Genomic DNA, 114,527 nt, shown 5'->3' with positions numbered 1-114,527 from the left:
ACGGCGACATGCCGGTGATGGACGCGAACTCGAACAACACGCTGTTTTTCGGCGGCGACGATACGGCGCGTGCGGACGCACTGAAATACGCACAAGGCATCGCGCAACTGAAGCATCCGAAGACGCTGGCGTCAGTCGTCTCCGAGGGGACCGCCGGTTACGTCGGCCTGTTTATCCCGGGCGGCCATGCGCCGATGGTCGACCTGCTCAAGGACCGGAATCTCGGCAAGATCCTGGTCAGCTTCCACGACAGCGGCCGTCCCACCGGGATCATCTGTCACGGGCCGATCGTGTTGCTGTCCACGCTGCGCGACCCGAATGCCTTCGTTGCATCGATGGTCGCCAACGACGGCAACGCGAATTCCCTCGCGGCCGGCTGGCCGTATGCCGGTTACCGGATGACTGTCTTCTCGACGGGCGAGGAGCAGCAGCTCGAAGGCCCGAGCGGGCTCGGCGGCAACGTGCAGTTCTATCCGGTGAACGCGTTGGCCGAAGCCGGCGCTCACGTCGACACGGTGGCGAACTGGCACAGCAACGTGGTCGTCGATCGCGAGCTGATCACGGGGCAGCAGCCGATGTCGGCGCCGGAATTCGGCGACGTCCTCGTGGCGAAACTGAATGCCCGGACGAACTGAATTCGTCTGCGATGGCAACGGCCGGGCGTGTCGCGCCCGGCCGCTCCGACTTGGTTGCCAATTACCGGAAAGCCGTGACGTTCGCGTCGAAAGCGATAAGCCGACTACGCATTAACCCTGATTAAAAATACTTATCACGGTGAAAAATTCCGCATCTTATTGAACCGATATCGGCTGGCTATAGTGGCTCGCTTTCCCGCACGCGCCACCGGCGTGCGCAGACAAACGCAGGAGCCCCTTGATGACCACCGATACCCGCTTCACCGAAGTCGAGGATCTGATGCCCGCCGCCGGCGGGCTGCGCGAGATCCGTCACCACATCCATCACCACCCCGAACTCGCATACGAAGAGCACGACACGGCCGCGCTCGTCGCGGACAAGCTCGAGCAATGGGGCTGGCAGGTGACGCGCGGGGTCGGCAAGACGGGCGTGGTCGGCACGCTGCGGGTGGGCGACGGCGCGCGCAGCATCGGCATTCGCGCGGACATGGACGCACTGCCGATCGTCGAGGCGACCGGCCTGCCGTATGCGAGCGGCACGCACGGCAAGATGCACGCATGCGGCCACGACGGCCACACGACGATGCTGCTCGGCGCCGCGCAGCATCTCGCGAAGACACGCAACTTCTCCGGCACCGTGCACCTGTATTTCCAGCCGGCGGAAGAGCACGGCGTCGACAGCGGCGCGAAGAAGATGATCGACGACGGTCTGTTCGAACGCTTCCCGTGCGACGCCGTGTTCGGCATGCACAACCATCCGGGCGCGGCGCCGGGCGTGTTCCTCACGCGGCGCGGCCCGTTCATGTCGGCCGGCGACAAGGCGATCGTCACGATCGAAGGCGTCGGCGGCCACGCGGCACGGCCGCACCTGACGGTCGACCCGGTCGTCGTCGCGGCCAGCATCGTGATGGCGCTGCAGACGATCGTCGCGCGCAACGTCGACCCCGCGCAGCCGGCGGTCGTCACGGTCGGCTCGATGCACGCGGGCACCGCGAACAACGTGATCCCGAACGGCGCGCGCCTCGAACTCAGCGTGCGTTCGTTCAGCCCCGACGTGCGCGCGCTGCTCAAGCGCCGCATCACCGAGCTGGCCGAATCGCAGGCCGCGAGCTACGGCGCGACGGCCAGTGTCGAGTACATCGAAGGTTATCCGGTCGTCGTCAATACGGATGCCGAAACGGATTTCGCCGCGCAGGTCGCACGCGAACTCGTCGGCGATGCGCACGTGGTCGAGCAGACCGACCTGCTGATGGGCAGCGAGGATTTCGCATTCATGCTGCAGCAGCGGCCGGGCTCGTTCGTGCGGCTCGGCAACGGCGAAGGCGAGGACGGCTGCATGGTGCACAACCCGAAATACGACTTCAACGATCGCAACCTGCCGATCGGCGCGGCGTTCTGGACGCGCCTCGTCGAGCGTTACCTCGGGCAGTGATCGCGGCGGCGGCGCGCGGCCGCCGCTTCCGGCCGCATTGACAGGAGAGGATAGCGATGCAGAAAGACCATCTCGCGCTGCACCCCGCGTCGACGGGGGGCGCCGAAGCCGACGCGCCGCGCGCACCGGCCGTCACGCGGCGCGGTGCGATCGCGGCGGCCGTGATCGGCAACTGGCTGGAATTCTTCGATTTCACCGTGTACGGCTTCTTCGCGGTGCTGATCGGCAAGCTGTTCTTCCCGTCGAGCGACCCGACCACGTCGCTGCTGCTGTCGGTTGCGACGTTCGCCGCCGGCTTCTTCACGCGGCCGCTCGGCAGCGTCGTGCTCGGCGTCTACGCGGATCGCAGGGGGCGCAAGGCCGCGCTGAACCTGACGATCATGCTGATGGCGCTCGGCACGGGCCTGATCGCGATCGCGCCGACCTATGCGCAGGTCGGCGTGGCCGCGCCGCTGCTCGTCGTGTTTGCGCGGCTGATGCAGGGCTTCTCGCAGGGCGGTGAATTCGGCGCGGCGACGACGACGCTGCTCGAACAGGGCGGCACGTCGCGTCGCGCGTTCCGCGCGAGCTGGCAGCTCGCGACGCAGGGCGGCGCCGCGCTGATGGGCTCGGGTTTCGCGGCGCTGCTGTCGAACACGATGACGAAGGACGCGCTCGAAAGCTGGGGCTGGCGGCTGCCGTTCCTCGTCGGCGTGCTGATCGCGCCGGTCGGCATGTACCTGCGCCGCCGGCTCGCGGACGATGCGCCCGGCGACAGCCATCACGGGATCGAGCGCGGCGTGCTGCACGAGCTGTTCTCGAAGCACACGCGCACGGTGCTGCTGCTGATGCTCACGGTGATGGGCGGCACGGTGTCGACCTACATCCTGACGTTCTACATGCCGACCTATGCGATCCACACGCTCGGGCTGCCGATGAAGCTGTCGATGTTCGTCGGCGTCGCGTCGGGCTGCGTGATGCTGGTCACGTGCCCGCTGTTCGGCTGGCTGTCGGACCGGCTCGGCAGCCGTCGCCTGCCGATCTTCGTCGGCCGCGGCGTGCTGGTCCTGTTGCTGTTCCCGGCGTTCTGGCTGATGAACCACCACCCGACGCTGTCGGTGATCCTGCCGCTGACCGCGCTGATGCTGCTGTTCTATTCGCTCGGCTCGGCGTCGGAAATGGCGCTGATGTGCGAGTCGCTGCCGCGCCACGTGCGCGCGACCGGCATCTCGATCGCGTATGCGCTCGCGGTGACGATCTTCGGCGGCACCGCGCAGCTGATCGCGACCTGGCTCGTGAAGACGACCGGCAGCAGGCTCGCGCCGGCCGGCTACGTGGCCGCGTGCGTGGTGCTGTCGCTGATCGCGGTCGCGATGCTGCGCGAGACGGCGCGGGAGTCGCTGGACTGACGCGCGGCACGGCAAGGCGGGCTGCAGTACGCGCTTACCGCCCGCGCACCATCCTCAGGTACGACGCGAGCATCGTCGCGAGTTCCTGCGCGGCCGGCGTCAGCGGCACGGCCGCGCGCTGCAGCAGGCAGATGTCCTGCGATTCGGCCTGCTCGCGCACGGGCACCTTCGCGAGCGCGCCGGCGAACGGCCCGTGCCGCGTGATGGCTTCGGTTTCGAGCGCGAGGGAATCGGTCTGCGTGACGATCTGCAGCGTCTCGAACATCCCTTCGACGGTCGCGAGAATCCTCGGCGGCGGCTGGCCGTGCGCGTCGAAGTACGCGAGCAGCCGGTTCACGACCGGGTCGGCGCTCAGGTTCGGCGAGCGCGTCGACACCCACGCGTAGCCGGCCAGTTCGGCGAGCGATTTTGCGTGCATCGCCGGATGCCCGTTGCGGCACACGACCACCGGCGCTGAAGCACGCAGCGGCGTGACAGCGAGATCGGTCGTGTCGGTCTGCTTCGCGACCAGCGCGATCGCGAAATCCACCGCGCTTTCGCGCAGCCAGCCGATCATCATCCGCGACGTGCCGGTGCGCAGGTGCACGTCGACCTTGTCGAAGCGCGCGCGGAACGCGCTCAGCACGGGCGCGAACGCGTCGATCAGCGGTTCGGCCACGAGGCCGAGCGTGACGGTGCCTTCGTACGCGCCGCTCAACTGCCGGATCTCCCGCTCGACCTGCTCGCATTCGCCGAGGATCGAACCGGAGCGCGCGAGCAGCCGCTGGCCGACGGCCGTCGGCACGATCCCGCGATTGGTGCGCGTGAACAGCGTCGCGCCGAGCGTCGCCTCGAGGCTCTGCAGCTGCTGCGTGACGCCGCTCTGCGCGAGATCGAGCGCGCGTGCGGCGGCGCGCAGGCTGCCGTGCTCGACGACGGCCTGGAAGATGCGGAGCTGGGAGAGCGTGAACGCCATGGGCACGCGCGGGGCCGGTGATCGGAAATACCGATCATGATAAGGCAGTCGATGGTTCCGGCGGCGGCCCGTGCCGCCTACGATCGCAGGCAGTCCGGCTGATGCCGTTTGCGTTCCTTCCTGTCCTCCGTCGACCATGAAACGTATCCTCGTCCCGCTCGTTTCTCTGTGCCTTGGCTGGGCTGCCACGTCCGCGTTTGCACTCGACGCGCACGTCGTGCGCCTCGGCATCGATCCGACCTATCCGCCGATGGATGCGAAAGCGCCCGACGGCAGCCTGAAGGGCTTCGACGTCGATCTCGGCAACGAGATCTGCCGCCGCGCGCAGTTGCGCTGCCAGTGGGTCGAGCTTGAATTCTCCGGGATGATTCCCGCGCTGCAGGCGCGCAAGATCGACGCGATCCTGTCGTCGATGGCGATCACCGAAAAGCGCGAGAAGCAGATCCTGTTCTCGTCGAAGCTGTTCCGCTTCAAGTCGCGGCTCGTCGCGCGGCCCGGGAGCGGCCTCGGCAGCACGACCGCGTCGCTGGCCGGCAAGCGTGTCGGCGTGCAGTCGGGCACGCAGTTCGAATCGTGGGCGCTCGCGCACTGGGCGACGGCCGGCGTGAGCGTGGTGCCGTACAAGAGCCAGGACGACGTGTTCGCCGATCTCGTCAACGGCCGCCTCGACGCGGCGCTGCTCGGCACCGTGGAAGCCGACTACGGCTTCCTGCGCCAGCCGCGCGGCAAGGGCTTCGCGTTCGTCGGCGCGCCGCTCGACATGGGCGATCGCGGCGTCGGCATCGGCATGCGGCAGTCGGATACGGCGCTCAAGGCGTCGATCGACGGCGCGATCGCGTCGATGCTGAAGGACGGCACGTACGACCGGATCGCGAAGAAGTATTTCGACTTCAACCCGTACGGCGACTGAACGCCAAGCCTCCGCGCCGTTGCACCCGCGGCCCCGTTTTCATCCGTTCGAGACTCTCGATGCAGATTCGCACCACGCCACTCCTGTCGCCGTCGATCGGCACGCAGCGCACGCTGACGAGCTTTAATTTCGGGCCGGCCGGCACCGGCCGCAAGATCTACCTGCAGGCCGCGCTGCACGCGGACGAGACGCCCGCGATGCTCGCGGCGTTCGTGCTGAAGCAGCGTCTCGCGCAACTCGAGGCCGAAGGCCGGCTCGCGGCCGAGATCGTGCTCGTGCCGGTCGCGAACCCGGTTGGCCTCAATCACCATCTGCTCGGGCAGTTCATCGGCCGTTTCGATCTTGCGAGCGGCCGCAACTTCAATCGCGGTTTCCTGCCGCTCGCGGACATCGCCGCGCGTGCGCGCGACCGGCTCGGCGACGACGGCGAACGCAATCGCGCGATCGTGCGCGAATGTGTCGGCGCGGCGCTCGACGATATCGCACCGCGTACGGAATTCGATGCGCTTCAACTGGCGTTGCTGAAGCTGTCGTTCGATGCCGAGGTCGTGATCGACCTGCATTGTTCGCTCGAAGCGGTGATGCACGTGTACACGAGCGATACCGCGTGGCCGCAAGTCGAGCCGCTTGCGCGCTATCTCGGCGCGCAGGTGTCGCTGCTCGCCGAGGATTCGGGCGGGCACGCGTTCGACGATGCGCATCATCTGCTGTGGTCGCAGTTGCGGCAGCACTTGCCGGCCGGCACGCCGATGGCGGCCGGCACCGTGGCCGTGACGGTCGAGTGCCGGGGGCAGCGCGACGTCACGTACGACCATGCGGAGCGCGATGCCGATGCGCTCGTCGCCTATCTCGTGTGGCGCGGCGCGGTACGCGGCGAACGCGTGCCGCTGCCGCCGCTCGCCGCGCCGGCCACACCGCTCGCGGGCAGCGAGCAGTTCTACGCGCCGGTGAGCGGGATCCTCGTGCACCGCGCGGCGATCGGCGCGACGATCCGCGCCGGCGATCCGCTGTTCGACATCGTCGATCCGCTGACCGACGCGATCACGACGATCTCGAGCGGGACCGACGGCGTGTTCTACATGCGCCGCGCGATTCGTTTCGTCACGGCCGGCGCGCCGCTCGGCCGCGTGACGGGTGCCGTGCCGGTGCGCAAGGGGATGTTGCTCGGCGCGTGACGAGCGGCGCGCGTCGCGCGCGACGAATCCGACCTGTATGAGATCGTCGAGAAACTTCGGTTTCCTCAGATAATCGCTCGTCGCTCGATCCCGGCCTGCACCGGGTCGGCCGCCTGTAGACGGCCGGCGGACGCAGGCCGCATCGTCAGCCGGGCCGTTCATGGCCCGCCGCGACGCACGGCAGCACGCTTGCCTGACTTGCCGCGCGCCGTTGTCCCGCCGTTGCGCCCGCCCGCGTCCGAAAACATCTTCATGTCCCGAAGGATGCCGCGCAGCAGCGTATCGGCTGCCACCCCGAGCGTGCGTCCGGCCTTGACCAGCAGCCGCGCGTTGGCTGCCTCGAGCAGCGGATGGGCGACGGGAACGGCGACGAGTTCTCCCGCCCCCAGTTCCTGATAGGCCGCGAACGCGGCGAGCAGCGTGACGCCGTCGTTGCGCCTGACGAAGTGGCGCAGCACGGCCAGCGAGTTGGTGGTCAGCGTCGGGTGGAGCTGGATGTTCTCCGCATAGGCGAGCATCTGTACGGCCTGCCCGAGACCGAACGCCGGCGGCATCAACGCGAGCGGATAACCGGCGAGTTCGTGTACCGCGACGGGCCGGCCCCGCGCGGCGAGCGGGTGCCCGGGATGCACGAGCGCCACCACCGGCTGCGGCGCGGTGGCGACGTACTCGATATCCGGATGCGCCGGGGGATTGTAGGCGAGGCCGATATGCGCGCGGCTCTCGGCGACTTCCTGCAGCAAGGTGCTGACCGGAAGGATATCGACGGTGACGTCGAGCTTCGGATAGCGCGCGCAAAAGTCGGTGAGCACCTCGTCCATCAGGCAGTCGATATAGCCTTCGCTGGTGGCGATGCGGATCTGGCCGTGTTGCAGGCCGTGCAGCGCCTGCAGGCGGTCTTCGAACAGTTCCTGCTGGGAGCGGCAGCCGCGCCAGTATTCGAGCAGGTGCGCCGCGGCTTCGGTCGGCCGGACACCGCGCGGCTGGCGCTCGAACAGCGGGGCCCCGATTTCTTCCTCGAGCAGCCGGATCTGCCGCGTGATGACGGACGGCGACGTGTTGATGCTGTCGGCCGCGCCGCGGATCGAGCCGTGCGTCAGGACTTCATGGAAATAGCGCAGGCGGCGCTGGTTCAGTTCGCGCATGGTGTCGGTCCGTTTGCCGTGGAAGTGTTGCTCGTTGAGCAACGATAACTCGCTTAGGTTGCTATTGCGCTGCTTTTTCGGCTCCTCGACGATTCGAACGGAGTCGATCATCGATGCGGGATTCGAAGCAATACGCCCTAAAGGAGAGCGCATGTCCGCCATTCCATCCCCTCAAGACCCGGTCGCGCCCGACAGCCCGGCGCATCAGGCCCTGTACCGCAAGCTGAACTGGCGCCTGCTGCCGTTTCTGCTGCTCTGCTACACGTTCGCCTATCTCGATCGCGTGAATATCGGGTTCGCCAAGCTCTCGATGCAGAGCGACCTGGGGATCTCCGATGCGGTGTACGGGCTGGGCGCGGGCATCTTCTTTCTCGGCTATGTGCTGTTCGAGATCCCGAGCAACCTGCTGCTGCCGCGGATCGGCGCACGCAAGACCATCAGCCGGATCATGGTGCTGTGGGGCCTGACCTCGGCGGGCATGATGTTCGTCCACGACGAGACCACCTTCTACGGGATGCGCTTCCTGCTCGGCGTGTTCGAGGCCGGTTTCGCGCCGGGGATGATCTTTTACCTGACCTACTGGTATGGCCAGCGCCGCATGGCCGGCGTGATGGCGGTCGTGATGCTCGCGGGCCCGATCGGCGGCGCCTTCGGCTCGCCGCTGTCGGCGTGGCTGATGACCGGGCTGTCCGGTGCCCACGGCCTGGCCGGCTGGCAGTGGATGTTCATCGTCGAAGGCCTGCCGTGCGTGCTGCTCGGCGCGCTCGCACTCAAGGTCCTGTCCGACCGGCCGGCCGACGCAGCCTGGCTGACCGACGACGAGAAGCGGTTGCTCGCCGCCGAGCTGCACGCACCCGGCGCCGGTCATCACTCGTTCGGACAGGTGTTGCGCGACCCGCGCGTGTACCTGCTGGCGTTCGCGTACTTCACGATCATCTGCGGAATCTACGCGGTGAGTTTCTGGCTGCCGTCGATCCTCAAGGCCGACGGCGTGACCGACACGATGCAGATCGGGCTGTACTCGATGATCCCGTACGTCTGCGCCGCGATCGCGATGATCGTCATCGGCCGCCGGTCGGACCGCCGCGGCGAACGCCGTTTCCACAGTGCCGTGCCGGCCCTGATCGGCGCGATCGCGCTGGCCGTGGCGACGACGGCCAACGGCAATCTCGTCGTCTCGCTGGTCGGCATGACGATCGCCACGTCGATGATCTGGGCCGCGTACACGGTGTTCTGGGCGATTCCGTCGCAATACCTGAAGGGCGACGCGGCCGCGGGCGGCATCGCGCTGATCAATACGATCGGCCTGATCGGCGGCTTCCTGAGCCCGACCATCATCGGCGCGATCCACTCGGCGACGGGCAGCATGGCAGCCGGCCTGCTGGTCATGGTCGCGCTGCTGGTCGCGGGCGCCGCGGTGCTCGTGGCGAACCGGCTGCCCGCGCCGCACGACGCGTTGGCGACGGCGTGATATCGCGGGCCCGCAAACGCTCGCGACCTCCGTCGCGGCGTGGCGCGGCCCGTGCCTTGACTACCCATTTCCGGAGACACGTTTTTGAACACGCGGATCTTGATTGCCGGCTTTCAGCATGAAACCAATACGTTTGCGCCGTCGAAAGCCGCTTACGCAAACTTCGAGCGCGGCGAGGGCTTCCCGGCCATGGTGCGGGGCGACGACGTGCTTGCGCTGCGCGACGTCAACATTCCCGCGGGCGGATTCATCGTCGCGGCGGAACGACGCGGCTGGACCCTGCTGCCGGTCATCTGGGCGGGCGCGAGCCCGTCGGCCCACGTGACCGAGGATGCGTTCGAGCGCATTGCCGGCGAAATCCTCGCGGCGGTTCGCAGCAGAGGCTACGACGCGGTGTACCTCGACCTGCACGGCGCGATGGTCGCCGAGCATACCGACGACGGCGAAGGCACGTTGCTGGAGCGCGTGCGCGCCGCGGTCGGCCCGGCCGTGCCGGTGGTCGCGTCGCTCGACCTGCATGCCAACGTCACCGCGAAGATGCTGCACGAGGCCGACGCGCTGGTCGCCTTCCGCACCTATCCGCATGTCGACATGGCCGAGACCGGCGAACGCGCGGCCGTGCTGCTCGAGCGCCTGCTCGTCTCGCGGGCGGCGGGTAGCCGCCCGCTGCATCGCGCAGTGCGGCGGCTGCCGTTCCTGATCCCGATCAACGGCATGTGCACGCTGCTCGAGCCTGCGCGCGGCATGTATGCGGAGCTCGCGGCGCTGGAAACCGGGGCCGTGGCGTCGCTGTCGTTCGCGCCGGGTTTTCCGGCGGCCGATTTTCCCGAATGCGGCCCGGTCATCTGGGGTTACGGCGACGACGCCGCATCGGCCGAGGCCGCCGTGCAGGCGCTCTACGACAGGATGCTGGCGGACGAGGCCGCGTGGCAGGTGCCGTTCCTGTCGCCCGACGCCGCCGTGCGCGAAGCGATGCGGCTTGCCGACGGGGCCGGCAAGCCGGTCGTCATCGCCGATACGCAGGACAATCCCGGCGCGGGCGGCGACTCGAACACGACGGGCATGCTGCGGGCATTGCTGCGCAATGGCGCGAGAGAGGCGGCGATCGGTCTGATCTGGGACCCCGCTGCCGCGGCGGCGGCTCATCGCGCCGGGGTCGGGGCGTTCGTCGAGCTGGCGCTCGGCGGCGTTTCCGGCGTGCCCGGCGACGAGCCGGTCCACGCGCGTTTCGAGGTCGTGAAGTTGTCCGACGGCGTATGCCGGTACGACGGCCCGATGATGAACGGCATGCGCGCGGATATCGGCCCCGTCGCCTGCCTGCGGATCGATGGTGTGCTGATCGTGGTGAGCAGCGGCAAGGCGCAGATGCTCGACCGCAATCTCTATCGCGTGGGCGGCGTCGAGCCGGAAGCGATGCGCATCCTCGTCAACAAGAGCTCGGTGCACTTTCGCGCCGATTTCCAGGGGATCGCCGAGGCGGTGCTCGTTGCCACGGCGCCGGGCCCGATGACGGCCGATCCGGCCGAGTTGCCCTGGACCCGGCTCGCTCCGGGCATCCGGATGAAGCCGATGGGCGACGCATTCGCCGGCAACGGCTGAAGCACGGCACGCCGCCGGCGCGCCGGTGCGCCGGCGAGCGGGCGGCTGTCCTGGACAACGCCGTCGCGCCGGCCGACACAGGGCACCGCGCGTCGTTTCACGCCGCGCGGCGTGCGCGTACCCGCGCGCGGGGCGGCGCTCACCCGCGCCGCGCCACCAACTCCGACACCGTCTGCGCGGCCTGCTGCAGCGGCTCGAGAAACTCCTTCACCATCTGTTTCGCGGTATGCCGCTGCGCGTTGCCGCTGATGTTCATCGCCGCGATGATCTGCCCGCGCCGGTTGCGAATCGGCGCGGACAGCGACATCAGGCCCACTTCGAGCTCCTGGTCGACCACGGCCCAGCCCTGCTGGCGCACCTGTGCGATCGCCGCCTTCAGTTCGCCGAGGTCGGTGATCGTGCGCGGCGTATGCGCGCGGATGCCGCTTTGCGCGAGCGTTTCGTCGAGCGCGGCGTCGTCGAGCGCGGACAGCAGCACGCGGCCCATCGACGTGCAGTACGCGGGCAGCCGGCTGCCGATCGACAGGTTGATCGTCATGATCTTGCGGGTCGGCACGCGCAGCACGTAGACGATCTCGGTGCGGTCGAGCACGGCCGCCGAGCAGCTTTCGTGGATCTGCTCGGACAGTTGCTCCATCACGGGATCGGCGAGATTCCAGAACGGCATCGACGTGAGGTACGCGAAGCCGAGCTCGAGGATCTTCGGCGTGAGCCGGAACAGCCGGCCGTCGGCCTCGACGTAGCCGAGCGTCTGCAGCGTGAGCAGGATCCGGCGTGCGCCCGCGCGCGTGAGCCCGGTGGCCGAGGCGACCTCGGTCAGCGTCTGCTCCGGACGGGCCGCGTCGAACGCGCGGATCACCGCGAGGCCGCGTGCGAACGACTGTACGTAGGAGTCGCCGGGTTTCGTCTGAGTGTCTTCGGTAGTCATGAGCGCCTGGAAAATCGTGCAGCCGAGAAGATAGCGCACGGGGCCCGACACGCCAACCGCACGGCGGGCCGGGCGCTTGACAGGTCGTCCCCGCACTCCCTATGATGCGTTGAACGTTCGATACACGATCTTATGTTCGTATATAGAACATTTAAGCGCATCCCGGCGGGCAATGCAAGGGGCGCGCCCTGTTCATTCCCCAGCCTGTCCTGGGAGCGGAGACACTGATGACCGAAGCTTTTCTGTGTGATGCGATCCGTACGCCGATCGGGCGTTACGGCGGTGCACTGTCCGGCGTGCGCGCCGACGATCTGGGCGCGGTGCCGCTCAAGGCGCTCGTGGAGCGCAACCGCGACGTCGACTGGACGGCGATCGACGACGTGATCTACGGCTGCGCGAACCAGGCCGGCGAGGACAACCGCAACGTCGCGCGCATGTCCGCGCTGCTCGCGGGGCTGCCGCAGGGCGTGCCGGGTTCGACGATCAACCGCCTGTGCGGCTCCGGGATGGATGCGGTCGGCGTGGCCGCCCGTGCGATCAAGTCCGGCGAGGCCGCGCTGATGGTCGCGGGCGGCGTCGAGAGCATGACGCGCGCGCCGTTCGTGATGGGCAAGGCCGCGAGCGCATTCGCGCGCCAGGCCGACATTTATGACACGACGATCGGCTGGCGTTTCGTCAATCCGTTGATGAAACAGCTGTACGGCGTCGATTCGATGCCGGAGACGGCCGAGAACGTCGCGGTCGACTACAACGTCAGCCGCGCCGACCAGGACCTGTTCGCGCTGCGCAGCCAGCAGAAGGCCGCGCGTGCGCAGCAGGACGGCACGCTCGCCGAGGAAATCGTGTCGGTCACGATTCCGCAGAAGAAGGGCGATCCGGTGGTCGTGTCGCGCGACGAGCATCCGCGTGAAACGTCGCTCGAAACGCTTGCGAAGCTGAAGGGCGTCGTGCGCCCGGACGGCTCGGTGACGGCCGGTAACGCGTCGGGCGTCAACGACGGTGCCGCCGCGCTGCTGCTCGCGAACGAGGAAACCGCAAAGCGCTTCGGCCTGACGCCGCGCGCCCGCGTGCTGGGCATCGCGACGGCCGGCGTCGCGCCGCGCGTGATGGGCATCGGCCCCGCGCCCGCCACGCAGAAGCTGCTCGCCCGGCTCGGGATGACGATCGACCAGTTCGACGTGATCGAGCTGAACGAGGCGTTTGCGTCGCAAGGTCTCGCGGTGCTGCGCATGCTCGGCGTCGCCGACGACGATCCCCGCGTGAACCCGAACGGCGGCGCGATCGCACTGGGCCATCCGCTCGGCGCATCGGGCGCGCGTCTCGTGACGACCGCGATGTACCAGCTGCATCGCACGAACGGCCGCTTCGCGCTGTGCACGATGTGCATCGGCGTCGGTCAGGGCATCGCGATCGCGATCGAACGCGTCTGACCCGCGTTTCATGTCTTGCGGCGAAGCGGCGGCCACGAGCCGCTTCGCCGCTCGACCGCTTTGCCGCTCGCCCGATTCGCCGCTTTGGAAACGATGCGCGGCACGAGGATGCTCGTGCCGCGCATCGTCGTTAACCGGCCTGCGACAGCTCCCTGAGACGCGCCTCGAGCGCGTCGATCTCGGTGTCCGCGAACACTTCGATCCCGTGCTCGCGCAGCAACGCCGCCGTGACACCGGCGCCCGCGTGCCGCCGGTTCCCGAAACTCCCGTCATGGATGAACGTGCTGCCGCACGACGGACTGCCGTCGGCCAGGATAGCGAAGCGGCAACCGTGCGCGCGCGCGAGGGCCAGCGCGGTTTGCGCGCCGGCGACGAACGGCGCTGTCACGTCCGAGCCGTTCACGTCGACGATGCGCGCGGCGCCCGACAGTACCTGCTGACCCGATGCGCCGCCGGCGATTTCGGCGGGCGGGCGCGGCACGCTGAAGCCGCCGGCCAGTTCGGGGCAGACGGGCACGAGACGCCCTTCGCGCTGCCACCGTTCGAGTGCCGCGTGCGCGGCGGTCTTGGCCGAGCCGTTGTAACGCACCGGATGGCCGACCACGCACATGCTGACGAGGATCTTCGGCATGGTTGGCGGCTGTGCTTCGTCCTGCAATTTTGCTCTCCGTGATTGCGCGATGGCCGATGGCGGACGAGGCAAGGCGGGACATCCTGCGCTTCACCCGCGTGCCGGCGCGTCAGGCCGCGGGCCCTTCCAGATGAATGTCTTCCGGCTCGAGCGCGTAAAGCGCCGGGTCGGGCGCTGCGCTGACCGTGAAGCCGAGCCGCAGGTAGAAGTCGATCGTGCGCTGCGACGGCGTTGCGGACACGTACAGGCGTGCGGCGCCCATCGCGCGCGCCTGCTCGCGGGCCGCGCGGTAGAGCTGCTCGCCGAGCCCGCAGCCGCGCCAGTCGCGGCTCACGTGCAGGAACTTCAATTGCAGCATGTCGCGATGCGGGCCGAGCGGCCGGCTGTCGACGACGACCGCCGCGACGAGCCGTTCGCCGTCGAACATGCCGAGGCACCAGCCGCCGCGATCGTGGCAGTCGATCAGGATCGGCGTGTAGTGGTCGGCTTCACCTTCCGGCCAGCCGCCGACGTCGTAGAACTCGGGAACGAGATGCAGCGCGCCGTCGCGCAGCACGTACAGGTGCTCGATGATCTCGCGCCGGTCGATGGCCCACACGAGCGGCACTTCGTCGCGCGTGAGCGGGCGTGCGGAAAGCGCGTCGCGTTCGGCGGCGGTGCGGCGCGTCATGCGGCCTCCCGATGCGCGGCGATCGCATACATCAGCGGCAGGCTCGGCATGTGACCGGGCGGCACCATCCGGCGGCCGTCCAGCTCGCGCATGCCGTCGAAGCCCTTCCAGCCGTTCGAATACGGATATTCGGTCAGGCGGTCGATGGTGAGCCCCGCCGACACGAGTGCGTTCACGACCTCGCCGATGCCCCACATGAACTCGTAGCTCGGATGCGGGTTCGCGAAATCGACGACGCCAGGATGGTCGTGCTGCGCGCCGAGCCCCGTGCCGGATACGGCGACGTAATCGCCGACGCCTGCCGGTTCCTCGGTCGCGTCGCTTTTGAAATAGTCATAGTGCGGCTTCCACTGTTCGTCGAAATACAGCGCGAACGGATGGAACTCGACCATCGCGAAACGGCCGCCCGGCGCGAGCAGCGCGGCGATCCCGCGCGCCCACGCGTTCAGGTCGGATAGCCAGCAGATCGCGCCATACGACGTGAACACGCGATCGAAGCGCTCGCCGCGCGCGGCGGCCTCGGGCATCCAGTCGAGCACGTCGGCGCGCTCGAAACGCGCGGGCAGGCCCGCGTCGGCCGACAGTTGCCGTGCGAAGGCGATCGCTTCGTCGGAGATGTCGACGCCCGTCGCATCCGCGCCCTCGCGCACGAGGCTCAGCGTGTCCTGCCCCGCGTTGCACTGCAGGTGCAGGAGCCGCAGCCCGCCGACGTCGCCGAGCAGTTCGCGTTCTTCCGGATAGAGCGTCGAGCCGCCCGCGCGGAAAAACGCGGCCTGATCGCCTTTGTGGCTGTTATGCGCGACTGTCGCGGTATTCCAGGACAGCCGATTCAGCTCATGTAATGCCTTTTTCATCGAATTCGAATACCGGTTGAATGGAGCAGGATAAACGGAATCGTTTCGCCGCGCGCAACGGCTGAAGGCGTTGGTCTGCCGCGCGACGTCGTTGCGCAGCGTGGCGTGACATCTGGATGAACGCTCGTGGCGATTATTGCCGGATTATTTGATCGAAATCATGGCGGCGGGCGAATTGGATATTTTATGCGAGGAAAGGGTAAGGTTTTTCCCCAATATGCCGACAGTAAGATGAAGACCGTCGTTAAGCGATAAACCGTTTTTCGGCTACTGAGCGTGATTTCAGCGCGACGCGGACGACAGATCCGCCTTTCGGAGCCTTGCATGCGTAATAACCAGCCCGTTACCCAACAGGAATTCGATTTTCCCGACGACGTCACGCTGATGTCGACGACCGATGCAGACAGCATCATCACCTACGCCAACACGACGTTCGCGCAGGTGAGCGGCTTCACGACCGAGGAACTCGTCGGCCAGCCGCACAACGTCGTGCGCCACCCGGACATGCCGCGCGAGGCGTTTGCCGACATGTGGGCGACGCTCCAGCGCGGCGAACCGTGGACCGCGCTCGTGAAGAACCGCCGCAAGAACGGCGATCATTACTGGGTGCGCGCGAACGCGATACCCGTGATGCGCAACGGCGAGCCGCAGGGCTACATGTCGGTGCGCACGAAGGCGCCGCACGACGAGAGCGCGGCCGCCGATGCACTGTATCGCGCGTTCCGCGACGGCAAGGCCGGCCAGCGCCGGTTCCACAAGGGGCTGGTGATCCGCACGGGGCTGCTGCGTATCGCGTCGCTGTCGCAGACGATGTCGGTGCGCGCGCGCGTGCATTCGGCGCTGTGCGTGCTTGCGCCGGCGGTCGTCGGCGCGGGCTGGGCGTGCGGGCTCGCCGGTGGCGGCCTCGCGGCATTTGCCGGCGTGACGGTCGGCGTGGCGGCGGCGGCCGGCCTGTGGCTCGATGCGCAGATCGTGCGTCCGCTGAAGCGACTGCACGACCAGGCGCTGAACGTCGCGACCGGCGAGAGCCGGCGCGGCGTGCGGATGAACCGCGTCGACGAGATCGGCATGACGCTGCGCACGATCAACCAGCTCGGGCTGATGTTCCGCTGGCTCGTCGACGACGTCAGCGAGCAGGTGCACAACGTGCAGCGCGCGAGCAACGAGATCGCGCAGGGCAACAACGACCTGAGCGCGCGCACCGAGCAGGCGGCGTCGAGCGTGCAGGAGACGGCTGCGTCGATGGCCGAGATGACGGCGACCGTCGACAGCAACGCGGAGACCGCCCTGCAGGCGAACCGGCTCGCGATGTCGGCGAGCGAAGCGGCCGGGCGCGGCGGGCAGGCGGTGGGCGAGGTCGTCGCGACGATGAGCGACATCACCGCCAGCTCGCGAAAGATCTCGGACATCATCGGCGTGATCGACGGCATCGCGTTCCAGACCAACATCCTTGCGCTGAACGCGGCCGTGGAAGCGGCCCGCGCCGGCGAACAGGGGCGCGGCTTCGCGGTGGTTGCCGGCGAGGTGCGGGCGCTCGCGCAGCGCAGCGCGAACGCGGCGAAGGAGATCAAGACGCTGATCGGCGCGAGCGTCGAGCGCGTCGAGTCGGGCGCGCGGCGCGTGGACGAGGCCGGCAAGACGATGGAGGACATCGTCGCGCAGGTGAAGCGCGTGTCGGATCTGATCGCGGAGATCAGCTCGTCGACGGCGGAGCAGAGCACGGGGGTTGCGCAGGTCGACCAGGCGGTGGTGCACCTGGACAACATCACGCAGCAGAACGCGGCGCTGGTCGAGCAGAGCACGGCGGCATCGGAGAGCCTGAAGCAACAGGCAACGCGTCTGGTGGATGCGGTGAACGTGTTCCGGTGATCGTCGGGGCGCGCACGTCATGTGCGCGCCCGATCGATGCATCGTGACATCGTGATTGACGCGCGCAATGCGCGTTCAGGTTTTTCGATTCAATCAAAATACGCGAAACGAGAAATATTCGTATTCAAGATTCTGCATTTATGCATTGAATCGATTTTTGGCGAATTACGCGAATTAATCAGACGAATATCCGGAAAACCGTTGCCTAGCATGGTGTTTAGTTTCATCAGTAAACGAATTGTTCGGTAAAGACAGGGTGATGCATTTTTAATGCATATTTACCCGGGCAAGGCATAATGTTTTCGTAGAAGTTGCCGAAAGTGCAGGAGCATGACCAATGTGCATGCGGATTGACCGCAATGTGCAGGGTCGCGAATCAATCGACAAGCGGACGCAAGATCCGTTACCCGGAGCTCCACACCATGCGCAACAACCAGCCCGTCACGCAACGCGAATTCGATTTTCCCGACGACGCGACGTTGATGTCGACCACCGACGCGAACAGCTACATTACCTACGCGAACGCGGCATTCATCCAGGTCAGCGGATTTTCTCCCGAAGAGATCGAGGGCCAGCCGCACAACGTGGTGCGGCATCCGGACATGCCGAAGGAGGCGTTCGCCGACATGTGGGCGACGCTCAAGGGCGGCGAGCCGTGGACCGCGCTCGTGAAGAACCGCCGCAAGAACGGCGACCACTACTGGGTGCGTGCGAACGCGATACCCGTGATGCGCAACGGCGAGCCGAAGGGCTACATGTCGGTGCGCACGAAGGCGACGCGCGACGAGATCGCGGCCGCGGAGGCGCTCTACAAGGACTTCCGCGAAGGGCGGGCCGGCAACCGGCATTTTCACAAGGGGTTGATCGTCCGCAAGGGCGTGGCCGGTTTCACGTCGCTGTTCCAGACGATGTCGGTGCGCGCGCGGCTCCATGCGGCGCTGTGCGGGTTTGCGCCGGTCGTGGTGGCCGGCGGCTGGGCGTGCGGGCTGGCCGGTGGCGGGCTCGCCGCGTTCGCGGCGGTGACGGCCGGCGCCGCGGTGGCCGCGGGGCTGTGGCTCGATGCGCAGATTGCGCGCCCGCTCGTGCAGTTGCGCGACGAGGCGTTGCGCGTCGCGACCGGCGAGAGCCGCAGCGGCGTGCGGATGAATCGTGTCGACGAGATCGGCATGACGCTGCGCACGATCAACCAGCTCGGGCTGATGTTCCGCTGGCTCGTCGACGATGTCAGCGAACAGGTGCTGAACGTGCAGCGCGCGAGCAACGAGATCGCGCAGGGCAACAACGACCTGAGCGCGCGCACCGAGCAGGCTTCGACGAGCGTGCAGCAGACGGCCGCATCGATGGCCGAGATGACGGCGACCGTGTCGAGCAATGCGGAGACGGCGCTGCAGGCGAACCAGTTGTCGGTGTCGGCGAGCGAAGCGGCCGGGCGCGGCGGGCAGGCGGTGAGCGAGGTGGTGGCGACGATGAACGACATCACCGCCAGCTCGCGAAAGATCTCGGACATCATCGGCGTGATCGACGGCATCGCGTTCCAGACCAACATCCTGGCGCTGAATGCGGCCGTTGAAGCGGCGCGCGCCGGCGATCAGGGGCGCGGTTTCGCGGTGGTGGCGGGCGAGGTGCGGGCGCTCGCGCAGCGCAGCGCGAATGCGGCGAAGGAGATCAAGACGCTGATCGGCGCGAGCGTCGAGCGCGTCGAATCGGGTGCGCGGATCGTCGACGGCGCGGGCAAGACGATGGAGGACATCGTCACGCAGGTGAAGCGCGTGTCGGATCTGATCGCGGAGATCAGCTCGTCGACGGCCGAGCAGAGCACGGGGGTTGCGCAGGTCGACCAGGCGGTGGTGCACCTGGACAACATCACGCAGCAGAACGCGGCGCTGGTCGAGCAGAGCACGGCGGCATCGGAGAGCCTGAAGCAGCAGGCGACGCGACTGGTGGAGGCGGTGAACGTGTTTCGGTGATGGTGGGGGCGCGTGAAGCAGGAGGAAGGCGGCCCGCGTTGTGCGGGCCGGCTTGGGCGTGTCCTGCTATGTCATTGCGCCCTGGGTATGGGATTCAGGTTCGGGCAACAGTGGTTGGGGCACCCCGGACTGACGTTCACTTCAACGCGTCGCCCGGATTGACCGAATTCGTCCGGCTTGAAAATCTTCCCCGCCAGGGCGCTTTTCTCGCCACGGATCGAATGCCGATCCAGAACAGCCATCACGTTCTCCGCTCGTTGCGTTGCGAGCTGTTGCGCGTTGTTCTCGGTTCGTTCGGCCAGTCCGATAAGCCAGACCGTATCAATGATCGGAAAGCGCTTGTGCATGTCGCTCGACCATGCCGACAACCTCGAGAGTTCGGTCGGAGAAATCGCACTCGAATCCGCATCGAAAACAATATCGATGTAATGGGCGGGCATGTTCGACGCGCCGTCACAGGCGAACGCTGCCTGTGCGCAGCTCAACGCGAGCGCGGCGGCGGTTAGGAGTTTAGACGCCATCGATATCGTACCCGCGGCGCTGTTGGCATTTTTGAATGAGGACACCCGCATCCGGGATGCGTTCCATGGTCAGCGATTGATGAGTTTGCTGTGTGGCGCTACTCGTGGGTCGTCGCACATCCATGCGCAGCTACCTTTATCTTTGATTCGTGATACTGCTAGCCGAACGAGTCACTGCAGAATTTCGAATAGCCGGCAATGCCTCGCTTGTGCGGGCTGGGTTCGCATACGACGGCGTGATTTTGGCCTCTGTCCGGCAGGCTTGCACAATTGGATTCCTGTTGTCGGGGAGTCTGAAGCAGCAGGCGACGCGGCTGGTGGAGGCGCTCAACCTGTTCCGCTAATCGCGGGAACCTGCGAGGCAGGAGGAAGACGGCCCGCATCGCGCGGGCCGGCGTGGGTGCGTCGTGTTACCTCATTGCGCCCTGGGTATGGGATTCAGGTTCGGGCAACAGTGGTTGGGGCACCCCGGGCCGAATGTGATCTCGACGCGCCGCCCGTTGTCGTCAAACTCGCTCGGGGGAAACGGCAGTTTGTAGATTCGCGCGATCATCGAATTTCGTTCGCCCCGAATCAAGAATTGATCTAGCGCGCTTTTGACGTTCGCTGCCCGTCGGTGCGCAAGCTCTTGCGCGCTTCGTTCCGTCGGCTCGGCCAATCCGACAACCGACACCACATCGACAATGGGGAAGCGATTGCGCATGTTGTTCGACCATACGGAGAGCTTCGCCAGTTCGGAGGTAGATAGGTCGCTTGAATTGTTGTCGAATCGAACATCAAAATCCCAACCGGGCATGTTCGACGGACCATCGCATGCGAACGCCGTATGTGCGCAGCTCAACACGAGCGCGGCGGCAGTGACGACCTTATTCAATGTCAACAACGTACCCCGCGATGCTGTCGGCATTGTTGATTGCCAAGTCTGGGTTTGACCGTCCCCAACCGGGGAGCAAGGGCGTAATCGTGTATTGGTCATCGGTCGACGACATGGTGTCTTGGAAATGGGTGGCTTCGTGAATGATAGTTGACACGTGCGAATCAGCGTTCGCTGTCCACGGGCGCATCGTGCAGAATCGCCCACTGATGGCGATCGTGTGGGTTGCCGTGTCCGGCGCGCATACGTGGGCGGCCTCGTTTGTCGTTCCTCGTGGGTGAGGCGTGCAACCCGTCGCAAGATCGCCAGCGCTGCCGCTTCGAACCACATTGTTCTCGTTGAATGCTCGAACCACGGCAAGCACTTTCGTCAGGCCGGTGAGTAGGTGCATACGCGTGCGCTCGTCGTTTCGACCGAACCATTTGAATACCCGGCCCTTATCGACCTTCGACCACTTTTGTAAATCAGCAATGCGGATCGTCAACCGGTCAATCGCTCGTCCTTGCGCTACGGAAAAGACCTTGCGGAATTCCGAGTTGGTCATGTTTTCGCAGATCGGTCGCAAGTCAACATCGGCAAATGTCTGCGATCCTGCGGTGGTGTTTGTTGTTGTCTCGGCGACGGTAGTTTGGTTTCCCATCGTTTCAGTCCTCGATTACAAGCTTCAATGCCTGCGCACGTTCGGTTCGTACGCGCACGGTACAGCCCTGCCGGTCACTCACGCCGGACGCCAGCACGTTATCGAATCGATCCTTGATCCAATAGCGTACGTTGCTTAACGGTTGCTTCGTCCTCACGTCGCGGATCACAAATTGATCGCTGTAAATGTCCGATGCCGGCGCGTACCGCGTGGGTGGGAATGCCGAATATCCGATGAAGGGGGTAGCCGAGCCATGGCCGCTGCTGTCTTCAATGAAAAACATGCAGTTGTTGCTCGCGACTAAAAAGTTTTGACCGCATGGACAAAGTACCGCGTCGCCCTCGACGGCTACGGCACGTCCGTTACCGACGACGGATACCGCACTTCCCGCTATCGGAAACTTTCCCTCGCAATTTCCACACGTCGCTTTGTCGCCGTCTAACGCAATGTGCTTGTCGTCCACGAATATGCTTGCTGTGCCAGCGATGACGATTCCGCCTGTCGTCGTAGCGTCACCGTTCCTGATTGCTCGTCGGCTCATGGTCATCTCCTCAATCCAGGTTCGCAAAAACCCAATCGACTGACTCCGGGCCATGAATCGCGTATTGATCGATCGTGACATCTTCAACTGCGATGATCGGCGGCGTGTGTAGCCGCCGCACCGTCGCGTAAAGACGGATCAACGAGCGAAGAAAGTAAGGGCAGGCGGCATGTTCTTCTTTCATGGACTCGGATGCCTTGTGTATGGATGAGCTACAGACAGTGGCCGGTAAGGTTTTCCTTGTCTATAGAACGAGTACGATTTTTATTTTGGAGTCCAATGGAAGTTGATGATGTGAAGCGATCGTCGAGGCTGAGGCGAAGGGGGCGAGCAGAGCGCGACCGGGAAACTACCCACTCGTACTTCACGCCGGCGACTGTGAACATGTGTCACGGCGTCACCAGCTGTAGCGGCGACTGCGTGTGCTGACTCTGCGCACACCGGGTTGTCAGGGGAAGTGTTCAGCGCGTGCACCCCGCATCGAGGCGGAACGCTCTACCCAGCGGCTTTCACTGAAATGGGAAATGAGACTGGAACGAGATTCGCGCGCGATATGACGTATCGGCGGATACAGCGATCGAAACAGGGTACGCAGAGCGTGGCGATCTCGTGCGTATCGAGGCGACGCGGGCACGACGGAGAGGGACGCCGGCCCGCGTCGGACCGCCCGGTTCCGGCCGGGCGGTCAGGGCCTGTCACCGAAGCGGTGCCAGGCCCTGAACCGTCAGACGGCGAGGCAGAGGTACTTGATCACGACGTAGTCGTCGATGCCGTAGTGCGAGCCTTCGCGGCCGAGGCCCGATTGCTTCACGCCACCGAACGGTGCGACTTCGTTCGAGATCAGGCCCGTGTTTACGCCGACCATCCCGTATTCGAGCGCTTCGGCGACCTTCCACACGCGGCCGATGTCGCGGCTGTAGAAGTAAGCGGCGAGGCCGAACTCGGTGTCGTTCGCGAGGCGGATCACTTCGTCGTCGCTGCCGAACTTGAACAGCGGCGCGAGCGGCCCGAACGTCTCTTCCTTCGCGACCTTCATCGCCGGCGTGACGCCCGTCAGCACGGTCGGCTCGAAGAAGCCGTGGCCCAGCGCGTGGCGCTTGCCGCCCGTCACGACGGTCGCGCCCTTCGCGAGCGCGTCCTCGATGTGCGCCTCGACCTTCAGCACCGCTGCTTCGTTGATCAGCGGGCCTTGCGTGACGCCCGGCTCGGTGCCGCGGCCCACCTTCAACTGGCCGACGGCAGCCGCGAGCTTCTGCGCGAACTGGTCGTACACGGCTTCATGCACGTAGAAGCGGTTCGTGCACACGCAGGTCTGGCCGCTGTTGCGGTACTTCGATGCGATCGCGCCCTGCACGGCCGCGTCGAGATCGGCGTCGTCGAACACGATGAACGGCGCGTTGCCGCCAAGCTCCAGCGACACCTTCTTGACCGTCGCCGCGCATTGCGACATCAGCAGGCGGCCGACCGGCGTCGAGCCGGTGAACGACAGCTTGCGCACGATCGGGTTCGACGTCAGCTCGCCGCCGATCGCCTTCGGGTCGCCCGTGACGACGCTGAACACGCCGGCCGGCACACCCGCACGCTCGGCCAGCACGGCCATCGCGAGCGCGGAGAACGGCGTCGCCTCGGCCGGCTTCACGACGATCGGACAGCCCGCGGCGAGCGCCGGGCCGACCTTGCGCGTGATCATCGCCGCCGGGAAGTTCCACGGCGTGATCGCCGCGCACACGCCGATCGCTTCCTTCGTCACGACGATGCGCTTGTCGCTCGCCGGCGTCGGGATCGTGTCGCCATACACGCGCTTGCCTTCCTCCGCGAACCATTCGAGGAACGATGCGGCATAGCCGATCTCGCCCTTCGCTTCGGCCAGCGACTTGCCCTGCTCGGTCGTCAGGATCAGCGCGAGGTCGTCGGCGTTTTCCATCATCAGGTCGTGCCACTTGCGCAGGACGACCGCGCGTTCCTTCGCGGTCTTCTTGCGCCACGCCGGCCATGCGGCGTTCGCGGCTTCGATCGCGTGACGCGTCTCGGCCGTGCCCATCGCCGGCACGGTGCCGAGCAGGCCGCCCGTCGCCGGGTTGCGGACTTCGAACGTCTCGCCGTTCGTCGCGCCTTGCCATTCGCCGTTGACGTACGCCTGCTGGCGGAACAGCGACGGATCTTTCAGTGCCAGGGTTTCCTGAACAGTGCTCATATGAATCGCCTGCTTTGAAGATGACGGATAAAAAGGCCGCCGCCGTCGTGACGACGGCGGCGGCGCATTCAGAAGGCAGGAACTCAGGCCGGTACGCCGACCGTTTCCTTCAGCACTTCCTCGAGGATCACGAGCGCTTCGTCGAACACGGCTTGCGGGATCGTCAGCGGGAACAGGAAGCGCACGACGTTCGAGTACACGCCGCACACGAGCAGCAGCAGGCCGCGCTCGAGCGCACGTGCCTGCACGCGCTTCGTGAATTCCGCATCCGGCTCGCCCGAACCCGGCTTCAGGAACTCGACCGCGATCATCGCGCCCGGGCCGCGCACGTCGGCGATCTGCGGCACGTCGGCCTGCAGCGCGTTCAGCTTCGCCTTCAGCACGTCGCCGAGTTGCGTGGCACGCTCGCACAGCTTCTCTTCGTCGATGATCTCGAGCACGGCATGCGCCGATGCGACGGCCAGCGGGTTGCCCGCATACGTGCCGCCGAGGCCGCCGGGCGCTGCCGCGTCCATCAGGTCGGCACGGCCGACGACGCCCGACAGCGGCATGCCGCCCGCGAGGCTCTTCGCCATCGTGATCAGGTCGGCCAGCACGTCGTAATGCTGCATCGCGAACAGCTTGCCGGTACGCGCGAAGCCCGTCTGCACTTCGTCGGCGATCAGCAGGATGCCGTGTTCGTTACAGATCTTGCGCAGCGCGCGCACGAATTCGGCCGGCGCCGGGTTGAAGCCGCCTTCGCCCTGGACCGGTTCGAAGATGATCGCGGCCACGCGCTTCGGATCGATGTCGGCCTTGAACAGCATCTCGATCGCCTTGATCGAGTCGGCCGTCGTCACGCCGTGCACGGCGTTCGGGTACGGCGCGTGGAACACGTCGCCCGGGAACGGGCCGAAGTTCAGCTTGTACGGGGCGACCTTGCCGGTCAGCGCCATGCCCATCATCGTGCGGCCGTGGAAACCGCCCGAGAAGGCGATGACGCCCGGACGGCCGGTGGCCGCGCGTGCGATCTTGATCGCGTTCTCGACGGCTTCCGCGCCGGTCGTGAAGAACGCGGTCTTCTTCGGGAAATCGCCCGGCGCGCGTGCGTTGATCTTCTCGGCCAGCTCGACGTACGACGCGTACGGGACGATCTGGTAAGCGGTGTGCGTGAAGTTGTTCAGCTGATCCGCGATCGCCTTGACGATCTTCGGGTGGCGGTGGCCGGTGTTCAGCACCGCGATGCCGGCGGCGAAATCGATGAAGCGGCGGCCTTCGACATCCCACAGTTCCGCGTTCTCGGCGCGGGCTGCGTAGAAATCGCACATCACGCCGACGCCGCGCGGGGTGGCGGCGTTCTTGCGGGCCTGCAGGTCGGCATTCTTCACGGTCATCTCCTTGATGTTCTTTCCGGTGAGGTGAAAATCGGGCGCTTCGACAGCCCATGGAGGCGACTATAATCACATTTGGCTCTGGCAATCAGAGCCATTTCAATAAATATTCAGGAGCCAATCATGCGCGCGAGCGTGTTGTCGGACTGGCTGGCGCAGCGCCTCGTGCGAGGCGGCGAACAGCCGATCTACCGGCAGCTTCACCGGCTGCTGCAACAGGCGATCCTGTCGCGTGAACTGCCGGCCGGCACGCGCGTGCCGTCGTCGCGGCTCCTCGCGGCCGAACTCGGGATCGCGCGCAACACGGTCACGCAGGTTTACGAACAGCTTGCGCTCGAAGGTTATGTGAACTCGGCGACCGGCCGCGGTACGTTCGTGGCCGACAGCGCGCCCGACGAGATCGTCGGCGCGCCGCCCGACGCGGCCGCTACCCACCCGGCGTTCGTGCAGCCGTCCGCGCGGCGGCTGTCGGCACGCGGCACGCGGCTCGTCGAAGGGGCCGGCGTGTCGAAACGGCAGGGCGGCGCGTTCATGCCGGGCGTGCCCGATGTGTCGCGCTTTCCCGCGCGCGTGTGGACGCGGCTGCACAACAAATACTGGCGGCGGCTGCGCCCCGACCTGCTGACCTACGCGCCGGGCGGCGGGCTCGCGCTGCTGCGCGAGGCGCTGGCCGATTACTTGCGCACGTCGCGCTCGGTACGCTGCACGCCCGAGCAGATCGTGATTACGACCGGCATCCACCAGTCGATCGATCTCGCGGTACGGCTGCTGACCGACCCGGGCGACGCGATCTGGACCGAGGACCCGTGCTACTGGGGCGTGCGCAGCGTGCTGAACGTGTCGGGGCTGACGACGCGGCCGATCCCGGTCGACGAGGAAGGCATCGCCCCGTCGGCGGCCGATCTCGCCGAACCGCCGAAGCTGATGCTCGTCACGCCGTCGCACCAGTATCCGCTCGGGATGGTGATGAGCCTCGCGCGGCGGCGCATGCTGCTCGAATACGCACGCCAGCACGGTTGCTGGATCATCGAGGACGACTACGACAGCGAATTCCGCTACGGCAGCCGCCCGCTTGCGTCGCTGCAGGGGCTCGACACGGCCGGGCAGGTGATCTACGTCGGCAGTTTCGGCAAGACGCTGTTCCCGGGGTTGCGGGTCGGCTACCTGGTCGCGCCCGAGCCGCTCGCGGAGAGTTTCGCGACCGCGAGCGCCGAGTTGTACCGCGAAGGGCAGTTGCTGCAGCAGGCGGTGCTTGCCGAATTCATCGCGGAAGGGCACTTCGTGTCGCATATCCGCAAGATGCGCACGCTGTACGGGCAGCGCCGCGAGGTGCTGCTCGACGCGGTCGCGCAACGCTATGGCGACACGCTGCACGCGCTCGGCAGCGATGCCGGGTTGCATCTGGTCACGCAGTTGCCGGAAGGCGTCGACGATCGTGCGGTCGCGCAGGCCGCACTCGAACGCAATATCGTCGTGCGACCGTTGTCGGGTTATTACGCGGACCGCGAACGCGCGGCGTCGGGGTTGCTGCTCGGTTATGCGTGCGTGCCGGAGGACGAGATCGCGACGGCGTTCGCGACGCTCGCCGAGGCGATCGACGAGCGGGCATTCGGCGGGGTGGCGGCGGCTTGAACGGCGCTGCCGGTTGCGGCATGCCGTTGCGACGCCTGCCGCCGCCATCGGGACCGCGCAGCGCCATGCCCTGCGCACCGCCGGGCGCACGCGTGTTCTGCCGGACCCGTCGCGAACCTCAATACCCGATCCACACCGCGAACGTCAGCACGACACACGACAGCGCGAGCAGCGTCAGGAACAGTGGCAGCACGAAGCGGATCCACGCGCCGAAATCGACGCGTGCCGTTGCCAGATACGCGAGCAGCATCCCTGAGGTCGGCGTGACGAGGTTCGTCAGCCCGCCGCCGAGCACGAACGCGAGCACCGACGTCTGCCCGCTCACGCCGGAGAGCTGCGCGATCGGCCCGATGATCGGCATGCTGACCGCTGCCTTGCCCGATACCGACGGAATGAACACGTCGAGCACCATCTGCACGCCCATCAGCCCGTTCGCGACCCACACCGGCGATTGCCCGTCCGCGAGCCGCGTGAAGAAATTGATCAGCGTGTCGAGCACGAGGCTGTTTTGCAGCAGCAGCTCGACGGACGCGGCGAGCCCCATCAGCAGCGCGGCGAGCATCATGTTCTTCATCCCGTCGACGAACGCATCGGCCGCACTGCGCGAATCGAGCCCGCCGATGATGGCCGTCGCGATGCTCACGGCCGTGTAGAACGCGGCCAGCTCGACGTTGCCCCACTTCAGTTCGCGCGTCCCGTAGATCAGCATCGCGACCGCCGCGGCGAACACGAGCAGCGTCGCCTTGTGGCGCAGCGACAGCTTCGCGGCGGCGTGCGCGGCATGCCCTGCGGCGGCCTGCCCGGGCCGATAGCCGGTGTTGCGCACGTAGCGCAGCAGGTACAGGATGCCGATCGTCAGGAATACGACGAATACGGCCGCGCGCAGCGCGACGCCGCTGAACAGCGGCACGCCGACGAGCGGCTGGGCAACGGCGAGCGCGAGCGGGTTCGTGACCGATGCGATATAGCCGATCTTCGCGGCGATCGCGACGAGCGCGACCGCGAACAGGTCGGACAGGCCGAGGCGACGGGCGATCACGACCACCATCGGAATGATCACGAGATACTCGGAGATGAAGCCGAGCAGCGTGCTGCCGAGCCCGATCAGGATCATCAGCAGCGGCGTCAGCAGGTACGCGTTGTTGCCGGTGAGCTGCAGCAGCCGGTCGATGCCCGCATCGACGACACCCGTGCGGCGCATCACGCCGAACATCCCGCCGACGAACATCACCATCACGATCAACGGCGCGTTCTTCAGCAGCCCTTGCGGGACCGCGACGAACGCGGAGACGAGGCTTGCCGGCAGCGCATGCGCGGACGTGCTGTGGCTGACAGCCGGCGCGACGAGTGTCGTGAGCGCAGTCGTCTTCGGCACCACGTGATAGGTGCCCGGCACGACGAGCCGGCCGTCGCGGGCGAACTGGCCGGAGTCGACGAGCCACGTGAGCGCGATCGCGGCGGCGAGCACCCACAGCATCATCACCACGGGGTGCAGCATCTTGCCGTGCGGATGCGGCGCGTGAGCGGCGGGCGCTCCCGGAGCGGCCGCCGCAGGATCGCCGGCCGCGAGGGCGGTAGTGTCGGTGCCGGGCGTGCCGGCCGGGTTCGGGGAAGAGGCGGACATCGGATCCTCGTCGAAGAAGAAGCGGGCCGTCAGGCCGGTTGCAGCGCGGCGCGCGCCGGGACGTAGCCGAGTTCGGCGGAAATGGCGAGGCTGCACGCCTGCAGCCGTTCGAGATAGTCGGGAATGTCGGCATGGCTCACGCGCACCTCGGGCCCCGTCACGCTCACCGAGGCGACCGTCGCGCCCGTCAGGTCGCGCACCGGCACCGCGATCCCGACCGCGCCGGGCGTCACCTCGCCGCTGCTCACTGCATAGCCCTTGCGTGCGACCGCGTCGAGTTCGCCGGCGAGTTTCGCCGGGTCGTCGGCGAGCCCGTTCCGGCGCAGTTGCGCGAGATATTCGTCGCGCACCGCGTCGGGCGCGAACGCGAGCAGCACCTTGCCCGATGCGCCGAAATTGATCGGCCGGCGGTTGCCGACCGCGCCGACGGTGCGCACCGCGTGAGTGGTTTCGCAACGCGCGACACACACCGATTCGAGCCCTTCGCGCACGCGCAGCACGATGGTCTCGTTGATCGCCTGGTTGAGCGCGAGCATGTGCCGGTGCGCGGCCCGCACGAGCGCGTTCTGCTGCGACGCGGCCACGCCGATCACGAACGCCTGCGGGCCGAGCGCATAGGTGGACGTGCGCGGGTCCTGCACGACGAAGCGATGCAGTTCGAGCGTGCACAGCATCCGGTACGTGCGCGACTTGTTGATGCCGAGTTGCGACGCCAGCTCGGTCACGCCGAGGTGCGGGTGCTCGGCCACGTAGGTCAGCAGCTTCAGTGCGCTGTCGACGGCGTCGACGATGTAGGTCGTCATGCGGTGTCTCCCTGCGGCGCGATGCGCGCGCGGACGTAATCGGCGAGCGCATCGAGATATGCGTCGACCGAGCGCTTCAGCGTGGCGAACCCGGCGTGTTTCGCGAACGCGGCCTCGTCCATGTACAGCGCGCGGTTGAATTCGACCTGGATGCTGTGGCGCTGCCGTGCGGGATCGGCGAGCGCGGTCAGCAGGTCGCCGCCCTGGTACGGGTCGTTGACCTGCACGCGATAACCGGCATCGGTGAACCACTGCGCGGTCCACGCGGTGAAGGCCGGATCCGCGGTCGTGCCGCGCCGGTCGCTGACGACGACGTCCGGCCGCAACGCACCCGCATCGACGTTCATCGCGTTGCCGCGCGATTTCATCGAATGGCAGTCGATGTGCCACAGCGCGCCGTGCGCGGCATACAGCGGCTCGGCGATGCCGGCGAGCGCGCGGCGGTACGGCAGGTAGTACGCGTCGATCCGGTGGCGGACTTCCGCGAGCGACAGCTTGCGGTCGTACAGCGGCACGCCGGGCAACGCATCGCGCCGGATCAGCCCCATCCCGCGCTGCGTATACGGCTGCGGCGCAAGCGGCTCGGGCCACGGCTCGGCGAGCAGCGTCGCGTCGATGTCGGTTTCCGCGCGGTTCGGATCGATGTACGCGCGCGGAAACGTTGCGCCGAGCAGCGTGCCGCCGCGAGCAGGGGCGCCGGCCCACAGTTCGTCGATGAAAGCGTCCCACGTCGTGCGGATCGCGTCGTCGGGCGCGACGGTGGCGAAGTCCGGCGGATACGCGATGCCGCTGTGCGGCGAGTCGACGACGATCGGCAGGGCCGGCTCCGTCGGCGTCGCGACGAAATGCGCGGACGATGCACCGGCAGCCGCGGTGTTGCAATTAAACGTCAGCATGAGGATCAGGTTCTTTACCTAGTTTTTTGAAGCGTCTCGTTCGTTCGTTTTAATAATTAAAACAGCGTATCAATATTTCACAACGACTCAAAATCGCGGTCAAGGGCTTTTTGCGGCACCGGGATTACGCGTCGAGAACGGCCTGTAATGCCCGCCGCTATTGGACATGTTTCATTCCTCGAAACACGTTGCGATACATGGCTATCCGACTCCCGGACGTCATTTTTGGCGTCGCTTGACGCTTCAAATCGACGAATTCAACAATGAATAAGACGATGTTTTATTCAATAAAACACGTCTTGAGCGAAATAAATCGCTCCCCATATTCAATCGACAAAAAGGGGTCGGAGATGAAGCGGAAAAGGTTGGCAGTCGCGCTGGCAGGTATCGCAATGGCGGCGGCCGCGACGCAAGTACGGGCGCAATCGAGCGTGACGCTGTACGGCGTGGTCGATTCGGGGATCACGTACACGAACAACCAGAACGGCCACGCTGCGTGGCAGGCGACCGGCGGCAACGAGCAGGGCACGCGCTTCGGGCTGCTCGGCAAGGAGGAACTCGGTGGCGGCACGCGCGCGGTGTTCCGGCTCGAGAACGGCTTCAACATCGAGAGCGGCGCCGCGAGCCAGGGTGGCCGGCTGTTCGGGCGCCGGGCCTACGTGGGGCTGGAAAACGACCGCTGGGGCACGCTGACGATGGGCCGCCAGTACAACGCCGCGCAGGAAGTGCTGGAGCCGCTGCAGATCGGTGCGACCACCGCCCTCACGCAGTACGCGCTGCATCCGTTCGACACCGACGACCTGAACAACACGTTCCGCACCAACAACTCGGTGCAGTACCAGACGCCCACGTGGTACGGACTGCGCGCGGTCGGCCTGTACGGCTTCTCGAATTCCACGTCGTTCGCGGAAAACCGCGTGTGGAGCCTCGGCGCGAGCTACGAGAACGGGCCGCTGCAACTCGGCGCGGCCTACGTGCGCGTCGACCACCCGGCGCTCGACACGACCGGCGCGGCGGCGTCCGACAACTACTACACGTTCATCAAGGGCGTGACGCGCCAGCAGATCTGGGGCGCGGGCGGCGCATACGCATGGGGCGCCGCGACCTTCGGGTTGCTGTACACGAGCTCGCTGTTCAACCTGCAGACGGGCGGCGCGATGCGCTTCAACAACTACGAGGGCAGCGTGCGCTACCTGATGACGCCCGCACTGCAGTTCGCGCTCGGCGAAACCTACACGCAGGTGCTCGCGTCGCAAGGGCCGAAGCCGAGTTCGCACTACCTGCAGACGAGCGTCGGCGCGCAGTATTTCCTGTCGAAGCGCACCGATATCTACGTGAACGCGTTCTACCAGCGCGCTTCATCGAACGTGGTGGCGGCGATCGAAGGGATCTCGAATCCGTCGAGCACGCGTACGCAGATCGTGGCGGTGACGGGCATCCGGCACAAGTTCTGACGCAGCGGCAGGCCGCGGGCGGGGCGCGCCGCCTACAGGCGGATCAGCGCCGCGCCCACGACCACCAGCGCGCATGCGGCAAGCCGCTGCGCGCCGGGCCGCTCGCGCATCACGAGCCAGCCGATCGCGACCGCGAAGATCGAACTCGTTTCCCGCAGCGCCGACACCGTCCCGACCGGCAGGTACCGGTATGCGAGGATCACGATCCCGTAAGCGGCGAGCGAGATCGTGCCGGCGATCGCGCCCTGCGTGAGCGCCGTGCGCGAGGCGAGTACCGCGCGCGGGGCGCCACGTACCGCGCAGACCAGCACGAACTGCGGCACGCTCCAAAGCACGTACACCCACGCGATGTAGCCGAGCGCACTGCCGGACACGCGCGAGCCGATGCCGTCGCAGATCGAATACGCGGCGATGAACACGCCCGTGAGCAGTGCAAACGGCACGCCTTCACCGGAGAACCGGAAGCCGCGCCGCAGCGCGAGCGACATGATGCCGAACGACACGAGCGCGATGCCCGCGAAGCCGAACGGGGTCGGCTGTTCGTGGAGAAAGGCGAGCGCGAGCACCGACACGAGCAGCGGCGAGATCCCGCGCGCGATCGGATAGATCTGCCCGAACTCGCCGCTGCGATAGGCGCGCGCCAGCGTGAAGCAGTACGCGACCTCGAGCGCGGCCGACGCGACGATATACGGCCACGCGGCGGGTGCCGGCGCGGGCAGCAGCACGACGCCGGCGATGCCGATCGCGAAATAGGGCAGCGACATCGTGCCGAGCTGTACGAGCCGGTCTTCGCTGACGTGGAGGAAGGCATTCCAGATGGCATGCAGCAACGCGGAGCACAGCACGAGGCCGATGAAGAGGTGATCCATGGACGAAGGTGCGGGCGGCAGCGGGAGCGGGGAGTGCGCCGCCATTATGTGGGTATCGGGCGCACTCGCACGGAATTGTCGATAATGTCGTGTTGTTATTCACCGGATGCCGACGATGACCGAAGCCACCCAAGCCCAGCCTGCCGTTCCGCGCCTCACGAGCCTGTCGCACGGCGGCGGCTGCGGCTGCAAGATTGCGCCGGGCGTGCTGTCCGAGCTGCTGAAGCGCGCGACGCCGCCCGCGCTGTTCCCGGATCTGCTGGTCGGTACCGAGACGTCCGACGACGCGGCCGTCTACCGTCTCAACGACGAGCAGGCGATCGTCGCGACCACCGACTTCTTCATGCCGATCGTCGACGATCCGTTCGACTTCGGCCGCATCGCCGCGACCAACGCGCTGTCCGACGTGTATGCGATGGGCGGCAAGCCGATCCTCGCGCTCGCGCTGGTCGGGATGCCGATCAACGTGCTGCCGCACGAGACGATCGCGGCCGTGCTGCGCGGCGGCGAATCGGTGTGCGCGGACGCCGGCATTCCGGTGGCGGGCGGCCATTCGATCGATTCGGTCGAGCCGATCTACGGGCTCGCGGCGATCGGCGTCGTGCATCCGTCGCGCGTGAAGCGCAACGCGGCCGCGCGTGCGGGCGACGTGCTCGTGCTCGGCAAGCCGCTCGGCGTCGGCGTGCTGTCGGCCGCGCTGAAAAAGAACCAGCTCGATGCCGCGGGTTACGCGCAGATGATCGCGACGACCACCAAGCTGAACCGTCCGGGCGCCGACCTCGCCGCGCTGCCGGGCGTGCATGCGCTGACCGACGTCACGGGCTTCGGGCTGCTCGGTCACACGCTCGAGCTCGCACGTGGCGCGCACCTCACCGCGCGCGTGCACTACGCGTCGCTGCCGTGGCTCGCGGGCGTCGAGGCGTTCGTGGCCGACGGCGTGTTCACCGGCGCGTCGGGCCGCAACTGGGCCGCGTACGGCGCGGACGTTCGACTGGCCGACACGCTGCCGCCCGTCGCACAGGCGCTGCTGACCGACCCGCAGACGTCGGGCGGCCTGCTGGTCGCATGCGCGCCCGAGGCCGTCGACGACGTGCTCGCATGCTTCCGTGCCGACGGCTTCGACCGCGCGGGCGTGATCGGCGAGATGGTGGACGGGCCTGCGCGCGTCGATGTCGCGTGACGCCGAATCGCCGCAGCGGAGATTTTTGCGTTCGCTAGAATCGGTGCCTTCCATCGAAGGCATCGACGACCGATGAACGACTTCCTGTTCGGGCTGATGATTGCGCTGTCGGTCGGGCCCGTTGCGCTGATGATCGCGAACTACGGGATGCGCGCCGGCACCGCCAGCGGCGTGCGCGCGGCGGTGGGTGTCGCGACGGCCGACGGCTGCTACGCGGTCGTCGCGTTCACGCTCGGCGCGATGCTGGCGAGCACGCTCGCGGCGCATCTGTCGCTGTTTCGTGTCGTTGGTGCGCTCGTGTTGCTCGCAATGGGCACGCGGATGCTGTGGCAGGCGCTGCGGGATCGGCGCCGCACGCTCGACGGCGATGCGCGGCCGCCGGGCACGCGCCCGTTCACATCGATGTTCTTCGTCACGCTCGCGAATCCGCTCACCATCCTGCTGTTCTATGGCTATGCGACGGCTGCCGCCGGTGCGCATCGCCACTGGCAGCTTGGCGCCGCGTGCGTGTTCGCCGGCAGCCTCGCGGGGCAGCTGGTGTTCGCGTTCGGCGGCAGCATGATCGGGCGCATCGTGAAATCGCCCGGGTGGCTCGCGGCGAGCCATCTGGTCGCCGCGCTGGTCGTGCTCGGTTACGGCATCGCGGGGCTCGTGCGCGTGTAGCGGTTCGGGAGCCGGCCGAAATCGATGTCGACGGGTGCGATACGCAGCGGCATGTCGGCAGGCGTTCGTTCCTGCCAACCCGATAGCATTCCTGATGGTTGTCATGCACGGCGACGGTGCGAAACCGACGACGCACGTCGCATTGCGCAACACGCGCACGGTCGCACGAAACACGGGGAGTCGTTTCGTAGTCGGGTTCCGCAACGTGCACGCCCGTTCTATACTCCGTCGCGCAGTCTACGAGAGCCGTTCTCACCCAACATCATCGAAACAAGGAACGCCGATGCTGACTCGCTCCATTCTTTCCGCCGCTGCATTCTCGCTCGCAGCCTGCGCAACCGCGCCGTCGATCGCGCAGGACAACCAGGGCAACAACGCGGGCAACAATGCATTCGCCGAGACCGGTGCACAGGGCCGCCCGGTCAAGGTCATGATCATCACGATGTTCGGGCCGGAGGGCCAGGCCTGGCTCGACCGGCTCGGCCCGTGGCGCGACATCGCCGTGCCCGGCCTGTCGCCGGACTACCCGAACGTCCACTGCAACAAGCAGGACGTGTGCGTGGTCACGACCGGCATGGGTTATGCGAACGCGTCGGCGACGATCATGGCGCTCACGTTCTCGCAGCGCTTCGATCTGCGCCGCACGTATTTCCTGATCTCCGGCATCGCGGGCGTCGACCCCGCGCAAGGCACGGTCGGCTCGGCCGCGTGGTCGAAGTACCTCGTCGATTTCAGTCTGCAGTGGGAGCTCGATGCACGCGAGATTCCGGCCGGCTGGAATACCGGATTTCTCGGCATCAACACGAAGAGCCCGAACGACAAGCCGCCGCTCGACTACCGTACCGAGGTGTTCCAGCTCAACCCGCAGCTCACCGACGCCGCGGTCGCGCTGTCGCGCAACGTCGTGCTCGCCGACAGCGCGCAGGCGCAGGCCGCGCGCGCGAAGTTCACGTATGCGCCGGCGAACCGGCCGCCGACGGTGATCCAGTGCGATACGTCATCGGGCAACACGTGGTTCTCGGGCACGCTGATCGGCGAGCGCGCGCGCCAGTGGACGAAGATCCTGACCGACGGCAAGGGCACCTACTGCATGACCGCACAGGAAGACAACGCGACGTATGAAGCGCTCAAGCGTGCGGCGAGCGTGAAGCGGGTCGACCTGTCGCGCGTCGCGGTGCTGCGTACCGGCTCCGATTTCGACCGGCCGTATGCGGGGCAGACGAGTGCGGACAACCTGCTGAACTACGCGGACCAGGGCGGCTTCGCCCCCGCGACCGAAAACCTGTATCGCGCGGGCAACCCGCTCGTGCAGGACATCGTGACGCACTGGGGCGAGTGGCGCGACGGGGTGCCGCGCCGTTGAGGGTCAGGCGACGGCTCGGTCGGTGGTCAATGCGAGTGCGGGGCCGAACGGAAAGGCGTCCACACCGGCGTGGTGTCGTCCCAATGATCGAGCGGCGAAGGAAGTTGGTCGTTCATCATGTGCTCCTGCAACTAACTGACTCAGCGAATCGTCGATAGGTGTGTCGCGACGCCGCGCACGGGGCACCCCGCTGCGCGGCGTTGCGCGTTTACCGGCCTCCGCCGGCGAGCTGGTTGCTTTCCGGCAACGAGCGATACGGGCCTTGCGCGAGTTCGAGCCCTTGCGGGTACGAATTCGCCTTGCGCAGGTACGCGAGCGTGCCGTCCTTGCGGGCCTGCTCGACTTCCGCGCTCACTTCGGCGCGCGTGCGCGGGCCGTAGTGCTGCGAGTACCACGACGTGTTGCCGTAGTCGCCGGCGTGCGGCGTGCCCGAATCGGCGAAGGCCGGAGCGGACACGGCGAGCGTGAGGGCCAGGGCGGAGAGAAGATGGCGGCGGTTCATGGCTAACTCCTGTCTTTCGGAGTTGGCGCCTGAGCGCTGACTCCGGTCCCATCAAGCGGGATCTGTTCGGTGCGCAACGAGGTGCGCGACAGGGTTTACTCTAGGTATCTGTTCCGTCGCGATAAATGCGGCAGATGCGAATTGAATTGTCGTGTCAGTGGAACAATCGACATCCGTACACCTGGCAGGGTTATGCAGAAATCGCTGGAACCCGCTTGCAGCGGGCCTCACAAGGGGGCGACGGCGGCGCGCAACGACGCAGGCGCACGATTGCGTCGCCTTGCACAAAGGTTTGCTGCGGATTCGGGAAGGATCTGGCGCGCCGTACGGGGACGTGGCGCGGAGGCGGGACGCCGCGCGGGCCTTGCAGCCCGCGCGTGCGGTTCAGCGGCGTAGTTCGGTCACGTGGTTCTGACGATCCGGTCAGCCGGGCAGTTCAGCCACTTACGCGACCCACTCGTTGATGACCGGCGTGTCGAGCACCGGCGCGCGTTCGGCTTCCTCGAATGTGCGCTTGCTGCACGTCGCGTCGAGGCTGCCCTTGCCGCTCAGCAGCGGGCAACGGTCGAACACCTCGGCGATCCAGTCGACGAAGACGCGCACTTTCGGCGACAGATGGCGGCTGTGCGGATACACGACGGAGATCGGCATCGGCAGCGGCTTGACGCCGGGCAGCACTTCCTTGAGCCGGCCTTCGCGCAGATGCGGCAGCACCATGAAGAGCGGCGGCTGGATCAGCCCGAAGCCTTCGATCCCGCAGGTCACGTACGCATCGGCATCGTTCACCGACACGATGCCCTCCATCTTCATCTCGACTTCCTGGCCGTCGGTCAGGAACGTCCAGTCGATCGTGCGGCCGGTGCGGCTCGAGAAGTAGTTGACGGCCTTGTGCTGGCTCAGGTCGTCGATCGTCTTCGGCTCGCCGTGACGCTCGAGATAGTCGGGCGACGCGACCGTCACGCATTCGAACAGGCCGACCCGGCGCGCGACGAGCGACGAGTCCTGCAATGCACCAACGCGGATCACGCAATCGACCCCTTCCTGCAGCAGGTCGACCGGCCGGTCGGACAGGCCGAGCTGCAGGTCGATGTCCGGGTAGCGCGTATGAAATTCGCACAGCGACGGAATCACGAGCAGCCGCCCGATCGAGCCCGGCATGTCGATACGCAACTTTCCGTGCGGCTTCCGGTTGTTCGCCTGGAAGCTCGCCTCGGTTTCCTCGACGTCCGCGAGGATCCGCACGCATCGTTCGTAGTACGCGGCGCCGTCCGGCGTGAGCGACAGCCGGCGCGTGGTTCGGTGCATCAGCCGCACACCGAGGAATGCTTCGAGATTCTGGATGATCGTCGTGACGGACGCCCGCGGCAGGCTGAGCGTTTCTGCTGCCTTGGTGAAGCTGCTTGTATCGACGACGCGAGTAAACACCTGCATGGCCTGAAGCCGGTCCATCACAACCTCCGCAATCTAATTTGCCGCCGGAACAAAGAGGCTGCGCTACCTCGTGGGTAAACGCAGCCTCGGATTGTTCGGGGGCGTTGAATTGTGTTGCCGGATTATAGGCATTTATCCCAATGTCTGCCGGACCCAGAATTCGTTCCATCTCGAAATGGATGCTGCATCGTCATGGACGCTTCTGAATTCAGCAAATTCCTGAAGGCCGCGTTGCCCGCCCAAGCCACGGCGGGCGCGGCGCTGACGGTCGCCGAAGTGGAAATTCCCGGCTACGCGCAGGACATCGTGCTGCGCCTGTACCGGCGCCCGGACAAGACCGGGTTGCCGGTAGTGCTTTATTTCCACGGCGGCGGTTTCGTGCGCGGTTCGCTCGAAGACGCCGATTTCGCCGCGCGCTTTTTAGCAGAACGCTTACCAGCTCTCGTAGTGTCGGTCGACTATTCGCTCGCGCCGGCCTTTCCCTTTCCGGCCGCGCCGGAGGATGCGTATCGCGCCGCCGTGTGGGCCGCGACGCGCGCCCGCGCGTTCGGCGGCAACCCGAAGAAGATCGGTGTCGCGGGTCACGACGCGGGCGGCCAGCTCGCGAACTGCCTCGCGTTCATCGCGCGCGATCGCGGCGAAGTGTCGATCGCCGCGCAGGCGCTGTTCGGGCCGATGCTCGACCCGAGCATGACGCGCATCGGCGACGCCGAGCGCCTCGCGTCCGACATCACCGCGCGCGAATGCGCGGCCTGTTATCGCGCGTATCTGCCGCAGGCCGCGCAACGCATGCACCCGTATGCGGCGCCGCTCGAATCGGTGCGCCTCGCGGGCCTGCCGCCGACGCTCGTCGTCACCGCACAGAACGACGTGCTGCACGTCGAGGCGGAGAAATATGCGGGCTGCCTGATCTCGTCGGGCGTGCTCACGCAGGTGATCCGCTATCCGGACATCACGCACGCCGCGCTCGCGACGCATGAAGCCGCCTTCGAGGAAGCCGTGCGCTTCTTCCAGTGCCGCTTCCAGGCGCGCCAGCCCAACCGTTCCGAATAACCAGAACCAATCCACGCTTACCTGGAGATCCACATGGCCATCCTACGCACCTCCCGTTCCCGAATCGCGACAGCGGCGATCGTGACGCTTGCCGTCGTCGGCCTCGGAACGTTCGGCGCGATGCGCGTGAACGCGAACGCGCCCGAGAAAGCGGCTGCACCGCTGCCCGAAGTCGACGTCGCGACCGTCGTACCGCAGACCGTCACCGACTGGCAGAGTTATTCGGGCCGTCTCGAGGCGGTCGAGAAAGTCGACGTGCGCCCGCAGGTGTCGGGCACGATCGTCGCGGTGAACTTCAAGGACGGCGCGCTCGTGAAGAAGGGCGACGTGCTGTTCGTGATCGACCCGCGCCCGTACCAGGCCGAAACCGATCGCGCGGCCGCGCAGCTCGCGGCCGCGCAAGCGCGCAACGGTTACGCGCAGACCGACTGGCAGCGCGCGCAGCGGCTGATCGGCGACAACGCGATCGCGAAGCGCGATTACGACGAGAAGCAGAACGCGGCGCGCGAAGCGGCCGCGAACCTGAAGGCCGCCGAAGCCGCGCTCGAAACGGCGCGCATCAACCTCGGCTATACGCGGATCACCGCGCCGGTGTCGGGCCGCGTGTCGCGTGCGGAAATCACGCTCGGCAACGTCGTGTCGGCCGGTGCGTCGGCCGCGCCGCTCACCACGCTGGTGTCGGTGTCGCCGATCTACGCATCGTTCGACGCAGACGAACAGACCTACCTGCAATACATCAACGGCGCGCGCAACGGCCGCAAGGTGCCGGTCGAGCTCGGCCTCGCGAACGAAACCGGCTACTCGCGCAGCGGCGAGATCGACTCGGTCGACAACCGTCTCGACACGTCGTCGGGCACGATCCGCGTGCGAGCGCGCTTCGACAATGCGGACGGTGCGCTCGTCCCGGGCCTGTACGCACGCGTGAAGGTGGGCGGCAGCGCGCCGCACGAGGCGCTGCTCGTCGACGACGCGGCGATCAACACCGACCAGGACAAGAAGTTCGTGTTCGTCGTCGACCAGCAGGGCCGCGTGTCGTACCGGGAAGTGCAGCAGGGGCTGCAGCACGGCAACCGGCGCGTGATCGTGAGCGGCCTCGCGGCAGGCGATCGCGTGGTCGTGAACGGCACGCAGCGCGTGCGCCCCGGCGAACAGGTGAAGCCGCACATGGTCCCGATGACGGGCGGTGACGCGCCGTCCGCGCCGCTGGCGGACAACGCGAAGCCGGCCGCCCCGGCGAAGGCGGATTCGTAAGCGGCCCGCCGCTTCGTATCCGCGTTCAACCAGACAGAGCCACACATGAACATTTCAAAATTCTTTATCGACCGGCCGATCTTCGCAGGAGTCCTATCGGTGATCATCCTGCTCGGCGGGGTGATCGCGATGTTCTTGCTGCCGATCTCGGAATATCCGGAAGTCGTGCCGCCTTCCGTGATCGTGAAGGCGCAGTATCCGGGCGCAAACCCGAAAGTGATCGCCGAGACGGTCGCGTCGCCGCTTGAAGAACAGATCAACGGCGTCGAGGACATGCTCTACATGCAGTCGCAGGCGAACAGCGACGGCAACATGACGATCACCGTCACGTTCAAGCTCGGTACCGATCCGGACAAGGCCACGCAGCTCGTGCAGAACCGCGTGAACCAGGCGCTGCCGCGCCTGCCGGAAGATGTGCAGCGGCTCGGCATCACGACGGTGAAGAGTTCGCCGACGCTGACGATGGTCGTCCACCTGATCTCGCCGGACAACCGCTACGACATGACCTACCTGCGCAACTACGCGCTGATCAACGTGAAGGATCGCCTGTCGCGGATCCAGGGCGTCGGCCAGGTGCAGCTGTGGGGTTCGGGCGACTACGCGATGCGCGTGTGGCTCGATCCGCAGAAAGTCGCGCAGCGCGGGCTGTCGGCCGAGGACGTCGTGCAGTCGATCCGCGAGCAGAACGTTCAGGTCGCGGCCGGCGTGATCGGCGCGTCGCCGTCGCTGCCCGGCACGCCGCTGCAGCTGTCGGTGAACGCGCGCGGCCGTCTGCAGACGGAAGACGAGTTCGGCGACATCGTCGTGAAGACCACGCCGGACGGTGGCGTCACGCACCTGCGCGACATCGCGCGGATCGAGCTCGACGCATCCGAATACGGGCTGCGCTCGCTGCTCGACAACAAGCCGGCCGTCGCGATGGCGATCAACCAGTCGCCGGGCGCGAACTCGCTGCAGATCTCGGACGAAGTGCGCAAGACGATGGCCGAGCTGAAGCAGGACATGCCGGCGGGCGTCGACTACAAGATCGTCTATGACCCGACGCAGTTCGTGCGTTCGTCGATCAAGGCCGTCGTGCATACGCTGCTCGAAGCGATCGCGCTGGTCGTGATCGTCGTGATCGTGTTCCTGCAGACCTGGCGCGCGTCGCTGATTCCGCTGATCGCGGTGCCGGTGTCGATCATCGGCACGTTCTCGCTGCTGCTCGCGTTCGGGTATTCGATCAATGCGCTGTCATTGTTCGGGATGGTGCTCGCGATCGGGATCGTGGTCGACGATGCGATCGTGGTGGTCGAGAACGTCGAGCGCAACATCGAAAGCGGGATGAACGCGCGGCAGGCGACCTACAAGGCGATGCAGGAAGTGAGCGGGCCGATCATCGCGATCGCGCTGACGCTCGTCGCCGTGTTCGTGCCGCTCGCGTTCATGTCGGGCCTGACCGGCCAGTTCTACAAGCAGTTCGCGATGACCATCGCGATCTCGACGGTGATCTCGGCGTTCAACTCGCTGACGCTGTCGCCGGCGCTGTCCGCGATCCTGCTGAAGGGGCATGGCGACAAGGAGGACTGGCTGACGCGCGTGATGAACCGTGTGCTCGGCGGCTTCTTCCGCGGCTTCAACAAGGTGTTCCATCGCGGCGCGGAGAACTACGGCCGCGGCGTGCGCGGCGTGCTGTCGCGCAAGACGCTGATGCTCGGCGTGTATCTCGTGCTGGTGGGCGCGACCGTGCTGGTGTCGAAGGTCGTGCCGGGCGGCTTCGTGCCCGCGCAGGACAAGGAATACCTGATCGCGTTCGCGCAGTTGCCGAACGGTGCGTCGCTCGACCGCACCGAGAAGGTGATCCGCGACATGGGCTCGATCGCGCTGAAGCAGCCGGGCGTCGAGAGCGCGGTGGCGTTCCCGGGGCTGTCGGTGAACGGCTTCACGAACAGCTCGAGCGCGGGCATCGTGTTCGTCACGCTGAAGCCGTTCTCGGAACGGCATGGCAAGGCGCTGTCGGCGGGCGCGATCGCGGGTGCGCTGAACCAGCAGTACAGCGCGATGAAGGACTCGTTCGTCGCGGTGTTCCCGCCGCCGCCGGTGCTCGGCCTCGGCACGCTCGGCGGGTTCAAGATGCAGATCGAGGATCGCGGCGCGGTCGGCTATGCGCGGCTCGCGGATGCGACCAACGACTTCATCAAGCGCGCGCAGCAGGCGCCGGAACTCGGCCCGTTGTTCACGAGCTACCAGATCAACGTGCCGCAGCTCAACGTCGATCTCGACCGCGTGAAGGCGAAGCAGCTCGGCGTGCCGGTGACCGACGTGTTCAACACGATGCAGGTGTATCTCGGCTCGCTGTACGTGAACGACTTCAACCGCTTCGGGCGCGTGTACCAGGTGCGCGTGCAGGCCGATGCGCCGTTCCGCCAGCGTGCGGACGACATCCTGCAGTTGAAGACGCGCAACGACAAGGGCGAGATGGTGCCGCTGTCGTCGCTCGTCACGGTGACGCCGACGTTCGGCCCAGAAATGGTCGTGCGCTACAACGGCTACACGGCGGCCGACATCAACGGCGGCCCGGCACCGGGCTTCTCGTCGGGTCAGGCGCAGGCCGCGATCGAGCGCATCGCGCATGAAACGCTGCCGCGCGGCGTGCGGTTCGAGTGGACCGACCTCACGTACCAGCAGATCCTTGCCGGCGATTCGGCGATGTACGTGTTCCCGATCAGCGTGCTGCTCGTGTTCCTCGTGCTCGCCGCGCTGTATGAAAGCCTGACGCTGCCGCTCGCGGTGATCCTGATCGTGCCGATGAGCATTCTGTCTGCGCTGACGGGCGTGTGGCTCACGCAGGGCGACAACAACATCTTCACGCAGATCGGCTTGATGGTGCTGGTGGGGCTGTCGGCGAAGAACGCGATCCTGATCGTCGAATTCGCACGCGAGCTCGAACACGACGGCAGGACACCGCTCGAGGCCGCGATCGAGGCGAGCCGGCTGCGGCTGCGCCCGATTCTGATGACGTCGATCGCGTTCATCATGGGTGTCGTGCCGCTCGTCACGTCGACCGGTGCCGGTTCGGAAATGCGCCATGCGATGGGTGTCGCGGTGTTCTTCGGGATGCTCGGCGTGACGCTGTTCGGGCTGATGCTGACGCCGGTGTTCTACGTCGTGTTGCGTACGCTGGCAGGCGGCAAGATCCACGTCGCCGGCAAGGACTCGGCCGGCTACGGCGTGCCGGCCCAGGGCGTACCGGCTTCGGATGCTTGAGGATAAAAAGATGGACAACATGCACAACACGAACGGCCTGATGCGCTTCGCGAAGGTGGCGGCCGCGAGCACCCTGCTCGCGACGCTGCTCGCCGCGTGCGCGGTGGGCCCCGACTACAAGCGCCCGGACGCGGCGGTGCCCGCCGCGTTCAAGGAAGCGCCGACGCTCGCCGCCGGCGAGCAGGCCGGCACATGGAAGACGGCCGAGCCGGCGGACGGCGAACATCGCGGCGAATGGTGGAAGGTGTTCGGCGACCCGGTGCTCGATTCGCTCGAGACGCAGGCGCTCGCCGCGAACCAGAACCTGAAGGCCGCGGCCGCGCGGGTCGAGGAAGCGCGCGCGGCGACGCGTTCCGCGCGCTCGCAATGGTTCCCGCAGGTTGGCGCCGGGTTCGGGCCGACGCGCGAAGGGCTGTCGTCGGCGTCGCAGTTCCAGCCGCAGGGCACGGGCCCGACCAACGCGACGCTGTGGCGCGCGCAGGGTACGGTGTCCTACGAAGCCGACCTGTTCGGCCGTGTCGGCCGCAACGTCGAGGCGTCGCGTGCCGACCAGGCGCAGAGCGAAGCGCTGTTCCGTTCGGTGCAACTCGCGCTGCAGGCGGACGTCGCGCAGAACTATTTCGAACTGCGCCAGCTCGACTCCGACCAGGACCTGTACCGTCGCACGGTGGAGTTGCGCGAGCAGGCACTGAAGCTCGTGCAGCGCCGCTTCAACGAAGGCGACATCAGCGAGCTCGACGTGTCGCGCGCGAAGAACGAGCTGGCCAGCGCGCAGGCCGATGCGGTCGGCGTCGCGCGCCGGCGCGCGGCATCCGAGCATGCGCTCGCGATCCTGCTTGGCAAGGCGCCCGCGGATTTCGCATTCAAGGAAACGCCGATCGTGCCGGTCGCGGTGAAGGTGCCGCCGGGCCTGCCGTCCGCGCTGCTCGAACGCCGTCCGGACGTGTCGGCGGCCGAGCGCGCGATGGCGGCCGCGAACGCGCGGATCGGCCTCGCGAAGTCGGCGTATTTCCCGAAGCTCGACATCACGGGGGCGTTCGGCTATGAGGCGTCGACGCTCGGCAACCTGTTCCTGTGGTCGAGCCGCACGTTCCTGCTCGGGCCGTTCGCGGGCACCGCGCTGACGCTGCCGCTGTTCGACGGCGGACGCCGTGCGGCCGGCGTGCAGCAGGCGCGCGCGCAGTACGACGAGCAGGTCGCGAACTACCGGCAGCAGGTGCTCGTCGCGTTCCGCGAGGTCGAGGACAATCTCGCCGACCTGCGCCTGCTCGACGACCAGATCCGCGCGCAGGATGCGGCCGTCAATGCGTCGCGGCGCGCGGCGACGTTGTCGCGCACGCAGTATCAGGAAGGGGAAGTCGCCTATCTCGACGTCATCGACAGCGAGCGCTCGGTGCTGCAGTCGCAACTGCAGGCGAACCAGCTCACCGGTGCGCAGGCCGTGTCGACCGTCAACCTGATCCGCGCGCTCGGCGGTGGGTGGGGCGCGGCGCCGACGGCGGTCGGCGATGCGGCGTCCGGCAAGGCGGAGGTCGCCGCGCGTTGATGCGGCGGCCCGCCAAGGGCCGTTCAGGCAGATGGCTGATATGGCCGATCGATGAAGAACCCCGATCCGTGGCAACGCGGATCGGGGTTTTTTATTGGCCGCTCGTCATGACTGCTCTTCGGGTGTCACGTCCGTGCGTTCGGCGATCACCACCGCGTAGCGGCCAACCGCATCGGCGATGCGTTGCGCCAGTTCGGGATCGCGCACCGCGCGCGCGAGCGTGACGCCGCCCGACAGCAGTGCAAGGAACGCGATCGCACGGTCGTCGTCGGGCGTGTCGCCCAGACCGGATGCGACTTCGTCGACGATCTGCCGCAACGCCTGTTCATACGCGTCGCGCGTGTCGTCGTCGGCGCGCATCACTTCGGGCGACAGGCTCGGCAGCGCACAGCTTTCGCCGAGTGCGCAGGTGCGCCGCGGCCCGAGGTAGAACGACACGAACGGGCGGCGCCAGCGCGCGCCATGCTCGGCCTTGAACGTCGCGACGCCTTGCCGGAGCTGCTCGAGGCCGTCGAGCACGACGTTGCGGAACGCCTCGCCTTTCGATTTGAAATGCCCGTAGAACGCGCCGTTGGTGACGCCCGCCGCCTTCGTCAGCGGACCGATGCCGGAGCCGCCATAGCCCTCCTGGCGGAACAGGCGGCTCGCGGCCTCGAGGATGCGCGTGCGGGTTTCGTGCTTGTGCTCGACGGAATAACGCATGACAGGCTCGCTTCAGAGCGATCGCTCTTTATCGCTTGCATAGAGAGCAATCAGTGTCTAATGTATAGAGAGTGACTGATATTTATATCACGTCACGATTCCGATGACCTGACCAGGAGAACGTGCGATGCCGATTACGCTGACAGTATCTGAAGGGGTTTTCACGCCGGACGACGAGGGGCCGGTGTTTGCCGAGTTGACCGATGCGCTGCTGGATGTCGAAGGATTGACCGGGAACGGGTTCCTGGCGCCGAACGTGGTCGGCACGCTCAACGTGCTGCCGCGGCACCGGACCTTCGTGCATGGCCGCGCGGAGCCTGCCGCGTTCGTCGAGCTGAAGCTGCCGGCGGTGGCGCTCGCCGCGCCCGACAAGCAGCGGCAATTCGTCGAACGGGCGACCGAGATCGTGCTGCATCGAGCGGGCGGACGGCTGACGCCCGCGCAAGTGTGGGTGAACGTCGTGCATGCCGTCGATGGCGGATGGGGCATTGCCGGGCGGCGGTACGACAACGCGTCGCTGGTCGATTCGATCCAGAGTGCGGCTGCTGCGGCTTCGCATTGACTGCAATTAACTGCAACTAACGGTCAAGCCCTCAAGCGTTGACCGACGGTGCGGCGGCGATCGCCGCCGCACCGGTTACTTGTCGTTGCCGGTAGCCCGCAGCGCGCGCACCAGTTCGCTCGCTGCCTTGCCGAGCCTCGTGTGTTTCGGCCGGCGCAGATACACGGGCAGCGGCAGCCCGTTGCGGATGTTCGCGAACACGAGCGGCGCGAGTTCGCCGTCGGCGGTGTATCGGCCGACGACGGATTCCGGCAGGTTCGCCCAGCCATGCCCGGCCTTCACCAGCGCGATCGCGGTGGCCATGTCGGTCACCTTCCACGTGCGGTTGCCGATCAGCGGCCGCACGTCGGTGAGCGGCCGTTCGGGATCGGCGATCACGATCTGGCGGAAGCCCGACAGCCGCTCGATCGCCCCGGGTTGCGCGCATTCGGCGATCGCCGGATGGCTCGGCGCGGCGACCGCGACGAGCGTCTCGGTCCACAGCGCGTGGATCTGTTCCTGCGGATGAAGATCGAGCCCGCCGTACGCGACACAGAGATCGATGGCGCCGCGATGCAGCGCGTCGACGGTCACGTCCTGCGGCGCCGTGACGATGCTGATCGCGAGCGCCGGATATTTCGCGGCCACGGCCGTCAGTGCACGGGCGACCGGCGCGCCGTCGATTTCGGCCGCGAGCCCGAGCCGCAACGTATCTTCGACGCCTTCCGACAAATGCTGCGCATGCGCGCGCAGCGCGTGCAGCCGCTCGGCGATCGAGCGCGCATCGGGCAGCAGCGCGGCCATCGCGGCGGTCGGCGTCGGTTCGCGCGTGCCGCGGTCGAACAGCACGAGGTCGAGTTCGGCCTCGAGGTTCGCGATCGCCATGCTGATCGCCGACGGCGTGCGGCCGAGCGCGCGCGCGGCTGCCGAGAACGAGCCCTGGTCGACGACGGTCAGCAGCATGTCGATGTGGTCGCTGGTCAGCATGCACCGCCTCCTGTCAGAAAAATTGAAAGGACCTGACTTTGGCGAGCGGGGGCCCGCTGATAGTCTCGCCACCTTGTTCGAGATGAAGGTGGATGGTCATGCAAGGGTGGAAGAGACGCATAGTCTACGTCGTGATGTTCGAGGTGCTCGGCATCCTGGTCGCATCGTCGGTGCTCGGCATGCTGAGCGGCGCGAGCGTGGCGGCGAGCGGGCTGCTGGGAGTGATGATCTCGACGACGGGCGTCACCGTCAATTTCCTGTACAACCTCGCGTTCGAGGCATGGGAGTGCCGCAGCGCGGCGACGACGCGCACGGTCGGCCGCCGCGTGCTGCATGCGATCGGCTTCCAGGTCGCGCTCGTGACGTTCCTGATTCCGCTGATCGCGTGGTGGCTCGACGTGTCGCTGCTGCAGGCGTTCCTGTACGACGCGGTGCTGATCGTGTTCTTCCCGATCTTCACGTTCGCGTACAACTGGGCGTTCGACAGCGTGTTCGGACTGCCGGATGCGGTCACGCGCAAGGCTGAGCCGGTCGTCTGGTGAACGGTGGCGCGGCGGCGCGTGCGCATGCAGCGGCCATCGGCATGGGCGAGCATCGGGTGACGTACTGGCGCTTCGATGGCAGTACGTATCAGCCGGGCGACTCGTGGATTGAAACGGGCGCCGGCAGCGATGCCGACGGCAACGGTCCGGCTATCGCACAGGGCGGGACGTCGGTCGGGTGACCTGCCGATAGCCGCCCGACAGAACTTACGCGGCGACGAACTCGTGCACGTAACGATTGAACACGGCGGGGCTCGCCGCGTTCATCCCGTGCGATGCGCCGGCGACGGTCTGCCGTTGCGCATTGCCGATCCACTGCGTCAGCGTATCGACGTTGTGGCGGAACATCTTCGGGCTGCGCTGGCCGTCGATCAGCAGCGTGCGGCACGCGATGTCGCCGGCCGTGTGCTGCGAGTACGCGGGCAGCGGGTCGCGCAACTGCTTCGGCAGCGTGCTTGCGTTGTCGATCGCCATCGTGCGGAAACGCGACGTGCTTTTCTTCCACGCGCCGGGCAGGCTCACGGAATCGACGAACATCTCGAGGCCCGCTTCGACGTCGCCTTGCCCGATCAGGCTCACGGCCTTCGTGCGCAGTGCGATCGCGGCGGCCGGCAGCGCGGCTTCGCGCACGCCCGGCTGTTGCAGCGGGCCGCCCGGATCGGCGAGCGTCAGCGATTCGACGAGTTGCGGATGCTGGCGCGCGACGTTGAACGCGACGCTGCCGCCGCGCGAGTGGCCGACCAGATGCACGGGGCCGAGATCGAGCGCGTCGATGAACTCGGCGAGCTCGTCGACGTGGTTCTGCCAGCTGAACTCGTCCTGGATGCCCGCTTCGACGGCCGGCCAGTAATGGCTGAGGCTCGGCGCGATGCAGCGGTAGTGGGCCGACAGCGCAGCGAGCTGCGGATCCCAGTAGCGGTAGTCGCACAGCGAGCCGTGCACGAACACCATCGGCGCACCGCTGCCCCGCTCGACATACGGCAGGCTGATGCCTGACGAAAGCGTCGCAAATTGCAGGTCGGGGTTCGCGAGCACGGACGGCTCGATTCGCATGTTCATGACTGAAAGACTCAAAGGTGCGTCAACACGACGCAACTATGCATCACGGCGACCTGCAAGGAAAACGCATAATTTTCATCGTCGCGATCAATTTTTTTGATGGATCGGCTGGAAACCCTTGTCGGAAGGGGATGGGTGTCGATGCTTTCAATCGTCTAACGATGGGCGGTGACGCCGCACAGGCCCGGAAAGGCGTGTGCGACGGCCTGCGCACCTGTGCATCGCAACCGGGGAAACGGGAAAACGGGAAGGACGCGCGCCGCGAACGCGGCCCGCGTTTCAGCGCACCGCCAGCGCGGGCACCGTCTGAAGCTCGACGGGGAGGTCGTTGTCGGTCGCGAACTGCATCGCGAAATCGAAGGCGTCCGTGCAGACGGTGCGCAGGGCGGTGGCAGTCAGTAGTGCAACGGTGGTGAAGTGAGGGGCTTCATGGCGCGGCGCCTGATCTGGGGACAGGCGTAGAGTCGACCGTACATCATCCATTCGAGCCTTCGAGCAACCGGTATGGCGATTGGCCACATTATTGATCGAGACGACAGGCGCGCATGGCGTGGCCTACATGGCAGGCACGAAGCCCGAGATTCTAGCGATAGCTCGCCAACGTATTCAGATGCTCGCCTAGTTCGCCTTCCTGAGTTGCGGCATTGACGTGATGGAAGTAGCGATACCAGCCGCTATCGTGGATGCCCTGGAGTAAAGTGTCCCGAGCGGTCGCGTCAGGGAAGCGCCAGATGCCGACGAAACGGTGATGCGTAGAGCGTGGGACGTCGGAGGCGACTTCGCTCAACGTCAACATCTCGATACCTAGCGTACCGAGTTCGGCCACACCTTTGGCAATACCGTCAAGGAATACACGACGGTGATCGTCTGACAAAATCTCCCAGGCCGGCGACGGCGAATAAAGTTCCACCAGGTAATGCGACATGTTGAGCTCCTCATCAATCGCGTTGCCGACGCCCCGTTGGCTCGGTATCGGTTTGCGCGCCCGTGTTGCCCGAGACTTTCGCCAGCAACGTGGCAAGTTGCTCGCGCTCCTTTGATGTCAGGTTGGCAAACAAGCTGCCGATCCACCGGCTGTGCTGATCAAATATCTTCGTGGCGAGCTGCTTGCCTTTGCGCGTTAAACGAATCAGAAGCGCGCGGCGATCTTTTAGGTCAGCCGTGCGTTCGATCAATGCATCTTTCTCCAACCCGTCAAGTAAGCCGGTCACGGTCGCACGCGTGACCCCAGCCTGTTCGGCCAGCACGTTGGGCGCCAGCCCGTCACCTGCCGCATCGAGCAAGAAGAGGATTACGAAACGACCTTCTGAAAGGCCATGCGGCGCGAGCAGTGATGCGCAGTCGCGATCAATGGCCGTGGACAGAGAAAGCAACTGGAAGCACAAGCGAATTCCGTCAAGGTTCGGGACATTGCGGCGTGTCGCTTCATGCAACAGTGCCAGATATTTCTGTTCCATAAATATGATGGTAGTGCACCTTATTACAAGGTGCCTAACTTTATAGAGCGTGATGCAGGTGGTCAAGTTGTGAGGGGCTTGTGCGCGGTGGTCCGAGGCCGTAGACACAGTCTCTGACGTTTGACGAATGTCTACGCTCATTTGGTATTCCATGACGATACAAACCTCGTCTTGTGGAGTCCGCGCAGATCGTCAATAAACACGACGCTTGACAAGGTCGAGCACCGTTGAGAATATAGTTAGACGCCATACAATATGTCGACAAATCATATGGCCCGCAGAAGGCATGGAGACGCGATCCACCTTCGTCGCCTGTTTGCGTGTGTTGATGATCTGCGCCTATCGATGGGTGGATTGCTGGTGGAGTAGCTATTGGCCAGGAGGGCCAGGTGTTGCAATTGAATAATGAGCGGGGCGCGGCTCAGCCGGACGTCAACGCATACATACTGAGAGACCGTGTCACGTCGCGACATACCTTGGTGCGGCGTTTGATTCCAGCGGGTATGTACCGCAGGGAGATGGTGCGACGATGGGTGATTGGCGAAGCGGAGCTTGACGGCATCACGATTGGTCTTGCCGCGAATTTCCTGCAACGGGAGCAAGCGTTTCGCTTGGTGCACGACGCTTATGTGGCGCGAGGCATCACGGTTCCCACGCGATCCGGGATGAAGTTCTCGCCCCACCATGTTTTACCGGGTACGACAACCTTCATTGCCGAGCGGGCAGGGCGCGTGCTGGGGACCATTTCGCTCGTGGAAGACTCGCCCATTGGATTGCCTATGGAAACGGTCCATGCCGCCGAAGTGGCCGCATTGCGCCATGCAGGTCGGCGGTTCGCCGAGGTCAGCACACTGTCGGTCGCGCAAGATGTGCGCGGGCGAGGCGTCTCCCTGTTGCTCTACAACGCGTTGTTCCGTTGGGCCCGTCGGCATCGCTTGATCGAGGATCTGGTGATAGCGGTGCATCCGAAAATGCGGGAGTTCTACTGCCACGGACTGCTTTTCGAGTGCTTGGGTCCGACGCGGGAATACGGGACGTTGAATCGGGCACTGTCGATCCCTTTGCGCATCGATCTGACGACGGCGCCCATCCGTTATCGCGATACCTATGACCGTGGAGACATGGAGATCGAGATCGCCGAACGTCGTACCAATCTCTACCGCTTCTTTGTCGAGGATGTCCTGGATTGCGTGCACCTTCCGCGATTCGAGCAAATTCCGTTTGCGCTGTCTTCGCCACCGCTATGGTCGGAGGGCGACGTTAAATCGTATCTGGCCGAATGCGGCGTCGATATGACTTCGCTGACTCGGCAAGCTCGGCGCTACCTCGCTGCCGTGTATCCGGGCATTGAGTCGTTTGCTTCGAGAGCGAGTGGTGCAGGTGATCTTCGCCTCTTGGCGAGTTAATAGCGGTAGAGGGGAGCATGATGTTCGTACCAGAACTATTCAAAACCATTGTGCGCGAAACCACGGCGCGCAAATCTTTGCCTCGAACACCCGAGCCGTGTCTGGTCATGGAGGGCGATGAGTCGGTCGATGCGTATGCAAACGGTGGGCGCCAGAGTGGTGCGCTGTCCGGGGTCTACCTCTATCACCTTGCGCAAATGTGCCGGATGATTCGACCCGATGAGGTCGTCCTGGATGTAGGTTGCGGGCCCTGCAATCTGCTTGGTCAGCTTGCCGAACTGAATCCGCGCTCGGAGTTCGTCGGTTTGGACATGTCGCAAACCATGTTGTCGAGAGCTGAGAGTAGTTTCGCGGCAAAAAGGGTGAGCAATGTCGAACTGCTCTGCGGCGATATGACGACGTTGAGTGGCGTCGACGATAAGAGCGTTGACGTTGTGGTGTCGTCCATGGCGTTTCATCATCTTCCCGATGTGGAAGCACTGGACAAGACATTTGCTCAAATTGATCGTGTGCTCAAGCCGGATGGTGCTGTCTATTTCAACGATTTCGGCCGGCTTCGTCATCCGGATTCCATTCGCTATTTCGTGAGCCGGGCGGCGGAGGGAGAGAGTCAGGAGTTGGTCGACGACTACTACCATTCGCTTCACGCTGCCTTTACGAGGCAGGAATACGAAACGCTCACGCGGCGTCATCTACGTCATCGAGGACGCGTCTACTCGACGATTATCAGCCCACTGCAAATTGTAATCAAAAGCCCGGACAGGCATATGACCGCGTCGGCAGGGGAACTGAAGCGTCGGTTCAGGGCGTTACCGCGTGCACGCAAAGCCGATGTGCGGCAGTTATCGATTTTTCTTCGTCTGGGCGGCCTTTCGGGGGCATTGTGAGTCGAGAGGACGATCCCCGATGATGAATGCGGCCATAGAGGCGTGGCGCACGGCGCTCGGTGTCGAATGGGTGCGCGACGACGTCCAAACGATTGAGCGATACGCGCAGGATACGAGCGACTACGCTCGGCAAGCCGTTGCCATCGTCGTGCCATCCAATACCCTGCAAGTGCAGGAAGTTGTTCGCATTGCGTCGACGTATCGTGTGCCGATCCATCCCATTAGTACGGGACGCAATTGGGGCTACGGTACCGCTAATCCACCGCGAGGCGGCTGCGCGATCGTCGATCTATCCCGCATGTGCGAGATCAGGGCGTTCGACGCTGATCTTGGTTTGGTGACGCTCGAACCAGGCGTCACCCAAGGAGCCTTGCGCGCGTGGATGGATGAGCGTCATTTGCCGTTTATGGTGCCGACCACGGGGGCGGGGCCGGGATGCAGCGTCGTAGGCAATGCGCTCGAACGCGGCTACGGGATTACTCCTGTGGCCGATCATTTTGCCGCCGTGACTGCACTCGAAGCAGTCTTGCCAGACGGCAGTATGTATCGCTCGCCGATGGCGGACAAGGAAGGAATGGGTGCATTCAAGTGGGGTGTCGGGCCTTATCTCGATGGAATCTTTACTCAAGGCCATGTAGGGATCGTTACCAGTATGACGGTCGCGTTGGCACGACGGCCTGCGTGCGTCGAGGCGTTCTATTTCTGGATTGATGCCGAGTCCAAGCTGGAATCGGCGGTGGAGGCCACGCGGCGCTTGCTTCAGGAGGCGGGCGCAAATATCGGCGGAATCAATCTTATGAGTGCGGCTCGCGTGCTGGCGATGTCGGGGCGGCATCGTCATGCCGATGATGTGGCGAACGGAAGTGACGCCGATGCCGTCGCGCTAGCAAGGCGTATGGGCGTGGCGCCGTGGATGGGTATTGGTGCTATCTACGGCACACGCTTTCACGCTAGAGCCACTCGACACGTGGTTCGCCGCACGCTCGATGACGTGGCGAGGCGAATCGTATTTATGACGCCCGCGAAGGCCGCGCGGCTCGACCGCTTGGCGAGGTGCTTGCCAGGCGCGCGAGCTCGGCGATTCGCCGAGATGGTCGACGTGATGAAGCAAGGATTGTCGCTGCTGGAGGGTGTCCCGGGAGAAGTCGCATTGCCGCTGGCGTATCGACATGCGGGGGCGCCGCCAGTGCACGATCGCCACCCATCGCGTGACGGATGTGGCTTGCTTTGGTATGCGCCTATCGTACCGCTGCGAGGCAAGGACGCACGGCGATTTGTGGACCTCGCTCGCGGCGTGTGCTCTCGTCATGGATTCGACTCGCCCATCACGCTGACCAGCGTTTCAGAACGTTCCTTCGACTGCACGCTGCCGCTGTTGTTTGACAGGACGGACGCAGGAGCGTGCAAGGCGGCTCGCGAATGTTGGGATGAATTGCTGTCGGTTGGGAGGCAATCAGGATTTTTGCCGTACCGGGTCCACGTACGCAATACGTCTTCGATCGTGGACGAAACGCAAGGGTTTTGGGCGGTGGCCGGCAAGATCAAGGCGGCATTGGATCCACTGAACATTCTTTCCCCAGGGCGCTGGGAGTCGGTGGCCAAGAGGTGTCGCCACACCACTCACACGATAGAAATGGAGTAACGCCGTGCCTGGTTTAGTACCTGAGAGAAAAACCGCTCTGAATAGCGGACTGGCTGCAACGACAAATTTGGCCGAATGCCTGGCGATCGACCAGGTCGCGTTGGCGAAAGCGGTGCTGCCTTTGATGGGGCTCGATGTAGCGCTTGAGAGCGTTCTCGCCGCGCAGGAGAAGGTGGCCTCCAAGGGCATCAGCCATCAGATGGCGGCTATCGGGTTGGCAATCGGTGAGGCAGTTCTCGATCTGCCGGTAAGGAAGGCGACGGTCGCACGGGACGGTCTTCGCCATCACATCTCGGACACAGTTCGGTCGTGGGCGGCATTCGCGGTTACGCGTGCGGACGCAGGCTTGGGGCTCTGCGCGCGATTGGACGCCGCTCGGCCGTACGCGGCGGACACTCACTTTGGTGTGCGCGAATGGGCTTGGATAGCCGTTCGTCCGTATGTCGCCGCAGATGTGCAAGGTGCCATCTCGATACTGCTCGCTTGGACGGCGTCGTCGGATCCGAACGTTCGGCGGTTCGCGTCGGAGAGCATTCGACCGCGCGGGGTTTGGTGCGAGCACATCACGCTGCTCAAGACCCATCCGGAAATTGCGGAGCCGCTACTCGAAGCGCTCAAGGCGGACGATGCGCGATATGTCCAGGACTCGGTCGCCAATTGGTTGAACGATGCCAGCAAAACATCCCCTGAATGGGTGTGTGAACTTTGCGAACGGTGGGGGCGTGAAGGCGTCCCTGCTACTGATCGCATAGTCGGTAGAGCCCTAAGGACTCTGCGGAAGACGGGTCGCGTTGTCAGCGACGTCAAACATCAGCGTTAGCCAGTTATCAAGGAGATTGTCATCATGTCACTGTCGACTCAAATCGATGCGCTCAAGGCAGGAATGGCCGATAAGGTGCCAGCCGAGGCACTCCAGGCGATGGGTAAGGCGGCTGCGGATCTCGCAGCCTCGGGGATTGCGGAAACGGCATTAAAGGCAGGCGCTCGCGCCCCGGCCTTTGAACTCCCCGATGCTGAGGGGAGCATTGTGCGATTGAGCGAATTGCTCAAGGACGGACCGGTGGTCCTGACCTTCTACCGGGGACAGTGGTGCCCGTTCTGCAACTTGACCTTGGCGGCGCTTCAGCATGCGCTTCCGGAAATCCGAGAGGCAGGTGCAACCTTGGTCGCCGTTTCGCCGCAGACCCCGCAATCGACGGCGGCTACGGTGAAGGCAAGCGCGATCGACTTTCCGGTGCTGAGCGATGCGGGGAACCACATCGCACGATCCTTTGGCCTGGTGTTTTCGCTCGCCACCGACATGCGGCCCATCTATCGGGATCTTGGCGTCGATCTGCCAGCCTTCAATGGCGATGCGAGCTACGAGCTTCCACTCGCCGCAACTTATGTTATCGGCCAGAACGGAAGCGTCGCGTATGCCTTTGTCGATAGCGACTACACCCGTCGACTGGAACCTGCAGAGATCGTGCGCATCGTCAAGGCACTCTGATCAAGCGCGGGGAAATGCCTTCACTATCACTATCCAGAAAATAAGGACTCTTATCTATGTCAAGGATCGCCATTATCGGTTCTGGCGTGTCCGGCAACCTGGCCGCCATGTACTTCCGGAAACGATTACCCGGTGTGGAGGTGATAGTGATAGGCCGGCACGACCGGGAGCGTCCCTTGGTCGGCGAGTCGACCGTCGAGTTGACGACTCATTTTCTCAAGGGGCTGGGACTGTCCCAGCTCCTTGAAGAGCGCCATTACCACAAGTATGGTTTGACTTACTACTTCAAACTGTCGACGGATCCTGCGTGTCGGCGATACGTGGTGCATGAAGCGCCTGGTGTGATTCGCATGCCAGCCTTCAATCTGAATCGCTGGACGTTCGACCGGGATATCCGTCAGATCAACGATGACATCGGCGTCGCGCGCATTGACGGAGATGTGATCGGTGTTGACCTGGGTGTCGGTGCATCGAGCACTCATCAACTGACGATAAAGCGTCGAGACGGTGATGAGATGTCGTTTCATGCCGACTGGATCGTCGATGCGAGCGGGCGTAATCGCTTCTTGGCTCGGAAGCTTGATTTGAAGAAGGAGCCTTCCTATCAACGGAGTTCCTTCTGGTTTCGGTTGAAGCGCTTCGATCGGACGGCGCTGTCGAGGATAAGTGCCGAGCGTATCGAACACCATTGCTATGACGCCTACTATGTCACGCACCACTTCTACGGTCGAGGCTATTGGATCTGGGTTATCCCGATGCGCTCCGAAACGGGCGAGGACCTGGTCAGCATTGGCATCACCTATCGACCTGAAATGAGCGAATCGGATGTGTCGAGCGTGGACGATTTTCTCACTCGCATGCGGAACGATCACCCCGTATTGTGCGACCTTGTTCGATCGGGGGAAGTGCATGATGTGAACAGCTACCGGAACTACATGTACGAGTCGAAGCAATACTATTCGACTGATGGCTGGTTTCTGATCGGCGATGCGGCTTTCACGTTCGACCCGGCAAATAGCGCGGGTCTAGCCTATCTGGCACAACAGATTCCGCACGTGGCCGCCATGATCCAGAAGGACATGGGCGGTGTATTGCGTCAATCCTACGTAGACTGTCTTGAGGAACATATTCAAGCGCAGCTGGCGCTGCAGGATACCTGGAGCAAGTGGTACGAGATCATGCACGATCCGATGCGGATGGCATGGACGCTGCTATTTGCCAATATGGCCTACTTCCAGATTCTTCTGCCGAACTACGTGAACGGTGGATTTCTTGACGGCCAACAGGCTCGTCAACTTGCAGAGCTGTTGCCACGGTACTCGCGTGAAAAGCAGCCAAGTCCGTACCCGTTTCCCTGCCTGATCGACGAGATTATTGATTCGCGCTCGGCGATTGGACCAGAGTTGTTACCCAATCTGTACGACCGATCGGTCAACTTCGATTTGTATCGGGCCGATGAGAGGGCGCGTCCGCGCTACGCCGCGCGATATTACTGGTTGTTGGTCGTTTTGCGTTTGCGACTGATGCGCTATGTGGCATGGCAGCCATCGTTCAAACACATATCGCTGGCGGCACACCATCTCGTCGGGGCCTGCAAGGATGCGGCGAGATCTTTGGTGCTGCGGATAAGGCCATCGTTGTTCTACAAGTATGGAACTGCGCCTTCGGTTTTGTCGTCACCATTCGAACCCAACGGCGGTTTTCTCCGCCTACCTGAGGTTGATCGCTCGCAGCATCCGCCATTGAATACGATGAACGCGTCGGGACTGACGGAGGGTAGCGGGACTTTTCAACAACCTAGCCGCGCCGATGCTGTCTCGGCACATTGAGATTGCGATGGATGTGATGAATGCTGATGACGGTAGCGGCGATCAGGGGACATGCTCGTGTCATGACCTGATGGGCTTGAGTGCCGCACAAATTGCCGCGGACGTGAGGCGACGGGAGTTGTCTCCGGTGGAAGTGGTCAGTGCGCATATCGAGCACGCGAAGCGGGTGGATGCATCTATCAATGCGATCGCGCACGAGCGATTCCATGCGGCTCTCGAAGAAGCGCGCCATGCAGAGCGAATGGTCCTGCGAGGCGAGACGCTAGGCCCTCTGCACGGGGTGCCCTGTACGGTGAAGGAAGGCCTGGGTTTCGGAGGGTTGCCGCATACGGCGGGATCGACACTTCGACTCGCGCATCGAGCCAAGGCGGATGCAACGGTCATTGCACGCATCAGGGCTGCCGGCGCGATAGTCATTGGCTTGACCAACCAATCGGAGATGGCCTTGTGGCCTGCGGCGAGCAACCTTGTGTACGGTCGCACCGAGAATCCCTGGTGTGTAGGGAGGTCGGCAGGGGGGAGCAGCGGCGGGGAGGCCGCCATCGTGGCAACCGGCGGATCGGTGTTTGGTATCGGTACGGATGGCGGTGGCTCGATCCGGATTCCGGCCGCATATTGTGGCGTGTTTGGTCATAAGCCGTCGAGTCGAACGGCGCCGTTAACGGGGCATGTGCCTCTCGATGAAATGTTTGGCTCGCTGCCCGGCGCGCAGGACATGGCGCGGTACTTCGCGCCGGGACCCATGGCACGGCGCGCTGAAGATCTGATGCTAGTTCTGCGCGTCATGGCAGGAGAGGACGGTTTCGACAGAAACGTGAAGTTATGCATGCTGTCGGAACCGGCCATGGCGCGCTTGAAAGGTCGTCGGGTTCTGATGTGTGACGCCCCACCGATCGGACGACGACGGTCGGTTCACGCCGAGGCCAGTGCTGCGGTGCGCCGAGCTGCAGTCGCCCTGGAGTCCGCCGGCGCGATTGTTGTTCCGTGGTCCGATCCACTGCTGGCCAATGCGTTCGAACTTTGGGCGACTGCCGTATCGGCATGCGGCGGGCCTAGCTTGCAGGCGCTTATCGGACAAGGGCGGCCCCCGAACCTGGGCCGGGAACTGGGACGTCGACTGATCGGAAAGCCTCGGCACACTGCGGCGGCTTGGCTGACGTGCGCGTCCGAGCGGTGGTTGTCGCCCGGACGGGCGGCGCAACTGCGACGATTTCAGGAGTTAGGCGCACTGAATCGGCGCCTTCTGAGGTCCCTCGGCGACGACGGCCTTCTGCTGCTTCCACCGGTCCGCGGCGTCGCACCCAGGCATGGCGACGCGATGCTGCATCCTGCCGATATCGGCTTGTCGGCGCTATTCAACGTCATGGAGTTGCCCGCGACCGTCGTGCCGGTCGGGTTAGGCGCGCACGGCCTGCCGTTGTCGGTACAGGTCGTGGGGCCGTATGGCGGCGATCATTTGACGCTTTCCGCTGCGTTGGCGCTGGAGCAACTTCTCGGAGGCTGGCACAGACCAGCAATCTAAGCGACGAAGTGTCGTTATCTACTCCGTTCGTATTCAAGTTACTAGGGCTATTCATGAGTCAAACCTTGGCCGCGTCCAGTGTCGCGGCGCCATCTGCTACGCTCGTAAACCAGGCGCAATCTGCAGTGGGCTCTTCCGCTGAGCATCTGGTATTGCAGCTACTTTATCAATTGATCGTCATCCTGTTGGTCACGCGTAGCGTCGTTTGGCTGAGCAGGCGATTTCTCGGGCAGACCGCCGTCGCAGGCGAGATATTGGCTGGCTTGGTGCTTGGCCCGAGTCTGCTCGGCAAGCTTTTCCCGGAGGTGATGCATGCCGTTTTCGTACCGGAGACGTCAGCGATCTTTGTCGGCATCGCACAGGTGGGGCTGATCCTGCTGATGTTCCAAATCGGGATGGAGTTCGATTTCAAGGTGCAGTTGCGGCAGGGGCGGTCGGCCATTGCGGTGATCAGTATCGTGGGTGTGGCCGTGCCATTTTCGTTGGGTTTTGTCACTGCTCCGTGGCTATGGGAGACGCTCGCCGAGCCACGCCCCGATCTGCGTGCGTTCAGGTTGTTCTTTGCTACGGCCATATCGATCACCGCTATTCCGATTCTCGGTCGGATCTTCATGGAGCTTGGTCTATCGCACACACGGACGGCGGCGCTGACGATCGGCTCAGCGGCGATTGATGACATCTTTGGGTGGCTGTTGCTCGGCGCGGTTTCCACGATGGTCATATCGCGTTTTGATCCCGCGCAGTTTGCACTCAACGCATTGCTGGTGCTTGGTTACGTCGGTGCTGTGCTGTTGGTCGTGCGCCCCGCAATGCGGTATTGGCTTTCGCGCGTCCTGGTCGCGGAACGGCAATTGAGTACGAGCGCGATTGCATGGATACTCCTGACGCTACTCGTATCGGCGTCGATCACGAGTAGCCTGGGTATTTTCGCCATCATCGGCGGTTTCGTGATCGGTGTTGCACTGCATGAAAACCGACAATTTGTGGCGCAGTGGAACGAGCGGGTAAGCGGCTTCGTACACGTGTTTTTTATCCCCGTTTTCTTTGCTTATACGGGGTTGCGAACCGACGTGGGATCCCTGGCGACACTGCATGACTGGGTGGTTTGTGGCTTGGTATGCCTGCTCGCCTTCGTTGCGAAGTTCGGTGGTACCTATATCGCCAGTCGCATCATGGGTGAAAGCCGAAGGAGCGCGGCTGCCATCGGAGTTTCGATGAATACGCGCGCATTGATGGAACTGATCGCGTTGAACATTGGTTACGATCTCGGCGTGCTTCCCAAGCAGACCTTCACGATGCTCGTCATCATGGCCATTGCGAGTACCTTTATCGCGACGCCGCTGATACGTCGGCTGATGCAGGATCAGCGACGAGTGGTTGAAGCTCGATCATCGACCGTGCCCATGGTGGAAACGATCACACGTTAGATCGAGAAGAATAGCTGCGCAGGCTCGCGGCGGATAACTTGGTGTGCGAGCGCTTGGAAGCGCTGAAGCAATGAATGTTGAAGCCGTTGCTGGCAGATGTCGCAAGCGTCGATTTTCACGAATGCCTCGTTTTGTTGGAGGTTCTAAACCGCCGAGCGCTATGTGTGTTTCAGCGCACCGCCAGCGCGGGCACCGTCTGAAGCTCGACGGGGAGGTCGTTGTCGGTCGCGAACTGCATCGCGAAATCGAAGGCGTCCGTGCAGACGGTGCGCAATTCATCCGACACGAACAGGCATTTGACGCCGCCGTCGACCACCGGCATCGCGAGCCGCGACAGCGCGCACGGATAACCGGGCCGCCGCTCGCCGACGAACAGCGTGATGACGCCCGCGAGGCGCTCCGGCCAGTCGCTCGGGCGGAAGGTTTTCTGCGCGCGCGTGACGCCGCGGATCAGGTGGCCGGCGATGCGGCCCTGTTCGGTGACTTCGATGCGATCCATGCTCTGCGTGTCCTCGTTCGCGTCATTCGCCGCCATCGGCCGCCGCGTCGCCGCGCGCGGGAATCCGCAGGTTGCGCAGCTTGTGATAGAGCGTCTTCTTCGGCATGCCGAGCGCTTCGCTGGCCTCTGCGACGTTGCCGTTGTGACGCTGCAGCATGTCCTCGATCAGCATCCGCTCGAAGTACGCGAGCTGCTCCGCGAGCGTGCCGCCCGCGGTCGGCGTGCCGCCGGACGACAGCAGGCTGTCGCCGGTCAGCCCGAGCACGAAGCGGTCGGCCACGTTCTGCAGCTCGCGCACGTTGCCGGGCCAGGCGTGCGTCATCAGTTCGGATACCTGCGCAGCCGTGACGACCGGTGCCGGCTGCCCGAAGCGCCGTGTGGCCGCGAGCACGAAATGCTCGAACAGCAGCGGCACGTCTTCGCGCCGCTCGCGCAGCGGCGGCAGTTCGATCTGCGCGACGTTGAGGCGATACAAAAGGTCGGCGCGGAAGCGGCCGTCGGCCGCCAGTTCGGCAAGATCCGCCTTCGACGCGGCGACCACGCGGCAGTCCACCGGAATCAGCTCGTTCGCGCCGAGCCGCTCGACCACGCGCTCCTGCAGCACGCGCAGCATCTTGACCTGCAGCGGAACCGGCATCGTCTCGATCTCGTCGAGGAACAGCGTGCCGCCGTCCGCCCATTCGATCTTGCCGATGCGCTTCTTGATCGCACCCGTGAACGCGCCGGCCTCGTGGCCGAACAGTTCGCTTTCGAACACCTGCTCGGGCAGGCCGCCGCAGTTCAGCGCGACGAAATGCGCGTCGCGCCGGCCGCCGAAGTCGTGCAGGCTGCGCGCGATCAGTTCCTTGCCGGTGCCCGTTTCGCCGGTGATCAGCACCGACACCGACGTATCGGCGAGACGCAGGATCTTCTTGCGCACGTCGGCCATCGCGGGCGACTTGCCGAGCACGAACGCCTCGATGCCCTGCCAGTTGTTCAGCGCCGCGCGCAGGCCCTGCACCTCGAGCGTCAGGCGGCGCTTCTCGACCGCGCGTGCGACGCGCCCCGCGATCACGTCCGACGAAAACGGTTTCTCGATGAAGTCGTACGCGCCGACCTGCATCGCGCCAACGGCCGTCGAGATATCGGCGTGGCCGCTGATCAGCACGACCGGGATCTGCGCGTCGATGGCCATCACGCGATCGAGCAACTGCAGCCCGTCGATGCCCGGCATCCGCACGTCTGACACGATCACGACCGGCGCGCCGGGCGCGACGTGATGAAGCGCGTCGGCGGCCGACGCGAAGGCCTCGACCGCGAAGCCCGCAAGCGCCACCGCCTGCTCGACGCCGATCCGGACGTTTTCATCGTCCTCGACGACCAGCACCCGAATCTCATCTTCCATGCTCTGTCCTTTGCAGCGTTGCCGCCGCGAATTCGATACTGAACTGCGCGCCGCCTTCGTCGCGGTTCGTCGCGGCGATCTTCGCGCCGAACGCCTCGACGATGCGCGACGTGATCGCGAGGCCGAGCCCGAGGCCCTGGCCGCGCGGCTTGGTCGTGACGAACGGCTCGAACAGGTGCGGCAGCACCTCGGGCGCGATGCCCGCGCCGCTGTCGGCGACGGTGAAGCGCACACGGCCGGCTTCGTCCGGCCCGGCGGCCTCGATGACGATGCGGCGCACGGGCGCGTCGCGCACCGCGTCGAGCGCGTTGCCGAGCAGGTTCACGATCACCTGCTGCAACTGGCTCGATTCGGCCGACACGGCGGTGCCGGGCGCGATGTGCACGTCGAGTTGCACGCCTTCGTCGCGGATCCGCGCATCGTAGATGAGCCGCGCATGTGCGACGGCCTCGTTCAGCGAGACCGCGACGCGCTCGACGTCGGGCTTGCGCGCGAAGGTCTTCAGCTCGCCGGTGAGCACGGCCATGCTGTCGACGAGCTTGCCGATCCGTTCGAGATTGGCGAGCGCCGGCGCCGGCTGGCCGCGCTCGAAGAACGTGCGCGCGTTGTCGCACAGCGTGCGGATCGCGACGAGCGGCTGGTTCAGCTCGTGCGTGAGGCCGGCGGCCATCTGCCCGAGCACCGCGAGCTTGCCCGCGTGCACGACTTCCTGCTGCGACGCGCGCAGCCGCTGCTCGGTGCGCTCGCGCTCGACGATCTCGCGCTGCATCCGTTCGTTCGCGGCCGTCAGCGCGGCGGTGCGCTGCGCGACGGTCAGCTCGAGCCGGTCGTTCGCGCGCCGCAGCGCGTCCTGCGCGTTCAGCCGCGCGACGATCGCGCGGCGGCGCTGGATCGCGTAACCGGCCAGCAGCGCGGCGATCAGGAACGCGCCGGTGACGAACACGAAGGCCGTCTGCTGCTGGCGCCGCGCGCCCGCGATGTCGAGCAGCACCATCAGCGAATCGCCGGCCTGCGGCGCGGGGCGCGACATCACGAGATAGCGTGTGGTGCGGCCGGCGTGGCGCGGATCGGGGAAGGTGCCGAACCACGCGGCCGCGCTGCGGTCGCCGATGCGGCGGTACGGCAGCGCGTCGACGGTGCGGCCCGCGTACTGTCGCGACGCCTGGATGTCGCGCTGCTGCTGCGCGGTGATCGGGCGCAGCGCGGTGAATTTCCACGCGGGTTCGGTCGAGATCACGACCACGCCGTTGCCGTCGACGACCATCGCGGCGACGCCCGGCGCGCGCCACGCCGATTCGAGCGGATCGACGCTGATCTTCACAGCGGCGACGCCGATCGGCACGCCGTCGTCGCGCACCGCGCTCGCGAAGTAGACGCCCGGCACGCCGGTGTTGGTGCCGATGCCGAAGAAGCGGCCGCTGCCGCGCGCGAGCGCGTCCTTGAAATACGGCCGGTACGACACGTTGGTGCCGACGAAGCTGAGCGTCTCGTTCCAGTTGCTGGCGGCGATCACGTCGCCCTGCAGGTCGATCACGTCGACCGCGCCGCTGCCCGCGTCGCGGTTCACGGCTTCGAGGTAGGTGTTCACCGTGTGCACGAGCTCGGGCGCTTCGTGCGGCGCGGCTTTCAGCATCGCGCGCACGCGGTCCTGCCGCGCGACCAGGCCGGGCAGGATCTCGAAGCGGCCGAGTTCGCTCTTCAGGCTCGACGCATAGAGGTCGAGCCGGTGCGCACCGGTTTCCTCGAGCGCGTCGATCGCGCGTTCCCACGCGAAATCGACGGCCGCGGCCGCCACGCACACGTACAGCACGCCGGCCGATGCCCAGCCCCACCACGGGATTCCCTTGAAGCTTTTCTGCACGTTCGCCCTCATCGAAGCCCGCAACCGGCCGCCCGGAGCGACGCCCCGAACGACGCGCGCCGCGCGCCGGCAAGGCCGGCGGCGGCGCGTGCGAAGCGGCCTGCGCGACGGAACGCGCGGCGGCGCGTCATCCGAAGTGTGCGATCAGGATCAGCGTGACCGTGACGACGATCGCGCCGCCGATGCGGGTGGCGATCTGCGCGAACGGCATCAGCTGCATCCGGTTCGCGGCAGTGAGGATCGCGACGTCGCCGGTGCCGCCTTGCCCGCTGTGGCAGGCGTTCACGATTGCGGTGTCGATAGGGTACATCTTCATCAGGCGGCCGACCACGAAACCGGTGCCCATCAGCGTCGCGACGGTCGACACGATCGTGACCACGTTGACGATCGTGAACGCGGCGGTCAGCTTGTCCCACGGTGTCATCGCGACGCCGATCGCGAACAGCAGCGGGTACGTGACGGCGGTCGAGAAGAACTTGTAGACGACGAACGCGCCTTCCTGCAGCGGCGGCGACACCGCGCGCGCGAGCTTCACGAGCACCGCGAGGAACAGCATCGCGACCGGCGCGGGCAGGCCGAACAGCTTGTGCGCCATCAGGCCGACCAGGTACAGCGTGATCGCCGTGATGCCGGCGCCCGCGATGTGCGAGACGTCGACGTGGCCGCGGATTTCCTCGTTCTCGGGCGTCATGTCGCCCGATTCGCCGACCTGCAGGCGGCCGTTGCCGGTCAGGTGCGGGAAGCGCTTGCCGAGCATGTCGAGCGCACCCGACAGGATGATCGCGGTCAGGCTGCCGAGCATCACCGGCGGCAGCACCATCGCGAACATCTCGCCTTGCGGCAGGTGCATCAGTTCCGAATAGCCGATCGACAGCGGAATCGCGCCTTCGCCGACGCCGCCCGCCATGATCGGCACGACGATGTACAGCAGCGTGTGACGCGCGCCGAGGCCGAGCGCGGTACCCACCGCCGTGCCGACGATCGCGGCCGCGACCGAGCCGGCCGCGAGCGGGATGAAGATCTTCACGAAGCCCTGGATCAGCACGCGCCGGTCCATGCTCAGGATGCTGCCGACGATGATCGACGCGATGAACAGGTACAGGAAGTTGGTCGACTTCGTGAACTCGACCGTCAGGTTCAGCACCGGCTTCGGCAGCACGTGGTAGTAGGTGAGCGCCGACGGCACGAAGGTCGCGAAGATCGCGGCGGCGCCGATGTTGCGCAGGAGCGGCAGGCGCTTGCCCAGTTCCGCGCAGGTGAAGCCGAAGAACGCGAGCACCGCGATCGCCATCGAGATCTCGCCGGGCACCTTGCCGGTGACCGAGAAGCCGACGATCAGCGCAAGCAGGATGAAATAGACGGGCAGCGGGATGATGCCGATGCGGATTTCCATCAGCTTCCACCAGCCTTCCGGCCAGAAGCGCTCGCGCGGGGCGGCGACGGCGTTGGAAACCGGCTCCGGATGGGACGGGGTATGGATAGAGGTCTGCAAGACGTGTCTCCTGATGTTGGAATGCCTGCATCGCTTCGCGGCATCGTGTGCCGTCTATTACGCAACCCCCATGCCAGAAATGCGGCCTGCTGGAATATTTTTAATGCATTGATTTGTAAGGAATTTGTTTCGTCTGCGGAAAGGGCGGGCCGACCGGCTGGCCGAGATTTCGGAATTCGCCCGGCGTCCAGGCCGAGATTTCGGCCAGCTGGCCGTCCGGCCGCCTCCCGCTCCCGCTCCCGCGTGGCCACCCGCCATATCGCGGCGCGCGATTTTCTTCGCACAATCGCTTCGTAGACCGTCCCCGCTCCGCTCTCTATCATCGGCTGATCCTTTTCCGACGTGCTTGACCCTTGTCCGGAGAACGCCCGTGCGTTCGCCGCGGCGTCGCTCATCCGTCGATACCGTCTTTGGACAGGAGAGTGGTTCCCATGCTGCATGCCGTTTTTTCCGCCCGTCTTTCCGCCGGCCGCGTCGCGCGCCTGCTGGCCGCCGCCCTGCTCGGCGTCGCACTGCTCAATGGTGCGCGGGCCGACACCGCGCCGCTGAAGGTCGGCATTTCGACGAGCCCGCAGATCGAGGCGCTGAAGGTGGCCGCCAAGGAGGCGAAGGCGCAGGGGCTCGACGTGAGGATCGTCGAATTCACCGACTGGAATACGCCGAACGCGGCGCTCGCGAACAAGGACATCGACGTCAACTACTTCCAGCACATCCCGTTCCTCGAGAACGCGAACAAGCAGGGCGGCTACAACTTCGTGTCGATCGCGCCCGGCACGATCATGAAGATCGGCCTCTATTCGAAGAAGGTGAAAAGCTTCAGCGAGCTGAAGGACGGCGCGAAGGTCGCGATCGCGAACGATCCGGTGAACGGCGGGCGCGGGTTGCTGCTGCTGCAGCGCGCGGGGCTCATCAAGCTGAAGCCGGGTGCCGACTACCGCGCGACGACGCACGACATCGTGTCGAACCCGAAGCACCTGAAGATCATCCCGCTCGAGGCATCGCAACTCGCGCGTTCGCTCGACGACGTCGATCTCGCGCAGGGCTACCCGAGCTTCATCAAGCTCGCCGGCACGACCGACCCGAACAGCGCGCTGCTGTTCGACGGCACCGAGAACAAGATCTTCGCGATCCAGTGGGTCGTGCGGCCGGACAGCGTGAACGACCCGCGCATCCGCAAGTTCATCGCGATCTACCAGCAGTCGCCGGCCGTGCGCCGTGCGCTCGACAACGCGTTCGGCTCGCTGTACGCGATCGCGTGGTGACGGAGGCAGGCATGACGACGGCGAACCGCAAGAAGATCCTGCTCAACGCGTTCAACATGAACTGCGTCGGGCACATCAACCATGGGCTGTGGACGCATCCGCGCGACCGCTCCGCGCACTACACCGATCTCGACTACTGGGCCGACCTCGCGAAAACGCTCGAACGCGGCAAGTTCGACGGGATCTTCCTCGCGGACATCGTCGGCGTGTACGACGTGTTCGGCGGCGGCCCCGACGTTGCGCTGCGCGAATCGGTGCAGGTGCCCGTCAACGATCCGCTGCTGCTGGTGCCCGCGATGGCGCAGGTCACGCGGCATCTCGGCTTCGGCGTGACCGCGAACCTGACCTACGAGCCGCCTTATCTGTTCGCGCGCCGCATGTCGACGCTCGATCACCTGACGAAAGGGCGCGTGGGCTGGAACATCGTCACCGGTTATCTCGACAGCGCCGCACGCGGGATGGGCCTCCCGCAGCAGATCGGCCACGACGACCGCTACGAGCGCGCGGACGACTACATGGACGTCGTCTACAAGCTGTGGGAGCAGAGCTGGGACGACGACGCGGTGATCCGCGACGCGCAGGCGCGCGTGTTCGCGCAGCCGGGCAAGGTGCGGCGCGTGAAGCACGACGGGCCCTTCTATTCGATCGATGCGATCCACCTGAGCGAGCCGTCGCTGCAGCGCACGCCGGTGCTGTACCAGGCCGGTTCGTCCGCGCGCGGCGTCGAGTTCGCGGGCCGTCACGCCGAATGCGTGTTCGTGAACGGGCAGAGCAAGGCCGCCGCGCGTGCGGCGGCGCTCGACATCCGTGCGGCTGCCGCGCGGCAGGGGCGCGATCCGGCGTCGATCAGGATCTTTGCCGGCGTGAGCGTCGTGACGGCCGAGACCGAATTGCTCGCGCGTGAAAAATTCGACGAATACCGGCGCTATGCGAGCCCCGAAGCGGGCCTCGCGCATTTCGCGAGCTCGACCGGCATCGACTTCGCGAAGTACGGCCTCGACGAACCGATCTCGTATGTGAAGACCGACTCGATCCAGTCGGCCGTCGACGCGATCTCGCGCAAGAGCACGACCGGCACGTGGACCGTGCGGCGGATGCTCGAACAGATGTCGCTCGGCGGCCGGTATGCGCCGATCGTCGGCTCGCCGTCGCAGGTCGCGGACGAACTGCAGTCGTGGATCGACGAGACGGGCATCGACGGTTTCAACCTGACGCGCACCGTGATGCCCGAGTCGTTCGAGGATTTCGTCGACTGGGTCGTGCCCGAGCTGCAGAACCGCGGCGTCTACAAGGAAGACTACGATCCCGCGCCGACGCTGCGCGAGAAGCTGTTCGGCGCGGGCCCGCGCCTGCCCGCGTGGCACACGGGCGCGCAGCACCGGCCGGCTGCCGTGCCGGCATCCGAACCCGCGCATCCCGCGCATGCCTGAACGTGACGGAGCGAAGCGATGACGCAATTGTTCGATACGCTGGGTTTCGTCGACGCATCGGCCGCGCGTGCCGGCGCCGCTGCCGGCCCGCATGACGCGGCGGCCGCGGCCGCCGCCGGTGGCGCCGCCGTGTCGCTGGAGCAGGTCGGCAAGGTGTTTGCGACGCCGCGCGGCCAGGCCGCCGCGCTGCGCGACGTGACGCTCGACGTGCGGCGCGGCGAGGTGTTCGGCATCATCGGCCGCAGCGGCGCGGGGAAGTCGACGCTGCTGCGGCTCGTGAACGGGCTCGAGCGGCCGAGCTCGGGCCGCGTGCGCGTGCAGGGCGTCGACGTCGGCGCGCTCGACGAGGACGGGCTCGTGGCGCTGCGGCGTCGCACCGGCATGGTGTTCCAGCATTTCAACCTGCTGTCCGCGAAGACGGTGTTCGAGAACGTCGCGCTGCCGCTGAAGATCGCCGGCGTGCCGAAGGCCGAGCGCGTGCGCAAGGTCGAGGCGCTGCTCGAACTCGTCGGGCTCGCCGCGAAACGCGACGCGTATCCGGCCAGCCTGTCGGGCGGACAGAAGCAGCGCGTCGGCATTGCCCGCGCGCTCGTGCACGATCCCGAGGTACTGCTGTGCGACGAGGCGACCTCGGCGCTCGATCCCGAGACGACGCAGTCGATCCTCGCACTGCTCGCCGACATCAACCGTCGCCTCGGGCTGACGATCGTGCTGATCACGCACGAGATGGAAGTGATCCGCGCGGTGTGTGACACGGTCGCGGTGATCGAACAAGGCGAAGTCGTCGAAACGGGCCCCGTGTGGCGCGTGTTCGGCGATCCGCGCCACGGCGCGACGCGCGCGCTGCTCAGCACGCTCGTGCACGACCTGCCGGCCGAGCTGGCCGCGCGCGTGCAGCCGCTGCCCGAGCAGGCCGCGCTGCCCGACGGCGCGCACGTCGTGCTCGACGTCCGTTACACGGGCGAGAGCGGCGGCGAGCCGGATGTCGGCGCGCTCGCGGCGGCGCTCGGCGGCTCGGTGCGTTTCCTGCATGGCGGGATCGAGCGCATCCAGGGGCATGCGCAGGGGCGGCTCGTGATCGCGGCGGCGCCGCGCGCGGACGACGCCGGCCAGCCGGCGGCCCGCGGCGGTGCGGTGGCGGCGCTGCTCGAACGCGCGCGCCGCCACGCGAATCACGCGGAGGTGCTCGGCTATGTTTGACCTCTGGTGGCCCGAACTGCTCGACGCGATCCGCGACACGCTGTCGATGGTCGCCGCGTCGGCCGCGGTCGCGGCGCTGATCGGCGTCCCGCTCGCGGTGATCCTCGTGACGACCGCGCCCGGCGGCATCTACGAGCGGCGCGGCGTGAACGCGGTGCTCGGCGCGCTCGTCAACGTGTTCCGCTCGACGCCGTTCATCATCCTGCTGGTCGCGCTGCTGCCGTTCACGCGCGTGCTGATCGGCACGACGATCGGCGTATGGGCGGCCGTCGTGCCGCTGTCGATCGCCGCGATCCCGTTCTTCGCGCGGATCGCCGAGGTGAGCCTGCGCGAAGTCGATCGCGGGCTGATCGAGGCCGCGCTCGCGATGGGCGCGAAGCGCCGCCACATCGTCTGGCACGTGCTGCTGCCCGAGGCGCTGCCCGGCATGCTCGGCGGCTTCACGATCACCGTCGTCGCGCTGATCGGCTCGACCGCGATGGCGGGTGCCGTCGGCGCGGGCGGGCTCGGCGATCTCGCGATCCGCTACGGCTATCAGCGTTTCGACACGACCGTCATGGCGACCGTGATCGTGATCCTGATCGCACTCGTTTCGGCCGTGCAAATCACGGGCGACCGCCTGGTCCGACGCGTGACCCGGCGTACCTGAGCGGCGCCACAAGCGCCGGCTCTTTTCATTGAAGACCCTGAGAGAACGATACCCATGACCTTACCCATCGGCGCGCCGCGCGAATGGAACGGACAATTCGAGGAAGCGCTGTTCCTGGACGTCGCGCGACGCCATCGTCCCGGCTTCCCGGACAAGCTGGCGACACCGCCGCGCGAGCCGCGCGGCGAAGACGAACTGGCCGCCGTCGCCGACTACTACACGAAGATGGCGTCGCACGACCTGTTCATCGTGCAGGTCGTCGCGAAGGCGATCGACACGCTGTTCCGCGACGACCCGCATTTCCAGCTGATCCTGTCGCGCCAGCTCGGCGACGACGGCGCGCACGCGGTGATCGGCCGTGAGCGCGTGACCGAACTGACGGGGCGCGATCCGCTGCCGGAAATCGACCGGCTCGTCGCCGCGCACTGGGCGCGCATCGGCGACATCGCGGTGCGCGACGTCGCGGGCTTTCTCGCGTTCGAGTGGCATTACGAGCTGCACATCCTCGCGAAGCTGTGGATCCAGCGCAAGACCGGCCGTATCGGCGACAGCGCGATGCGCGAGCATGGCGAGAACCGGATCCGGCCGGACGAGGAGTGGCATCGCGTTCAGATCGTCCAGTGGTGGTTCGACACGTTGAAGGCGCTGCCGGCGGCCGAACGCGACGCGCTGATCGATCGCGTGATCGCGGCCGACGAGGAAACGCAGGCGCGGCTCGACGGTTACCTGCACGACGAGTACGCGCACACCGCGCACGTGTTCGGCGCGGATATCGCCGAATACCGCGCGATCTACGACGACTGGCGGCGCGAGATCCTCGCGCGGTTGACCGGCAGGCGCGAACTGGGGAAACTCGTGCCGTTGTCGGAAGCTGTCTCGACCCAGGAACAGGAAGCCGTCGCATGAACGATCCCCGCGGCCCGGCGACGCTCGCCGCTGCAACGGATGTGTCAGCCGTCGATCCGGACGCACTGGCGCGCGTCATCGAAACGCTGCGCGAAACCGCCGCCGCGCGCGATCGCGCGGGCGGCCACGCCGCGCAGGAAAAGCAGTGGCTCGCCGACGCGGGCCTGCTGACGCTCGCGGTGCCGCGCGAATTCGGCGGGCAGGAAGCCGGGTGGCCGGCGATCTACGACACGATCCGGCGGATCGCGCGCGTCGACAGCGCGCTCGCGCATCTGGTCGGGTTCCAGATCCTGCAGGTGGTGAGCGTCGACGTGTGGGGCAGCGCGGCACAGCGCGAACGTTATCTGCGCGGCACGGTCGAGCATCGCTGGTGGTGGGGCAATGCGGTCAACCCGCTCGACACGCGGCTGGTCGCGACCGCGACGACCGACGGCGGCTACCGGCTCGACGGCGTGAAGGGCTTCTGTTCGGGCACGCGCGGCTCGCAGCGCATGACGGTGTCCGCGCACGATCCGCAAGCGGGCCGCACCGTGTTCGGCGTGGTGCCGACCGATCGCGCGGGGATCACGGTCAACGAAGACTGGGACCCGATCGGCCAGCGCCAGACCGACAGCGGCAGCGTGAGCTTCGACGGCGTGACGCTCGCGCCGGACGAGGTGCTGCACCGCTCCGAGGCGCCGCCGACACCGCGCGCGACGCTGCGCACGCTCGTGTCGCAACTCGTGCTGACGAACCTGTTCGTCGGGCTCGCGGAAGGTGCGCTGGCGGAAGCGCGCGACTACGTGCTGAAGCATGGCCGCCCATGGATACAGTCGGAGGTCGCGCAGGCGAGCGACGATCCGTACACGCTGCAGCGCTTCGGCGACATGCGCGTGCGGGCGATCGCCGCGGCGGCGCTGGCCGATCGCGCGGCGGCCGCGTTGCAGCGCGCGTGGGCGCGGCAGGATGCGCTGACGGCGGACGAGCGCGCCGAGGCGGCGCTCGCGGTATCGGAGGCGAAGATCGTCGCGCAGCGCGCGGCGCTCGACAACGGCGAGGCGCTGTTCGACGCATGCGGCGCGCGCGCGACGGCCGCGTCGCTCGGCCTCGACCGCTTCTGGCGCAACGCGCGTACGCATACGCTGCACGATCCGCTCGACTATCGGCTGCGTGACGTCGGCCGGTTCGCGTTGACCGGGGAATTGCCGCCGGCGTCGCTCTATACGTGACGGATTGACACCGGAGCGGGCGCGGCCTGCTCCGGACAACACCCTGCCGGCATGCTGGATGTCCGAAATGATATGTTATATCGTTGCGATACAATATATCATTCGTTCCTCAACGTCCTCTTCCGGAATCGCCTGATGAGCACCGCACTCCCTCCGTCCACGCGGCTTCCCGTGACCGTCCTGTCCGGCTTTCTCGGCGCCGGCAAGACGACGCTGCTCAACCACATCCTGAACAATCGCGAGGGCCGTCGCGTCGCGGTGATCGTCAACGACATGTCCGAGGTCAACATCGACGCCGCGCTCGTCCGCGACGGCGGCGCAGGGCTGTCGCGCACCGACGAGAAGCTGGTCGAGATGAGCAACGGCTGCATCTGCTGCACGCTGCGCGAGGATCTGCTGATCGAGGTCGACCGGCTCGCGCGCGAAGGGCGCTTCGACCAGCTCGTGATCGAATCGACCGGTATCTCGGAGCCGCTGCCGGTGGCCGAGACGTTCACGTTCGAAGGCGAGGACGGCCGCAGCCTCGGCGAAGTCGCGCGGCTCGACACGATGGTGACCGTGGTCGACGCGTTCAATTTCCTGCGCGACTACGCGTCGCGCGACAGCCTGCAGTCGCGCGGCGAATCGATGGGCGACGAGGATGCGCGCACGGTGGTCGATCTGCTGATCGACCAGATCGAGTTCTGCGACGTGATCGTGATCAACAAGATCGACCTGATCGACGACAGCGCACGCGAGCGGCTGGTCGCGCTGCTGCGCGGGCTGAATCCGCGGGCGAGGATCGAGATCGCCGAATTCGGCAAGGTGCCGCTCGAGCGCGTGCTCGACACGGGCCTGTTCGATTTCGACGCAGCATCGCGCGCGCCGGGCTGGCTGCAGGAGCTGCGCGGCACACACACGCCGGAAACCGACGCATACGGCATCCGCAGTTTCGTCTACCGCGCGCGGCGGCCGTTTCACCCGCAGCGCTTCTTCGCGCTCGTCGAAAGCGAATGGCCGGGCGTCGTCCGCTCGAAGGGGTTCTATTGGCTGGCCACCCATCCGACCGTCGCCGGTTCGTGGTCGCAGGCCGGCGCGGTCGCGCGGCACGGGCCGGCCGGCCACTGGTGGGCGGCCGTGCCGCCCGAGCGCTGGCCGCAGGACGCGGAAGCCGTCGCGCAGATCCGCGCCCGCTGGGACGAGCGCGTCGGCGACGCGCGGCAGGAACTCGTGCTGATCGGCATGGACATGGACGAGCCCGCGCTGCGCGCGCGCTTCGACGCGTGTCTGCTGACCGACGCCGAGATGGCCACCGGCCCCGAACACTGGACCACGTGGGACAACCCGTTTCGCGACTGGCCCTGACCTGAACGCGCTTCCTGCATCGATCCGGATGGAGAAGGCGCTCCACCGGATCCCGAGCATGAATGCCCCCCTTCCCGATATCTCCCTGACCGATGCCGCGCCGGGCCGTCGCCCGCTCGAATGGGTCGGCATGCAGGGCATCGACCTGCCCGTTGCGGTGGCCGAGCCCGGCTGCCGGCGCGACGTGCATGCGCGCGCCGACGTGCAGGTCGACCTTCCCGTACCGCACGTGAAGGGCATCCACATGTCGCGGCTGTACAGGCTGCTCGACGGGCTCGGCGATGGCGACGCGCTGTCGCCGGCCGGCCTTCGGCCGGTGCTGCAGGCGATGGTCGACAGCCATCGCGACTGCGACACGCGCCGTGCGCGGCTACGGTTGCGCTTCGACCTGCTGGCGCGCCGCGCAGCTCTGGTGACCGACGGGCTTGCCGGGTGGAAGGCCTATCCGGTCCGGATCGACGCGACGCTGACCGACGTCGGGTTCGAGGTGCGCGCGCAGGTGACGGTCGCCTATTCGTCGACGTGCCCGTGCTCGGCCGCGCTGTCGCGGCACTGGGTCGAACAGGCGTTCCTGGCGGCGTTCGGCCGCGACGATCGCGTGGAACCGGCAGCGGTCGCCGCGTGGCTGAAACGGCATGCGACGGCGGCCACGCCGCACAGCCAGCGTAGCGAAGCCGTCGTCAGCGCGGGGCTGCCGGCCGATGGCGCGACGCTCGGGCTGATCGACCTGATCGATCGCGTCGAGCACGCGCTCGGCACGCCGGTGCAGACGGCCGTCAAGCGCGCGGACGAGCAGGCGTTCGCGGTGCTGAACGGCGGCAACCTGATGTTCGTCGAGGATGCCGCGCGCCGGGTCCAGGACGCGCTGGACGGCCGCCATGCGCACCCGCGCGTGCACGTGCGCCATCTGGAAAGCCTGCACCCGCACGACGCGGTGGCCTGGGCCGCGCCGGTTCGCGAAGGCGCCGACGCATGCTGATCCGCAAGCTGTTCCGGTTCGAGAACGCGCACGTGGTGCGCGGCTGCAGCACGCGGCGCTGCTCGCATTCGATCCACGGCCATTCGTATCGCGTCGAGCTGCTGCTCGAGGCACACGCGCTGGACCACGGGCAGATGATCTACGACTTCGGGCTGCTCAAGGGCGACGTGCGCGACCTGATCGACGCGTTCGACCACGCGGTGACGCTGTGGTCGGATGACGATCCCTGCTACGTCGAGAGCATGCGCCGGCATTCCGAGCGCTGGGTGCTGCTGCCGGTGTCGCCGAGCGCCGAGCAGTTCTCGCGCGTGTTCTTTCGCCTCGTCGATGCGGCGCTGTCCTGCACGCGCATGTCGAACGGCGAAACCGGTGTGCGGCTGCATTCGATCATCGTTCACGAAACCGAGACCGGCTACGCGCAGTGTTTTCGCGACGATGCGTTCAACCCGCGCATGGGCCGCATCGACCTGGACGACATCGTGTTCGCGCCGGCCATCGCCGGACAGTGGCGCGATCCGGGCCTGTTCGAGCGGATCAAGCGCGGCCGTTCGATGTCAAGACAGGAATCCTGATGATCAGAAAGAACCCGCGCGGCGACCTGCCGCGGATTCATCCGAGTGCATTCGTCGATCCGACCGCCATTCTGTGCGGGCTCGTGATCGTCGAGGAGAACGTGTTCATCGGCCCGTACGCGGTGATCCGCGCCGACGAAACGGATGGCGACGGCCGGATCGCGCCGATCGTGATCGGTGCGCATTCGAACATCCAGGACGGCGTGGTGATCCATTCGAAGTCGGGCGCGAGCGTCACCATCGGCCAGCACACGTCGATCGCGCATCGCGCGATCGTCCACGGGCCGTGCAAGGTCGGCAACGGCGTATTCGTCGGCTTCAACAGCGTGCTGTTCAACTGCACCATCGACGACGGCTGCGTGGTGCGCTACAACGCGGTCGTCGACGGCTGCCACCTGCCGCCGGGCTTCTACGTGCGCTCGACCGAGCGCATCGGGCCGGAAACCGATCTCGCCGCGTTGCCGCAGGTGACGGCCGACGCGAGCGACTTCTCCGAGGACGTCGCGCGCACGAACAATGCGCTGGTGCTGGGCTACAAGCACATCCAGAACGAGTTCTGAGCCATGGACGAACCCGTTCGACGTGAAGGGCGCGCGACCGACGCGCTGAAGCGACGCCATGTCGACCTGCTCGTGCACGGCGGCACGGCGATGACACCCAACGGTGCCGAGCAGGTCGACGTCGCGTGCGTGGATGGCCGTGTCGTCGCGCTGGGTGCGTTGCATGGCACGTGGAGCGCCGACGTTCTCCTGGATGCCGGCGGCCTGCATGTGCTGCCGGGTGTCGTCGACAGCCAGGTGCATTTCCGCGAACCGGGCCTGACGCACAAGGAGACCATCGAGGCCGGCACGCGCGGCGCGGTGCTCGGCGGCGTCACGACGATCTTCGAGATGCCCAACACGCATCCGCTGACGCTGACCGCTCAGGATCTGCAGGCCAAGCTGGAACGCGCGCGCGGCCGCGCGTGGTGCGACTACGCGTTCTACATCGGCGGCTCGGCCGCGAACGCCGAACGGTTGCCGGCGCTTGAAGCGCTGCCGGGCTGCGCGGGCGTGAAGGTCTTCATGGGCAGTTCGTTCGGCGACCTGCTGGCCGACGACGAAGCCGTGTTGCGCCGGATCGTGCGCAACGGGCGGCGGCGCATGGCCGTGCACGCGGAGGACGAAGCGCGGCTGCGCGCACGCCGGGCGCTCGTCGAAGCGAGCGGCGACGTGCGCGACCATCCGCGCTGGCGCGACGTGCAAAGCGCGCTGGAGGCGACACGGCGCATCGTCGCGCTGGCCGCCGAGACGGGCCGCCGGCTGCATGTGCTGCACGTGTCCACCGCCGAGGAAATGGCGTTGCTCGCGCGGCACCGGCGGCGCGTGACCGTCGAAGTCACGCCGCATCACCTGAGCCTGCATGCGCCCGATTGCTACGAACGGCTCGGCACGCTCGCGCAGATGAATCCGCCGGTGCGTGAACGGCATCATCGGGATGCGCTGTGGCAGGCCGTTCGCGACGGCGTGGTCGACGTGATCGGCAGCGATCACGCGCCGCATACGCGCGACGAAAAGCGCCGGCCCTATCCGCAGTCGCCGAGCGGGATGACCGGCGTGCAGACGCTGCTGCCGCTGATGCTCGATCACGTGCACGCGGGCCGCGTGAGCCTCGAACGACTGGTCGACCTGACCAGCGCCGGGCCGGCGCGCATCTTCGGCATCGCGGGCAAAGGGCGGATTGCGGTGGGCTACGACGCCGATTTCAGCATCGTCGACCTGCGCGCGCGGCGGATCATCCGCGACGAATGGATCGCCAGCGTCAGCGGCTGGACGCCTTACGACGGGTGCGCGGTCACGGGCTGGCCCGTGCATACGGTCGTGCGCGGCCAGGTCGTGGTGCGAGACGGCGCGCTGAACGGGACGCCGCAGGGGCAGGCCGTCACGTTCCTGGACACCTAGATCGGCAGGCGAACCGTCTGCTTGATGCGCTTCAGCGGAATCTCGGTTTCGACGTTGCGCACGCCTTCGATCTGCGTGAGCGTTTCCATCTGGAAGCGCTGGTAGTCGTCGAGATCGCGGGCGATCACGCGCAGCAGATAGTCGTAGCTGCCGGCCATCAGGTGGCATTCGAGCACTTCGGGCGCCTGCTCCATCTCGCGCGCGAAGCGTTCGACCGTCGTCTTGTCCTGACGCTCCAGCGTGACGCGCACGAACGCCGTGAATCGCAGGTCGACGGCGGCCGGGTTCAGCAGCGCGACATACGCGTCGATCACGCCCTGCTCCTCGAGCAGGTGAACGCGGCGCAGGCAGGGCGTGGCGGACAGCCCGGCCTGTTGCGCGAGTTCGGCATTCGTCTGGTTCGAATTCCGTTGCAATGCACGCAGAATGCGCCGGTCGATTGCATCCAGTTTGATTGGCATTTTTGACTACCCGAGCGGTGAATGCTAGAGAGTAGCGCCAAAACCGATAATCAAAGTAGCCGAATACGCATCCAATCTCCATGGGAAGGCGCCGATAATCCGACGACAGGCCGGGCGATTCCCGTCCGCCGGCAATCCCGTTCAGGAGCTACCCCATGTCGCATCCATCCTGGCTGCCGTTCATCGCAACGTCGCTGCTGATCATCGTCACGCCGGGCCAGGACATGGTGCTCGTGATGTCACGTACGCTGTCCGACGGCACGCGCGCGGGCCTCGTGACCGCGGCGGGCGTCAGCGTCGGGCTGCTCGTGCACACGATGCTCGCGACGCTCGGGCTGGGCGCGCTGCTGCAGGCATCCGAATGGCTGTTCACGGCGCTGAAGGTGGTCGGCGCGTTGTACCTGCTGTATCTCGGCATCACGCTGTTGCGCTCGTCGGGCGAACTGACGCTCGCGAGCGGCGACGGTGCACAGGCATCGCGGCTGCGTACGTTCGCGCAAGGCGCACTGTCGAACGTGTCGAATCCGAAGGTCGCGCTGTTCTATCTGGCGTTCCTGCCGCAGTTCGTGCCGGCGGGCGCCGCGCATCCGATGCTGTCGCTGTTCGTGCTGGGCGCGACCTTCGCGGGCCTGACGTTTCTCGTCAAGGGGCCGGTTGCGGTGTTCGCCGGCCTGCTGTCCGCATCGATCCGCCGCAACCCGCGGATCCTGACGCGCATGCACCGCGTCAGCGGGGTGGTGCTGCTGGGGCTCGGGGTGAAGCTGGCGCTCGAGCGTCGCTGATGGCGGGGCGCTCGTGCGCGTGTCGTCGCGCGCGGTCGCGCATGGCCGGTCGCGTCGGATAAACGGCGTGCCGCATGTGGCCGCCGTGCCATCGGCGCGGTCGCACCGATGGCACGCCTTCCGGCATCGAGCAAGCGCTTCTCGATGCGTCGCGCGTCGGGCCGATTACCAGCGATAACCGACGCCCGCGCCTGCGCCGATCGAGCCGTGGCCCGACACGGCCGTCGTTACCGAGCCCTTGACCAGCCATTTCGTGGTCGCGACGGAAAGACCGACCGCCATCGCGCTTTGACCGCCGTACGTGCCGCCGCCGAGTGCGACGACCTTTTCGCCGGGCAGCACGGCTTGCGGCATGTTGGCCATCGCGATCGCGCTCGCGGTGCCCGCATCCGAGTCCTTGCGGTACTTCGACATTTCCTCGCGGACGGAGTTGATTGCACCGTTCAACTGGCGCACGTTCACGCCATCCGTCGGCGCCGTGCCGTCGGCCATGTTGGTCAACTGGCGCTCGGCGCCCGGCGCACCGATCGATACCGTGTTGTCGCGCGACGCGACCGAGTTGGCGCCCAAGGCGACCGCATTGTTTGCCGGTGCCTGGCTGTTCGCGCCGATCGCTGTCGAATTGTTGCCGGAGACATTCGAACCGGTTCCGATCGCCGTGCCGTTCGCTGCCGTGACTTTCGAATTCGCACCGGTTGCGGTGCCGTTCGCTGCCGTGACGGTCGAGTTCGTGCCGGTTGCGGTGCCGTTCGCTGCGGTGACGGTCGAGTTCGTGCCGGTTGCCGTGCCGTTCGCTGCGGTGACGGTCGAGTTCGTGCCGGTTGCCGTGCCGTTCGCTGCGGTGACGGTCGCGTTCACGCCGATACCCGTCCCGTTGTCTCCCGACACGTTCGCGCCGTTGCCGAGCGCCGTGCCGTTCGTCGCGCTGACCGATGTGTTCTTGCCGATCGCGGTGCCCGTGCTGTCCGCCACCGTGCCGCTCGGGACGCTCGACGAAATCTTGCCGACGGTGTTCGTGAGCGCGGTCAGATCCGTCGTCAGCGTGGAGACCTGATTGGCGATCGAGAAGAGCTGCGAACCGTTGACCGCGTCCGTGCTGGTCGCACTGATCGCGCCGGCCGCGACGTTGACGATCTGGCGCTCGGCACCCGCGCTGCCCACGCTGACCACGCCGACCGGCGTACCCGCGAAGCCGCTGTAGCCGACGCCGTTCAGCGTTACGCTGCTGACGGTGGTTGCCGCACGCGTGGCCGCATTCGAACCCAGCGCCACCGAATTCGCATCGGCCGCGTTCGCGCCTTCGCCGATGGCGACCGCATTCACCGCGGAGGCCGTCGCGCGGGCGATCGCGACGCTGCCGGTCGCGGATGCCGAACTGTCGACGCCGAGCGCGACCGCATCGCCGGCACCGGCGTTGGCCTGGAAGCCGAGCGCCGTGCCGCCGGCCGCGCTGCTGCCTTTGCCGACCGCCGTCGAGAAGGTTGCGGTGGCGCTGGCGCCCTGGCCGACTGCCGTCGATTGATCCACGGCGAACGCGCCCGAACCGAATGCCGACGCCGTGGCGCCGTTCGCGACCGCGCCCTGGCCCACCGCCGTCGCGTTGAGGCCGGTCGCACCGGCGAACGCGCCAATCGCCGTCGCATGGTCGCCGGTCGCCACGGCATTGCCGCCCAGCGTCGTGGCTTGCGTACCGGTTGCGACGGACTGCCGCCCGATCGCCACGGTTTCGCTGTACGCGCCGGTCGACGAGCCCGAATCGGCGACTGCCGACGGGCCGACTGCGATGTTGTCGCAGCCCCGTGCCGTGGCCGGATACGTACTGGTGCCCGAAATCGCGATGTTGTCCGAGCAGCCTGCGACGGTATCGATCGCATTGCCGTTCTGCACATAGGAAGCCTGCGCCGGTGCGGAAGCCACGAATGCGACGACCGCTGCGCTGACGGCGATGGCCAGCGCCGCTTTCGACTTCACCGGCGCGTGCTGCACCGGATTCCCCGACCCTCGATGATTCTTGTTCATGTTGTTCCTGGGCTTGATATGAAAGTTGTGTTTTGGCTAGCGTGTCCGTCTCACGATTTCCCTGTCGCCTTGGTTCGAGTACGATCCGATTGAAAAGATGTACTAAGCAAATTCGACATTTGGCGGAATGAATCCGAGCGGGAAACGGCGCAGGGGCGGCTGCGTCGTTTGACGTGTTCCGGCACGCTGGCGCGTGCCGGATCGGCAGCCTGAGATGCGACGACGCATTCTGATCGGACGCGCGGGCGCCCGGGTTTGCCGTAGCGGTCGATCTTTATGCTTCAGGGGAAATCCGGCTGCGGAAATGCGCGCCGGCGGCCGGCATGGCCGTGATGGCGCGGAAGCCGGCGTTCGTGCGCCGGCTTCCGTCACGCTCCGTTGCGCACGTTATTGCGCCGGCAACGCGTCCGCCAGCGCCCGCATTGCTTCCACCGTCTCCGGATTCGCGGGGAAAAACGCCTCGATCGCGAGTTCCGACAGCGTCACGTCGACCGGCGTGCCGAACACCGTCGTCGTGCTGAAGAACGTCAGTTCGCCGGCTGCCGTGCGCAGCCGCAACGGCACGGCGATATCCGCGAAGTCGGTGCGCGCATGCGTGTCTTCGGGCTGGCCGGCCGGTGCCGAATACGCGGCGAGTTCGTCGCGCAGCGTGTGCAGCGCGCGGTCGCCGCTTGCATCGATCTGCCGCTGCAGCCGATGCAGGATGTGCGCGCGCCACTCGTGCCAGTTGACGATCTGCGACGCGAGGCCGTCCGGGTGCAGGCTCAGCCTCAGCACGTTGACGGGCGGTTGCAGCAGCGACGGATCGGCCTGCGCGACCAGCGCGCCGAGCATCCGGTTCGCGGCGAGCAGCGTCCAGTGACGATCCACGGCGAGCGCCGGGTAGGGCTCGTGGCCGCGCAGCACGGCTTCCACCGCATGCCGCGCGGCATCGAGCTGCGGATCCGAAAACGGCCGTTCGCGAAACAGCGGCGCGAAGCCGGCCGCGACGAGCAGCGCATTGCGTTCGCGCAGCGGCACGTCGAGACGCTCCGCGAGATGCAGCACCATCTCGCGGCTCGGCTGCGCGCGGCCCGATTCGACGAAGCTCAGGTGGCGCGCGGAAACGTCCGCGTCGAGCGCGAGCGCCATCTGGCTCAGGCGTCGGCGTTGCCGCCACGTGCGCAGCAGCGGGCCGATGCCGGACGCGCGGCCGGCGGACGGGGAGGGCGAGTGGAGGGCGGCGGTCGGGTTCATGCAGCAGATGATAGGCAATCCCGCGTGCCTTGGGCATTACCTGCGACGTAAGCATCGCGCCTCCCCGGGCGTGTCGCGGCGCTGCGTTACCATAGCCCCCGTGCCAACTGAGAGACGACGCCGGACCCGCGATTGAAAACGCAAGGGCCGACGCCGTGCATATTTACGACAAGGCATTCCAGGGGAATCCAACAATGAAAAAACTTGCCGTCCGGCTCGCCTGCGTGGCGACGCTTGCATTCACCGCGATCAGCGCCCACGCGCAAACCGAAGCCGCGCAGGTGGAAATGAGGGCCGCGGCTGCCGCCGCCAACGACGCGGTCGTGAAGGGCCCGACCGAGATCGACGTGAAACACGAAGCCATGCTGAAGCTGAAAGCCGGCGAATCGTTCGTGCCGGCCGCCGAAGCCGGCCGCTACCTGCGCTCGATGGGCAACTCGATCGACGAAACCCGGCTGGTCGGCCTCGTGCTGCCTGACGACCCCGATGCCGACTGGATCTCGGTCGTGTCGTTCGAGCCGAGCGGTTATATCCGCGACGACGACGCGAAGGACTGGAAACCCGACGAACTGCTGAAGAGCCTGCAGGCCGGCACCGAGGAAGACAACCCCGGGCGCAAGGAACGCGGCCTGCCCGAAACCGAGGTGGTCGGCTGGGCGAAGGCGCCCGCGTACGACGCGGCCACGCACCGGCTCGTCTGGTCCGCGATCATCCGCGACAAGGGCGCCGCGCCGAACGCCGAAAACGACGGCGTGAACTACCGGACGCTCGTGCTCGGCCGCGACGGCTACCTGTCGCTGACGATGGCGTCGACGCTCGCCGACCTGCCGAAATACAAGGCGTCGGCCGACGAGCTGCTGTCGAACATCAGCTTCAACGACGGCAAGCGCTACGCCGACTTCAACAAGTCGACCGACCACGTCGCTGAGTATGGCCTCGCGGCGCTGATCGTCGGCGTCGGCGCGAAGAAGCTCGGCCTGCTTGCGCTGATCGGCGCGTTCGCGGTGAAGTTCTTCAAGGTCGGCGCGGTTGCGCTGCTGGCCGGCGGCGCCGCGCTGAAACGCTTCTTCGGGCGCAAGCCGAAGCCGGCCGCGGTGCCGGCCGTCGCCGACGCATCCGGCGTGTCCGATGCATCCGCCACGGAGCGCAAGGAATGACGAAGCTGTTGCTGCTGATCTTCGGCGGCCTCAAGCTCGGCAAGGTGCTCGTGTCCGCGGGCACCATGCTCGCGTCGATCGCGGTCTATGCGCTGTTCTACGGCTGGCGGTTCGCGGCCGGTTTCGTGGCACTGCTGCTGGTGCACGAGGCCGGCCACTACGTGGCCGCGCAGCGGCGCGGGCTCGACGTCGGGCTGCCGACCTTCATCCCGTTCGTCGGCGCGTGGATCCAGCTGAAGGAGATGCCGCACGACGCGGAAACCGAGGCGTACGTCGGGCTCGCCGGGCCGTTCGTCGGCACGCTCGGTGCGCTGGCCTGCTACGCGGCCGCGCGCCACTACGACAGCAACCTGCTGCTCGCGCTGTCGTACACGGGCTTCTTCTTGAACCTGTTCAACATGATTCCGCTGTCGCCGTTCGACGGCGGGCGGATCACCGCGGTGCTGTCGCCGCGCATCTGGTTCGCGGGCGTGCCGGTGCTGATCGCGCTGTTCGTGTACCGCCCGAGCCCGCTGCTGATCGTGATGGCGATCCTCGCGCTGCCGCAGCTCAAGCGCGCATGGCGTTACGATCCCGACGCGCCGGAGAATCGCGTGTACTACGCGACGTCGATCGAGACGAAGACGACGTACGCGCTCTGCTACGTCGGCCTGCTCGCGTTCCTCGCGCTGATGACGTCCGGCGTGCACGACATGCTGCGCGTCGCGCATTCCGCGGCCTGACGCAAAAAACGGCGGCCGCTGTTACGCGGCCGCCGTCGTTTTTCTTCCTTTTTCGCCGAATCTCACGCGTCGCGATGCCGTAGCTCGACGCGCCGGATGTCCTTCACGATCACGAGATAGCTGAACACCGTGACGAGCGCGTTCAGCCCGACGAACACGAGTGCGCCGTTGAACGAGCCGCTCGCGCCGACGAGATAGCCGATCGCGATCGGCGCGACGATGCCGGCCGTGTTGCCGAACATGTTGAACAGGCTGCCCGACAGGCCGATCGCTTCCTTCGGCGCGGTGTCCGCGACGACGGCCCAGCCGAGCGAGCCGATGCCCTTGCCGAAGAACGACACGGCCATCAGCACGATCACGAGCGCTTCGCTGTCGACGTAGTTGCAGCCGATGATGACCATCGACAGCGCCATCCCGCCGACGATCGGGATCTTGCGCGCGAGCGTGAGCGACACGCCGCGGCGGATCAGCCCGTCGGACAGCATCCCGCCGAGCACCCCGCCGAGGAACCCGCAGATCGCGGGCAGCGACGTCATGAAGCCGGCCTTCAGCAGCGACATCCCGCGTGCCTGCACGAGGTAGATCGGGAACCATGTGAGGAAGAAATAGGTGAGCACGTTCACGCAGTACTGGCCGAGATACACGCCGATCAGCATCCGGTTCGACAGCAGCTGGCGCACGTAGTACCAGCCCGCCACGCGGCGGCCTTCCGAACGCAGGCCGTCGGTGCCGCGCACGGTCGTGCGCACGAGGCCGCCGCCCTGCTCGATGTGCTCGAGTTCCGCGCGGTTCACGGCCGGATGGTCGGCCGGATCCTTCACGACCCGCAGCCACAGGAACGCGAGCGCGATGCCCGCGAGGCCGAGCCACAGATACACCTGGTGCCAGCCGTACGCATGCGTGAGCCACGCCATCAGCGGCGAGAACACCACGGCCGCGAAGTATTGCGCGGCGTTGAAGATTGCGGACGCCGTGCCGCGCTCGGCGGTCGGGAACCAGCTCGCGACGACTTTCGCGTTCGCGGGAAAGGCGGGTGCCTCGGCGATGCCGACCGCGAAGCGCATCGCGAACAGCGCGGCCACCGCGAACGCGGCGCTGCCGCCGAGCCCGATCGTGCCCTGCAGCAGCGTGAACGCCGACCACAGGAAGATGCTGGCCGCATACACGCGGCGCGCGCCGAAGCGGTCGAGCAGCCAGCCGCTCGGCAGTTGCGCGAGCACGTAGGCCCAGCTGAACGCCGAGAAGATGTAGCCCATCGTCACCGGGTCGATGCCGAACGCCTTGCGGATCGGCGTGCCGGTGATCGACAGCGTCGCGCGATCCGCATAGTTGAGCGTCGTGACGACGAACAGCATCGCCAGGATCCAGTAGCGCACGGCGGTCCGGCGTGCAGTGCGCGCGAGGTCGAGAGGAAGCTCGCGAGGGGTGGTCTGATTAGGCACTTTAATGTACGTCGTCGTATGACATGGTGCGTAGCTTATGTGGGTGGGCCGACCCCGGAAACCTCGGGTTTTCCCGTTGGGTACAACGCGAAACGCCCACAATTTGGGCATGAACCGAATCAATAAGGGATTCGCGCATTGTGTGGCAAGATCGACGACCCGCGTGAATCGCAAAATCATGTCGGCAGACATCATATCTGTTGGGCTACAATGAGCCCATCATTCCCGAACCACGGAGCACACCCATGCAACTGACAGGAGAGATGCTGATCGGCGCCGAAGCGGTTGCCGGCTCGGCCGGTACCTTGCACGCGTTCGACCCGTCGAAGGGCGCGCCGATCGACGCGCCGGCGTTCGGCGTCGCGGCGCCGGCCGACATCGAGCGTGCATGCGAACTCGCGCGCGACGCGTTCGACGCGTACCGCGCACAGCCGCTCGCGGCCCGCGCGGCATTTCTCGACGCGATCGCGGATGAAATCGTCGCGCTCGGCGACGCGCTGATCGAGCGCGCGCACGCTGAAACGGGCCTGCCCGTCGCACGGCTGCAGGGCGAGCGCGGCCGCACCGTCGGCCAGCTCCGGCTGTTCGCGCGTGTCGTGCGCGACGGCCGTTTCCTCGCCGCGTCGATCGATCCCGCGCAGCCAGCCCGCACGCCGCTGCCGCGCTCGGACCTGCGGCTGCAGAAAGTCGGGCTCGGGCCCGTCGTCGTGTTTGGTGCGAGCAATTTCCCGCTCGCGTTCTCGGTGGCCGGCGGCGATACGGCGTCGGCGCTCGCGGCCGGCTGCCCGGTGATCGTGAAGGCGCATGAGGCGCACCTCGGCACGTCCGAACTGGTCGGCCGCGCGATTCGCGCCGCCGTCGCGAAAACCGGGATGCCGGCCGGTGTGTTCTCGCTGCTGATCGGCCCCGGCCGCGTGATCGGCGCGGCGCTCGTCGGCCATCCGGCGGTCCAGGCCGTCGGCTTCACGGGGTCGCGACAGGGCGGCATGGCGCTCGTGCAGATCGCGAATGCCCGCCCGCAGCCGATTCCCGTCTACGCGGAAATGAGCAGCATCAACCCCGTCGTGCTGTTCCCGGCGGCGCTCGCCGCGCGCGGCGACGCGATCGCAACGGGTTTCGTCGATTCGCTGGCGCTCGGCGTCGGCCAGTTCTGTACCAATCCGGGCCTCGTGCTCGCGATCGACGGCCCCGATCTCGACCGCTTCGAATCCGTTGCCGCGCAGGCGCTTGCGAAGAAGCCGGCCGGCGTGATGCTCACGCCCGGGATCGCCGATGCGTATCGCCATGGCCGTGGCAAGCTGGCCGAACTGCCGGGCGTGCGCGAGATCGGCGCGGGCGAGGCCGCGCAGACCGACTGCCAGGCCGGCGGCGCGTTGTACGAAGTCGGCGCGCAGGCGTTCCTGGCCGAGCCGGCGTTCAGCCACGAAGTGTTCGGGCCGGCGTCGCTGATCGTGCGCTGTCGCGATCTCGACGAAGTCGCGCGCGTGCTCGACGCGCTCGAGGGCCAGCTCACGGCCACGCTGCAGATGGACGCCGACGACAAGCCGCTGGCCCGCCGGCTGCTGCCGATCCTCGAACGCAAGGCCGGGCGCCTGCTCGTGAACGGTTACCCGACCGGCGTCGAGGTGTGTGACGCGATGGTGCACGGCGGCCCGTTCCCCGCGACGTCGAACCCGTCCGTCACGTCGGTCGGCGCGACGGCGATCGAGCGTTTCCTGCGCCCGGTGTGCTACCAGGATTTCCCGGACGATCTGCTGCCCGAGGGGTTGCAGGAGAAGAATCCGCTCGCGATTCCGCGGCTGCGGGACGGGAAGGCGGAGTGACGGGCGGCGACGATTGAGCGTGTGATTTCCGGCGGCCGGTGCGTCGGGGTCGGTGCCGGCACGCGGAAACCAAAAGGCGGATGTGGCCGGTGGGCCGCTTCCGCCTTTTTTGCATGACGGGTGTCGGTGCAGACGGGTTTGTTCGCAGTGTCGACAAGAATCATGTCGGGGCAGCATGGGGGGCGGCGGTCGGAGCAGCGGCCTCGGGGTACGTGACTGCCGTGGATCTTGCCGTCTTCCCCGTCCCCCGGTTTTCTCCTACAGTAGCGAAGCCTCGGGCCAGCCGGCCCGCAGGCAAGCCTGAGAGACCGACAAAAGACAACGAGGGAACCCCCGATGAACATCAACAAGCGTGGCGATCACCTGTTCGCGGCCGGATTGTGGAAAGCGATCGGCGACGTCGCGAAATCCGTGCGCACCCAGGTCGGCCAGTACAGCGAAGGGCGCGTGCTCGCGAATGCGCTGCTCGAATTCCAGCGCGACCTGGGCGGCAGCGAATTCGACGTGACGATCAACCAGGGGCGCGTCGTCACGGGCGCCGACGCGCATTCGCTCGTGTTCGGGCAAGCCGTGCGCCGCTTCCGGCAGGACATGGAGGCGCTGGTGTTCGCGCTCCAGTACCGGCGCGGCATCGACGAACGCGACCCGGGCCTGCGTACTGAAGCACTGCTGCAGGCGAACAGCCAGCTCGCGACCGCGAAGCAGTCGGCGACGATCACGGTCGGCCGGTTCTTCGATGCGGTCGTCGACCGCGACGTGCTCGGGCAGATCCTCGACGGCGAATCGAATGCGCGCGCGCGGGCGGGCACGCAGGGGCAGATCGAGGCGACGCGGGTCAGGCTCGCGAACGTGCGCCACCGGATCGTCGGAATCATCGCGCAGATGTGACGCGGCCGGCCGGCCTGCAAGGTGGGGTGGCGTCACGCGAAGCGCTGCGCCGGAGGCGGCACCCGTCGCGGCGGATGCGTGCGGGGTTACTGCTGCGAACGGTCGCGATACCGTCGAACCGGCGCGCGACGCGACAACCGGCCTGCGCGGCGCCGATCAACGCACCGCGCAGGCCGTACCCGCTTACTGCGGGCCCATCTTCTTGATCAGCACGTCGAGTTCGGCCGCTTCGGCCTCGGTGAGGTCGACGAGCGGCGCCCGCACGGGGCCCGCGTCGTGGCCGACGAGCTTCGCGCCCGCCTTCACGATGCTGACCGCATAACCCGCGCGGCGGTTGCGGATCTTCAGGTACGGCAGGAAAAACGTGTCGATCAGGCGGCCGACCGTTGCGTGGTCGTCCTTCGCGATCGCTTCGTAGAATTCCATCGCCGTCTTCGGGATGAAGTTGAACACGGCCGACGAATACACCGGCACGCCGAGCGCCTTGTACGCGGCGGCATAGACTTCGGCCGTCGGCAGGCCGCCGAGATACGCGAAGCGGTCGCCGAGGCGGCGGCGGATCGTCACCATGCTTTCGATTTCGCCGACGCCGTCCTTGAAGCCGATCAGGTTCGGGCAACGATCGGCGAGGCGCTCGAGCATGTCGGCGTTCAGCTTCGAATTCGCGCGGTTGTACACCACGACGCCGATCTTCAGGGCGCGGCACACCTGCTCGACGTGCTCGGCGATCCCTTCCTGGCTGGCTTCGGTCAGGTAATGCGGCATCAGCAGCACGCCGCTCGCGCCGAGGCGCTCGGCCTCCTGCGCATATTCGATCGCGACGCGCGTCGCGCCGCCCGCGCCGGCGAGGATCGGCACCTTGCCCTTGCAGGTTTCCGTCGCGACGCGGATCACGTCCGAATACTCGCGCTGCGTGAGCGAGAAGAATTCACCGGTGCCGCCGGCCGCGAACAGCGCGCTCGCACCGTACGGCGCGAGCCATTCCAGGCGCTCGGCATAGGTGGGCGGGCGGAAGCTGCCGTCGGCGTCGAAGTCCGTCAGCGGAAAGGACAGCAGGCCGTGGGAGATGATCTGTTTGAGTTCTTGCGGTGAAGTCATGGTCGGGTCGTCCGTCTAGCGCGAGTGCTGGTTCGTCGGGAACGGCATACGAGCCAAATTGGCGATGTCGTTGTATGTCATCGTACAACGAGGGAAAGGGCCACGCAAGCGGTTTGCTGGCCGTTAAATGATAGGGTCTTTCCGGATAAGGGTTTACGCAGCATCGCCGGCCGGAGTTGAATGTCGTATGATGACTAACAATATGGCCGACAGCCTCCAGGATTTCCGATGACTGCTTCCCCCCTCTACATCCGTGTGCATCCGGACGACAACGTCGCGATCGTCGTCAACGACGGCGGCCTGCCCGAGGGCGCGACGTTCGCCGACGGGCTGACGCTGCGCGAAGGCGTGCCGCAGGGGCACAAGGTCGCGCTGGTCGATCTCGCGGCCGGCGACCCGATCGTCCGCTACAACGTGGTGATCGGTTATGCGCTGGCCGAGCTGCGACGCGGCAGCTGGGTCAACGAGCGCACGATGCGCATGCCCGAGCCGCCGGGGCTCGACAACCTGCCGCTCGCGACGCGTGCCGCGCCGCCGCTGCCGCCGCTCGAAGGCTATACGTTCGAGGGCTTCCGCAATGCCGACGGCTCGGTCGGCACGCGCAACATCCTCGCGATCACGACGACCGTGCAGTGCGTGTCGGGCGTCGTCGAGCATGCGGTGCAGCGGATCAAGGCCGAGCTGCTGCCGCGCTACCCGAACGTCGACGACGTGGTCGGGCTCGAGCACACCTACGGCTGCGGCGTCGCGATCGACGCGCCCGACGCCGACATCCCGATCCGCACGCTGCGCAACATCAGCCTGAATCCGAACTTCGGCGGCGAGCTGATGACCGTGAGCCTCGGCTGCGAGAAGCTTCAGCCCGAGCGCCTGCTGCCGCCCGGCGCGATTCCGGTGGCGGCCGACGGTGCCGGCGACAACGGCGGTGTCGTGTGCCTGCAGGACGCCGCGCACGTCGGCTTCAACTCGATGATCGACTCGATCATGACGATGGCCGAATCGCATCTCGAGCGGCTGAACCGCCGCCGCCGCGAGACGTGCCCCGCGTCGGATCTCGTCGTCGGTGTGCAGTGCGGCGGCAGCGATGCGTTCTCGGGCCTCACCGCGAATCCGGCCGTCGGCTTCGCGGCCGACCTGCTGGTGCGCGCGGGCGCGACGATCATGTTCTCCGAGGTGACGGAAGTGCGTGACGGTGTCGCGCAGCTCACGTCGCGTGCGGCGAACGAGGACGTTGCGCGCGAGATCATTCGCGAGATGGACTGGTACGACCGTTACCTGCAGCGCGGCCGCGTCGACCGCAGTGCGAACACGACGCCCGGCAACAAGAAGGGCGGCCTGTCGAACATCGTCGAGAAGGCGATGGGCTCGATCGTGAAGTCGGGCAGCGCGCCGATCGCCGGTGTCGTGCGTCCCGGCGATCGCGCGAAGCAGAAGGGGCTGCTTTATGCGGCGACGCCCGCGAGCGACTTCATCTGCGGCACGCTGCAGCTCGCGGCCGGGATGAACCTGCACATTTTCACGACCGGCCGCGGCACGCCGTACGGCCTCGCACAGGTGCCGGTGATCAAGGTCGCGACGCGCAGCGATCTCGCGCGCCGCTGGCACGACCTGATGGATCTCGATGCGGGGCGGATCGCGACCGGCGCGGCGACGATCGAGGACACCGGCTGGGAACTGTTCCGGCTGATGCTCGACGTCGCGAGCGGCAAGCGTCGCACGTGGGCCGAGCAGTGGAAGCTCGCGAATGCGCTGACGCTGTTCAATCCGGCGCCGGTGACCTGACGCGCGCGGCCGATGCTGCCGGACGATGCGGGCGCCCGACGGCGCCCGTTTTCATTGCGGCGATCGTTATGCGATGTCGATCGGCAGCGACAGCCCGACCTTGACGCGCGACATCACGACCATCGTTTCGAAGTGGCGAATGTTGTGGTGCTGCCGGAATACGCGCGTGGAAAACTCCTCGTAGTGGTCGATGTCGCGCATCGCGATCATCAGCACGAAATCGGCGCGCCCCGTCACCACATAACACTGCATGACTTCCGGCAGCGACTTCAGGAACCGCTTGAATTCGTCGAGCAGGTCGACCCGTTCGCGCTCGACCTGCACGAGGACGAGCATCGTCAACGGGAGGCCGACCTTGGTCGGATCGACGACGGAAACGTCCTGCTGGATATAGCGCTCGTCGCGCAGCCGCTTCACGCGGCGCAGGCATGCGGGCGGGCTCAGGCCGATCTCGGCGGCGAGCGCCTGGTTGGTGATCTGGTTGTCGTGCTGGAGGCGGGCGAGGATTCGCAGGTCGAAGTCGTCGAGCGGTGTGGCGGCGGAATTCATCGGATTTCCTTCGGAGAGAAAAAACGAAACAAACTCGCGAATGATGCCGCCCGATGTTTATCGGATTTCGCGACGGCTGCCGATAATCGTAGCACCCGTCAACGATGAAGCCGCGAGGAAAACATCATGCGTTTCCGACATCTGCTGCTGGCACCGCTCGTGCTGCTGGCGCCACTTGTGTCGCTTGTACCGGCCGTTCCCGCGTTCGGCGCGGATACGGTCGTCGTGGGTTTTGCCGGCGCGCTCACGGGTGCGCAGGCGCATTTCGGCGAGGACAGCGCGCGCGGCATTCGGCTCGCGATCGACGAAATCAACGCGGCGCACCCAAACGTCGCCGGGCATCCGGTCACGTTCGCGCTCGACGCGCAAGACGACCAGGCCGACCCGAAGGTCGCGACGACGGTCGCGCAGCGCTTCGTCGATACGCACGTCAGCGCCGTGATCGGCCACCAGAATTCGGGGACGTCGATCGCCGTCGCGCGGCTCTACGCGACGGCGAACATCGCGGAGCTGACGCCGTCGGCCACCAACCCGGCGTTCACGCGTCTCGGCTATCGCACCACGTTCCGGATGCTCGCGAACGACGACTTCCTCGGGCAGGCGGTCGCCCGCTATGCGGTCGAGCAGTTGCACGCGCGCCGCATCGGTGTCGTCGACGATCGCACGGCCTACGGGCAGGGCATCGCGGACGTGTTCGCCGGCGGGCTCGGGAACACGGGCGCCGCCGTGGTCGCACGCGAATACACGACCGACAAGGCGTTCGACTTCGGCGCGCCGCTGACGCTGATCAAGGGCCGTGCGCCCGACGCGATCTTCTTCGGCGGCATGGACACGCAGGGCGGGCCGATGCTCAAGCAGATGAAGAAGCTGCGGATCGCCGTGCCGCTGCTGGGTGGCGACGGTCTGTGCACGCACGAGATCCTGAAACTGGCCGGCGATGCGCTCGACGGCAACCTCGTGTGCGCAGACGGCGGCCGAAGCCTCGCGAAGATGCCGGGCGGCCCCGCGTTCGCGGCGCGCTTCACGCAGAAGTACGGCGCTCCCGTGCAGCTCTACGCACCGTATGCCTACGACGCGATGATGGCCGTCTACCACGCGGTGATGCTCGCGCAGTCCACCGATCCGGCGAAGATCGTCGACGCGCTGCATCGCGTCGACTTCCAGGGCGTGACCGGCCGGATCGCGTTCGACGCGAACGGCGAGCTGCGTAATCCGGCGGCAACGATTTCGACGTTCAAGGGAGGCAACAAGGTGACTTTGTTGGAGGTAGTGAAATGAATACGCGGATTCTTCCGGTGGGCACAGCATCGCTGCGCGACGTCGCGCGGCCGGTCGGCGACGTTACCGATCCCGCCGTGCGCGAAGCCGCCTGCGCACTGCGCGCCGCGCTGCGCGCGTTTCGCGACGAACACGGTTTCGGCCGCGCGGTCGCCGCGCCGCAGATCGGCGTCGGGCAACGGATGATCGCGCTCGCGATGGACGGCTGGCCCGACGTGATCGTGAACCCCGAAATCGTGTGGCACAGCGACGCGCGGATGACGCTGTGGGACGACTGCATGTGCTTTCCGGACCTGTTCGTGCGTGTCGAGCGCCACGCGTCGGTGAGCGTGCAGTACACGACGCTCGACGGCGAGCTGCATCGGCGCGACGCGCTGTCGCCCGATGTGTCGGAGCTGATGCAGCACGAGATCGACCATCTCGACGGCAAGCTGTCGTTCGATCGCGCGGCGGGGCCGAATGCGGTCGTGCATCGCAGCGTGTTCGACGCCGATCGCGCGTCGTTTGTCGCGCAGGTCGACTACGCGCCGCACGCGCCCGACGTGAAACGTTCGGCGCCGGAGCGCATTCAGTCCGCCGAAGCATCCGCGTATCCGCCGGGCGCCGCGTACATGAACGGCCGCTTCGTTCCGATCGCCGACGCGCGCGTGTCGGTGCTCGATTGGGGTTTCCTGCATTCCGACGTCACGTACGACACCGTGCACGTGTGGAACGGCCGCTTCTTCCGCCTCGACCGGCACATCGCGCGGTTCAGGCGCTCGCTGGCGCGGCTGCGGCTGGACGTACCGTTGGGCGACGACGCGTTGCGCGACATCCTCGTCGAATGCGTGCGCCGCTCGGGCCTGCGCAACGCGTACGTCGAAATGCTGTGCACGCGCGGCGTATCGCCCACCTTCAGCCGCGACCCGCGCGACGCGGTGAACCAGTTCATCGCGTTCGCGGTGCCGTACGGCTCGGTCGCGAACGAGCGGCAGTTGCGCGAGGGCCTGCACCTGCATCTGATCGACGACGTTCGACGGATTCCGCCCGAATCGGTCGATCCGCAGATCAAGAACTACCACTGGCTCGACCTCGTCGCCGGGCTGCTGAAGGGGTATGACGCGGGTGCGGAGTCGGTCGTGCTGAAGTGCACGGACGGCAGCATCGCCGAAGGGCCCGGGTTCAACGTCTTCATCGTGCGCGACGGCCGGCTTCGGACGCCCGAGCGCGGCGTGCTGCACGGCATCACGCGGCAGACCGTGTTCGAGCTGGCGGCGTCGATGGGCATCGACGCGCAGGCTGGCCGTGTCGACGATGCGCAACTGCGCGAAGCGGACGAGGTGTTCATCACGTCGACGGCCGGCGGGATCATGCCCGTCACACGGCTGAACGGCGCACCGATCGGCGACGGCCGGCCGGGCCCGATGACGCGCCGGCTGTTCGACGCGTACTGGGCGAAGCACGAGGATCCGGCGTGGAGCCTGGCGGTCGACTACGCGGCCAACTGCGCGGCCAACTGCGCGGCCAACTCCGCGGCCGGCTGATCGCGGCGGCGCGGGCGCGATTTCCTTACCTCGCACGTAATCGACCGCCCGCGCGAGGCCGGCGACGATGACGGCACGCGAATACGAAACACGCAGCGTTCGCGACCTCGTCCCCTCATCGACACAAGGAGCCTCGCCATGAGCACCGCCCAATCCGCCTCGTCCGCCTCGTCCATTCACGCCGACCTGATCGACCGCTACTTCGACGCATGGAACGAACCCGACGTCGCACGCCGCCGCGCGCTGATCGATGCGACCTATGCGAGCGACGCGGCCTATCGCGATCCGCTGATGGCCGGCGACGGCCACGCAGGCATCGACGCGATGATCGCGGCCGTGCAGGCACGCTTCCCCGCGTTCCGCTTTCGCCGCACGACCGACGTCGACGCGTTCGGCCAGCACCTGCGGTTCTCGTGGGCGCTCGTGTCGCCCGACGGCGCGGCGATCGTGAAGGGTTCGGACTTCGGCACGGTCGACGCGTCGGGCCGCCTCGCGACGATCACCGGTTTCATCGACGAGATGCCGGCCGCGGCGTCGTGACGTGAGCGATGCATGCGCAACGGCCGCCGGGATCGGGTAACGTTATGCGATTCGTTCCTGATCCTGGAGACTAGCCGACATGCTGAAGAATCTCGACCCGCTGCTGCACGCCGACATCCTGCATACGCTGCGTGCGATGGGGCACGGTGATGAAATCGCGATCTGCGATGCGAATTTCCCGGCGGAATCCGTCGCGGAGCACACGGTGGTCGGCCGCGCGTTGCGCATCGACGGCGCCGATTCGGCGCGCGTCGTGCGCGCGGTGCTGTCCGTGCTGCCGCTCGACACGTTCGTCGACACACCCGCATGGCGGATGGAAGTCGTCGGCGACGCAGCCGCGGTGCCGCCCGTGCAGCGCGAAGTGCAGGCCGAGATCGACCGCGCGGAAGGGCGCGCGGTGCCGCTCGCGGGTATCGACCGTTTCGCGTTCTACGAGCGCGCGCAGCAGGCCTACGCGGTGATCGTCACCGGCGAGTTGCGCGGCTATGGCTGCTTCATCTTCAAGAAAGGCGTGTTGTTGAGCGACGCGGGCTAAACGCGTTTTTCAGTGCGTCGAGCCGCCGGCGCGGCCGCCGCAGTGTAAAGATTTGCTACAACCTTTTTCTTGGACACGGCGAAAAGACCCTCTATGCTGGCCCATTTGCCGCGCCCCCTTCCGGGGCGCGCGGCGTCGAACCGCCCGGGCGCGCCCGGGGCAAGCGGCCGAATTGCATACGAGGAGAGAGGCATGACGCGTACCGTCGATTCCGGCGTCATTTTTTTCGCACGCCTGGCGCTGGCGGCGTTGTTCTTGTGGGGCGGCATCATGAAGCTGCTCGGCTACAGCGATTTCATCGCGTATCTGCACGGGATGAACGTGCCCTATCAACAGGTCGTCGCGCCGATCGTCGTCGCGATCGAGGGGCTGGGCGGCCTGCTGCTGATCGTCGGCTACAAGGTACGGCCGCTCGCGTTGCTGATGGCGGTCTACACGATCGCGACCGCGATGGTCGGGCACAATTTCTGGGACGCGACGAGCGCCGCCGTCCAGCACGACATGGTGATTCACTTCTGGAAGAACGTCGCGATCGCCGGCGGGTTCCTGCTGCTGTTCGTCACCGGCGCCGGCGGCGCGAGCATCGACGCGCTGCGCCGGCCGAGTTCGTCGTACGGCGTGCTGCGTTGAACCGGGCTGACTCGCGCCGCCAGGCCGAGTCATAACAAAAGGGCCGAATCCCGCACGCCGCGGGATTCGGCCCTTCGTTCATCTGGCCGGCGCGTGCGCGCCGACGTTCAGCGTGCGTCCTTCACGTCCTTCGCATCCTTCGAGAACTGCACGGCGATCGCGCCGAGCACGCAGATCGCCGCGACGTACACGACCGGCGCGAGCGGATTCGATTTCATCATCAGCGACACGATCACCGGCGTGAGGCCGCCGAAGATCGCATACGCGACGTTGTACGAGAACGAGATGCCCGAGAAGCGCACGACGGCCGGGAAGCTCTTGACCATCACGAACGGCACCGCGCCGATCGTGCCGACCATGAAGCCCGCGATCCCGTAGTAGAGCGGCAGCGTCGACGCATCGGCCGCGACCTGCACGAACAGCAGGTAGTAGCACGCGGCCAGCCCGATGCCGCCGATGCCGAGCACGCGCTTCGCGCCGATCCAGCCCGCGAGCGAACCGGCGGTGATGCAGCCGGCGGTCAGGCACAGCGTCGCGACGCTGTTCGCGAACAGTGTCGTCGCGGGCGTCAGGTGGAACTGCTTCTGCAGCAGCGCGGGCGTCATCAGGATCACGACGACGATCGCGGCCGACAGCATCCACGTGAGCAGCATTGACACGATCACCGCGCGGCCGTGGTCGCGCAGCACGGCCTTCAGCGGAATCTCGGCCGCGAGCGCCTTCTTCGCCTTCATCTCGGCGAACACCGGCGTTTCATGCAGCCAGCGGCGCAGGTACACGGAGAACAGGCCGAACACGCCGCCGAGCAGGAACGGGATGCGCCATGCGAACGCACCGACTTCGGTGGTCGAGTAACGGCTGTTGATGCCGGCGGCGACGAGCGAGCCGAGCAGGATGCCGGCCGTCAGGCCCGCGGTCAGCGTGCCGCATGCATAGCCGATATGACGCGACGGCACGTGCTCGGACACGAACACCCACGCGCCCGGCACCTCGCCGCCGACCGCCGCGCCCTGCAGCACGCGGAACAGCAGCAGCAACACCGGCGCGAGGATGCCGATCGTGTCGTAGGTCGGCAGCAGGCCCATCAGCAGCGTCGGCACCGACATCATCAGCACGCTCAGCGTGAACATCCGCTTGCGGCCGAACAGGTCGCCGAAGTGCGCCATGATCACGCCGCCGAGCGGGCGCGCGAGATAGCCGGCCGCGAAGATGCCGAACGTCTGCAACTGGCGCAGCCAGTCGGGAATGTCGTGCGGGAAGAACAGTTGCCCAATCGCCGGCGCGAAGAACACGAAGATGATGAAGTCGTAGAACTCGAGGGCGCCGCCGAGTGCGGCAAGGCCAAGGGTCTTGTAGTCGCTGCGCGTGAGCGCGCGTTCGGCGGCGCGAGGCACGCCGCTCAATTCGGAAGCTTGCATGGTCAGGACGATCGGTTTTCGAATGTTGTTGTCGGTGCTGCGTCTCCAGGGCCCGCTATCGGCATGGACTGACAAGGCGCGGCTTGCATCGTCGAAGCGTGTCGTGTGCCGGGTGAGGCGCGCAACACGCGCCGCCGCACCGGGATGGGGCACGGCAGGGACGAAGCGTCAAAGCGGGTGGGAGGATTCTACAGGAGCGCGAAATGCGCGCGCGGGTGTGCGACGGGGAAGGCTTCGGAGCGCGCGGCCGGGGCCGGGGCAAAAGCGCGCGCGGCGCGGGCGGCCGGTGAGCCGCTGACGCGCCGCGCGGGGCCGGGTTGCGTATCAGTTGCCGGCGATCGTATCGACCGGCTTGAACGTGCCGCGCTCGACCTTGTAGATCGTCACCGGCGCATCCTTCAGGTCGCCCTTCGCGTCGTACGCGATGCTCGGGGCCGACACGCCCTTGACCGACACCTTGCCGAGATACGGCGTATACACCTTCGGGTCGGTCGAGTTCGCGTCCTTCATCGCGGTGAGCAGCGCGATCGTGCCGTCATACGAGTACGGCGAGTAGGTGATCACGTCTTCGTTGAAGCGCGCCTTGTAGCGTGCCGCGTAACCGGCGAAGCCCGGCATCTTCTCCTTCGGCAGCCCGCCCATGTAGACGATCGCGCCTTCGGCCGCGTCGCCGCCGACCTTCAGGAACGTCGGTGAGCGCGACATCTCGCCCGTCACGAACGCCGACTTCATCCCGAGCTGGCGCATCTTGCGGATCATCGGCGACGATTGCGCGTCGCCGCCGCCGTAGAAGATCGCGTCCGGGTTCATTCCCTTGAGGTTGGTCAGGATCGCTGAGAAATCGAGCGCCTTGTCGTTCGTGAAGTCGCGCTTGATGATCGTGCCGCCCGCCGCCTCGACGGCTTTCGCGAATTCGTCGGCGATGCCCTGGCCGTAGGCCGTGCGGTCGTCGATGATCGCGATGCGCTTGAAGCGCAGCGTCTTCACCGCGTACGTGCCGACGATGCGGCCCGCTTGCGCGTCGCTCGTCAGCAGCCGGTAGGTCGTCTTGTAGCCGCGCGCGGTGTATTGCGGCGACGTGGCCATCGAGATCTGCGGCAGCCCCGCGCGATCGTACAGGTCGGACGCGGGAATGCTCGTGCCCGAGTTGAAGTGCCCGATGATCCCGCGGACGTTGTCGTCGATCAGCCGCTGAGCGACGGTCGTGCCCGTGCGCGGGTCGGCCTGGTCGTCCTGCGAATCGAGCTGGAACGTGACGGGCTTGCCGCCGATCGTCGGACGCGTCGCGTTGAAATCGGCGATCGCGAGCTGCACGCCCTTCTGCATGTCCGTGCCGTAGTTCGACTGCGGGCCGGTCAGCGGTGCGGCGAAACCGATCTTGACGACGTCGGCGGCAATGGCGTGCGCGCCCGACAGTGCGCAGGCAGCGGCCAGCGCGACGTGCGATACCTTCAGCTTCACTTTCACTTCCCCTTGATGGCGTGGTTGGGCCGCCGCCGGCTGGCGGGCCGGCACCGGTAAACCGGGCGAGACGGTTCGGTCGGCAGGCCGATGCGAGGGCCGTGCGTGCGTGCCGCGTGCTGCCCGGGCTGTGCCGGAATCGGCGTGTGTGGTGGCCGATGCCGCAGGCCCTGCACGCCGGTCGCTGCCGCGGCGGAAGGTCGTCTCGTGACCGTGAAGCGAAGTCTAGACAGCGAAAATGCGTGCGTCTTGCGCGTTCGGTGCGCGGCCGGCGACGATATCGGCATATCGTCGATAACCCTGATATATGCCGAAATCGTCACGCCGAATGCGCAAACGCGCCAAGACGCTGTACGGTTGCATTTTTATGCTGGCGGATGCGGATGCGGATGCGGATGCGGATGCGGATGCGGATGCGGATGCGGATGCGGATGCGGATGCGGATGCGGATGCGGATGCGGATGCGGATGCGCGGTGCGCGGTGCCGGTGCTCCGGCAAGCCCGTGCGCTCATGGCATGTTGGCACCGGTGCATGCATGGCTGCGGCGTTGGCATAAGCGGATTCCCGGCCGGCCGTCGCATGCGCGGCGCGGTGGTTGTGCACGCAACGTATGTGGCGTGTCGAAGCCGGTCGGCCGACGGCGCGACGTGACGGCTGCCGCCAACTTGCCCGCCCTTGCGATCGGCGCGACGCGATCGGAGGGGCGCTTCTATAATCGACGCCATCTGCCACTCGCCTTGCGGTTGCCCGGATGACGACCTTGCCAGCCGTACCGCCCATGAGCCTGTCCGATACGTTGCGCCACCAGCCCGACAACGCCGATCTCGGCGCGATGCTCGCGCACTTCCGCCTGCTCGAACCGGTATTCGATGCACTGCCGGACGTCGCGTTCTTCGTGAAGGACGCGAACGGCCGCTACGCGCTCGTCAACCGCACGCTGGCGATGCGCTGCGGCTACAAGGACAAGCGTGACCTGCTCGGCAAGACGGCCGACGAAGTGTTTCCGCGCCGCTTCGGCCGCAGCTATTTCGAGCAGGACATGGCGACGATCAACGCGGGCCAGCAACTGATGGACCAGCTCGAGCTGCACCTTTATCCGGGCCGCCAGCCGGGCTGGTGCCTGACCTGCAAGGAGCCGCTGCGCGATGCCGCAGGCAGGGTGGTCGGCCTCGCGGGCATCTCGCGCGACCTGAAGGCGCACGAGGGATCGCACCCGGCGTACAGCCGGCTCGCCGACGTGGTCCAGCACATCCAGGATCACTACGTACAGCCGCTGAACCTGAAGCAGCTCGCGCAGATGGCCGGGATGTCGGTCGCGCAGCTCGAACGCTACTTCCACAAGGTGTTCCACCTGACGCCGCGCCAGGTGCTGCTGAAGACGCGGCTGGATGCGGCCACCGCGCTGCTCGTCACGCACGACAAGGTGACCGACGTCGCGGCGCTATGCGGCTATACGGATCACAGCGCGTTCACGCGACAGTTCAAGGCGACGGTCGGCGTGACGCCGACGGAATACCGGTTGATGCTGCAGGAGCGGGCAGGGTGACGCGACGCGCCGAAAGGGCCGGCGAGTCGCAGGGATCGGGGCGATCCGGGGAAAGGGGGAAGCGGTGAAAACCGCGGCTCAGCGGTAGCCGAGCCCTTTCAGGACGGCGGTGCCGTTTTCGGTCAGCCGGAAGCTGGGGGCGGTATCGGCGTCGAGCTTGACCATCTCGACGAGGCCGGCTTCCTGTAGCGCAGGCAGTTCGGGTTTGGCGTTCGCGCCGATCGGTGCGTGCAACAACACGAGCAGCGTCGCGATTTCATGATGACTGAGCAGGCGGCGCAGCATCGTCTTCTTTGCAGGGGGCGCGGCCGGGCGGCCCGCGGGTGCTTCTACGGCGCTCATCGCTTTCCTCCTTTTCGAGATAACTATCGGGTACTGGTTGCGGATGGTGCCGTCGAAGACTTAAGCGATTCTTAAAACCGTGGCCGAGGACCGGATGCTGCGCTGCGGTACAGGTTACCGGATGTAACGCCAGAAGGAGCGCGGTTCCCGGCCCGATCGCGGCAAGCCGCGCGGGCGGGTGCGCTGCCGCGCGATTCACCACGATGGTGCGTGCGGGATGCGGCCCTTTGAGCCAGCCGCGGGGCGCGAATGTGATTCGGCCCCGAAATTCTGGTTCGTCTCTTTCTCTTATTTCCTGTGCTGTGCCTGCGCGGCCAGGCGCACGGCCGCGTTTGCCGCCCCGTAGCCGTCGTATCCGCCGCGCCGCTCGACGATCTCGAGCGAGAAGCGGTTGTCGACCAGTTCTGTATACGCGTGCAGGAATTCGCCGCCGTGCTCGTCGCGGTCGTACAGCAGGTGATGCGTGCTCAGCGTGTCGATCAACTCGTCCGGCAGCGCGTAGCGTGCGGCGAGATCGTCGTAGTAGTTCGGCGGAATGCGCAGGAACGGAATGCCGTCGGCCGCGAACGCGGCGATCGTCTTCACGATGTCGTCCGTGCGGAACGCCACGTGGTTCAGCCCCGTGCCGTGATAGCGGTCGAGCGATTCGGCGACCGCCGTGTGCCGGTCGACCGACGCGTTCAGCGCGATCCGCACCGAACCGTCGGCGCTGCGCACCGCGCGGCTGCGCATCAGCCCGTACGGGTCGGGCACGAGCCAGCTGCGCTCGGCCTCGAAGCCGAAGGCCGTCTTGAAGAACAGGATCCACGTATCGAGCGCGTCGGCCGGCAGCGCCAGGCACACGTGATCGATACCCGTCAGTGGGCCGACCTCGCTCGGGCCGTCGATGTCGGTCAGCACGAAGTCCGACTCATACAGCGTCGGCGCGTTCGGCGCTTCGTCGACGAAATACTCGAGGCTGCCGTCCGGTGCCTGCACGCTCGGCAGCACGCGTTCGTTCGGCCCGACGCGGCCGGAGAACGGCGCATAGCCGAAACCGGCCGCGCGTTCGAATGCCACTTTCGCGTCGTCGACGCGGAATGCCGAAGCACACAGCGACAGCCCATGCTGCTGGAAGAACGCATCGGCGAACGAGTCGCGCTCCGCGTTCAGCACGATCGACGCGGCGCCGTGCTGGAACAGCGTCACGTCCTTCGACCGATGCCGGCCCGCGAGCCGGAAGCGCATCCGGCCGAGCCATTCGCCGACGGTTGCCGCGGCCTGTGCGTCGACCGCGAATTCGATGAACTGGAACCCGACGTGCGCGGGCGGCGCCGGCGGCGCGAACAGCGGCTGGCTGGCGGCCGGCGCGCGGCCGTCCCGCGCGAGCCGCTCGCGTGTCAGTTCTTCCAGGTAGAGCAGCGAGCGATGGCCGTCGGCGGCCGTGATCGCGGTCGGCGCCGCACGGAAGCCGTCGTTGAAGATCTCGAGCGACAGCGGCCCCGTGTAGCCCGATTCGATCACGCGCGCGGTGAAGCGCGCGAGGTCGAAGTCGCCCTGGCCCGGGAACGAGCGGAAATGGCGGCTCCATTCGAGTACGTCCATCGCGAGTTTCGGCGCATCGGCGATCTGCACGAACGCGATCCGGTCGCCGGGGATGTCGGCGATCGCGTCCGGGGAATCGTCGAGCGACAGCGTATGGAAGCTGTCGAGCGCAAGGCCGAGGTGCGGGCTGTTCACGGCATTCACGAGTTGCCACGCATGGCCGTACCGCTTCACGACTCGGCCCCACGCGAGCGCTTCGTACGCGGCGACCACGCCGGCTTGCCGCGCGGCTTCCGCGAGCGCGCCGAGCTGGTCGACGAGCAGCCCGTCGTCGGCGATCGTGTCGGCCGACACGTTGCTGCACACCAGGATGCGGTCGGTGCCGAGCGCGTGCATCACGTCGAACTTGCGCTTGATGCGATCGAGGTTGCGGGCGAGCTGGGCTGCGCTCACGCCCTCGAAGTCACGAAATGGCTGGAACAGCACGATGTCGAGGCCGAGATCGGCGGCCATGCGCCGGACGTCGGCCGGCGATCCGTCGAAGTAGACGAGGTCGTTTTCGAAGATTTCGACGCCGTCGAAGCCGGCGGCCTTGATGGCGGCGAGCTTCCCGGCGAGCGTGCCGGACAGTGACACGGTGGCGATCGAGCGCTGCATGGGCGAATCCTGCGGATGAGCGGGGCACGGCGCCGGTCGAATCGACCCTGAATGAACCATTCGTTGAATTAACGACGAACGCCATATCCCGAATTTACTGGGTAAGTGATGCGTATTGTACAAACTAACTAGGTGGTACAAATTAGCGAAAACCCGAAAAGACATTGCGCTTTCGCAAGCGCACACTAGCGCCAAATCTTGACGTCAGGGGGCGAAGTCGGCTAGCGATGCGCCCCCGTTTTAGGAGCAGAAACACCATGAGCAAGCCCAAGGTGCTGGTGCTGAACGGCCCGAACCTGAATCTGCTGGGGACGCGCGAGCCCCATATCTACGGCGCGGAAACGCTCGCCGACGTCGAGCAGCGCTGCCGAACGGCCGCTGAAGCGCTCGGGCTGGAAATCGACTTCCGCCAGTCGAACGCCGAGCACCAGTTGATCGACTGGCTGCACGCGGCGCGTCACGATACGCACGGCATCGTGATCAACCCGGCTGCCTATACGCATACGTCGGTGGCGCTGGCCGACGCGCTTTCCGCGATCGCGAAACCGGTGATCGAAGTTCATATCTCGAACGTGCATCGCCGCGAGGCGTTCCGCCACCATTCCTATGTATCGGCGGTTGCCGAAGCCGTGATCTGCGGCTGCGGCACCGAAGGCTACGTGTTCGCGCTGCAGCGTCTGGCGACGCTGTTCGCGCAGGGAGCCGCGCGATGAGCCGCCCGTCGTTTCTGATCGGCCTGATCGGCCAGGGCATCGGCGGTTCGCTGTCGCCGGCGATGCACGAGGAAGAAGGTTTCCGCCAGGGGTTCGGCTATGTCTACCGGCGGATCGACCTCGACGTGCTCGGCGTGACCGTCGACGCACTGCCGCAACTGCTCGATGCCGCGCAGCGGATGGGCTACAACGGCCTGAACATCACGCACCCGTGCAAGCAGCGCGTGATCGAGCACCTCGACGCGCTGTCGGACGATGCGCGTGCGCTCGGCGCGGTGAACACCGTGTTGTTCAAGGACGGCAAGCGGATCGGCCACAACACCGACTGGTCGGGCTTCGCGAAATCGTTCCGCCGCGGGTTGCCCGACGCGTCGCTCGAACGCGTCGTCCAGCTCGGCGCGGGCGGCGCGGGCGCGGCCGTGGCGCACGCCGCGCTGCAGATGGGCGCGGCCGAACTGACGATTTTCGATGTCGACGGCACGCGTGCCGCCGGCCTCGCGGCTGAACTGCAGCAACGCTTCCCCGCGGCACGCGTTGTACAGGGCGGCGATCTCGCGGACGCGATGCGCGCCGCGACGGGCTTGATCCACGCGACGCCGACAGGCATGGCCAAGCATCCGGGCCTGCCGCTGCCGGCCGAGCTGCTCCGCGCGGGCATGTGGGTGGCCGACATCGTGTATTTCCCGCTCGAAACCGAACTGGTCCGCGCCGCGCGCGCGGCCGGCTGCGCGACGCTGCCGGGAGGCGGGATGGCCGTGTACCAGGCCGTCGATGCGTTCGAGATCTTCACCGGACGCACGCCGGACGACGAACGAATGTTCGAACACTTTCAGTCGCTGGTCGCACGCTGACCCTTCTACCGACTAGCTGAAAAAAGAGATCAGGAGACAATCATGCAGCACACCACCCACTCGAACGCCGCGTCCGCGGCGGCCGGCACGGTCCGGCGCACCTCGGCGCGCTACAAGATTCTCGCGCTGCTCGCGATCGGCACGATGATCAACTATCTCGACCGCACCGTGCTGGGGGTGGCTGCACCGCAGCTCACCAAGGAGCTCGGCATCAATGCGGCCGTGATGGGCATCATGTTCTCCGCGTTTTCGTGGACGTACGTCGCGATGCAGGTGCCCGGCGGCCTGTTCCTCGACCGCTTCGGCAGCAAGATCACCTATTACTGGTCGATGACGCTGTGGTCGCTGTGCACATTCCTGCAGGGCTTCGTGCCGGGCATCGCGACGCTGTTCGCATGCCGGCTCGGGCTCGGCGTGACGGAGGCGCCGTGCTTCCCGACCAACAGCCGGGTCGTCGCGACGTGGTTCCCGCAGAACGAGCGCGCGATGGCGACCGGTACGTATACGGTCGGCGAGTACATCGGCCTCGCGTTCTTCAGCCCGGTGCTGTTCGCACTGATGGGCGCGTTCGGCTGGCGCTCGCTGTTCTGGGTCGTCGGCGCGATCGGCATCGCGTTCGGCCTGGTCTGGTGGAAGTTCTATCATGAGCCGCGCAACCATCCGGGCGCCAACTCGGAGGAGCTTGCGTATATCGAGGCGGGCGGCGGTCTCGTGCACGGTGCACGCAAGGACGGCGACAAAGGCGCCAAGGGCGCGCAGAAGAAGTTCAGCTGGGCGATGGCCGGCAAGCTGCTGAAGAAGCGTCAGCTCGCGGGCATCTGCCTCGGCCAGTTCGCCGGCAACTCGACGCTGGTGTTCTTCCTGACCTGGTTCCCGACCTACCTCGCCACCGAGCGCCACATGGGCTGGCTGAAGATCGGCTTCTTCGCGGTGATGCCGTTCATCGCCGCGTCGGTCGGCGTGATGTTCGGCGGGATCTTCTCCGACTGGCTGCTGCGTCGCGGCAAGTCCGCGAACCTCGCGCGCAAGCTGCCGATCATCGCGGGCCTGCTGCTCGCGTCGACGATCATTCTCGCGAACTACGTGCAGAGCAACGAGGCCGTGATCGCGATCATGTCGGTCGCGTTCTTCGCGCAAGGGATGGCCGCACTCGGCTGGACCCTCGTGTCGGACATCGCGCCGGACGGCCTGCTCGGCGTGACGGGCGGCATCTTCAACTTCGCGGCGAACCTCGCCGGCATCATCACGCCGCTCGTGGTCGGCTTCATCGTCGCGTCGACCGGCTCGTTCGTCGGCGCGCTCGTGTTCATCGGCGTGATCGCACTGATCGGTGCGCTGTCTTACATCTTCGTCGTCGGCGACATCAAGCGGATCGAGCTGTAAGCATCGCCTCCACGCGCATCCTGTGCGTTCGCCCGGCGGCCGGTTGGCCGCCGGGCTTTTTTGTTGGCGCGACGCGCTGCGTGCACCCTTATGCGTGCTGCACCGCGATACCGAGCGATTCGACCGCCTGCGCGATCGCCGCGACCGCGCGCCGGATATCGTTGGCATCGATCGCACCGATGCAGCCGACGCGGAACGTCTCGAGCTGCGTGAGCTTGCCCGGATACAGGATGAAGCCGGCATCGCGCACGGCGTCGTAGAAGCGGCGGAAATCGTAGGCCGGGTGGTCGGGCGCGTGGAACGTGACGATCACCGGCGCCTGCACGTTCGCATCAAGGAACGGCGCGAAGCCGAGCGCGCGCATCGATTCGACCAGCGTCCGGCAGTTGTCCGCGTAGCGCGCACCGCGCGCCGGCTGGCCGCCTTCGGCGAGGTACTGGTCGAGCGCGGCGCGCAGCGCGGCGATCACGTGCGTCGGCGGCGTGAAGCGCCACTGGCCCGTCTTGCGCAGGTATGCGTACTGATCGTGGAGATCGAGCGCGAGCGACGGCGAATTGCCTTCGCCGGCCTCGAGCGCATCGCGCCGCACGATCGCGAACCCCATCCCCGGCACGCCTTCGAGACATTTGCCGCTTGCCGAGATCAGCGCATCGATGCCGCTGCCCGCCAGCGCGATCGGCAGCGCGCCGAACGAGCTCATCGCGTCGACGATCAGCCGCTTGCCGTGGCGTCGGCACACGGTGGCGATGTCGTCGAGCGGGTTCAGGATGCCGGCGCTCGTCTCCAGATGCACCTGCGCGACGTGCGTGATGCGCGGCTCGCGCGCGAACGCGGCCTCGATCGCGGCCGGATCGACGGCCGCATCCTCGCCGAACGGTAAAGCGATCGCTTCGATTCCGAGCCGGCCCAGGATCTTCAGGATGCGCGCGCAATACGCGCCGTTGTCGGGCACCAGCACGACGCCGTCGCGCGGCACCAGCGTACCGAGCGCGGCTTCGACCGAGAACGTGCCGCTGCCCTGCATCGGTACGCACACGTACTCGTCGCCGCCATGCGCAATGGCGACGAGGTCCGCGCAGACGCTGGCCGTCAGTTGATTGAAAGCGGCATCCCACGAGCCCCAGTCATGTTGCATTGCGTGGCGGGTTGTGGCGGACGTGGTGAGCGGGCCGGGCGTAAGAAGAATCGGATCGGACACGGTTTTTTCCTTGCAAAGGTCGAAAGAAACGCCGGGCGGCATTTCTGAATGACTTGCATGATATTGGCAAAATGTGTCATTTTTTGGAAATTGTGGCATTCGTCACGGGTTTGTCATCGAACGCTGTGATCCTTCGCTTGCCGCGAGAAACCTGACCTCGGCGCGGCGGCGAGGCAGGCCGTTGATCGGCCTGCCCGGAGATAACAGGAGAGCCGGATCGTGCCCCGGCCATTTGGTGTTCCGCCTACGGAGAAGTGAGATGACACTGCAGAATTCCTCGCGCGCCGCTGCCGGCGCGTTCCGCAAGCTTGCACTGGCCGCCACCGTCGCCGGTCTGATGGGCGCCGCGTTGCCCGTGCATGCGGCGAGCGCGGTCGTGCTGTACACGGCGGACGGTCTCGAGAACCTCTATCGCGATGTGCTGCCGGCGTTCGAGAAGAAGGAAGGCGTCAAGGTCAACATCGTGACGGCGGGCAGCGGCGAAGTCGTCAACCGCGCGAACATCGAGAAGAATTCCCCGAAGGCCGACGTGATCGTCACGCTGCCGCCTTTCATTCAGCAAGCCGGCCAGATGGGCCTGCTGCAGGCGTACCAGAGCGTGAACTACAAGAACGTGCCGGCGATCGCGAAGGCGGAAGACGGCACGTGGGCGACGTTCGTGAACAACTATTTCTCGTTCGCGATCAACCCGGACGTCGTGAAGAACCAGCCGAAGACGTTCGCCGACCTGCTGTCGCCGGCCTATGCGGGCAAGGTCGCGTACTCGAACCCGGCCACGGCCGGCGACGGGATGGCCGTGCTGATCCTGACGACGTCGCTGATGGGCGAGGACAAGGCGTTCGACTACCTCGCGAAGCTGTCGCAGAGCGTGAAGTTCCACACGAAGGGCACGGGCTACCTGAACGTGCTGCTGTCGCGTAACGAGATCAGCGTCGCGAACGGCGACCTGCAGATGGACCTCGACGATGCCGAACACGGCGCGCTGTCCGTCAAGCCGATCTTCCTGGCCGCGAAGGACGGCGACCAGCCGACCACGTTCCAGCTCCCGTACGGCATCGGCCTGATCAAGAGCGGCCCGAACCAGGACGCCGGCAAGAAGCTGATCGATTACCTGATGTCGACGGAAGTGCAGTCGAAGGTGCCGGACATGTACGGCATCCCGGGCCGCACGGACGTGCCGCTGGCCGGCAAGAACGGCGAAGCGGTCAAGAAGGCGATCGCGGGCGTGAAGCTGATCCCGGTCGACTGGACCCAGGTGATGGCGAAGAAGCCGGTGTGGATCGAGCGCTGGAAGAAGGACGTGATCGGCAGCTCGGGCAAGCAGCTCGACGTCGTCAAGCCGAAGTGATCGGCGCCCGCCGCCTGTATTCGTGAGCAAGAGGATGAACCCGGTGGAAACCACCCTGACCCATCCCGGCGCATTCGGCGCCGCCGAACCGCGAGCAACGCTGCGGTCCGGCGCGCCGGGCGGCGTGCAGATCGAACACCTGAGCGTGCGCTACGGCGCACGCACGGTGCTGGAAGATCTGTCGCTGTCGATCGGTGCCGGTGAATTTCTGACCGTGCTCGGCAAGAGCGGCTGCGGCAAGACCACGCTGCTGCGCTTCATCGCCGGGTTCGTGAAGGCCGACGGCCTGACCGGCACGCTGACCGTTGCCGGACGCGACCTGACCTACGCGCCGCCGCACAAGCGCAATCTCGGTCTGCTGTTCCAGAATTACGCGCTGTTCCCGCACCTGTCGGTGTTCGAGAACGTCGCCTTCGGGCTGCGCGCGCGCGGCATGGCTTCGTCGGAAGTGACGCGCCGTGTCGCCGATGCGCTGAAGCTCGTGCAGCTCGGCGATGCGGGCCATCACCTGCCCGCGCAGTTGTCGGGCGGAATGCAGCAGCGCGTCGCGCTGGCGCGCGCGCTCGTGATCGAGCCGGACGTGCTGCTGCTCGACGAGCCGCTGTCGGCGCTCGACGCCAACCTGCGCGCGTCGGTGCGCAGCGAACTGAAGGCGCTGCACGAGCGCCTGCCGAACCTGACCGTCGTCTGCGTGACCCACGACCGCGACGACGCGCTCGTGCTGTCCGACCGCGCGCTGCTGATGCGCGACGGCCACATCGCGCAGCTCGGCACGCCGCAGCAGCTGTACGACGCGCCGCGGGACGGCTACGTCGCGCGTTATCTCGGCCCGGCGAACCTGCTGCCGCCGCACGTGATCTTTCCGCTCGGTGATCCGCGCCATGAAGTGCGTGGCAAGGTGGCGTGCGTGCGCCCCGAGCGCCTGACCGTGATGCCGCCCGCCGCGGGCGGGCTGCACGGCACGGTGTCGTCCGTCGAATGGCAGGGCGCGGACCTGTCGATCGCGGTCACGATCGATGCGGCGCCCGACGAGCCCGTGCGCGTCACGATGCAACGCGGCCGCGGCGCGGCTCCCGAGCGCGGTGCGCGCGTTTCCCTGCATTGCGAGGCAGACGATGTCGTCCTTATCGAGCCCTGAAGCCGGCCTGCCGCCGCACGTGCTCGCGTCGGCCGCCGCGCACGCCGCCGCCGCGCGGCGCCGCAAGCGCATGGGCGACCTGCACCTGGCCGCGCTCGCGATCGTCGTGCTGGGCCCGCTCGTCGTCTACCCGCTGGTGCGGCTCGTGCTGCTGAGCGTGTCGGGCGACCACGGGCTGAGTTTCGCCGCGTACCGGACGTTCTTCGGCAACCCCGACACCCGCAACGTGCTGCTGACCACGCTCGGCGTGCTGTTCGCGAGCGCCGGCACCGCGTCGGTGCTCGGTGTGCTGCTGGCCGCACTGCTGTTCTTCAAGCCGTTTCCGGGCGCGTCGCTCGTCACGCGCTTCCTGGAGCTGTACGTCGCGTTTCCGTCGTTCCTCGTCGCGTTCACGCTGATCTTCCTGTACGGCTCGCAGGGCTCGATCAGCATCGCGCTGCAGCACCTGTTTCATCTCGAAAATGCGCCGCTCGATTTCCTGTTCGGCATCGGCGGCGTGATTCTCGCGCAGACCGTATTCTATACGCCGTTCGTCGTGCGGCCGACGCTCGCATCGTTCGCGACGCTCGATTTGCGGCTGATCGAAGCCGCGCGCAGCCTCGGCGCTTCCGGCTGGATGCTCGCGCGCCGCGTCGTGCTGCCGATCGCGTGGCCGGGCATCGCCGCCGGCACCGTGCTGTGCTTCCTGCTGACGCTGAACGAATTCGGGATTCTGCTCGTGCTCGGCAGCGCGCGGCTCGTCACGCTGCCGGTCGCGATCTACAGCAGCGCGACCGTCGACCTCGACCTGCCGACCGCGTCGGCCGGCGCGGTGGTGATGCTCGCGCTGTCGCTGGCGCTGTATGCGGTTTATCGCCGGGTGAACCGGCGCGCGACGGGAGGGAACGATGTCCGCTGAATTCCGTATCGGGCAGGGCGTGCCGCGCCACCAGATCGGCTGGGGCGACACGGTGCTCAAGCATGCATCGCGCGCGGCGCTCGCGCTGGCCGCGTTCGCGTGCTTCTGGCTGTTCGTGTTGCCGGTCATCGTCGTCGCGCTGTCGAGCGTGTCGACGCAGTGGTCGGGCACGATCTTGCCGGCCGGTTACAGCCTGCGCTGGTTCGAGCGGCTCGGGTCGCCGGAATACGACGCGCTGCTGACGAGCCTCGAAATCGGCTTCGGCGTGTCGGCGGTCGGCACGGTCCTCGGACTGTGGCTCGCGCTGGCGCTCGAGGGGCGCGACCGGCGCGGCCTCGGCGCGGTGGTCGATGCCCTCGTGATGGTGCCGAACGGCGTGCCGAGCGTCGTGCTCGGGCTCGCGGTGCTGATCGCGTATCACCAGAAGCCAGTCGATCTGTCGAGCTCGGCGGCGATCGTCGTGCTCGTGCAGCTCGCGCTGATCTTGCCGTTCTGCTATCGCTGCGCGGCCGCGGCGCTGCGTCCGGAGCTGACCGTGCTGCGCGAAGCGGCGGCGAGCCTCGGCGCGCCGCCCGCGATGGTGCTGCGCCGCGTGCTGCTGCCGCAGCTGGTGCCGGCGCTGCGCGCGAGCCTCGCACTCGGCTTCGCGCTGTCGCTCGGCGAGCTCGGTGCGACGCTGACGGTTTATCCGCCCGGCTTCGCGACCGTGCCGATCGTCGTGATCGGCCAGGTGGAGCGGGGGTATTACCTTCCGGCGTCGGCGCTGTCGCTGCTGATGCTGGGCGCGTCGCTCGCGGCGCTGCTGCTGATCGCCGCGCGCGTGCCGCGCGGCAAGCGGGTGGCATCATGAACGCCGCGTTCGCATTGCGCCAACCTGGCGACGCGTCGGCGGCCGGTATCCCGACGGAGCTTGCGGGTCGCTCGGTCGACGTCAACGGCCGGCACTACCGGCTGCCGGTCGAGCCGACCGTCGTCGTCTGCGTCGACGGCTGCGAGTACGACTATCTCGAACGGGCGGTGGAAGCGGGCGTCGCGCCGTTCATCGGCCGGATGATCGCGGAAGGCACGGCCTGGCGCGCCGATTGCGTCGTGCCGACCTTCACCAACCCGAACAACCTGTCGATCGTCTGCGGCGTGCCGCCGTCGGTCCACGGAATCTGCGGCAACTATTTCTGGGACCCGGCCGCCGACGGCGGGCGTGGCGCCGAAGTCATGATGAACGACCCGGCCTACCTGCGGGCCGGCACGTTGCTCGCGGCGGCGTCCGACGCCGGTGCGCGGGTGGCCGTCGTGACGGCGAAGGACAAGCTGCGCCGGCTGCTCGGCTGGCAGATGAACGGCATCTGCTTTTCGGCCGAGAAGGCCGCGCAGGCGAATCTCGCCGAAAACGGGATCGTCGACGTGCTCGACTGGGTCGGCCTGCCGTCGCCGGACGTCTACAGCGCGGCGCTGTCCGAATTCGTGTTCGCGGCCGGCGTGCGGCTTGCGCAGACGCGCCAGGTCGACCTGATGTACCTGTCGACCACCGATTACGTGCAGCACAAGTTCGCGCCGGGCAGTGCCGGTGCGAACGCGTTCTACGCGATGATGGACGGTTATCTCGCGCAGCTCGACGCGCTCGGCTGGGCGATCGGGCTGACGGCCGACCACGGGATGAACGCGAAGCACGATCCTGCGACGGGCCGGCCGAACGTCATCTATCTGCAGGATGCCTTCGACGGGTGGTACGGCGCGCAGGCTGCGCGCGTGATCCTGCCGATCACGGATCCGTACGTCGTGCACCACGGCGCGCTCGGCTCGTTTGCCACTGTCTATCTGGCGCCGGGCGTCGACCGGGCCGAGGCGATGTGGCGCGTCGGCGGCCTCGACGGCGTCGAGCTCGTGCTCGACAACGCGGAAGCCGCGGCACGTTTCGAGCTGCCGGCCGACCGGATCGGCGATCTCGTCGTGATCGGCCGCCGCGACATGACGCTCGGCACGCGCGAGCGCGAACACGATCTGTCGGGCCTCACGGTGCCGCTGCGTTCGCATGGCGGCGTGTCGGAGCAGGAAGTACCGCTGCTGTTCAATCGCCGTATCGAGCCGGTCGATCCTGCGCGTCGCCCGCGCAATTTCGACGTGTTCGATTTCGTGCTGAACCGGGTCGCGACATGATGGCTCACCCCCGACACGATCACCCGGCGTTTCGCGCGGAGGCGCTGCGCTGGTGCGGCACGCGCGCGACGCGCGAACGCACGCTCGACGTCATGGACCCTTACACGGGCACGCGCGTCGGTACGGTGCCGCTCGCGAGCGTCGACGACGTGCGCGCGGCATTCGACTACGCGATGGCGTACCGGCCGACGCTCACGCGTTACGAGCGTTCGGAGATCCTCGAACGCGCGGCTGCGCTGTTGCGCGAGCGTACCGAGGAAGCGTCCGACCTGATCACGCTCGAGTCGGGGTTGTCGAAACAGGACTCCCGCTACGAGATCGGCCGTGTGGCCGACGTGTTGAAGTTCGCGGCGGTCGAGGCGCTGCGCGACGACGCGCAGAGTTTCTCGTGCGACCTGACGCCCCATGGCAAGGCGCGCCGCGTATTTTCGCAGCGGCAACCGCTCGATGGCGTGATCGTCGCGATCACGCCGTTCAATCATCCGATGAACCAGGTGGCGCACAAGATCGCGCCGGCGATCGCGACCAACAACCGCGTGATCGTGAAGCCGTCGGAGAAGGTGCCGCTGTCGGCGCTCTATCTGGCCGACCTGCTGGTTGAAGCCGGTCTGCCGGAGCCGATGCTGCAGGTGCTGACCGGCGATCCGCGCGAGATCGCGGACGAGCTCGTCACGCACCCGCATGCGTCGCTGATCACCTTCACGGGCGGCGTGGCGATCGGCAAGGCGATTGCCGCGCGGGCCGGCTACCGCCGCATCGTGCTGGAACTGGGCGGCAACGATCCGTTGATCGTCCTCGACGATGCCGATCTCGAACGCGCGGCGTCGCTGGCGGTGCTCGGGTCGTACCGGAATTCGGGCCAGCGCTGCACGGCCGTCAAGCGGATGCTGGTGCAGCGCTCGATCGCGCCCGCCTTCACCGAATTGCTCGTCGAGAAGACGCGCGCATGGAAGTACGGCGATCCGTTCGATCCCGCGAACGAAATGGGCACGGTGATCGACGAGGACGCGGCGCGGCTGTTCGAGGCGCGGGTCGGGGAGGCGGTCGCGCAAGGCGCGAGGCTGTTGACGGGCAACGTGCGGCGCGGCGCGCTGTATGCGCCGACCGTGCTCGACAACGTCGATCCGTCGATGACGATCGTGCGCGAGGAGACCTTCGGCCCGGTATCGCCGGTGATTGCGTTCGACACGATCGACGACGCGATCCGGATCAGCAACGGGACGGCGTTCGGGCTGTCGTCGGGTGTCTGTACGGACAGCACGGCGGCGGTGGTGCGGTTCGTGAACGAGCTGAACGTCGGCACGGTGAATGTATGGGAAGTGCCCGGATACAGGATCGAGCTGTCGCCGTTCGGCGGGATCAAGGACTCGGGGCTCGGATACAAGGAGGGCGTTCAGGAGGCGATGAAAAGCTTCACGAACCTGAAGACGTTTTCGCTGCCTTGGGAGTGAATGAATGGCATTGACGGTGGAAGATATCCACGGGTTGTATCGCGAGCATGGTCATGTGGCCTATAGCGGTGAACCGGTCACGCAGCTCGAGCATGCATTGCAGAGCGGATTGCTGGCGGAAGAGGCGGGGGCTGATGAAGCGCTGGTTGCGGCGGCGTTCCTGCACGATCTCGGGCATCTGCTGAATCGCCAGGGCGAGACGCCGAGTGCGCGCGGGATCGACGATCTGCACCAGTATTACGTGCTGCCGTTCCTGCGGCCGCTGTTTTCCGACGCGGTGCTGGAGCCGATCCGGCTGCACGTCGACGCAAAGCGCTGCCTGTGCCGCACGGATACCGGCTACTTCGAGAGCCTGTCGCCGGACTCGGTGCGCAGTCTCGCGCTGCAGGGCGGCATCTTCAGTGAGGAGGAGACGGCGGCGTTCCTGCAGCGCCCGTTCGCGGAGGATGCGCTGCGTCTGCGCCGCTGGGACGATACGGCAAAGGAAGAGGGCAAGGTGACGCCTGATCTCGATCACTATATGGAGATCGTCGCGCGCCAGGCGCGCGCAGGGTGACCGGTTGAGTTGCTTCTATATATAAGACCCCGCACGCGACAGCGTGCGGGGTCTTATATTTTTTGAGAAACCCCTTGCGCAGTTCGAAGAGGGTGCTTAGAATCACGCCTCTTTCGCGCTAACGGAAACGCGGCGCGGAAGAGGGAAGCGGAGCTGGTGGTGTGCTGCAGTCTTGGGCGCGCGGTTGGCTTGGAAGTTGAACCCCGCAGTCGCAACGATGTAGTGTAAAAAGTTGTTGACGAGCTGCGAAACACGGTTCATAATCTCGCTTCTCTGCTGCTGAAAACGCAGCGCTGCTGAGAAACACGAAGTTCCTCGCAGATTGCTCTTTAAAAATTAACAGCCGATAAGTGTGGGCGCTTGATGGAAGCAAGCTGATCTTCGGGTCAGATAGCGAAAGTATCAAGAGTCTCACACTAAAGTAAGTCAGGTTTATGAAGCAATTCATATTCCTGTCAGCTTTGAGTGAGCGACCGGTTCTTAACCGAACCGAAA

At 66.4% G+C, this 114,527-nt stretch carries 102 protein-coding genes and 1 pseudogene (1 of these 103 running past the window's edge); 62 read left to right on the top strand and 41 right to left on the bottom strand.

Going from position 1 to position 114,527, the window contains the following annotated elements; translation table 11 throughout:
• From DPV79_RS13370 to DPV79_RS13360, 3 genes are all read left to right on the top strand, one after another.
• Positions 1-635, top strand: partial view of a type 1 glutamine amidotransferase domain-containing protein gene (locus DPV79_RS13370; protein ID WP_113045611.1) — the 3' portion only. It extends 232 nt beyond the left edge of the window; only the last 635 of its 867 coding nucleotides appear in the window; its start codon lies beyond the left edge, outside the window; it ends in the stop codon at positions 633-635.
• Between the two features lie 241 nt (positions 636-876).
• Positions 877-2,067 carry a M20 aminoacylase family protein gene (locus DPV79_RS13365; protein WP_113045610.1) on the top strand — a complete coding sequence of 397 codons (1,191 nt, stop codon included), beginning with the start codon at positions 877-879 and terminating at the stop codon, positions 2,065-2,067.
• Between the two features lie 56 nt (positions 2,068-2,123).
• A complete protein-coding gene (locus DPV79_RS13360; protein WP_113045609.1) occupies positions 2,124-3,455 on the top strand; it encodes an MFS transporter in 1,332 nt (443 codons plus the stop codon).
• Positions 3,456-3,489: 34 nt separating this feature from the next.
• Here the strand turns inward: DPV79_RS13360 and DPV79_RS13355 are convergent, their stop codons facing one another.
• On the bottom strand, positions 3,490-4,410 hold the full coding sequence (locus DPV79_RS13355) for a LysR family transcriptional regulator (protein WP_059496357.1): 921 nt from the start codon (positions 4,408-4,410) through the stop codon (positions 3,490-3,492).
• Between the two features lie 136 nt (positions 4,411-4,546).
• Here DPV79_RS13355 and DPV79_RS13350 point away from each other — a divergent pair, with 136 nt between their 5' ends.
• Positions 4,547-5,320, top strand: a complete 774-nt coding sequence (locus tag DPV79_RS13350) for a transporter substrate-binding domain-containing protein (RefSeq protein WP_113045608.1) — start codon at positions 4,547-4,549, stop codon at positions 5,318-5,320.
• A 59-nt stretch (positions 5,321-5,379) separates the two neighbouring features.
• Positions 5,380-6,495 carry a succinylglutamate desuccinylase/aspartoacylase family protein gene (locus DPV79_RS13345; RefSeq protein ID WP_113045607.1) on the top strand — a complete coding sequence of 372 codons (1,116 nt, stop codon included), beginning with the start codon at positions 5,380-5,382 and terminating at the stop codon, positions 6,493-6,495.
• 158 nt (positions 6,496-6,653) lie between these two features.
• On the opposite strand, the gene DPV79_RS13340 is transcribed toward DPV79_RS13345, so the two are convergent.
• Positions 6,654-7,640, bottom strand: coding sequence for a LysR family transcriptional regulator (locus DPV79_RS13340; protein ID WP_113045663.1), 987 nt, complete (start codon positions 7,638-7,640; stop codon positions 6,654-6,656).
• Between the two features lie 151 nt (positions 7,641-7,791).
• On the opposite strand from DPV79_RS13340, the gene DPV79_RS13335 reads away from it, so the two are divergent.
• Positions 7,792-9,111: an MFS transporter gene (locus tag DPV79_RS13335; RefSeq protein WP_059648954.1), complete on the top strand. Its 1,320-nt coding sequence runs from the start codon at positions 7,792-7,794 to the stop codon at positions 9,109-9,111.
• An 84-nt stretch (positions 9,112-9,195) separates the two neighbouring features.
• Positions 9,196-10,710 carry a M81 family metallopeptidase gene (locus DPV79_RS13330; RefSeq protein ID WP_113045606.1) on the top strand — a complete coding sequence of 505 codons (1,515 nt, stop codon included), beginning with the start codon at positions 9,196-9,198 and terminating at the stop codon, positions 10,708-10,710.
• A 139-nt stretch (positions 10,711-10,849) separates the two neighbouring features.
• On the opposite strand, the gene DPV79_RS13325 is transcribed toward DPV79_RS13330, so the two are convergent.
• Positions 10,850-11,638, bottom strand: coding sequence for an IclR family transcriptional regulator (locus DPV79_RS13325; RefSeq protein ID WP_021156426.1), 789 nt, complete (start codon positions 11,636-11,638; stop codon positions 10,850-10,852).
• Positions 11,639-11,865: 227 nt separating this feature from the next.
• Here DPV79_RS13325 and pcaF point away from each other — a divergent pair, with 227 nt between their 5' ends.
• Positions 11,866-13,068 carry a 3-oxoadipyl-CoA thiolase gene (gene pcaF, locus DPV79_RS13320; protein ID WP_027790454.1) on the top strand — a complete coding sequence of 401 codons (1,203 nt, stop codon included), beginning with the start codon at positions 11,866-11,868 and terminating at the stop codon, positions 13,066-13,068.
• Positions 13,069-13,198: 130 nt separating this feature from the next.
• Here pcaF and DPV79_RS13315 read toward each other — a convergent pair whose 3' ends face one another.
• The 3 genes from DPV79_RS13315 to DPV79_RS13305 all read right to left on the bottom strand — a co-directional run bounded on the left by DPV79_RS13315 (position 13,199) and on the right by DPV79_RS13305 (position 15,223).
• On the bottom strand, positions 13,199-13,699 hold the full coding sequence (locus DPV79_RS13315; protein WP_113045605.1) for a 2-thiouracil desulfurase family protein: 501 nt from the start codon (positions 13,697-13,699) through the stop codon (positions 13,199-13,201).
• Positions 13,700-13,808: 109 nt separating this feature from the next.
• Positions 13,809-14,369, bottom strand: a complete 561-nt coding sequence (locus tag DPV79_RS13310) for a GNAT family N-acetyltransferase (RefSeq protein ID WP_113045604.1) — start codon at positions 14,367-14,369, stop codon at positions 13,809-13,811.
• Positions 14,366-15,223 (bottom strand): class I SAM-dependent methyltransferase, encoded by an 858-nt coding sequence (locus DPV79_RS13305; RefSeq protein ID WP_059591006.1) that lies wholly within the window; start codon positions 15,221-15,223, stop codon positions 14,366-14,368. The genes DPV79_RS13310 and DPV79_RS13305 overlap by 4 nt, the downstream gene beginning before the upstream one ends.
• 324 nt (positions 15,224-15,547) lie before the next feature.
• Here DPV79_RS13305 and DPV79_RS13300 point away from each other — a divergent pair, with 324 nt between their 5' ends.
• Positions 15,548-17,092 carry a methyl-accepting chemotaxis protein gene (locus DPV79_RS13300; RefSeq protein WP_048023451.1) on the top strand — a complete coding sequence of 515 codons (1,545 nt, stop codon included), beginning with the start codon at positions 15,548-15,550 and terminating at the stop codon, positions 17,090-17,092.
• Positions 17,093-17,514: 422 nt separating this feature from the next.
• Positions 17,515-19,059 (top strand): methyl-accepting chemotaxis protein, encoded by a 1,545-nt coding sequence (locus tag DPV79_RS13295; protein WP_059487441.1) that lies wholly within the window; start codon positions 17,515-17,517, stop codon positions 19,057-19,059.
• A gap of 71 nt (positions 19,060-19,130) precedes the next feature.
• Here the strand turns inward: DPV79_RS13295 and DPV79_RS13290 are convergent, their stop codons facing one another.
• The 7 genes from DPV79_RS13290 to DPV79_RS13265 all read right to left on the bottom strand — a co-directional run bounded on the left by DPV79_RS13290 (position 19,131) and on the right by DPV79_RS13265 (position 25,196).
• Positions 19,131-19,580, bottom strand: coding sequence for an OmpA family protein (locus tag DPV79_RS13290; RefSeq protein WP_060320623.1), 450 nt, complete (start codon positions 19,578-19,580; stop codon positions 19,131-19,133).
• A 415-nt stretch (positions 19,581-19,995) separates the two neighbouring features.
• Positions 19,996-20,454: an OmpA family protein gene (locus DPV79_RS13285; protein ID WP_230954025.1), complete on the bottom strand. Its 459-nt coding sequence runs from the start codon at positions 20,452-20,454 to the stop codon at positions 19,996-19,998.
• Complete coding sequence (locus DPV79_RS13280) at positions 20,447-21,094, bottom strand: M35 family metalloendopeptidase (protein ID WP_048028574.1); 648 nt, start codon at positions 21,092-21,094, stop codon at positions 20,447-20,449. Before DPV79_RS13280 ends, DPV79_RS13285 begins: the two co-directional genes overlap by 8 nt.
• A 4-nt stretch (positions 21,095-21,098) precedes the next feature.
• Complete coding sequence (locus DPV79_RS13275; RefSeq protein WP_113045662.1) at positions 21,099-21,635, bottom strand: PAAR domain-containing protein; 537 nt, start codon at positions 21,633-21,635, stop codon at positions 21,099-21,101.
• Between the two features lie 10 nt (positions 21,636-21,645).
• Complete coding sequence (locus DPV79_RS42635; RefSeq protein WP_155631051.1) at positions 21,646-21,819, bottom strand: hypothetical protein; 174 nt, start codon at positions 21,817-21,819, stop codon at positions 21,646-21,648.
• A gap of 540 nt (positions 21,820-22,359) precedes the next feature.
• Positions 22,360-23,829: an NADP-dependent succinate-semialdehyde dehydrogenase gene (gene gabD, locus DPV79_RS13270; protein ID WP_021156413.1), complete on the bottom strand. Its 1,470-nt coding sequence runs from the start codon at positions 23,827-23,829 to the stop codon at positions 22,360-22,362.
• An 83-nt stretch (positions 23,830-23,912) separates the two neighbouring features.
• Complete coding sequence (locus DPV79_RS13265) at positions 23,913-25,196, bottom strand: 4-aminobutyrate--2-oxoglutarate transaminase (RefSeq protein ID WP_021156412.1); 1,284 nt, start codon at positions 25,194-25,196, stop codon at positions 23,913-23,915.
• 126 nt (positions 25,197-25,322) lie between these two features.
• Here DPV79_RS13265 and pdxR point away from each other — a divergent pair, with 126 nt between their 5' ends.
• The gene (gene pdxR, locus DPV79_RS13260; protein ID WP_059487439.1) at positions 25,323-26,831 is read left to right on the top strand and encodes a MocR-like pyridoxine biosynthesis transcription factor PdxR; all 1,509 of its coding nucleotides are present in this window, start codon (positions 25,323-25,325) and stop codon (positions 26,829-26,831) included.
• 118 nt (positions 26,832-26,949) lie between these two features.
• Here pdxR and DPV79_RS13255 read toward each other — a convergent pair whose 3' ends face one another.
• From DPV79_RS13255 to DPV79_RS13245, 3 genes are read right to left on the bottom strand one after another with little or no spacing between them, the layout of a single operon-like run.
• Positions 26,950-28,455, bottom strand: a complete 1,506-nt coding sequence (locus tag DPV79_RS13255; RefSeq protein ID WP_059496373.1) for a YfcC family protein — start codon at positions 28,453-28,455, stop codon at positions 26,950-26,952.
• Between the two features lie 29 nt (positions 28,456-28,484).
• Positions 28,485-29,258: an IclR family transcriptional regulator gene (locus DPV79_RS13250; protein ID WP_059487435.1), complete on the bottom strand. Its 774-nt coding sequence runs from the start codon at positions 29,256-29,258 to the stop codon at positions 28,485-28,487.
• A complete protein-coding gene (locus tag DPV79_RS13245; protein WP_060376386.1) occupies positions 29,255-30,154 on the bottom strand; it encodes an N-formylglutamate amidohydrolase in 900 nt (299 codons plus the stop codon). Before DPV79_RS13245 ends, DPV79_RS13250 begins: the two co-directional genes overlap by 4 nt.
• A gap of 350 nt (positions 30,155-30,504) precedes the next feature.
• Between DPV79_RS13245 and DPV79_RS13240 the strand changes: the two genes are divergently transcribed.
• Positions 30,505-31,608: a porin gene (locus tag DPV79_RS13240; RefSeq protein WP_059708892.1), complete on the top strand. Its 1,104-nt coding sequence runs from the start codon at positions 30,505-30,507 to the stop codon at positions 31,606-31,608.
• A gap of 32 nt (positions 31,609-31,640) precedes the next feature.
• On the opposite strand, the gene DPV79_RS13235 is transcribed toward DPV79_RS13240, so the two are convergent.
• Positions 31,641-32,477 carry a DMT family transporter gene (locus DPV79_RS13235; RefSeq protein WP_113045603.1) on the bottom strand — a complete coding sequence of 279 codons (837 nt, stop codon included), beginning with the start codon at positions 32,475-32,477 and terminating at the stop codon, positions 31,641-31,643.
• A gap of 115 nt (positions 32,478-32,592) precedes the next feature.
• On the opposite strand from DPV79_RS13235, the gene selD reads away from it, so the two are divergent.
• From selD to DPV79_RS13220, 3 genes are all read left to right on the top strand, one after another.
• Positions 32,593-33,657 carry a selenide, water dikinase SelD gene (gene selD / locus DPV79_RS13230; RefSeq protein ID WP_081058882.1) on the top strand — a complete coding sequence of 355 codons (1,065 nt, stop codon included), beginning with the start codon at positions 32,593-32,595 and terminating at the stop codon, positions 33,655-33,657.
• A 72-nt stretch (positions 33,658-33,729) separates the two neighbouring features.
• Entirely contained in the window at positions 33,730-34,320 is a 591-nt protein-coding gene (locus DPV79_RS13225; RefSeq protein ID WP_113045602.1) for a LysE family translocator, read from the top strand.
• A 283-nt stretch (positions 34,321-34,603) separates the two neighbouring features.
• Positions 34,604-35,683 carry a purine-nucleoside phosphorylase gene (locus DPV79_RS13220; RefSeq protein ID WP_021156407.1) on the top strand — a complete coding sequence of 360 codons (1,080 nt, stop codon included), beginning with the start codon at positions 34,604-34,606 and terminating at the stop codon, positions 35,681-35,683.
• A gap of 208 nt (positions 35,684-35,891) precedes the next feature.
• Here DPV79_RS13220 and DPV79_RS13215 read toward each other — a convergent pair whose 3' ends face one another.
• Positions 35,892-36,185 (bottom strand): DUF4148 domain-containing protein, encoded by a 294-nt coding sequence (locus DPV79_RS13215; RefSeq protein WP_059496382.1) that lies wholly within the window; start codon positions 36,183-36,185, stop codon positions 35,892-35,894.
• Between the two features lie 444 nt (positions 36,186-36,629).
• Positions 36,630-37,634 (bottom strand): putative multidrug efflux transcriptional regulator CeoR, encoded by a 1,005-nt coding sequence (gene ceoR, locus DPV79_RS13210; RefSeq protein WP_021156406.1) that lies wholly within the window; start codon positions 37,632-37,634, stop codon positions 36,630-36,632.
• 174 nt (positions 37,635-37,808) lie between these two features.
• Here ceoR and DPV79_RS13205 point away from each other — a divergent pair, with 174 nt between their 5' ends.
• From DPV79_RS13205 to opcM, 4 genes are read left to right on the top strand one after another with little or no spacing between them, the layout of a single operon-like run.
• On the top strand, positions 37,809-38,669 hold the full coding sequence (locus tag DPV79_RS13205) for an alpha/beta hydrolase (protein ID WP_021156405.1): 861 nt from the start codon (positions 37,809-37,811) through the stop codon (positions 38,667-38,669).
• Positions 38,670-38,702: 33 nt separating this feature from the next.
• Positions 38,703-39,920, top strand: coding sequence for a multidrug efflux RND transporter periplasmic adaptor subunit CeoA (gene ceoA / locus DPV79_RS13200; RefSeq protein ID WP_027790469.1), 1,218 nt, complete (start codon positions 38,703-38,705; stop codon positions 39,918-39,920).
• Positions 39,921-39,965: 45 nt separating this feature from the next.
• Positions 39,966-43,166, top strand: a complete 3,201-nt coding sequence (gene ceoB, locus DPV79_RS13195) for a multidrug efflux RND transporter permease subunit CeoB (protein ID WP_113045601.1) — start codon at positions 39,966-39,968, stop codon at positions 43,164-43,166.
• A gap of 10 nt (positions 43,167-43,176) precedes the next feature.
• Positions 43,177-44,712, top strand: a complete 1,536-nt coding sequence (gene opcM, locus DPV79_RS13190) for a multidrug efflux transporter outer membrane subunit OpcM (protein WP_120760943.1) — start codon at positions 43,177-43,179, stop codon at positions 44,710-44,712.
• A 105-nt stretch (positions 44,713-44,817) separates the two neighbouring features.
• Here the strand turns inward: opcM and DPV79_RS13185 are convergent, their stop codons facing one another.
• Complete coding sequence (locus DPV79_RS13185; RefSeq protein ID WP_059684142.1) at positions 44,818-45,414, bottom strand: TetR/AcrR family transcriptional regulator; 597 nt, start codon at positions 45,412-45,414, stop codon at positions 44,818-44,820.
• A gap of 127 nt (positions 45,415-45,541) precedes the next feature.
• On the opposite strand from DPV79_RS13185, the gene DPV79_RS13180 reads away from it, so the two are divergent.
• On the top strand, positions 45,542-45,976 hold the full coding sequence (locus DPV79_RS13180; protein ID WP_111943240.1) for a Tautomerase enzyme: 435 nt from the start codon (positions 45,542-45,544) through the stop codon (positions 45,974-45,976).
• 75 nt (positions 45,977-46,051) lie between these two features.
• Here DPV79_RS13180 and DPV79_RS13175 read toward each other — a convergent pair whose 3' ends face one another.
• Positions 46,052-46,942: a LysR family transcriptional regulator gene (locus tag DPV79_RS13175; RefSeq protein ID WP_113045600.1), complete on the bottom strand. Its 891-nt coding sequence runs from the start codon at positions 46,940-46,942 to the stop codon at positions 46,052-46,054.
• A 98-nt stretch (positions 46,943-47,040) separates the two neighbouring features.
• Here DPV79_RS13175 and DPV79_RS13170 point away from each other — a divergent pair, with 98 nt between their 5' ends.
• On the top strand, positions 47,041-47,484 hold the full coding sequence (locus DPV79_RS13170; protein WP_113045660.1) for a PACE efflux transporter: 444 nt from the start codon (positions 47,041-47,043) through the stop codon (positions 47,482-47,484).
• A 207-nt stretch (positions 47,485-47,691) separates the two neighbouring features.
• On the opposite strand, the gene DPV79_RS13160 is transcribed toward DPV79_RS13170, so the two are convergent.
• The 4 genes and pseudogenes from DPV79_RS13160 to DPV79_RS13145 form a co-directional block, all read right to left on the bottom strand.
• Positions 47,692-48,543, bottom strand: coding sequence for an alpha/beta fold hydrolase (locus DPV79_RS13160; RefSeq protein ID WP_059487407.1), 852 nt, complete (start codon positions 48,541-48,543; stop codon positions 47,692-47,694).
• Between the two features lie 279 nt (positions 48,544-48,822).
• Positions 48,823-48,927 (bottom strand): annotated as a pseudogene (locus DPV79_RS43855) (DUF3579 domain-containing protein); the annotation flags it as partial.
• A 199-nt stretch (positions 48,928-49,126) separates the two neighbouring features.
• Entirely contained in the window at positions 49,127-49,468 is a 342-nt protein-coding gene (locus DPV79_RS13150) for a DUF6616 family protein (RefSeq protein WP_113045599.1), read from the bottom strand.
• Between the two features lie 13 nt (positions 49,469-49,481).
• On the bottom strand, positions 49,482-50,000 hold the full coding sequence (locus tag DPV79_RS13145; protein WP_205713832.1) for a MarR family winged helix-turn-helix transcriptional regulator: 519 nt from the start codon (positions 49,998-50,000) through the stop codon (positions 49,482-49,484).
• 389 nt (positions 50,001-50,389) lie between these two features.
• Here DPV79_RS13145 and DPV79_RS13140 point away from each other — a divergent pair, with 389 nt between their 5' ends.
• Genes DPV79_RS13140 through DPV79_RS13105 form a run of 8 tightly spaced genes read left to right on the top strand, consistent with a single transcriptional unit; the run spans position 50,390 to position 60,202 of the window.
• Positions 50,390-51,406, top strand: coding sequence for a GNAT family N-acetyltransferase (locus DPV79_RS13140; RefSeq protein ID WP_133295643.1), 1,017 nt, complete (start codon positions 50,390-50,392; stop codon positions 51,404-51,406).
• Between the two features lie 17 nt (positions 51,407-51,423).
• A complete protein-coding gene (locus tag DPV79_RS13135; RefSeq protein WP_196482544.1) occupies positions 51,424-52,293 on the top strand; it encodes a class I SAM-dependent methyltransferase in 870 nt (289 codons plus the stop codon).
• 19 nt (positions 52,294-52,312) lie between these two features.
• A complete protein-coding gene (locus tag DPV79_RS13130; RefSeq protein ID WP_165843511.1) occupies positions 52,313-53,935 on the top strand; it encodes an FAD-binding oxidoreductase in 1,623 nt (540 codons plus the stop codon).
• Positions 53,936-53,939: 4 nt separating this feature from the next.
• The gene (locus tag DPV79_RS13125; protein ID WP_113045596.1) at positions 53,940-54,755 is read left to right on the top strand and encodes a DNA alkylation repair protein; all 816 of its coding nucleotides are present in this window, start codon (positions 53,940-53,942) and stop codon (positions 54,753-54,755) included.
• 24 nt (positions 54,756-54,779) lie between these two features.
• The gene (locus tag DPV79_RS13120; RefSeq protein WP_060233800.1) at positions 54,780-55,424 is read left to right on the top strand and encodes a peroxiredoxin-like family protein; all 645 of its coding nucleotides are present in this window, start codon (positions 54,780-54,782) and stop codon (positions 55,422-55,424) included.
• A gap of 56 nt (positions 55,425-55,480) precedes the next feature.
• Entirely contained in the window at positions 55,481-57,253 is a 1,773-nt protein-coding gene (locus DPV79_RS13115; RefSeq protein WP_113045595.1) for an NAD(P)/FAD-dependent oxidoreductase, read from the top strand.
• Positions 57,254-57,260: 7 nt separating this feature from the next.
• Entirely contained in the window at positions 57,261-58,775 is a 1,515-nt protein-coding gene (locus DPV79_RS13110) for an amidase (RefSeq protein WP_165843510.1), read from the top strand.
• A 53-nt stretch (positions 58,776-58,828) separates the two neighbouring features.
• Entirely contained in the window at positions 58,829-60,202 is a 1,374-nt protein-coding gene (locus DPV79_RS13105; RefSeq protein ID WP_113045593.1) for a cation:proton antiporter, read from the top strand.
• A 169-nt stretch (positions 60,203-60,371) separates the two neighbouring features.
• On the opposite strand, the gene DPV79_RS13100 is transcribed toward DPV79_RS13105, so the two are convergent.
• The 4 genes from DPV79_RS13100 to DPV79_RS13085 all read right to left on the bottom strand — a co-directional run bounded on the left by DPV79_RS13100 (position 60,372) and on the right by DPV79_RS13085 (position 65,438).
• On the bottom strand, positions 60,372-60,701 hold the full coding sequence (locus tag DPV79_RS13100) for a DUF3579 domain-containing protein (RefSeq protein ID WP_113045659.1): 330 nt from the start codon (positions 60,699-60,701) through the stop codon (positions 60,372-60,374).
• Between the two features lie 22 nt (positions 60,702-60,723).
• Positions 60,724-62,085 carry a sigma-54-dependent transcriptional regulator gene (locus DPV79_RS13095; protein WP_113045592.1) on the bottom strand — a complete coding sequence of 454 codons (1,362 nt, stop codon included), beginning with the start codon at positions 62,083-62,085 and terminating at the stop codon, positions 60,724-60,726.
• The gene (locus tag DPV79_RS13090; RefSeq protein WP_113045591.1) at positions 62,075-63,958 is read right to left on the bottom strand and encodes a sensor histidine kinase; all 1,884 of its coding nucleotides are present in this window, start codon (positions 63,956-63,958) and stop codon (positions 62,075-62,077) included. Before DPV79_RS13090 ends, DPV79_RS13095 begins: the two co-directional genes overlap by 11 nt.
• Before the next feature lie 115 nt (positions 63,959-64,073).
• Complete coding sequence (locus tag DPV79_RS13085) at positions 64,074-65,438, bottom strand: 2-hydroxycarboxylate transporter family protein (protein WP_021156390.1); 1,365 nt, start codon at positions 65,436-65,438, stop codon at positions 64,074-64,076.
• A 431-nt stretch (positions 65,439-65,869) separates the two neighbouring features.
• Between DPV79_RS13085 and DPV79_RS13080 the strand changes: the two genes are divergently transcribed.
• The 11 genes from DPV79_RS13080 to DPV79_RS13030 all read left to right on the top strand — a co-directional run bounded on the left by DPV79_RS13080 (position 65,870) and on the right by DPV79_RS13030 (position 76,928).
• A complete protein-coding gene (locus tag DPV79_RS13080; RefSeq protein ID WP_021156388.1) occupies positions 65,870-66,700 on the top strand; it encodes a MetQ/NlpA family ABC transporter substrate-binding protein in 831 nt (276 codons plus the stop codon).
• 11 nt (positions 66,701-66,711) lie between these two features.
• On the top strand, positions 66,712-68,130 hold the full coding sequence (locus DPV79_RS13075) for an LLM class flavin-dependent oxidoreductase (protein WP_113045590.1): 1,419 nt from the start codon (positions 66,712-66,714) through the stop codon (positions 68,128-68,130).
• An 18-nt stretch (positions 68,131-68,148) separates the two neighbouring features.
• Positions 68,149-69,330 (top strand): methionine ABC transporter ATP-binding protein, encoded by a 1,182-nt coding sequence (locus tag DPV79_RS13070; RefSeq protein ID WP_059554089.1) that lies wholly within the window; start codon positions 68,149-68,151, stop codon positions 69,328-69,330.
• On the top strand, positions 69,323-69,979 hold the full coding sequence (locus tag DPV79_RS13065; protein WP_027790485.1) for a methionine ABC transporter permease: 657 nt from the start codon (positions 69,323-69,325) through the stop codon (positions 69,977-69,979). Before DPV79_RS13070 ends, DPV79_RS13065 begins: the two co-directional genes overlap by 8 nt.
• Positions 69,980-70,033: 54 nt before the next feature.
• Positions 70,034-70,885 (top strand): hypothetical protein, encoded by an 852-nt coding sequence (locus DPV79_RS13060; protein ID WP_021159288.1) that lies wholly within the window; start codon positions 70,034-70,036, stop codon positions 70,883-70,885.
• On the top strand, positions 70,882-72,093 hold the full coding sequence (locus tag DPV79_RS13055; RefSeq protein ID WP_113045589.1) for an acyl-CoA dehydrogenase family protein: 1,212 nt from the start codon (positions 70,882-70,884) through the stop codon (positions 72,091-72,093). Before DPV79_RS13060 ends, DPV79_RS13055 begins: the two co-directional genes overlap by 4 nt.
• Before the next feature lie 135 nt (positions 72,094-72,228).
• Positions 72,229-73,437 (top strand): zinc metallochaperone GTPase ZigA, encoded by a 1,209-nt coding sequence (gene zigA, locus DPV79_RS13050; RefSeq protein ID WP_060194046.1) that lies wholly within the window; start codon positions 72,229-72,231, stop codon positions 73,435-73,437.
• A gap of 58 nt (positions 73,438-73,495) precedes the next feature.
• On the top strand, positions 73,496-74,416 hold the full coding sequence (folE2, locus tag DPV79_RS13045; protein WP_113045658.1) for a GTP cyclohydrolase FolE2: 921 nt from the start codon (positions 73,496-73,498) through the stop codon (positions 74,414-74,416).
• Positions 74,410-74,988 (top strand): 6-pyruvoyl trahydropterin synthase family protein, encoded by a 579-nt coding sequence (locus tag DPV79_RS13040; protein WP_059487396.1) that lies wholly within the window; start codon positions 74,410-74,412, stop codon positions 74,986-74,988. Before folE2 ends, DPV79_RS13040 begins: the two co-directional genes overlap by 7 nt.
• Positions 74,988-75,548, top strand: a complete 561-nt coding sequence (locus tag DPV79_RS13035) for a gamma carbonic anhydrase family protein (protein ID WP_113045587.1) — start codon at positions 74,988-74,990, stop codon at positions 75,546-75,548. Before DPV79_RS13040 ends, DPV79_RS13035 begins: the two co-directional genes overlap by 1 nt.
• 3 nt (positions 75,549-75,551) lie before the next feature.
• A complete protein-coding gene (locus DPV79_RS13030; protein ID WP_113045586.1) occupies positions 75,552-76,928 on the top strand; it encodes a dihydroorotase in 1,377 nt (458 codons plus the stop codon).
• Here the strand turns inward: DPV79_RS13030 and DPV79_RS13025 are convergent.
• Positions 76,925-77,389 (bottom strand): Lrp/AsnC family transcriptional regulator, encoded by a 465-nt coding sequence (locus DPV79_RS13025; protein ID WP_011353935.1) that lies wholly within the window; start codon positions 77,387-77,389, stop codon positions 76,925-76,927. The two genes, DPV79_RS13030 and DPV79_RS13025, sit on opposite strands and share 4 nt — an antisense overlap.
• 155 nt (positions 77,390-77,544) lie before the next feature.
• Between DPV79_RS13025 and DPV79_RS13020 the strand changes: the two genes are divergently transcribed.
• Positions 77,545-78,171 (top strand): LysE family translocator, encoded by a 627-nt coding sequence (locus tag DPV79_RS13020; protein ID WP_042974904.1) that lies wholly within the window; start codon positions 77,545-77,547, stop codon positions 78,169-78,171.
• Between the two features lie 165 nt (positions 78,172-78,336).
• Here DPV79_RS13020 and DPV79_RS13015 read toward each other — a convergent pair whose 3' ends face one another.
• Both DPV79_RS13015 and DPV79_RS13010 read right to left on the bottom strand, forming a co-directional pair.
• Complete coding sequence (locus DPV79_RS13015) at positions 78,337-80,190, bottom strand: YadA family autotransporter adhesin (protein WP_113045585.1); 1,854 nt, start codon at positions 80,188-80,190, stop codon at positions 78,337-78,339.
• A gap of 387 nt (positions 80,191-80,577) precedes the next feature.
• Complete coding sequence (locus tag DPV79_RS13010) at positions 80,578-81,426, bottom strand: helix-turn-helix domain-containing protein (protein WP_113045584.1); 849 nt, start codon at positions 81,424-81,426, stop codon at positions 80,578-80,580.
• Positions 81,427-81,620: 194 nt separating this feature from the next.
• On the opposite strand from DPV79_RS13010, the gene DPV79_RS13005 reads away from it, so the two are divergent.
• Together DPV79_RS13005 and DPV79_RS13000 are read left to right on the top strand one after the other, a co-directional pair.
• Positions 81,621-82,583: a DUF2167 domain-containing protein gene (locus tag DPV79_RS13005; RefSeq protein WP_113045583.1), complete on the top strand. Its 963-nt coding sequence runs from the start codon at positions 81,621-81,623 to the stop codon at positions 82,581-82,583.
• Complete coding sequence (locus DPV79_RS13000; RefSeq protein WP_021159298.1) at positions 82,580-83,305, top strand: site-2 protease family protein; 726 nt, start codon at positions 82,580-82,582, stop codon at positions 83,303-83,305. The genes DPV79_RS13005 and DPV79_RS13000 overlap by 4 nt, the downstream gene beginning before the upstream one ends.
• A gap of 62 nt (positions 83,306-83,367) precedes the next feature.
• On the opposite strand, the gene DPV79_RS12995 is transcribed toward DPV79_RS13000, so the two are convergent.
• Positions 83,368-84,747 carry an MFS transporter gene (locus DPV79_RS12995; protein WP_059496411.1) on the bottom strand — a complete coding sequence of 460 codons (1,380 nt, stop codon included), beginning with the start codon at positions 84,745-84,747 and terminating at the stop codon, positions 83,368-83,370.
• 245 nt (positions 84,748-84,992) lie between these two features.
• Between DPV79_RS12995 and DPV79_RS12990 the strand changes: the two genes are divergently transcribed.
• Entirely contained in the window at positions 84,993-86,570 is a 1,578-nt protein-coding gene (locus DPV79_RS12990; protein WP_113045582.1) for an aldehyde dehydrogenase (NADP(+)), read from the top strand.
• A gap of 336 nt (positions 86,571-86,906) precedes the next feature.
• Entirely contained in the window at positions 86,907-87,458 is a 552-nt protein-coding gene (locus DPV79_RS12985) for a hypothetical protein (protein WP_021159300.1), read from the top strand.
• A 183-nt stretch (positions 87,459-87,641) separates the two neighbouring features.
• Here DPV79_RS12985 and kdgD read toward each other — a convergent pair whose 3' ends face one another.
• Positions 87,642-88,556 (bottom strand): 5-dehydro-4-deoxyglucarate dehydratase, encoded by a 915-nt coding sequence (gene kdgD / locus DPV79_RS12980; protein ID WP_113045581.1) that lies wholly within the window; start codon positions 88,554-88,556, stop codon positions 87,642-87,644.
• Between the two features lie 228 nt (positions 88,557-88,784).
• On the opposite strand from kdgD, the gene garD reads away from it, so the two are divergent.
• On the top strand, positions 88,785-90,338 hold the full coding sequence (gene garD / locus DPV79_RS12975; RefSeq protein WP_113045580.1) for a galactarate dehydratase: 1,554 nt from the start codon (positions 88,785-88,787) through the stop codon (positions 90,336-90,338).
• A 66-nt stretch (positions 90,339-90,404) separates the two neighbouring features.
• Here garD and DPV79_RS12970 read toward each other — a convergent pair whose 3' ends face one another.
• Positions 90,405-90,887 carry an Lrp/AsnC family transcriptional regulator gene (locus tag DPV79_RS12970; RefSeq protein ID WP_042974910.1) on the bottom strand — a complete coding sequence of 161 codons (483 nt, stop codon included), beginning with the start codon at positions 90,885-90,887 and terminating at the stop codon, positions 90,405-90,407.
• Between the two features lie 126 nt (positions 90,888-91,013).
• Between DPV79_RS12970 and DPV79_RS12965 the strand changes: the two genes are divergently transcribed.
• The 5 genes from DPV79_RS12965 (at position 91,014) to DPV79_RS12945 (ending at position 95,393) form a co-directional block, all read left to right on the top strand.
• The gene (locus DPV79_RS12965; RefSeq protein WP_113045579.1) at positions 91,014-92,165 is read left to right on the top strand and encodes a branched-chain amino acid ABC transporter substrate-binding protein; all 1,152 of its coding nucleotides are present in this window, start codon (positions 91,014-91,016) and stop codon (positions 92,163-92,165) included.
• Positions 92,162-93,688, top strand: a complete 1,527-nt coding sequence (locus DPV79_RS12960) for an aminotransferase class IV (RefSeq protein ID WP_113045578.1) — start codon at positions 92,162-92,164, stop codon at positions 93,686-93,688. The genes DPV79_RS12965 and DPV79_RS12960 overlap by 4 nt, the downstream gene beginning before the upstream one ends.
• Positions 93,689-93,826: 138 nt before the next feature.
• Positions 93,827-94,228: a nuclear transport factor 2 family protein gene (locus DPV79_RS12955; RefSeq protein WP_059591049.1), complete on the top strand. Its 402-nt coding sequence runs from the start codon at positions 93,827-93,829 to the stop codon at positions 94,226-94,228.
• Positions 94,229-94,307: 79 nt separating this feature from the next.
• The gene (locus DPV79_RS12950) at positions 94,308-94,763 is read left to right on the top strand and encodes an RbsD/FucU family protein (RefSeq protein WP_021159305.1); all 456 of its coding nucleotides are present in this window, start codon (positions 94,308-94,310) and stop codon (positions 94,761-94,763) included.
• A 192-nt stretch (positions 94,764-94,955) separates the two neighbouring features.
• A complete protein-coding gene (locus tag DPV79_RS12945; RefSeq protein ID WP_021159306.1) occupies positions 94,956-95,393 on the top strand; it encodes a DoxX family protein in 438 nt (145 codons plus the stop codon).
• 107 nt (positions 95,394-95,500) lie between these two features.
• Here the strand turns inward: DPV79_RS12945 and DPV79_RS12940 are convergent, their stop codons facing one another.
• From DPV79_RS12940 to DPV79_RS42630, 3 genes are all read right to left on the bottom strand, one after another.
• Positions 95,501-96,811 carry an MFS transporter gene (locus DPV79_RS12940; RefSeq protein ID WP_113045577.1) on the bottom strand — a complete coding sequence of 437 codons (1,311 nt, stop codon included), beginning with the start codon at positions 96,809-96,811 and terminating at the stop codon, positions 95,501-95,503.
• 324 nt (positions 96,812-97,135) lie between these two features.
• On the bottom strand, positions 97,136-98,272 hold the full coding sequence (locus DPV79_RS12935) for a branched-chain amino acid ABC transporter substrate-binding protein (RefSeq protein WP_021159308.1): 1,137 nt from the start codon (positions 98,270-98,272) through the stop codon (positions 97,136-97,138).
• A gap of 319 nt (positions 98,273-98,591) precedes the next feature.
• Positions 98,592-98,876 carry a hypothetical protein gene (locus DPV79_RS42630; protein ID WP_165843509.1) on the bottom strand — a complete coding sequence of 95 codons (285 nt, stop codon included), beginning with the start codon at positions 98,874-98,876 and terminating at the stop codon, positions 98,592-98,594.
• Between the two features lie 148 nt (positions 98,877-99,024).
• Here DPV79_RS42630 and DPV79_RS12925 point away from each other — a divergent pair, with 148 nt between their 5' ends.
• The gene (locus tag DPV79_RS12925) at positions 99,025-99,819 is read left to right on the top strand and encodes an AraC family transcriptional regulator (protein WP_021159310.1); all 795 of its coding nucleotides are present in this window, start codon (positions 99,025-99,027) and stop codon (positions 99,817-99,819) included.
• Between the two features lie 78 nt (positions 99,820-99,897).
• On the opposite strand, the gene DPV79_RS12920 is transcribed toward DPV79_RS12925, so the two are convergent.
• Positions 99,898-100,161 (bottom strand): hypothetical protein, encoded by a 264-nt coding sequence (locus DPV79_RS12920; protein WP_021159311.1) that lies wholly within the window; start codon positions 100,159-100,161, stop codon positions 99,898-99,900.
• A gap of 288 nt (positions 100,162-100,449) precedes the next feature.
• Positions 100,450-102,342, bottom strand: coding sequence for a bifunctional sugar phosphate isomerase/epimerase/4-hydroxyphenylpyruvate dioxygenase family protein (locus DPV79_RS12915; protein WP_021159312.1), 1,893 nt, complete (start codon positions 102,340-102,342; stop codon positions 100,450-100,452).
• Between the two features lie 257 nt (positions 102,343-102,599).
• Between DPV79_RS12915 and aroQ the strand changes: the two genes are divergently transcribed.
• Genes aroQ through DPV79_RS12900 form a run of 3 tightly spaced genes read left to right on the top strand, consistent with a single transcriptional unit; the run spans position 102,600 to position 105,289 of the window.
• A complete protein-coding gene (aroQ, locus tag DPV79_RS12910; protein ID WP_021159313.1) occupies positions 102,600-103,055 on the top strand; it encodes a type II 3-dehydroquinate dehydratase in 456 nt (151 codons plus the stop codon).
• Positions 103,052-103,906, top strand: coding sequence for a shikimate dehydrogenase (locus DPV79_RS12905; RefSeq protein ID WP_059648931.1), 855 nt, complete (start codon positions 103,052-103,054; stop codon positions 103,904-103,906). The genes aroQ and DPV79_RS12905 overlap by 4 nt, the downstream gene beginning before the upstream one ends.
• A 42-nt stretch (positions 103,907-103,948) precedes the next feature.
• A complete protein-coding gene (locus tag DPV79_RS12900; RefSeq protein WP_048020813.1) occupies positions 103,949-105,289 on the top strand; it encodes an MFS transporter in 1,341 nt (446 codons plus the stop codon).
• 88 nt (positions 105,290-105,377) lie between these two features.
• Here the strand turns inward: DPV79_RS12900 and DPV79_RS12895 are convergent, their stop codons facing one another.
• Positions 105,378-106,487 carry a 2-aminoethylphosphonate--pyruvate transaminase gene (locus DPV79_RS12895; RefSeq protein WP_113045657.1) on the bottom strand — a complete coding sequence of 370 codons (1,110 nt, stop codon included), beginning with the start codon at positions 106,485-106,487 and terminating at the stop codon, positions 105,378-105,380.
• 259 nt (positions 106,488-106,746) lie between these two features.
• Between DPV79_RS12895 and phnS the strand changes: the two genes are divergently transcribed.
• Genes phnS through DPV79_RS12860 form a run of 7 tightly spaced genes read left to right on the top strand, consistent with a single transcriptional unit; the run spans position 106,747 to position 114,032 of the window.
• Complete coding sequence (gene phnS, locus DPV79_RS12890; protein ID WP_021159315.1) at positions 106,747-107,835, top strand: 2-aminoethylphosphonate ABC transporter substrate-binding protein; 1,089 nt, start codon at positions 106,747-106,749, stop codon at positions 107,833-107,835.
• A gap of 34 nt (positions 107,836-107,869) precedes the next feature.
• Positions 107,870-108,973, top strand: coding sequence for a 2-aminoethylphosphonate ABC transport system ATP-binding subunit PhnT (gene phnT / locus DPV79_RS12885; RefSeq protein WP_042974920.1), 1,104 nt, complete (start codon positions 107,870-107,872; stop codon positions 108,971-108,973).
• The gene (locus tag DPV79_RS12880; RefSeq protein WP_021159317.1) at positions 108,951-109,871 is read left to right on the top strand and encodes a 2-aminoethylphosphonate ABC transporter permease subunit; all 921 of its coding nucleotides are present in this window, start codon (positions 108,951-108,953) and stop codon (positions 109,869-109,871) included. Before phnT ends, DPV79_RS12880 begins: the two co-directional genes overlap by 23 nt.
• Positions 109,861-110,721, top strand: coding sequence for a 2-aminoethylphosphonate ABC transport system, membrane component PhnV (gene phnV / locus DPV79_RS12875; RefSeq protein WP_021159318.1), 861 nt, complete (start codon positions 109,861-109,863; stop codon positions 110,719-110,721). The genes DPV79_RS12880 and phnV overlap by 11 nt, the downstream gene beginning before the upstream one ends.
• Entirely contained in the window at positions 110,718-112,025 is a 1,308-nt protein-coding gene (gene phnA, locus DPV79_RS12870) for a phosphonoacetate hydrolase (protein WP_113045575.1), read from the top strand. The genes phnV and phnA overlap by 4 nt, the downstream gene beginning before the upstream one ends.
• Positions 112,022-113,476 carry a phosphonoacetaldehyde dehydrogenase gene (gene phnY, locus DPV79_RS12865; protein WP_021159320.1) on the top strand — a complete coding sequence of 485 codons (1,455 nt, stop codon included), beginning with the start codon at positions 112,022-112,024 and terminating at the stop codon, positions 113,474-113,476. The genes phnA and phnY overlap by 4 nt, the downstream gene beginning before the upstream one ends.
• A gap of 4 nt (positions 113,477-113,480) precedes the next feature.
• On the top strand, positions 113,481-114,032 hold the full coding sequence (locus DPV79_RS12860) for a phosphonate degradation HD-domain oxygenase (RefSeq protein ID WP_059487355.1): 552 nt from the start codon (positions 113,481-113,483) through the stop codon (positions 114,030-114,032).
• Positions 114,033-114,527 lie beyond the last annotated feature (495 nt).

Source organism: Burkholderia reimsis (genome assembly GCF_003294055.1).
Taxonomy (GTDB): Bacteria; Pseudomonadota; Gammaproteobacteria; order Burkholderiales; family Burkholderiaceae; genus Burkholderia; species Burkholderia cepacia.
The sequence above is the reverse complement of the archived record's forward strand: the minus strand, read 5'-3'. Positions and strand labels throughout refer to the sequence as shown.

Coding starts and splice junctions, on each gene's coding strand:
- DPV79_RS13365 (WP_113045610.1), top strand. CDS start 877: ATGACCACCGATACCCGCTTCACCGAAGTCGAGGATCTGATGCCCGCC.
- DPV79_RS13360 (WP_113045609.1), top strand. CDS start 2,124: ATGCAGAAAGACCATCTCGCGCTGCACCCCGCGTCGACGGGGGGCGCC.
- DPV79_RS13355 (WP_059496357.1), bottom strand. CDS start 4,410: ATGGCGTTCACGCTCTCCCAGCTCCGCATCTTCCAGGCCGTCGTCGAG.
- DPV79_RS13350 (WP_113045608.1), top strand. CDS start 4,547: ATGAAACGTATCCTCGTCCCGCTCGTTTCTCTGTGCCTTGGCTGGGCT.
- DPV79_RS13345 (WP_113045607.1), top strand. CDS start 5,380: ATGCAGATTCGCACCACGCCACTCCTGTCGCCGTCGATCGGCACGCAG.
- DPV79_RS13340 (WP_113045663.1), bottom strand. CDS start 7,640: ATGCGCGAACTGAACCAGCGCCGCCTGCGCTATTTCCATGAAGTCCTG.
- DPV79_RS13335 (WP_059648954.1), top strand. CDS start 7,792: ATGTCCGCCATTCCATCCCCTCAAGACCCGGTCGCGCCCGACAGCCCG.
- DPV79_RS13325 (WP_021156426.1), bottom strand. CDS start 11,638: ATGACTACCGAAGACACTCAGACGAAACCCGGCGACTCCTACGTACAG.
- pcaF (WP_027790454.1), top strand. CDS start 11,866: ATGACCGAAGCTTTTCTGTGTGATGCGATCCGTACGCCGATCGGGCGT.
- DPV79_RS13315 (WP_113045605.1), bottom strand. CDS start 13,699: ATGCCGAAGATCCTCGTCAGCATGTGCGTGGTCGGCCATCCGGTGCGT.
- DPV79_RS13310 (WP_113045604.1), bottom strand. CDS start 14,369: ATGACGCGCCGCACCGCCGCCGAACGCGACGCGCTTTCCGCACGCCCG.
- DPV79_RS13305 (WP_059591006.1), bottom strand. CDS start 15,223: ATGAAAAAGGCATTACATGAGCTGAATCGGCTGTCCTGGAATACCGCG.
- DPV79_RS13300 (WP_048023451.1), top strand. CDS start 15,548: ATGCGTAATAACCAGCCCGTTACCCAACAGGAATTCGATTTTCCCGAC.
- DPV79_RS13295 (WP_059487441.1), top strand. CDS start 17,515: ATGCGCAACAACCAGCCCGTCACGCAACGCGAATTCGATTTTCCCGAC.
- DPV79_RS13290 (WP_060320623.1), bottom strand. CDS start 19,580: ATGGCGTCTAAACTCCTAACCGCCGCCGCGCTCGCGTTGAGCTGCGCA.
- DPV79_RS13280 (WP_048028574.1), bottom strand. CDS start 21,094: ATGGGAAACCAAACTACCGTCGCCGAGACAACAACAAACACCACCGCA.
- DPV79_RS13275 (WP_113045662.1), bottom strand. CDS start 21,635: ATGAGCCGACGAGCAATCAGGAACGGTGACGCTACGACGACAGGCGGA.
- DPV79_RS42635 (WP_155631051.1), bottom strand. CDS start 21,819: ATGAAAGAAGAACATGCCGCCTGCCCTTACTTTCTTCGCTCGTTGATC.
- gabD (WP_021156413.1), bottom strand. CDS start 23,829: ATGAGCACTGTTCAGGAAACCCTGGCACTGAAAGATCCGTCGCTGTTC.
- pdxR (WP_059487439.1), top strand. CDS start 25,323: ATGCGCGCGAGCGTGTTGTCGGACTGGCTGGCGCAGCGCCTCGTGCGA.
- DPV79_RS13255 (WP_059496373.1), bottom strand. CDS start 28,455: ATGTCCGCCTCTTCCCCGAACCCGGCCGGCACGCCCGGCACCGACACT.
- DPV79_RS13250 (WP_059487435.1), bottom strand. CDS start 29,258: ATGACGACCTACATCGTCGACGCCGTCGACAGCGCACTGAAGCTGCTG.
- DPV79_RS13245 (WP_060376386.1), bottom strand. CDS start 30,154: ATGCTGACGTTTAATTGCAACACCGCGGCTGCCGGTGCATCGTCCGCG.
- DPV79_RS13240 (WP_059708892.1), top strand. CDS start 30,505: ATGAAGCGGAAAAGGTTGGCAGTCGCGCTGGCAGGTATCGCAATGGCG.
- DPV79_RS13235 (WP_113045603.1), bottom strand. CDS start 32,477: ATGGATCACCTCTTCATCGGCCTCGTGCTGTGCTCCGCGTTGCTGCAT.
- selD (WP_081058882.1), top strand. CDS start 32,593: ATGACCGAAGCCACCCAAGCCCAGCCTGCCGTTCCGCGCCTCACGAGC.
- DPV79_RS13225 (WP_113045602.1), top strand. CDS start 33,730: ATGAACGACTTCCTGTTCGGGCTGATGATTGCGCTGTCGGTCGGGCCC.
- DPV79_RS13220 (WP_021156407.1), top strand. CDS start 34,604: ATGCTGACTCGCTCCATTCTTTCCGCCGCTGCATTCTCGCTCGCAGCC.
- DPV79_RS13215 (WP_059496382.1), bottom strand. CDS start 36,185: ATGAACCGCCGCCATCTTCTCTCCGCCCTGGCCCTCACGCTCGCCGTG.
- ceoR (WP_021156406.1), bottom strand. CDS start 37,634: ATGGACCGGCTTCAGGCCATGCAGGTGTTTACTCGCGTCGTCGATACA.
- DPV79_RS13205 (WP_021156405.1), top strand. CDS start 37,809: ATGGACGCTTCTGAATTCAGCAAATTCCTGAAGGCCGCGTTGCCCGCC.
- ceoA (WP_027790469.1), top strand. CDS start 38,703: ATGGCCATCCTACGCACCTCCCGTTCCCGAATCGCGACAGCGGCGATC.
- ceoB (WP_113045601.1), top strand. CDS start 39,966: ATGAACATTTCAAAATTCTTTATCGACCGGCCGATCTTCGCAGGAGTC.
- opcM (WP_120760943.1), top strand. CDS start 43,177: ATGGACAACATGCACAACACGAACGGCCTGATGCGCTTCGCGAAGGTG.
- DPV79_RS13185 (WP_059684142.1), bottom strand. CDS start 45,414: ATGCGTTATTCCGTCGAGCACAAGCACGAAACCCGCACGCGCATCCTC.
- DPV79_RS13180 (WP_111943240.1), top strand. CDS start 45,542: ATGCCGATTACGCTGACAGTATCTGAAGGGGTTTTCACGCCGGACGAC.
- DPV79_RS13175 (WP_113045600.1), bottom strand. CDS start 46,942: ATGCTGACCAGCGACCACATCGACATGCTGCTGACCGTCGTCGACCAG.
- DPV79_RS13170 (WP_113045660.1), top strand. CDS start 47,041: ATGCAAGGGTGGAAGAGACGCATAGTCTACGTCGTGATGTTCGAGGTG.
- DPV79_RS13160 (WP_059487407.1), bottom strand. CDS start 48,543: ATGAACATGCGAATCGAGCCGTCCGTGCTCGCGAACCCCGACCTGCAA.
- DPV79_RS13150 (WP_113045599.1), bottom strand. CDS start 49,468: ATGTCGCATTACCTGGTGGAACTTTATTCGCCGTCGCCGGCCTGGGAG.
- DPV79_RS13145 (WP_205713832.1), bottom strand. CDS start 50,000: ATGGAACAGAAATATCTGGCACTGTTGCATGAAGCGACACGCCGCAAT.
- DPV79_RS13135 (WP_196482544.1), top strand. CDS start 51,424: ATGATGTTCGTACCAGAACTATTCAAAACCATTGTGCGCGAAACCACG.
- DPV79_RS13130 (WP_165843511.1), top strand. CDS start 52,313: ATGATGAATGCGGCCATAGAGGCGTGGCGCACGGCGCTCGGTGTCGAA.
- DPV79_RS13120 (WP_060233800.1), top strand. CDS start 54,780: ATGTCACTGTCGACTCAAATCGATGCGCTCAAGGCAGGAATGGCCGAT.
- DPV79_RS13115 (WP_113045595.1), top strand. CDS start 55,481: ATGTCAAGGATCGCCATTATCGGTTCTGGCGTGTCCGGCAACCTGGCC.
- DPV79_RS13110 (WP_165843510.1), top strand. CDS start 57,261: ATGGATGTGATGAATGCTGATGACGGTAGCGGCGATCAGGGGACATGC.
- DPV79_RS13105 (WP_113045593.1), top strand. CDS start 58,829: ATGAGTCAAACCTTGGCCGCGTCCAGTGTCGCGGCGCCATCTGCTACG.
- DPV79_RS13100 (WP_113045659.1), bottom strand. CDS start 60,701: ATGGATCGCATCGAAGTCACCGAACAGGGCCGCATCGCCGGCCACCTG.
- DPV79_RS13095 (WP_113045592.1), bottom strand. CDS start 62,085: ATGGAAGATGAGATTCGGGTGCTGGTCGTCGAGGACGATGAAAACGTC.
- DPV79_RS13090 (WP_113045591.1), bottom strand. CDS start 63,958: ATGAGGGCGAACGTGCAGAAAAGCTTCAAGGGAATCCCGTGGTGGGGC.
- DPV79_RS13080 (WP_021156388.1), top strand. CDS start 65,870: ATGCTGCATGCCGTTTTTTCCGCCCGTCTTTCCGCCGGCCGCGTCGCG.
- DPV79_RS13075 (WP_113045590.1), top strand. CDS start 66,712: ATGACGACGGCGAACCGCAAGAAGATCCTGCTCAACGCGTTCAACATG.
- DPV79_RS13070 (WP_059554089.1), top strand. CDS start 68,149: ATGACGCAATTGTTCGATACGCTGGGTTTCGTCGACGCATCGGCCGCG.
- DPV79_RS13065 (WP_027790485.1), top strand. CDS start 69,323: ATGTTTGACCTCTGGTGGCCCGAACTGCTCGACGCGATCCGCGACACG.
- DPV79_RS13060 (WP_021159288.1), top strand. CDS start 70,034: ATGACCTTACCCATCGGCGCGCCGCGCGAATGGAACGGACAATTCGAG.
- DPV79_RS13055 (WP_113045589.1), top strand. CDS start 70,882: ATGAACGATCCCCGCGGCCCGGCGACGCTCGCCGCTGCAACGGATGTG.
- zigA (WP_060194046.1), top strand. CDS start 72,229: ATGAGCACCGCACTCCCTCCGTCCACGCGGCTTCCCGTGACCGTCCTG.
- folE2 (WP_113045658.1), top strand. CDS start 73,496: ATGAATGCCCCCCTTCCCGATATCTCCCTGACCGATGCCGCGCCGGGC.
- DPV79_RS13040 (WP_059487396.1), top strand. CDS start 74,410: ATGCTGATCCGCAAGCTGTTCCGGTTCGAGAACGCGCACGTGGTGCGC.
- DPV79_RS13035 (WP_113045587.1), top strand. CDS start 74,988: ATGATCAGAAAGAACCCGCGCGGCGACCTGCCGCGGATTCATCCGAGT.
- DPV79_RS13030 (WP_113045586.1), top strand. CDS start 75,552: ATGGACGAACCCGTTCGACGTGAAGGGCGCGCGACCGACGCGCTGAAG.
- DPV79_RS13025 (WP_011353935.1), bottom strand. CDS start 77,389: ATGCCAATCAAACTGGATGCAATCGACCGGCGCATTCTGCGTGCATTG.
- DPV79_RS13020 (WP_042974904.1), top strand. CDS start 77,545: ATGTCGCATCCATCCTGGCTGCCGTTCATCGCAACGTCGCTGCTGATC.
- DPV79_RS13015 (WP_113045585.1), bottom strand. CDS start 80,190: ATGAACAAGAATCATCGAGGGTCGGGGAATCCGGTGCAGCACGCGCCG.
- DPV79_RS13010 (WP_113045584.1), bottom strand. CDS start 81,426: ATGAACCCGACCGCCGCCCTCCACTCGCCCTCCCCGTCCGCCGGCCGC.
- DPV79_RS13005 (WP_113045583.1), top strand. CDS start 81,621: ATGAAAAAACTTGCCGTCCGGCTCGCCTGCGTGGCGACGCTTGCATTC.
- DPV79_RS13000 (WP_021159298.1), top strand. CDS start 82,580: ATGACGAAGCTGTTGCTGCTGATCTTCGGCGGCCTCAAGCTCGGCAAG.
- DPV79_RS12990 (WP_113045582.1), top strand. CDS start 84,993: ATGCAACTGACAGGAGAGATGCTGATCGGCGCCGAAGCGGTTGCCGGC.
- DPV79_RS12985 (WP_021159300.1), top strand. CDS start 86,907: ATGAACATCAACAAGCGTGGCGATCACCTGTTCGCGGCCGGATTGTGG.
- kdgD (WP_113045581.1), bottom strand. CDS start 88,556: ATGACTTCACCGCAAGAACTCAAACAGATCATCTCCCACGGCCTGCTG.
- garD (WP_113045580.1), top strand. CDS start 88,785: ATGACTGCTTCCCCCCTCTACATCCGTGTGCATCCGGACGACAACGTC.
- DPV79_RS12970 (WP_042974910.1), bottom strand. CDS start 90,887: ATGAATTCCGCCGCCACACCGCTCGACGACTTCGACCTGCGAATCCTC.
- DPV79_RS12965 (WP_113045579.1), top strand. CDS start 91,014: ATGCGTTTCCGACATCTGCTGCTGGCACCGCTCGTGCTGCTGGCGCCA.
- DPV79_RS12960 (WP_113045578.1), top strand. CDS start 92,162: ATGAATACGCGGATTCTTCCGGTGGGCACAGCATCGCTGCGCGACGTC.
- DPV79_RS12955 (WP_059591049.1), top strand. CDS start 93,827: ATGAGCACCGCCCAATCCGCCTCGTCCGCCTCGTCCATTCACGCCGAC.
- DPV79_RS12950 (WP_021159305.1), top strand. CDS start 94,308: ATGCTGAAGAATCTCGACCCGCTGCTGCACGCCGACATCCTGCATACG.
- DPV79_RS12945 (WP_021159306.1), top strand. CDS start 94,956: ATGACGCGTACCGTCGATTCCGGCGTCATTTTTTTCGCACGCCTGGCG.
- DPV79_RS12940 (WP_113045577.1), bottom strand. CDS start 96,811: ATGCAAGCTTCCGAATTGAGCGGCGTGCCTCGCGCCGCCGAACGCGCG.
- DPV79_RS12925 (WP_021159310.1), top strand. CDS start 99,025: ATGACGACCTTGCCAGCCGTACCGCCCATGAGCCTGTCCGATACGTTG.
- DPV79_RS12920 (WP_021159311.1), bottom strand. CDS start 100,161: ATGAGCGCCGTAGAAGCACCCGCGGGCCGCCCGGCCGCGCCCCCTGCA.
- DPV79_RS12915 (WP_021159312.1), bottom strand. CDS start 102,342: ATGCAGCGCTCGATCGCCACCGTGTCACTGTCCGGCACGCTCGCCGGG.
- aroQ (WP_021159313.1), top strand. CDS start 102,600: ATGAGCAAGCCCAAGGTGCTGGTGCTGAACGGCCCGAACCTGAATCTG.
- DPV79_RS12905 (WP_059648931.1), top strand. CDS start 103,052: ATGAGCCGCCCGTCGTTTCTGATCGGCCTGATCGGCCAGGGCATCGGC.
- DPV79_RS12900 (WP_048020813.1), top strand. CDS start 103,949: ATGCAGCACACCACCCACTCGAACGCCGCGTCCGCGGCGGCCGGCACG.
- phnS (WP_021159315.1), top strand. CDS start 106,747: ATGACACTGCAGAATTCCTCGCGCGCCGCTGCCGGCGCGTTCCGCAAG.
- phnT (WP_042974920.1), top strand. CDS start 107,870: ATGAACCCGGTGGAAACCACCCTGACCCATCCCGGCGCATTCGGCGCC.
- DPV79_RS12880 (WP_021159317.1), top strand. CDS start 108,951: ATGTCGTCCTTATCGAGCCCTGAAGCCGGCCTGCCGCCGCACGTGCTC.
- phnV (WP_021159318.1), top strand. CDS start 109,861: ATGTCCGCTGAATTCCGTATCGGGCAGGGCGTGCCGCGCCACCAGATC.
- phnA (WP_113045575.1), top strand. CDS start 110,718: ATGAACGCCGCGTTCGCATTGCGCCAACCTGGCGACGCGTCGGCGGCC.
- phnY (WP_021159320.1), top strand. CDS start 112,022: ATGATGGCTCACCCCCGACACGATCACCCGGCGTTTCGCGCGGAGGCG.
- DPV79_RS12860 (WP_059487355.1), top strand. CDS start 113,481: ATGGCATTGACGGTGGAAGATATCCACGGGTTGTATCGCGAGCATGGT.